This is a genomic window from Ignavibacterium sp. (assembly GCF_025998815.1).
Classification (GTDB): Bacteria; Bacteroidota; Ignavibacteria; order Ignavibacteriales; family Ignavibacteriaceae; genus Ignavibacterium.
The window spans coordinates 346028-461370 of the sequence record NZ_AP026678.1 but is presented as its reverse complement, the minus strand read 5'-3'; the positions used below and the strand labels follow the sequence as shown (position 1 = coordinate 461370).

100 protein-coding genes, 3 tRNA genes and 4 pseudogenes (2 of these 107 running past the window's edge) are annotated in these 115343 nt (G+C 34.3%); 38 read left to right on the top strand and 69 right to left on the bottom strand.

The window, feature by feature from the left end:
- The 3 genes from Q0X14_RS01910 to Q0X14_RS01900 form a co-directional block, all read right to left on the bottom strand.
- Positions 1–716: the 5' end (the start) of an aldehyde dehydrogenase family protein gene (locus tag Q0X14_RS01910; RefSeq protein ID WP_297841692.1), read on the bottom strand. 817 nt of this gene lie to the left of the window's left edge; 716 of the gene's 1533 nt are visible here — the first part of the coding sequence; it begins with the start codon at positions 714–716; its stop codon lies off the left edge, out of view.
- A gap of 150 nt (positions 717–866) precedes the next feature.
- Positions 867–4169 carry a T9SS type A sorting domain-containing protein gene (locus Q0X14_RS01905; RefSeq protein ID WP_297841689.1) on the bottom strand — a complete coding sequence of 1101 codons (3303 nt, stop codon included), beginning with the start codon at positions 4167–4169 and terminating at the stop codon, positions 867–869.
- 87 nt (positions 4170–4256) lie between these two features.
- Positions 4257–7640, bottom strand: a complete 3384-nt coding sequence (locus Q0X14_RS01900) for a S8 family serine peptidase (RefSeq protein WP_297841687.1) — start codon at positions 7638–7640, stop codon at positions 4257–4259.
- A gap of 268 nt (positions 7641–7908) precedes the next feature.
- Here Q0X14_RS01900 and lat point away from each other — a divergent pair, with 268 nt between their 5' ends.
- Both lat and rsmI read left to right on the top strand, forming a co-directional pair.
- Positions 7909–9258, top strand: a complete 1350-nt coding sequence (gene lat, locus Q0X14_RS01895; RefSeq protein ID WP_297841684.1) for an L-lysine 6-transaminase — start codon at positions 7909–7911, stop codon at positions 9256–9258.
- A 75-nt stretch (positions 9259–9333) separates the two neighbouring features.
- Positions 9334–10008: a 16S rRNA (cytidine(1402)-2'-O)-methyltransferase gene (gene rsmI, locus Q0X14_RS01890; protein WP_297841681.1), complete on the top strand. Its 675-nt coding sequence runs from the start codon at positions 9334–9336 to the stop codon at positions 10006–10008.
- A 2-nt stretch (positions 10009–10010) separates the two neighbouring features.
- Here rsmI and Q0X14_RS01885 read toward each other — a convergent pair whose 3' ends face one another.
- The 10 genes from Q0X14_RS01885 to Q0X14_RS01840 form a co-directional block, all read right to left on the bottom strand.
- On the bottom strand, positions 10011–10535 hold the full coding sequence (locus Q0X14_RS01885; RefSeq protein WP_297841678.1) for an adenine phosphoribosyltransferase: 525 nt from the start codon (positions 10533–10535) through the stop codon (positions 10011–10013).
- 12 nt (positions 10536–10547) lie between these two features.
- Positions 10548–11294 carry an enoyl-CoA hydratase/isomerase family protein gene (locus Q0X14_RS01880; protein ID WP_297841676.1) on the bottom strand — a complete coding sequence of 249 codons (747 nt, stop codon included), beginning with the start codon at positions 11292–11294 and terminating at the stop codon, positions 10548–10550.
- Positions 11291–12949 carry a DNA polymerase/3'-5' exonuclease PolX gene (polX, locus tag Q0X14_RS01875; RefSeq protein ID WP_297841675.1) on the bottom strand — a complete coding sequence of 553 codons (1659 nt, stop codon included), beginning with the start codon at positions 12947–12949 and terminating at the stop codon, positions 11291–11293. The genes Q0X14_RS01880 and polX overlap by 4 nt, the downstream gene beginning before the upstream one ends.
- A complete protein-coding gene (locus Q0X14_RS01870) occupies positions 12950–13534 on the bottom strand; it encodes a hypothetical protein (protein WP_297841673.1) in 585 nt (194 codons plus the stop codon).
- A complete protein-coding gene (gene dusB, locus Q0X14_RS01865; RefSeq protein WP_297841670.1) occupies positions 13534–14541 on the bottom strand; it encodes a tRNA dihydrouridine synthase DusB in 1008 nt (335 codons plus the stop codon). The genes Q0X14_RS01870 and dusB overlap by 1 nt, the downstream gene beginning before the upstream one ends.
- A 2-nt stretch (positions 14542–14543) precedes the next feature.
- Positions 14544–15749 carry an MFS transporter gene (locus Q0X14_RS01860; RefSeq protein ID WP_297841667.1) on the bottom strand — a complete coding sequence of 402 codons (1206 nt, stop codon included), beginning with the start codon at positions 15747–15749 and terminating at the stop codon, positions 14544–14546.
- A gap of 69 nt (positions 15750–15818) precedes the next feature.
- Positions 15819–16973 carry a CapA family protein gene (locus Q0X14_RS01855; RefSeq protein WP_297841665.1) on the bottom strand — a complete coding sequence of 385 codons (1155 nt, stop codon included), beginning with the start codon at positions 16971–16973 and terminating at the stop codon, positions 15819–15821.
- A 73-nt stretch (positions 16974–17046) separates the two neighbouring features.
- Positions 17047–17241, bottom strand: a complete 195-nt coding sequence (locus Q0X14_RS01850) for a histone H1 (RefSeq protein ID WP_297841662.1) — start codon at positions 17239–17241, stop codon at positions 17047–17049.
- 32 nt (positions 17242–17273) lie between these two features.
- On the bottom strand, positions 17274–19271 hold the full coding sequence (locus Q0X14_RS01845; protein WP_297841660.1) for a heterodisulfide reductase-related iron-sulfur binding cluster: 1998 nt from the start codon (positions 19269–19271) through the stop codon (positions 17274–17276).
- A 13-nt stretch (positions 19272–19284) separates the two neighbouring features.
- A complete protein-coding gene (locus Q0X14_RS01840; RefSeq protein WP_297841658.1) occupies positions 19285–20124 on the bottom strand; it encodes an alpha/beta fold hydrolase in 840 nt (279 codons plus the stop codon).
- 122 nt (positions 20125–20246) lie between these two features.
- Between Q0X14_RS01840 and Q0X14_RS01835 the strand changes: the two genes are divergently transcribed.
- The 4 genes from Q0X14_RS01835 (at position 20247) to Q0X14_RS01820 (ending at position 23267) form a co-directional block, all read left to right on the top strand.
- Positions 20247–21392 carry an acyl-CoA dehydrogenase family protein gene (locus Q0X14_RS01835; RefSeq protein ID WP_297841655.1) on the top strand — a complete coding sequence of 382 codons (1146 nt, stop codon included), beginning with the start codon at positions 20247–20249 and terminating at the stop codon, positions 21390–21392.
- Between the two features lie 63 nt (positions 21393–21455).
- Positions 21456–22220, top strand: a complete 765-nt coding sequence (locus Q0X14_RS01830) for a 1-(5-phosphoribosyl)-5-[(5-phosphoribosylamino)methylideneamino] imidazole-4-carboxamide isomerase (RefSeq protein ID WP_297841652.1) — start codon at positions 21456–21458, stop codon at positions 22218–22220.
- Entirely contained in the window at positions 22159–22770 is a 612-nt protein-coding gene (locus Q0X14_RS01825) for a cyclic nucleotide-binding domain-containing protein (RefSeq protein WP_297841647.1), read from the top strand. The genes Q0X14_RS01830 and Q0X14_RS01825 overlap by 62 nt, the downstream gene beginning before the upstream one ends.
- Before the next feature lie 2 nt (positions 22771–22772).
- Positions 22773–23267, top strand: a complete 495-nt coding sequence (locus tag Q0X14_RS01820; protein ID WP_297841644.1) for a universal stress protein — start codon at positions 22773–22775, stop codon at positions 23265–23267.
- On the opposite strand, the gene Q0X14_RS01815 is transcribed toward Q0X14_RS01820, so the two are convergent.
- The 8 genes from Q0X14_RS01815 to glgA form a co-directional block, all read right to left on the bottom strand.
- Positions 23264–24244, bottom strand: a complete 981-nt coding sequence (locus Q0X14_RS01815) for a polyprenyl synthetase family protein (protein ID WP_297841642.1) — start codon at positions 24242–24244, stop codon at positions 23264–23266. The two genes, Q0X14_RS01820 and Q0X14_RS01815, sit on opposite strands and share 4 nt — an antisense overlap.
- Positions 24241–25005, bottom strand: a complete 765-nt coding sequence (gene tatC / locus Q0X14_RS01810) for a twin-arginine translocase subunit TatC (RefSeq protein ID WP_297841640.1) — start codon at positions 25003–25005, stop codon at positions 24241–24243. Before tatC ends, Q0X14_RS01815 begins: the two co-directional genes overlap by 4 nt.
- Before the next feature lies 1 nt (position 25006).
- On the bottom strand, positions 25007–26302 hold the full coding sequence (gene glyA, locus Q0X14_RS01805; protein WP_297841637.1) for a serine hydroxymethyltransferase: 1296 nt from the start codon (positions 26300–26302) through the stop codon (positions 25007–25009).
- 97 nt (positions 26303–26399) lie between these two features.
- Positions 26400–27641 carry a hypothetical protein gene (locus tag Q0X14_RS01800; RefSeq protein WP_297841635.1) on the bottom strand — a complete coding sequence of 414 codons (1242 nt, stop codon included), beginning with the start codon at positions 27639–27641 and terminating at the stop codon, positions 26400–26402.
- 28 nt (positions 27642–27669) lie between these two features.
- Positions 27670–28911 carry a hypothetical protein gene (locus tag Q0X14_RS01795; protein WP_297841632.1) on the bottom strand — a complete coding sequence of 414 codons (1242 nt, stop codon included), beginning with the start codon at positions 28909–28911 and terminating at the stop codon, positions 27670–27672.
- A gap of 1 nt (position 28912) precedes the next feature.
- Positions 28913–30100 (bottom strand): hypothetical protein, encoded by a 1188-nt coding sequence (locus Q0X14_RS01790; RefSeq protein ID WP_297841631.1) that lies wholly within the window; start codon positions 30098–30100, stop codon positions 28913–28915.
- A complete protein-coding gene (locus Q0X14_RS01785) occupies positions 30090–30677 on the bottom strand; it encodes an HAD family hydrolase (protein ID WP_297841628.1) in 588 nt (195 codons plus the stop codon). Before Q0X14_RS01785 ends, Q0X14_RS01790 begins: the two co-directional genes overlap by 11 nt.
- A 3-nt stretch (positions 30678–30680) precedes the next feature.
- Entirely contained in the window at positions 30681–32177 is a 1497-nt protein-coding gene (gene glgA / locus Q0X14_RS01780; RefSeq protein WP_297841625.1) for a glycogen synthase GlgA, read from the bottom strand.
- A 109-nt stretch (positions 32178–32286) separates the two neighbouring features.
- On the opposite strand from glgA, the gene Q0X14_RS01775 reads away from it, so the two are divergent.
- Positions 32287–32838 carry an SPOR domain-containing protein gene (locus Q0X14_RS01775; RefSeq protein WP_297841622.1) on the top strand — a complete coding sequence of 184 codons (552 nt, stop codon included), beginning with the start codon at positions 32287–32289 and terminating at the stop codon, positions 32836–32838.
- 3 nt (positions 32839–32841) lie between these two features.
- Positions 32842–34083 (top strand): imidazolonepropionase, encoded by a 1242-nt coding sequence (gene hutI / locus Q0X14_RS01770; protein WP_297841619.1) that lies wholly within the window; start codon positions 32842–32844, stop codon positions 34081–34083.
- 1 nt (position 34084) lies between these two features.
- Here the strand turns inward: hutI and Q0X14_RS01765 are convergent, their stop codons facing one another.
- The 17 genes from Q0X14_RS01765 to Q0X14_RS01685 all read right to left on the bottom strand — a co-directional run bounded on the left by Q0X14_RS01765 (position 34085) and on the right by Q0X14_RS01685 (position 49469).
- On the bottom strand, positions 34085–35758 hold the full coding sequence (locus Q0X14_RS01765; protein ID WP_297841616.1) for an Ig-like domain-containing protein: 1674 nt from the start codon (positions 35756–35758) through the stop codon (positions 34085–34087).
- Positions 35737–36765, bottom strand: coding sequence for an endolytic transglycosylase MltG (mltG, locus tag Q0X14_RS01760; protein ID WP_297841613.1), 1029 nt, complete (start codon positions 36763–36765; stop codon positions 35737–35739). The genes Q0X14_RS01765 and mltG overlap by 22 nt, the downstream gene beginning before the upstream one ends.
- A gap of 8 nt (positions 36766–36773) precedes the next feature.
- Positions 36774–37100 (bottom strand): chorismate mutase, encoded by a 327-nt coding sequence (locus Q0X14_RS01755; protein ID WP_297841610.1) that lies wholly within the window; start codon positions 37098–37100, stop codon positions 36774–36776.
- 18 nt (positions 37101–37118) lie between these two features.
- Complete coding sequence (gene tsaD / locus Q0X14_RS01750) at positions 37119–38135, bottom strand: tRNA (adenosine(37)-N6)-threonylcarbamoyltransferase complex transferase subunit TsaD (RefSeq protein ID WP_297841608.1); 1017 nt, start codon at positions 38133–38135, stop codon at positions 37119–37121.
- On the bottom strand, positions 38132–39037 hold the full coding sequence (locus tag Q0X14_RS01745) for a proline dehydrogenase family protein (RefSeq protein ID WP_297841605.1): 906 nt from the start codon (positions 39035–39037) through the stop codon (positions 38132–38134). Before Q0X14_RS01745 ends, tsaD begins: the two co-directional genes overlap by 4 nt.
- 85 nt (positions 39038–39122) lie before the next feature.
- Positions 39123–39722: a dephospho-CoA kinase gene (coaE, locus tag Q0X14_RS01740; protein ID WP_297841603.1), complete on the bottom strand. Its 600-nt coding sequence runs from the start codon at positions 39720–39722 to the stop codon at positions 39123–39125.
- Between the two features lie 45 nt (positions 39723–39767).
- A complete protein-coding gene (gene rny, locus Q0X14_RS01735) occupies positions 39768–41330 on the bottom strand; it encodes a ribonuclease Y (RefSeq protein ID WP_297841601.1) in 1563 nt (520 codons plus the stop codon).
- Between the two features lie 233 nt (positions 41331–41563).
- A complete protein-coding gene (locus Q0X14_RS01730; RefSeq protein ID WP_014560305.1) occupies positions 41564–41860 on the bottom strand; it encodes a cell division protein ZapA in 297 nt (98 codons plus the stop codon).
- Positions 41861–41891: 31 nt separating this feature from the next.
- Entirely contained in the window at positions 41892–42203 is a 312-nt protein-coding gene (locus tag Q0X14_RS01725; RefSeq protein WP_297841598.1) for a hypothetical protein, read from the bottom strand.
- A 3-nt stretch (positions 42204–42206) separates the two neighbouring features.
- Complete coding sequence (gene pheT / locus Q0X14_RS01720; RefSeq protein WP_297841595.1) at positions 42207–44609, bottom strand: phenylalanine--tRNA ligase subunit beta; 2403 nt, start codon at positions 44607–44609, stop codon at positions 42207–42209.
- 2 nt (positions 44610–44611) lie between these two features.
- A complete protein-coding gene (pheS, locus tag Q0X14_RS01715) occupies positions 44612–45625 on the bottom strand; it encodes a phenylalanine--tRNA ligase subunit alpha (protein ID WP_297841592.1) in 1014 nt (337 codons plus the stop codon).
- Between the two features lie 70 nt (positions 45626–45695).
- Entirely contained in the window at positions 45696–46043 is a 348-nt protein-coding gene (gene rplT / locus Q0X14_RS01710) for a 50S ribosomal protein L20 (protein WP_297841590.1), read from the bottom strand.
- Between the two features lie 19 nt (positions 46044–46062).
- Positions 46063–46254, bottom strand: coding sequence for a 50S ribosomal protein L35 (rpmI, locus tag Q0X14_RS01705; protein WP_014560300.1), 192 nt, complete (start codon positions 46252–46254; stop codon positions 46063–46065).
- Between the two features lie 3 nt (positions 46255–46257).
- Positions 46258–46803: a translation initiation factor IF-3 gene (gene infC / locus Q0X14_RS01700; protein WP_297844710.1), complete on the bottom strand. Its 546-nt coding sequence runs from the start codon at positions 46801–46803 to the stop codon at positions 46258–46260.
- A 20-nt stretch (positions 46804–46823) separates the two neighbouring features.
- Positions 46824–48761, bottom strand: a complete 1938-nt coding sequence (thrS, locus tag Q0X14_RS01695; protein WP_297841587.1) for a threonine--tRNA ligase — start codon at positions 48759–48761, stop codon at positions 46824–46826.
- A 226-nt stretch (positions 48762–48987) separates the two neighbouring features.
- Positions 48988–49061: transfer RNA gene (locus Q0X14_RS01690), tRNA-Val, on the bottom strand.
- 322 nt (positions 49062–49383) lie between these two features.
- Positions 49384–49469, bottom strand: a tRNA-Leu gene (locus Q0X14_RS01685).
- A gap of 215 nt (positions 49470–49684) precedes the next feature.
- Here Q0X14_RS01685 and Q0X14_RS01680 point away from each other — a divergent pair.
- The 6 genes and pseudogenes from Q0X14_RS01680 (at position 49685) to Q0X14_RS01655 (ending at position 54641) form a co-directional block, all read left to right on the top strand.
- Entirely contained in the window at positions 49685–50377 is a 693-nt protein-coding gene (locus tag Q0X14_RS01680) for a M15 family metallopeptidase (RefSeq protein ID WP_297841584.1), read from the top strand.
- A 218-nt stretch (positions 50378–50595) separates the two neighbouring features.
- The gene (gene mce, locus Q0X14_RS01675) at positions 50596–51003 is read left to right on the top strand and encodes a methylmalonyl-CoA epimerase (RefSeq protein WP_297841582.1); all 408 of its coding nucleotides are present in this window, start codon (positions 50596–50598) and stop codon (positions 51001–51003) included.
- Positions 51004–51024: 21 nt separating this feature from the next.
- Positions 51025–52584 carry an acyl-CoA carboxylase subunit beta gene (locus tag Q0X14_RS01670; protein ID WP_297841579.1) on the top strand — a complete coding sequence of 520 codons (1560 nt, stop codon included), beginning with the start codon at positions 51025–51027 and terminating at the stop codon, positions 52582–52584.
- Positions 52585–52599: 15 nt separating this feature from the next.
- A complete protein-coding gene (locus tag Q0X14_RS01665) occupies positions 52600–53016 on the top strand; it encodes an OadG family protein (RefSeq protein ID WP_297841577.1) in 417 nt (138 codons plus the stop codon).
- Positions 53017–53028: 12 nt separating this feature from the next.
- Positions 53029–53472 carry a biotin/lipoyl-containing protein gene (locus Q0X14_RS01660; protein WP_297841574.1) on the top strand — a complete coding sequence of 148 codons (444 nt, stop codon included), beginning with the start codon at positions 53029–53031 and terminating at the stop codon, positions 53470–53472.
- A 2-nt stretch (positions 53473–53474) separates the two neighbouring features.
- A pseudogene (locus Q0X14_RS01655) lies at positions 53475–54641 on the top strand (sodium ion-translocating decarboxylase subunit beta).
- 101 nt (positions 54642–54742) lie between these two features.
- Here Q0X14_RS01655 and Q0X14_RS01645 read toward each other — a convergent pair.
- Complete coding sequence (locus Q0X14_RS01645) at positions 54743–55120, bottom strand: GxxExxY protein (RefSeq protein ID WP_297841565.1); 378 nt, start codon at positions 55118–55120, stop codon at positions 54743–54745.
- A 141-nt stretch (positions 55121–55261) separates the two neighbouring features.
- On the bottom strand, positions 55262–56599 hold the full coding sequence (locus tag Q0X14_RS01640; RefSeq protein ID WP_297841563.1) for a pyridoxal phosphate-dependent aminotransferase: 1338 nt from the start codon (positions 56597–56599) through the stop codon (positions 55262–55264).
- 635 nt (positions 56600–57234) lie between these two features.
- Here Q0X14_RS01640 and Q0X14_RS01635 point away from each other — a divergent pair.
- The 24 genes and pseudogenes from Q0X14_RS01635 (at position 57235) to Q0X14_RS01525 (ending at position 85677) form a co-directional block, all read left to right on the top strand.
- A complete protein-coding gene (locus tag Q0X14_RS01635; RefSeq protein WP_297841561.1) occupies positions 57235–58578 on the top strand; it encodes a nucleotide sugar dehydrogenase in 1344 nt (447 codons plus the stop codon).
- A 43-nt stretch (positions 58579–58621) separates the two neighbouring features.
- Positions 58622–61312 (top strand): SLBB domain-containing protein, encoded by a 2691-nt coding sequence (locus tag Q0X14_RS01630; RefSeq protein WP_297841558.1) that lies wholly within the window; start codon positions 58622–58624, stop codon positions 61310–61312.
- An 11-nt stretch (positions 61313–61323) separates the two neighbouring features.
- Complete coding sequence (locus tag Q0X14_RS01625; protein ID WP_297841555.1) at positions 61324–62355, top strand: Wzz/FepE/Etk N-terminal domain-containing protein; 1032 nt, start codon at positions 61324–61326, stop codon at positions 62353–62355.
- 67 nt (positions 62356–62422) lie between these two features.
- On the top strand, positions 62423–63589 hold the full coding sequence (locus Q0X14_RS01620) for a hypothetical protein (protein ID WP_297841552.1): 1167 nt from the start codon (positions 62423–62425) through the stop codon (positions 63587–63589).
- 683 nt (positions 63590–64272) lie between these two features.
- The gene (locus Q0X14_RS01615; RefSeq protein ID WP_297841549.1) at positions 64273–65427 is read left to right on the top strand and encodes a hypothetical protein; all 1155 of its coding nucleotides are present in this window, start codon (positions 64273–64275) and stop codon (positions 65425–65427) included.
- Between the two features lie 23 nt (positions 65428–65450).
- Positions 65451–66758 carry an oligosaccharide flippase family protein gene (locus Q0X14_RS01610; RefSeq protein WP_297841546.1) on the top strand — a complete coding sequence of 436 codons (1308 nt, stop codon included), beginning with the start codon at positions 65451–65453 and terminating at the stop codon, positions 66756–66758.
- Positions 66751–68004, top strand: a complete 1254-nt coding sequence (locus Q0X14_RS01605) for an O-antigen ligase family protein (protein WP_297841545.1) — start codon at positions 66751–66753, stop codon at positions 68002–68004. Before Q0X14_RS01610 ends, Q0X14_RS01605 begins: the two co-directional genes overlap by 8 nt.
- 163 nt (positions 68005–68167) lie before the next feature.
- Complete coding sequence (locus Q0X14_RS01600) at positions 68168–69142, top strand: hypothetical protein (RefSeq protein WP_297841542.1); 975 nt, start codon at positions 68168–68170, stop codon at positions 69140–69142.
- Positions 69132–70262, top strand: a complete 1131-nt coding sequence (locus Q0X14_RS01595; protein ID WP_297841539.1) for a glycosyltransferase family 4 protein — start codon at positions 69132–69134, stop codon at positions 70260–70262. The genes Q0X14_RS01600 and Q0X14_RS01595 overlap by 11 nt, the downstream gene beginning before the upstream one ends.
- The gene (locus tag Q0X14_RS01590) at positions 70259–71398 is read left to right on the top strand and encodes a glycosyltransferase (RefSeq protein ID WP_297841537.1); all 1140 of its coding nucleotides are present in this window, start codon (positions 70259–70261) and stop codon (positions 71396–71398) included. Before Q0X14_RS01595 ends, Q0X14_RS01590 begins: the two co-directional genes overlap by 4 nt.
- Positions 71399–71556: 158 nt before the next feature.
- A complete protein-coding gene (locus tag Q0X14_RS01585) occupies positions 71557–71769 on the top strand; it encodes a hypothetical protein (RefSeq protein WP_297841534.1) in 213 nt (70 codons plus the stop codon).
- Positions 71770–72698: 929 nt separating this feature from the next.
- On the top strand, positions 72699–74435 hold the full coding sequence (locus Q0X14_RS01580; protein WP_297841532.1) for a carbamoyltransferase C-terminal domain-containing protein: 1737 nt from the start codon (positions 72699–72701) through the stop codon (positions 74433–74435).
- A 363-nt stretch (positions 74436–74798) separates the two neighbouring features.
- Complete coding sequence (locus tag Q0X14_RS01575; protein ID WP_297841530.1) at positions 74799–75347, top strand: WcaF family extracellular polysaccharide biosynthesis acetyltransferase; 549 nt, start codon at positions 74799–74801, stop codon at positions 75345–75347.
- Positions 75348–75478: 131 nt separating this feature from the next.
- A pseudogene (locus tag Q0X14_RS15585) lies at positions 75479–75619 on the top strand (glycosyltransferase); the annotation flags it as partial.
- Between the two features lie 357 nt (positions 75620–75976).
- Positions 75977–76117 (top strand): annotated as a pseudogene (locus Q0X14_RS15580) (glycosyltransferase); the annotation flags it as partial.
- Between the two features lie 431 nt (positions 76118–76548).
- Positions 76549–76836: pseudogene (locus Q0X14_RS15575) on the top strand (glycosyltransferase); the annotation flags it as partial.
- 1340 nt (positions 76837–78176) lie between these two features.
- Positions 78177–79847, top strand: a complete 1671-nt coding sequence (locus Q0X14_RS01560; RefSeq protein WP_297841525.1) for an MraY family glycosyltransferase — start codon at positions 78177–78179, stop codon at positions 79845–79847.
- Positions 79848–79971: 124 nt separating this feature from the next.
- Positions 79972–80502, top strand: coding sequence for a hypothetical protein (locus Q0X14_RS01555; RefSeq protein ID WP_297841522.1), 531 nt, complete (start codon positions 79972–79974; stop codon positions 80500–80502).
- Positions 80444–81028: a hypothetical protein gene (locus Q0X14_RS01550; protein WP_297841519.1), complete on the top strand. Its 585-nt coding sequence runs from the start codon at positions 80444–80446 to the stop codon at positions 81026–81028. The genes Q0X14_RS01555 and Q0X14_RS01550 overlap by 59 nt, the downstream gene beginning before the upstream one ends.
- Positions 81029–81095: 67 nt before the next feature.
- Complete coding sequence (locus Q0X14_RS01545; RefSeq protein ID WP_297841517.1) at positions 81096–81482, top strand: hypothetical protein; 387 nt, start codon at positions 81096–81098, stop codon at positions 81480–81482.
- Positions 81483–81511: 29 nt separating this feature from the next.
- Positions 81512–82168, top strand: coding sequence for an outer membrane beta-barrel protein (locus Q0X14_RS01540; RefSeq protein ID WP_297841514.1), 657 nt, complete (start codon positions 81512–81514; stop codon positions 82166–82168).
- A gap of 27 nt (positions 82169–82195) precedes the next feature.
- On the top strand, positions 82196–83227 hold the full coding sequence (locus tag Q0X14_RS01535) for an OmpA family protein (RefSeq protein ID WP_297841511.1): 1032 nt from the start codon (positions 82196–82198) through the stop codon (positions 83225–83227).
- Positions 83228–83404: 177 nt separating this feature from the next.
- A complete protein-coding gene (locus Q0X14_RS01530; protein WP_297841508.1) occupies positions 83405–84733 on the top strand; it encodes a UDP-glucose/GDP-mannose dehydrogenase family protein in 1329 nt (442 codons plus the stop codon).
- On the top strand, positions 84733–85677 hold the full coding sequence (locus tag Q0X14_RS01525; protein ID WP_297841505.1) for a UDP-glucuronic acid decarboxylase family protein: 945 nt from the start codon (positions 84733–84735) through the stop codon (positions 85675–85677). The genes Q0X14_RS01530 and Q0X14_RS01525 overlap by 1 nt, the downstream gene beginning before the upstream one ends.
- Positions 85678–85802: 125 nt before the next feature.
- Here Q0X14_RS01525 and Q0X14_RS01520 read toward each other — a convergent pair whose 3' ends face one another.
- The 29 genes from Q0X14_RS01520 to der form a co-directional block, all read right to left on the bottom strand.
- On the bottom strand, positions 85803–86444 hold the full coding sequence (locus Q0X14_RS01520) for an HAD family hydrolase (RefSeq protein WP_297841500.1): 642 nt from the start codon (positions 86442–86444) through the stop codon (positions 85803–85805).
- Positions 86437–87099 (bottom strand): CoA pyrophosphatase, encoded by a 663-nt coding sequence (locus tag Q0X14_RS01515; RefSeq protein WP_297841498.1) that lies wholly within the window; start codon positions 87097–87099, stop codon positions 86437–86439. The genes Q0X14_RS01520 and Q0X14_RS01515 overlap by 8 nt, the downstream gene beginning before the upstream one ends.
- Positions 87100–87151: 52 nt before the next feature.
- Positions 87152–87225 (bottom strand) — tRNA-Ile (locus tag Q0X14_RS01510).
- Positions 87226–87339: 114 nt separating this feature from the next.
- Entirely contained in the window at positions 87340–90306 is a 2967-nt protein-coding gene (locus Q0X14_RS01505) for a FlgD immunoglobulin-like domain containing protein (RefSeq protein WP_297841496.1), read from the bottom strand.
- A gap of 83 nt (positions 90307–90389) precedes the next feature.
- Complete coding sequence (locus Q0X14_RS01500) at positions 90390–91736, bottom strand: c-type cytochrome (RefSeq protein ID WP_297841493.1); 1347 nt, start codon at positions 91734–91736, stop codon at positions 90390–90392.
- A gap of 24 nt (positions 91737–91760) precedes the next feature.
- Positions 91761–92624 carry a protoheme IX farnesyltransferase gene (locus Q0X14_RS01495; protein WP_297841491.1) on the bottom strand — a complete coding sequence of 288 codons (864 nt, stop codon included), beginning with the start codon at positions 92622–92624 and terminating at the stop codon, positions 91761–91763.
- On the bottom strand, positions 92621–93289 hold the full coding sequence (coxB, locus tag Q0X14_RS01490) for a cytochrome c oxidase subunit II (RefSeq protein WP_297841488.1): 669 nt from the start codon (positions 93287–93289) through the stop codon (positions 92621–92623). The genes Q0X14_RS01495 and coxB overlap by 4 nt, the downstream gene beginning before the upstream one ends.
- 3 nt (positions 93290–93292) lie before the next feature.
- Positions 93293–93598, bottom strand: a complete 306-nt coding sequence (locus Q0X14_RS01485) for a cytochrome C oxidase subunit IV family protein (protein WP_297841485.1) — start codon at positions 93596–93598, stop codon at positions 93293–93295.
- Positions 93599–93615: 17 nt separating this feature from the next.
- Positions 93616–94236, bottom strand: coding sequence for a cytochrome c oxidase subunit 3 family protein (locus Q0X14_RS01480; protein WP_297841482.1), 621 nt, complete (start codon positions 94234–94236; stop codon positions 93616–93618).
- A complete protein-coding gene (locus Q0X14_RS01475; protein WP_297841479.1) occupies positions 94233–95891 on the bottom strand; it encodes a cbb3-type cytochrome c oxidase subunit I in 1659 nt (552 codons plus the stop codon). Before Q0X14_RS01475 ends, Q0X14_RS01480 begins: the two co-directional genes overlap by 4 nt.
- A 7-nt stretch (positions 95892–95898) precedes the next feature.
- Positions 95899–96705, bottom strand: a complete 807-nt coding sequence (locus Q0X14_RS01470) for an SCO family protein (RefSeq protein ID WP_297841476.1) — start codon at positions 96703–96705, stop codon at positions 95899–95901.
- The gene (locus Q0X14_RS01465) at positions 96702–97622 is read right to left on the bottom strand and encodes a cytochrome c (protein WP_297841472.1); all 921 of its coding nucleotides are present in this window, start codon (positions 97620–97622) and stop codon (positions 96702–96704) included. Before Q0X14_RS01465 ends, Q0X14_RS01470 begins: the two co-directional genes overlap by 4 nt.
- Before the next feature lie 19 nt (positions 97623–97641).
- Positions 97642–98832: a quinol:cytochrome C oxidoreductase gene (locus Q0X14_RS01460; protein WP_297841469.1), complete on the bottom strand. Its 1191-nt coding sequence runs from the start codon at positions 98830–98832 to the stop codon at positions 97642–97644.
- Positions 98819–99979: a quinol:electron acceptor oxidoreductase subunit ActD gene (locus Q0X14_RS01455; RefSeq protein ID WP_297841465.1), complete on the bottom strand. Its 1161-nt coding sequence runs from the start codon at positions 99977–99979 to the stop codon at positions 98819–98821. Before Q0X14_RS01455 ends, Q0X14_RS01460 begins: the two co-directional genes overlap by 14 nt.
- On the bottom strand, positions 99972–101345 hold the full coding sequence (gene nrfD / locus Q0X14_RS01450; RefSeq protein ID WP_297841462.1) for an NrfD/PsrC family molybdoenzyme membrane anchor subunit: 1374 nt from the start codon (positions 101343–101345) through the stop codon (positions 99972–99974). Before nrfD ends, Q0X14_RS01455 begins: the two co-directional genes overlap by 8 nt.
- Positions 101345–104425 carry a TAT-variant-translocated molybdopterin oxidoreductase gene (locus tag Q0X14_RS01445; protein WP_297841460.1) on the bottom strand — a complete coding sequence of 1027 codons (3081 nt, stop codon included), beginning with the start codon at positions 104423–104425 and terminating at the stop codon, positions 101345–101347. Before Q0X14_RS01445 ends, nrfD begins: the two co-directional genes overlap by 1 nt.
- Positions 104418–104588, bottom strand: coding sequence for a hypothetical protein (locus Q0X14_RS01440; protein ID WP_297841457.1), 171 nt, complete (start codon positions 104586–104588; stop codon positions 104418–104420). Before Q0X14_RS01440 ends, Q0X14_RS01445 begins: the two co-directional genes overlap by 8 nt.
- Before the next feature lie 36 nt (positions 104589–104624).
- Positions 104625–105197: a cytochrome c3 family protein gene (locus Q0X14_RS01435; RefSeq protein ID WP_014560251.1), complete on the bottom strand. Its 573-nt coding sequence runs from the start codon at positions 105195–105197 to the stop codon at positions 104625–104627.
- A gap of 235 nt (positions 105198–105432) precedes the next feature.
- Positions 105433–105717 carry a hypothetical protein gene (locus tag Q0X14_RS01430; RefSeq protein WP_297841453.1) on the bottom strand — a complete coding sequence of 95 codons (285 nt, stop codon included), beginning with the start codon at positions 105715–105717 and terminating at the stop codon, positions 105433–105435.
- Positions 105718–105730: 13 nt separating this feature from the next.
- The gene (locus Q0X14_RS01425; RefSeq protein WP_297841448.1) at positions 105731–107377 is read right to left on the bottom strand and encodes a S41 family peptidase; all 1647 of its coding nucleotides are present in this window, start codon (positions 107375–107377) and stop codon (positions 105731–105733) included.
- 1 nt (position 107378) lies between these two features.
- Positions 107379–107996, bottom strand: a complete 618-nt coding sequence (gene tmk / locus Q0X14_RS01420) for a dTMP kinase (protein ID WP_297841445.1) — start codon at positions 107994–107996, stop codon at positions 107379–107381.
- Positions 107997–108017: 21 nt separating this feature from the next.
- A complete protein-coding gene (locus Q0X14_RS01415; protein ID WP_297841442.1) occupies positions 108018–108929 on the bottom strand; it encodes a hypothetical protein in 912 nt (303 codons plus the stop codon).
- 1 nt (position 108930) lies between these two features.
- A complete protein-coding gene (locus Q0X14_RS01410) occupies positions 108931–109647 on the bottom strand; it encodes a BMC domain-containing protein (protein ID WP_297841439.1) in 717 nt (238 codons plus the stop codon).
- On the bottom strand, positions 109640–109924 hold the full coding sequence (locus tag Q0X14_RS01405; RefSeq protein ID WP_297841437.1) for a BMC domain-containing protein: 285 nt from the start codon (positions 109922–109924) through the stop codon (positions 109640–109642). The genes Q0X14_RS01410 and Q0X14_RS01405 overlap by 8 nt, the downstream gene beginning before the upstream one ends.
- 50 nt (positions 109925–109974) lie before the next feature.
- Complete coding sequence (gene ruvX / locus Q0X14_RS01400) at positions 109975–110406, bottom strand: Holliday junction resolvase RuvX (protein ID WP_297841434.1); 432 nt, start codon at positions 110404–110406, stop codon at positions 109975–109977.
- Positions 110403–112577, bottom strand: coding sequence for a bifunctional (p)ppGpp synthetase/guanosine-3',5'-bis(diphosphate) 3'-pyrophosphohydrolase (locus Q0X14_RS01395; protein ID WP_297841432.1), 2175 nt, complete (start codon positions 112575–112577; stop codon positions 110403–110405). Before Q0X14_RS01395 ends, ruvX begins: the two co-directional genes overlap by 4 nt.
- A gap of 81 nt (positions 112578–112658) precedes the next feature.
- On the bottom strand, positions 112659–113678 hold the full coding sequence (locus Q0X14_RS01390; protein ID WP_297841430.1) for a hypothetical protein: 1020 nt from the start codon (positions 113676–113678) through the stop codon (positions 112659–112661).
- On the bottom strand, positions 113665–114291 hold the full coding sequence (gene upp / locus Q0X14_RS01385) for a uracil phosphoribosyltransferase (protein ID WP_297841427.1): 627 nt from the start codon (positions 114289–114291) through the stop codon (positions 113665–113667). The genes Q0X14_RS01390 and upp overlap by 14 nt, the downstream gene beginning before the upstream one ends.
- Positions 114288–115343: the 3' portion of a ribosome biogenesis GTPase Der gene (gene der / locus Q0X14_RS01380; protein WP_297841424.1), read on the bottom strand. Its footprint extends 270 nt past the window's final position; 1056 of the gene's 1326 nt are visible here — the last part of the coding sequence; its start codon lies beyond the right edge, outside the window; it ends in the stop codon at positions 114288–114290. Before der ends, upp begins: the two co-directional genes overlap by 4 nt.

The following is a 115343-nucleotide window of genomic DNA, read 5'->3' as shown; positions in this document are numbered from 1 at the left end:
GTTACTGATACAAGAGGAATTCTTTTATCGTTAAGAATTCTTTCTCCTATGGTTGAACCTTTACCAATTACAAGATTAAAAATTCCTTCGGGTAAATTATTTTCTTTGATTACTTCCTGAACAATATTCTGGCAAGCAATGGCACTAAGAGGAACTTTTGAAGCAGGTTTCCATAGATTAACATCACCGCAAACTGCAGCAAGCATTGCATTCCAGCTCCATACAGCAACAGGAAAATTGAATGCGGAAATTGTGCAAACTATTCCAAGTGGATGATACTGATCATACATTCTGTGATTTGGTCTTTCGGAGTGCATCGTAAAACCATAAAGTTGACGGGACTGTCCAACTGCAAAATCACAAATATCAATCATCTCCTGAACTTCACCCAAACCTTCCTGTAAAGATTTTCCCATTTCGAAAGAAACAAGCTGACCTAAATCCTGTTTATACTTACGTAGCTTATCTCCTATCTGACGAACAATCTCACCTCTTTTTGGGGCGGGAACTTTTCGCCAGTACTTAAATGCTTCTTCAGCAGTTTTAATTACACTTTCGTAATCTGCATCTGATGCCTGATAAACTGAAGCAATGTACTCACCTGTTGCGGGAGAGTAAATTTTCAGTTCACCTTCAGATGTTGTTTCATTCCATTTAAGTCCGGTTGAAGAACCATAGTTTTTTTCTTTGATACCAAGATTTTTTAAGAATTCCATATTTAACTCCTTTTAACTGAAGGGTAATATTGAGTGGTTATTATTTTCATAATTGAAGAAATTTAACACTCAAAATTAGTCAACTACGGAATGAAAACCATAAAAAAAGAGCCGCATAAAAGCGGCTCTGAATTTAATTTGAGATTTGATTTACTTAACCAAAGCCATCTTCTTAGATTGAATGAATGACTTTGTACTTCCCTTTGCATTTATCTGATATACATATGTACCTGATGGCAACTCTCTCGCATCAAATACTACTCTCTGATAGCCTGCTTCCATACTTCCGTTTAATATCTCCCGTACCTTCTCCCCTAATGAATTGTATATGCTCAGAACTACTTCACTCTTCTCTGGCAAACTGAACTCTATAGTCGTTGCAGGATTGAATGGATTTGGATAATTCTGATATAATACATATTCGTTCGGTATCTCTACCTCTATCTCTATCTCCTGACTGTATTCTATCGTGCCATCAAGGTCTATCTGTTTCAATCTGTAGATGTACTTTCCTGCCTTTAACTGCTTATCTACATACTGATAACTCTGTCTCTCTGTTGTTGTTCCCTTTCCACTTACATATCCTGCTACTGTCCAGCTTTCTAATCCTTCCATCTTCCTCTGTACCTCAAAACCCTGATTGTTCGTCTCTGTTGCTGTCTGCCATTCAATTATTACATTATCTCTTTCTGTCTTCGCTGTAAATGCTGCTAACTCTACAGGAATTACTATCTCCATCTGTATCGGAATTGTTACACTCGGGGTTAACGGATCATTGCTCTGTATTACCATATCCATTGAATATGACCCCAGTGGATAGTCCTCCGTCTTGAAGGTCAGCTGTACTGCCATACTGTTTCCATTATATACTGTCCCTCCGAATATGTTGTTTACCAACCACTCCGGTGCTGCTTCTATCTTTACTGCCATATTGTTATGTACATAGTTTGCATTGTATGCTATCTGTAATCCATCCGTCCCCGTGCTGTTCTCTATGCCTACTGTGGCTGAGTTTAATGTTGCGTTCATATTGTTGTAGTAGTACATTATCTTTCCGCTTGAGTACAATACTATCTGGAATGTCAATGATCCTGTTCCACTGTACTTCTGCCAGTTAGTGAATTGTATCGTCAACTTTCCTGATTCCTGCAAATAATGTACACTTCCCTGTGTCCTTCCATCCAAATCATCCCAGAATGGGGCTATTACATTATTCGGAAGTGCTGTGTTTGGTATCGTTCCATTACTGAAGTAACTGCTCGTTAATGTTGTGAAACTTAAGAATCCGTTGGTACTTAAGTATGCCTGTGTATAATTGTTTCCGTAAAACGGGAATGTCATTCCCAATGGTACTGTTGTGTATCCATCATCAAGGGTTCCTGTCCAGCTGGTTATCTGTACTGCTGATGGATTTGTGCTGATATCATTCCATACATACTGTGGCCCGTTTGGTTCATCACTGTCTATCCATCTGTAGCCGAATATGTCCGGTCCGCCCTGTCCTTCTATTGACATTCCTTTTCTTTCTTTCTCTGAATTCTTTATCTCATCTCCGTTGCCTTCGGTTATTACAGGATTCTTCGGTACTAACTTTATCTCTACTGCTTCTCCTGGAAATGTGTTATTCTCAAGTGATACTGTGAAATCAAGTGTTGATGCTGATGTGGATACATTTGATATCATCACTGAATCTACTACTGATGTGTTCGGCTCAAGTATTTTCAGCATTGATGCCGGACTTACACTTATCACTGGTGCTGCTAATGTTGTTCCTGATGGACTGTTGGATACATTTGAAAAATTATTCCATCTATCGTTAGATCTTATTGCAAAATAAAATGTTGAGCTGAATGGCAACCCAGTTACAGTAAATGATTCTGACTGACCTGGTGCTTTTGGAACTAAATTATTAGGAATATTTGTAGCATTGTTAAATGCAACCGTGTCAGTGATCGGTGAAGTTGAATATCTTATGGTATATTTTCTAACTCCACCTTGAGTTGTATCAAATGGAGCTGTCCAGGTAAGTCTTAGGGAATTTGAAGTTGGATCAACTACTGCTAAGTCAGTAATTGTTGTTGGAGCAACTGTATCAGGAGGAACCATTGTCGGATCCCAACCATCAAGAATCAAAGTACCGGTATTATCAGGATCCAACCAATCCTTTAATCTTGTTGATGGAGTAGTACCATAATTCCAGGACATAGAAAACTTACCATATAAATCTGATTTGTCTGTTGCAGTACAAGATGATGGTCCGCCGTGCAACTGTCCTACTATACGATGATTCTGATCGAAAATAGGTGAGCCTGAAGAACCTGGTTCAGTAACACCTCTTAGACCAGCAGGATGCCAGCGAACTCTCCAGTGAGAGTTTGGTGGTGTACCAGTCCAGGTATCGTGTTCAAATGCCTGACCGCTAAAAGATATTTTCTTGATATCGCCAGAAGGATGATGAATTCCAACACCTGAATCAGCAGGAACATCAATTGCACTCCAACCAGCAAAATGGACCTGATAACTATCGGGTGGAGCTTCGTTAAGTAATAATAATGCAAAATCTGAAGCTGAATTATTTGCTTTGGTTTGAGTTCCACTAACAGTGTAATTCAGAGGACCATTGATGTTTGCACAAGTTGGACTTTGATAATTGAACATTATAATCCAGGTATTTGGAGAACTTACCAAACAATGGTTAGCAGTAAGAAAATATGGCGTTAGATCTTGTCTGACATTATTTACCATAACACCGCTACATAGCCTGGAACCACCAGCAGTTAAAATCATTGCAACTGACCTGATTTCATTTTCCCATGGTTCACCTTCCGGACATTTAACATTTATGTTGCAAGCCCCTGACGAACCAAAATCTTCCCAATCATTGTAACTGCTGAACACATCTTTATATCCGTGTACTACTGTTGCAATTACAATATGAGTTTGTTCAACAAGATAACCGGGAACCTGTAGCTCAAGAATAACACTCTCGCCTCTTATTAGTCCGGTTGCAAATAAGCCATCATCTTTATTATTACGACTTGTGAATGCACCAATCAATTCGCTCCTGTCTTCAGCATATATGAAAAACTTTGCGCCTTGAGGAAGGTAGAAATCCGAATAAGTTAAATTGATTGTTGTAGCTTCAGGAGCAATAATTTTTAATCTGAATAGCGCATTGCCATTTGGCAGAATATCTTTTTTAGCTTCTTTCAAAAAATCTATTGATACTTCATGAGGAAATCCAAATCTGAATGGAATACCTAATGATTCCTCGTATATATCTTCTTCTATCAAAGCTTTTTTATCAATTGTTGGCATTGTAATGACCGGAATACCTTCAGTGGAAAGAGACCATCCATCCGGAATGCCTCCTTCACTTACCTGAGCAACAACATTTCGTTGTGATGAAATAAGTATTAGAGAAATGACGAAGAGTAAAAGAAAATTTTTCATCTTGCTTTTGAAACCTCTTAATAAGTAGTTTAAAAAAACCGAAGGGCAACTATTAGTTGCCCTTGTGATTTAAGTTAATTATTTGATTTACTTAACCAAAGCCATCTTCTTCGATTGAATGAATGACTTTGTACTTCCCCTTGCATTTATCTGATATACATATGTACCTGATGGCAATTCTCTCGCATCAAATACTACTCTCTGATAGCCTGCTTCCATACTTCCGTTTAATATCTCCCGTACCTTCTCTCCTAATGAATTGTATATGCTCAGAACTACCTCACTCTTCTCTGGCAAACTGAACTCTATCGTCGTTGCAGGATTGAATGGATTTGGATAATTCTGATATAATACATATTCGTTCGGTATCTCTACCTCTACTTCTATCTCCTGACTGTATTCTATCGTGCCATCAAGGTCTATCTGTTTCAATCTGTAGATGTACTTTCCTGCCTTTAACTGCTTATCTACATACTGATAACTCTGTCTCTCTGTTGTTGTTCCCTTTCCACTTACATATCCTGCTACTGTCCAGCTTTCTAATCCTTCCATCTTCCTCTGTACCTCAAAACCCTGATTGTTCGTCTCTGTTGCTGTCTGCCATTCAATTATTACATTATCTCTTTCTGTCTTCGCTGTAAATGCTGCTAACTCTACAGGAATTACTATCTCCATCTGTATCGGAACTGTTACACTCGGGGTTAACGGATCATTGCTCTGTATTACCATATCCATTGAATATGACCCCAGTGGATAGTCCTCCGTCTTGAAGGTCAGCTGTACTGCCATACTGTTTCCATTATATACTGTCCCTCCGAATATGTTGTTTACCAACCACTCCGGTGCTGCTTCTATCTTTACTGCCATATTGTTATGTACATAGTTTGCATTGTATGCTATCTGTAATCCATCCGTCCCCGTGCTGTTCTCTATGCCTACTGTGGCTGAGTTTAATGTTGCGTTCATATTGTTGTAGTAGTACATTATCTTTCCGCTTGAGTACAATACTATCTGGAATGTCAATGATCCTGTTCCACTGTACTTCTGCCAGTTAGTGAATTGTATCGTCAACTTTCCTGATTCCTGCAAATAATGTACACTTCCCTGTGTCCTTCCATCCAAATCATCCCAGAATGGGGCTATTACATTATTCGGAAGTGCTGTGTTTGGTATCGTTCCATTACTGAAGTAACTGCTCGTTAATGTTGTGAAACTTAAGAATCCGTTGGTACTTAAGTATGCCTGTGTATAATTGTTTCCGTAAAACGGGAATGTCATTCCCAATGGTACTGTTGTGTATCCATCATCAAGGGTTCCTGTCCAGCTGGTTATCTGTACTGCTGATGGATTTGTGCTGATATCATTCCATACATACTGTGGCCCGTTTGGTTCATCACTGTCTATCCATCTGTAGCCGAATATGTCCGGTCCGCCCTGTCCTTCTATTGACATTCCTTTTCTTTCTTTCTCTGAATTCTTTATCTCATCTCCGTTGCCTTCGGTTATTACAGGATTCTTCGGTACTAACTTTATCTCTACTGCTTCTCCCGGAAATGTGTTATTCTCAAGTGATACTGTGAAATCAAGTGTTGATGATGATGTGGATACATTTGATATCATCACTGAATCTACTACTGTTGTGTTCGGCTCAAGTATTTTCAGCATTGATGCCGGACTTACACTTATCACTGGTGCTGCTAATGTTGTTCCTGATGGACTGTTGGATACATCAGACCAGTTGCCCCATGCATCTCTTGAGCGAATTGCGAAATAGTATGTAGTACTAAAGTTTAATCCGGTAACGAGTAACTCCTGAGGTGTTCCGGCTGCGCCAGGTACTCCGGGATATGTTAACGGATTAGCTGCGTAAAATGATGTAGTATCTGTAATTGGTGATAAAGACCATCGAATATCATATTGTGTTACACCACCCATTGAAGTATCAAGTGGTGCTGTCCAGGTAAGTCTTAGGGAATTTGATGTTGGATCAACTACTGCTAAATCGGTTATTGTCGTTGGCGGAATAGTATCAGGAGTTCCTAAACTCATCATTGCTGCAACAACATCAATTAAACCTGTACCGTAAGTATTATCCTCACCTGCAGTTCCAAGATCAATAGCAGTGTTGTATAGAGCAAATTTAATTTGTTGTCCGGTTAATGTTGGTGCAAATTGTTTTAATAAAGCAATGGCACCGGCAACATGCGGTGAAGCCATTGAAGTACCACTAAGAACAGTATAACCGGTTGAACTTCCTGAAGAACGAACATTTACTCCGGGAGCAGAAACTTCAGGCTTAATTAATAATGAACCTGTTCCTCCACAAACCGAAGGACCACGACTTGAAAAGCTTGCAATAGGATTATTATTTCCACCGTTATAAGATACTGCATCAATTGCAGCAACACAGAAAACATTTACTTCATTAGTATTGATATTCTTTGGTTTAGTAATTGTGCTGGCACCTGGACCACTATTTCCAGCTGAAAAAACTACTGCAATACCAGCAGTTTCAACTGCATCAAGTGTAGTTTTATAAATTCCAGAGCACTCGTTAGTTACAGAAGGGTCATACCAACTATTTGAAATTGCATCGGGCATATCGTCAATTGTCGCAGGATTTCCATCCGGATTCATTGCCCATTGAAATGCTGCTACGGAATTTGATGTGTGCGGACTTGAACAAATTGTTTTTGCAGCAATCCATTCTGCATCGATTGCAACTCCAACTGTATCAGGAGTTGTGAGTGATCTTCCTACCATTGTTCCCATTGTGTGAGAACCGTGTCCATCACAATCACTAGGAGTTGTTGTTCCTCCACCTGGATCAAACCACGCCTGATTTGATGGAACATGATTTCCTCTCCATTTATGCTGAAGTGCTGGATGATTCGGGTAAACTCCTGTGTCAATGTTCATTAAAAGTCTGCCCTGACCTGTAATTCCCATTGCCCAAAGCTGATCTGCTTTTATAACACGTAAACCAATTTCGACTGATTCGTGTCCCTCTACATCACCTTCGGACACAACTTCTGGCTTATCTAATTCAAGAATGGCATCCAAATCCATTTGAGCAATATCCATTCTCGACATCAATTCCAGCATCACTGATGGTTTTGCTTCTACCATTACAAGGTTTGCAACCCAGAAGGATTGGTATTGGAATACTTCACCAGCTGATTCTTTTGCCTGAAGATAATTTAATAGATTTGGTTGGGTTTCCTGAGCTTTTCTCTGAAGTGCTGTAATTACCTCATAAGCTCTTCTTTCTAATGTGGCTTTTTCATGATAAAGCCGTTGATCTAATGCTAATAGGTCCACTTGATCTCTCAGAAGCACTAACGCTCTAACATAATCATCTGGACCAGCTTTTTGAATTGCTTCCTGCAACCTCGAGCTTACTTCTACCTGAGCTAGCGAAGTAGCGACGAAAGCAATTAAAACGAACAGAAAAAGTGCTTGTTTTTTCACTTGATTGCTCCTCATTTATTGGTTGGATGAATTTCTTACAAACATAATTAGTAAAATAATTTTATTCAAGAAATAAATTGAAAAATTTAAGCAAATGAATTAATTTTACCAGAGAATTATGAAAAGAATTATCAATCAAATATCGTCCATTTCGCACAGAAGCTACTTTGTTTCCAGCTTTGAAAATGTCTTTTAAGCTTTACCTTCCTTTTTAACTTTTCCTAATAAAAATATTTAATAACATAAAAATCTTTCAAGGAGATTTTTTATGAAATCAGTATTAAACCCTGAAATGCTTATAAAACCTTCTATTGAACCATCAAAAGTTCACGAAACCATAGCTAAATTTATGCTTGCTGATGGTTTTGATATTGTACTTGATTTACAAAACAGCAATGGTGTACATCTTGTAGATGAGAAAACTGGTGAAAGTTATTTTGATTTTTTCACTTTTTTTGCTTCTTCTCCGTTAGGATTGAATCACCCTTATCTAAGATCTGAAGAGGTTCAGAATACGCTTGGTTTTGTGGCTGTGAATAAACCTTCCAACTCTGACATATATACAACTTATATGGCAGATTTTGTTGATACATTTGCACGAGTTGCAAAACCTGATTATATGAAACATTTATTCTTTATTTCCGGTGGAACTTTAGCAGTTGAAAACGGGCTTAAAGTCGCATTCGATTGGAAAGTTCAGAAAAATTTTCAAAAAGGATTTAAGGAAGAAAAAGGATTTCAGGTTATTCATTTCAGAGAAGCTTTTCACGGAAGAAGTGGTTACACTTTATCTTTAACAAATACCGATCCTACAAAAGTAAAATATTTTCCAAAGTTCAACTGGCCTAGAATTATTAATCCAAAAGTTAAATTTCCAATTGAAAACCATCTTGAAGAAATCATCAAATTAGAAAACCAGGCAATTGATGAAATCTACGCAGCGATTAAAAACAATCCTGATGATATAGCTGTGATAATTATTGAACCAATTCAGGCAGAAGGTGGAGATCATTTCTTCAGAAAAGAATTCTTTATAAAACTTCGTGAGATTGCCGATGAAAATGATATTATGCTGATGTTCGACGAAGTACAAACTGGATTCGGCATTACCGGAAAGTTCTGGGCTTCTGAATATTTTGTTAAACCTGACATAATTTCTTTCGGGAAAAAAGCTCAGGTTTGTGGTATTATGGTTTCAGACAGAGTTGATGAAGTTGAAAATAACTGCTTCAAAGTATCAAGCAGAATAAATTCAACCTGGGGAGCTGACTTGGTTGATATGGTTCGTTCAAAATTTATTCTTGATGTTATCCATAATGATAATCTTGTTGAAAATTCAAGAATAGTTGGTGAACATCTGAAAAATGAATTGATTAAACTTCAAAATGATTTCCCATCTTTAATCAGCAATGCCCGTGGACTGGGACTTATGTGTTCATTTGACTTACCATCAACTGAACTCAGAAATAAATTCAGAAAAATTGCTTATAAGGAAAAACTTATGATTCTTGGTTGTGGTGAAAAAGCAATCAGATTCAGACCGCCATTGACAATTACCAAAGATGAAGTTGATGAGGGCTTGCATATTATCAGAAAAGTTTTGAATTTTATGTCGTAGCTAATAACAATTTATGTTACACTACTTGCACGAGGCGGCTCCATTGGTTTGGAGCCGTTATCGTTTTTAAAAATTATGAAACTTTTTGTAGTCAGTACACCAATCGGAAACTTGAAAGATATTACTTTAAGAGCGCTTGAGACTCTTAAAGAGGTTGATTTTATTATTTGTGAAGACACACGAGTAACAGGAAATCTGCTCAGACATTATGAAATAAGTAAAGAGCTCATCTCACTTAATGCATTTAATGAATCTCAAAAACTTCATCAGATAATTGAAAAAATTCTTTCGGGAAATTCAGCTGCATTAGTTTCTGATTCCGGAACACCGACTATTTCAGACCCGGGCAACAGACTAATTTCTGAAGCAATCAAAAATAAAATAGAAGTTATTGCAATTCCCGGAGCTTCTGCAGTCATTGCAGCGTTATCAATCAGCGGTTTACCAACTGATTCATTTGTATTTGAAGGTTTCCTTCCTCAAAAAAAAGGACGACAAAAAAAACTTAAACAATTAGCCGAAGAAGAACGAACAATTGTTCTGTATGAATCTGTTTACAGGATTGAAAAACTTTTGGATGAATTGATTGAACACATGCCCGAAAGATTGATAGTTGTTTGCAGAGAATTAACAAAAAAATTTGAAGAATGCTGGCGAGGATTTCCCGCTGAAATCAAATCAAATGTTTCAGAAAAAATTATTAAGGGAGAATTTGTAATTATAATCGCTCCTAAAAACTGGAGACAGTAACACTAATCTTCAGAATGATACTCAACTATACTTCTTACATCATAAGATTTCAGTTTCTCTCTTCCCTTCAGAAAACTTAACTCGATTATAAAAGAAATCTGAACGACATTTCCTCCAAGTTTCTCAATCATTTTACAAACAGCTTCCATTGTTCCACCGGTTGCAAGCAAATCATCGTGAATGAGAACATTATCGCCCGGATTTATTGCATCTTTATGAACTTCCAAAGTATCAGTTCCGTATTCAAGTTGATAAGTTGCCTGTTCTTTTTCAGCAGGAAGTTTTCCGGGTTTTCTAACAGGTACAAAACCCGCATTTAATTTTTCAGAAAGTATTGAACCGAAGATAAATCCACGCGATTCAATACCAACGACTTTATCAACCTTTAAACCTTTAGCAAAATCCAATAGCTTTTCACTTGTGTATTTCATTGCTTGAGGATTTTTAAGAAGAGTTGTAATATCACGAAACATTATTCCCTGTTTCGGAAAATCTTTTATATTTCTGATGTATTCTTTAAGATCCATAAAATACCTTAATTACTTATTTAGAAATTTATTTATTCCTTCTTCAAAATCTTTAGTTGAGCGACTTAATACATTAAGTCTTAAACAATATTTAACTGCATCTTCAACATTCATTGATGAAATGGTGTGAATCATATGCTTCGTCATCATCATACTTTCTAATGAATTTGCATTTAATTTTTCAGCAAGATTAAATGCTTCCTTAAGAACATTTTCGGAAAGATAATTTACCAAACCAATCTGATAAGCAACAGTTCCGTCAATGATTTCGCCACTAAGCATTAATTGTTTTGCTTTTCCCTCGCCAACTTTTTTTAATAAAAAGATCGAAACAATAGCCGGCACAAAACCAATCTTAACTTCTGAATAACCAAATTTTGATTCTGAAGGACTGGCAACAATAAAATCACAAACTGATGCAAGTCCGCAACCACCAGCTATTGCAGCACCATTGACTGCAGCTATTGTCGGTTTTTTACAGTTGTAAATTTTAAGAAACATCTCAGCTAATGATCTGGAATCTTTTTCATTTTCAACTGCGGAATTGTTTTTTATCTGACTCAGATATTCCAAATCAGCACCGGCACAAAATGCTTTGCCTTCACCTGTTAAAATTATTGATTTGATTGAATTGTCTGATTCTGCTTCAAAGAATTTTTCTTTTATCAATGCAACAAGTTCTGAATTTAATGCATTGCGTTTATCAGGACGATTTAATGTTATTACAGCGGTATTGTTTTTTATTTCGTATTTAATCATAAATTTCTCTCAGCTTTTCTTTTCAGAAATTTTTTGAACTCATTCAAAGCCAAACAATTTATAACTTCCTTCTGTTGAATTCCACCTTTTCGTGCGATTGAGATTCCGTATTTTGTATAAAGTAAATCCTCAGTTGAATGTGCATCTGCGTTAATTGAGAAATTACAACCTTTATTCCGGGCATAATAAATCCATCGCCAATCGAGGTCAAGTCGTCTTGGATTTGAATTGATTTCAATTGCAACATCATTTGCAGCACAAGCATCAATTATTTTTTTCACATCAACTTTGTATGAATCTCTTGAAAGTAAAAGTCTTCCGGTTGGATGACCTAATAAATCAGTGTAAGGATTTTCAATTGCTTTGATAATTCGTTTGGTCATATCAGTTTCAGATAAATTGAACTGTGAATGAACTGATGCAACAACGAAATCAATATTTTTCAAAAAGTCATTTGAATAATCAAGTGAACCATCAGTTAATATATCAGATTCAATTCCCTGAAAGACAACAAAGTTTTTCTCTTCGGAAAATTGTTTCAGCAGTTTTTTCTGTTCGAGTATTCGCTCTTCATTCAAACCATTTGCATAAAAAGCTGATTTACTGTGATCACATACTGCAGCATAATTAAATCCAAGCTCTTTGGCTTTGTGTATCATTGAATCGAGTGTGTCTCTTCCATCAGAAAAAGTTGTGTGGAAGTGAAGCAATCCTTGCATATTGCTGAAATTAAGATCAGAATTTTTTCTGTTTTTCTCTTTCAACGAAAAATATTCTTCTTCGCGCATCTCAGGAATTACAAATTCCATCTTCATTGATTTGAAAAATTCTGACTCGCTTTTGCCTTTAAGTTTAACAAATTCAAATCCTGATTTGGAAAGAAATTCCCTTGAGCCAGTTGAATCGAACAAAGTCTTTTCGAAAGTCTCTAAATCTTTTGTAAAATAAATCGAAACAGGAATTTGATAATTGGTTTTTATAAATAACTGATTGTTTTTCTTTTCAGTAATTTCAAAATGCTCGATAAAAGTTTTTTCCTTATCAATCAAAACAACAAAATCAATTTGTGATATTACCTCGCGAATTCTTCTCAACTCACCTGTTCTTGAGATTTTCTTTACAGATTTTATTGTTGATAGTTCAGCTTCTATTTCATTAGCGATTTTATCAGCTTGATTCAGTAGTATATATTTAGCAAAGTACTTTCTTTTCTCAAGCTCAGCAAGAATTTTTTCCTGAGTAGTTTTTCCAAATCCCTTCAGTAAAGCTATACGGTTTTCTTTACAGGCATACTCAAGTTCACCGATTGAAGTAATTCCAAGTTGATCATAAAGAAGTTTTATTTTTTTAGGACCAAGACCGTGAATTGAAAATAACTCCAGCAAAGTTTCCGGAATATTTTCCAGTAAAGATTTTAATTCGCTTGATTCTCCTTTCTCAGCAAATTCATAAATAACTGATTGTAGCCCTTTACCTATTCCTTTAACTTCAGCAAGTCGCTTTTCTTTAAGATAAACATCAAACTTATCTCCGAGTTGTCTGATTACATTTGCACCATTTCTGAAGGCATTTACTTTGAATGGATTTTCTCCTTTGAATTCAAGTAAATCAGCGATGTTATAAAGAAGATTTATTATTTCTTTTCTCTCTGACATTTATAATCCGGTAATTAATTTCATTTGAATGTAAACTGAAAAAAAAGCCAGCAAAATTCCGGCTACAACCTGACTCAACGAATGACATTTCAATTCAATTCTTGACCAACCAACAAACAAAGCAATAATCATTGCTACAAAACTACTCCATCCAAAAGTAAAAAATAAAGCTGCCGCAGCACCACTCGCACCCATCGAGTGAGCACTTATCTTCCAGTATTTATTTATTATGATAGTAATGAATGTGTTACTGATATAACAAAACCAGAACGCAATTGAAATTATCGAAACTTTTGAAAGTAACAAGATTATTAAGCCAATTGAGTAAAAGACAACTGCAATTAAATAAGGTAAAGTTCTCTGGTCTTTAATCATTGCGTCATTATCTGAAATCATTTTTTTCTTTCTCATTAAAATGAACATTGCAATCGGTAAAATGAATCCGAAAATCAAAGCAACAAGAAAAACCGTTAACGAATTTTGAAATGATGTTTCAATTGAAAAAGCAAAGATTGAATAAACTATTATAGTAAATGAAGGCGGGACAAAAATAGTCGAAATCAATCTGGCAAATTTATTTTTCATCAGATGATTGTATTTCTGATTTCGCTTTGAGTTTTGAGAATTTTCAATTCGTCAAGATAATTGAGCAAACAATTTTCAACTGAGGTGTAATCATAAAATTGCATTACCTCACTTCTGATTTTGGATGCGTGATGCATTCCTTTCAAATATCCCGTATAAAATTTTCTATGCTCAATCACAGCTCTGCGTTCACCTTTAATATCTATTGCAAGTTTAAGATGTCTGAGACAGGTTTTAATTTTTAATTCTTCATCTACAACAGTTGAAACAAATCCTTTATTCAAAAGCTCTTTCGATTCAAGAAAAATCCAGGGATTGCCTATCGCTCCTCTAGCAATCATTACAGCATCAGCATTAGTTTCATCAAAAGCTCTCTTAACATCTTCAGGAGTGAAAACACCACCATTAAGCACAACCGGAATTTTCACAACTTCTTTAATCTTTGGAATCCAGCTCCAGTCAGGTTCACCACGATGACCCATTTTTCTTGTTCTGCAATGAACTGTTAATGCTGCAACTCCAATATCTTCTAATCTTTTTGCAATCTCCAGAATCTGAATACTGTTTTCATCCCATCCAATTCTTGTTTTAACGGTAACGGGAAGTTTTACATTATCAACAACTCCTTTGATAAGCTTTTGCATAAACTCCGGATCTTTCAATAAAGCACTTCCGGCACCACAACCAACAACATTTTTAACCCAGCAACCAGCATTGATGTCAATTATATCCGGATTTTCATCCTCAGCAATTTTAGCAGCTTCTATCATTGATTCCGGATTACCTCCATAAATCTGAATTCCGACTGGTCTTTCTGCCTGATGTATTTTTAATTTTTTGTGAGTCTTCTCGCTACCACGTATCAATCCTTCTGAATTAACAAATTCAGTATAGACTACCTCTGCACCAAGTTCTTTACACACAAGTCTGAATGAAAGATCAGTTACATCTTCCATCGGTGCAAGCAATATCGCTTTTTCTATTTCAATCTTTCCAACTTTGAACATTACTAATCATTCCATTTAAGTTTTTTAGGAAGATAAAAAATACTTACCAAAAATATGATTGCGGTGAACAATGCTCCAGTCAAAAACGGAAAAGGATAACCCAAATATTCAAAGGCAAATCCACCCCAAAGCGGTCCAAGCATTCTTGCAAATGCTGACATTGATTGATTTATTCCTAAAGTCATTCCCTGTTCCTGTTCTGATGTAACTTCAGAAATAAGACTAAGAATTGTTGGTTGGAATAATCCGGTTCCTATTGAAAGAAAAAATCCAACGATTGCAAGCCCAAGAAAATTTCCTGCATAAGGAATCAGAGCAAGATTAAGACTGATAAGGAAAGAACTAATAATGAAAATATTCTTTTTCGAAAGAAATTTATTTATTGTTCCGATTAAAGTTCCCTGAACAATTGCTGAAGTCAATCCGATTATCCCAAACATATAACCATTTTGTCTGTCAGTAAAATGATAAACCTGAATCCCAAGTAAAGCGAATGTTCCGTAAATATTCGCAAATGAAAATGTTAATACAAAGAATAGCGATATCAATAAAGCCAGATCAGGTTTTCTGAACACATGTTTGAAAGATTCAACATCGATTAGCTTTCTTTTTCTCTGCGGTGTAATAGTTTCAGCATGAGGTTGAACAGAAATTTTTAAAGACTCTGGTAAAAGAAAAGTTGTGAGAACAAATGCCAGAAAAGAAAATCCAGCCGAAACATAACCAACAACAGCATAACCAAACTCAGATAAAATTCCTCCGAGCAAAGGACCAAAAACAAATCCCAATCCGAACGCACTTCCTATTATGCCCATTCCTTTTGAACGATTTTCAGGAGTAGTTACATCAGCAATGTACGCTTGTGCCACTGATATACTACTACCTCCTATTCCTGCAATAACTCTTGAAAGCAATAAGAGTAAAAAACTGTTTGTTATAGAAAATAACAGATAACCGATTGCATTTAACAACAGACAAAAAATGATTACAGGTCTTCTTCCCCGCTTATCTGAAATTCTTCCAAAAATCGGATTGAAAATAAATTGAATGAATGAATAAGCTGAAATTACAATTCCGATTGAAGCTTCATCAATATTAAGTACTTTCAGTCCAAAAGCAGGGAGAATCGGAATCAGGAGACCAAATCCCAACAAATCAATAAATACTGTTAAAAATATTAAGATTAGAGCTGTTGATTCTTTTTTCATTAAAACTTCTGCATTTAACTAATTCTGAGTTGCAAAGTTAATGTTAAAGCACCAAATAATTAGTGATTATCAGTGACGATATAACTTTACATTCTGTGTATAGTAAGTTATTATCTCATCAGTATCTGATTTTGCCTGTTTGATTTTTGCTTTATCAATTTCTGTTAAAAATGGAAGCTCCTGATAGAAGGTTTCGTCATTAATCGGAAGGATTAAGTATTCATTTCCTCTTTCAGTTCTGCCTTTGAAAACCCAGGTCGGTAGATATTCGATTGATGAGATTTTTATTTGGTTGGATTTAAGATTTTTTTCAAGATTCAAATAAAGAATTACCCCTGCATCGGTAAATCTGTTTCTTTGATTGGATATAAAATTTCCCAACGAATAAGCAACAATTCCTGTATCAAGTTTAGCTTTCTGAGTTTTGAAGAATTCTGCTGGTTGAATAACATGTGGATGACTTGCAGTGATTAAATCAGCACCAAATTCAATTGTCTTATTAACAACCGCTTTCTGAAATTCAGATGGAATACGCTGATATTCGTTTCCAAAGTGATAATTTACTAAAACAAGTTCAGCACCATTTTCTCTGGCTTTCAGAATATCTTTTTGTATTAACTCTAAATCAATAAGATTGATTAAATATTTTTTGCCTTTGGGAATCAAGCTTCCATTTGTTCCGTAAGAATATGCAAGAAATGCTATTTTAATTTCATTGAGTTTAAAAATCCTGATTGAATCTCTGTCACATTGAGATTGAAAAGCTCCGGTATAGCCAAGATTATTTCGGATTAAAGTTTCAATTGTTGTATAAACTCCGGCTTCACTCTGGTCAAGAGTATGATTATTAGCAAAGCAAACAAAATCAAATCCATTCTGAGATAATGCTGAAACATATTCCTTTGGCGATTTGAATCTTGGATAACCTGAATAAGTACTTCCTTTTTTTCCAATTACTGTTTCAAGATTTCCGAAAGTAAAATCAGCATGTTCAAGATAAGGTTTTACAAATCTGTACACAGGATTAAAGTCAAATGAATCCTTTGCAACCTTTGCATAATTGTACTGAGGCGAATGACACATTAAATCACCAACAACAGCAATTCGTATTGTTACAATTGAGTCAGTTGCAACTAAACTTTGATTTATTTTTAACTCAAAATGACTTATTGAGAAAAAATAAGAAATCAGAAGCGAGGTAATGAGAAGTACTGTCTTAATCATTTGTTTTTAGAATATGATAAAAGGCTGAGCTATTACTAACTCAGCCTTAAAGAAAATAATCATTAACTAATGTTTACGGATTTTTCTGAGCTTTTCTCTGAGCTTTAACTTCCTGAACATTATTTCTGATTTCCTGACAAAGCTTTCTTAATTCGCTTAGTCCTTTTCTTACTCTTGTTCCAGCAGCAGATTGACCTTTTTCATAGAATTTATGAAAATCCGGCTCAAGAGATTTTACGAAATCAACAAGTTTTTGGTATTGGTCCATTTGGTCCTCCTATAAAGGTTAGTGAATGAAAGTTAATTAATGTTTTCAAGAATAATTTCAGCAATATCTTTTACCTGAACTGTATCCTGTTTTTCAAAATGTTTTACTCCATCATTCAACATTGTCATACAAAACGGACAAGCTGAAGCAATTGTATCAACTCCGGTTGAAAGTGCTTCTTTCGTTCTTTCTTCATTTATTCTTCCGCCTTCTTCATCTTCTAAAAACATTCTGCCACCGCCAGCTCCGCAACAAAAACCACGACTTTTGTTTCTGTTCATCTCTTTTATTTCTATTGATGCTGAGTTTATAACATTTCTTGGAGCTTCATACACATCATTGTATCTGCCAAGGTAACAGGAATCGTGATAAGTAATCTCTTTTTTAACATTTGAATCTTTTAATTGAAGTTTACCTTCGTTTATCAGCTCGCTTATGAATTCTGAATGATGTTTAACTTCAAAATTTCCACCGAATTGAGGATACTCATTTTTCAATGAATGAAAACAATGCGGACAAGCGGTTACTATTTTCTTCACATTATATGAATTTAATGTTGCAATGTTTTCCTGCATCATCATCTGAGCGAGATATTCATTGCCTAATCTTCTTGCAGTATCTCCATTACATTTTTCTTCTGTACCAAGTATTCTGAAATCCACACCAGCTTTCTGCATAATTGTTGCAAAAGCTTTTGTAACTTTTTTATATCTGTCATCAAATGAACCTGCACATCCAACCCAGAAAAGAATTTCTCCATCAGAATCTTCAGCTAATGTTTTTATGTTCATACCTTCAGCCCAGGCAGCTCTGTCAGCAGAATTGAATGCCCACGGAGTATAATTCGTTTCAAGACTTTTGAAGACATTATTCAAATTAGAAGGAAATTCGGATTCGGTTAAAACAAGATATCTTCTCATATCAATTATTGAATCAAGATGTTCAATCATTACCGGACATTCCTGAACACACGCCATACAAGTTGTACATTCCCAAAGCTCAATATCTTTAACATAATCGTGAACAAGTTTTTTGTTCGTAACATCTTCATCAGTTTTTCCGTCAACAAGTAGCGGAGCTTTATCTTTAGTGCGCTGTCGAATATTGACAATTATTTCTCTTGGTGATAATGATTTGCCAACTGTATGAGCAGGACAAGCATCTGTGCATCTGCCACATTCAGTACAAGAATATCCATCAAGAATTTGTTTCCAGGATAGTTCTTCAATATCTGATGCACCAAAAGTATCGGCATTTTCATCTTCAAGATTTAACGGTTTAATTGTATTTCTTTTGGGCTCAAGATTAGCAAAGAATACATTTGGGATTGAAGTTAAAACATGAAGATGTTTTGAATATGGTAAATAGTTCAGGAATCCAAAAATTATGAGAATGTGCATCCACCAGAAAAATTCATAGATAAAAGTATTTGATGTTGAAGTGGAATCAAAAATTAAAAAGCTTAAAGATGCAGAAATTGGCCTGTATTCATTCGGATGGAAGTTAAAATTATTTAATGAGAAAGCAGCAGAATTGTATCCGAACATCGAAACACAAACAAACATTATCATAACCAGAATAAAAGCTGCATCAAGTTTGCCTTCTTTATCAACATTCAATCTTGGTACTTTCTGAATAAACCTTCTGTAAAAGGAAACTAAAACGGCTATAATTACAAAAACACCAAAGATGTCCTGAACAAAAGAAATAATAGTATAAAAGAACCCAAGAAATGATAAAGTGAATGGAGAGTAAAATCCTTGAATGATTGATTCGATTACAGCAAAAATAAAAAGCATAAATCCCCAGAAAATAAGAAGATGCAACAAACCAGCTACAGGATCTCTTAGTAATTTTGTTTGGGCAAAAGCAATAACAAGAACTCTTTTAATTCTTTCTTTGAGATTATCAAACCTGTTATCCTCCTTTTTTGCAACAAGCATAAACCTGTAGAGACGAAAACAGCTATAACCAAAAAATCCAAATGCGGAAAGAAAAACCAGAATGAAAATGTAATTTTTTAATTCCATAAGTAAGAATGAGTCAATTGTTATTCAGATATTTTTTGAAAAATGATAATGTTTTTTCCAATACTCTATCAAATTTAGTGTTGGATGATTCAAGCGGATGAACAATATCAAAAGTATGACCTGATGAAGGAATAATTTCGAACTCAGTTAATTTTTTATCAGAATATTCATAAAGTAATCTGCCTTCATCAACAGGAACTGTTAAATCCTGTTCACCGTGAATTATTAAAAATGGTTTATTCAAACTTTTTACAGCTTTTTCAATATTTAAGGATGAATTTTTATTCGCTTCAATATCTTCAAGTAATGCTGCATTCATTCTCATCATTTGATTTGTGCGGGAATTCAAAACTTCGATAAAACCTTTTTCACGCCATTCTTTTTTCTGTCTTTCGGTATAACGATCAAGTTTTGCAACGGAAGCCCAAACAGCCAATGCATCTACATTTTTATTATTCGATGCTGCTAGAATACTAACCGCACCACCTCTGCTGTGTCCAACCAAACCAACAGACGAACATTTTATTTTTCCAAAATGACTGTTTTTTACAGCAACAATTATTTCATTTAATTCACTTACTTCGAGAGAAATCGTATTATCCGCAAATTTTTCAAGCTCATCAAATTCTGTTAATGATTTTCCAACTCCGTTATGCGAAAAATTAAAACTGACTACATTAAAACCTTTATTTGAAAAATACTCAGCTGTGTAAGGCCAGAATCCCCAATCTTTAAATCCTTTGAATCCGTGAACTAAAATCAAACAAGTTTTAGAAATTGAAATATCTTGATGATAAATCGATGCCCTGATTTTATTGCCTGATTGCGTTAAAAAGCTAAATTCTTCTCTCATTGGCCTGAAATATCAATAAATATGCTTGAAAAGTCAATAATTTTTAAAAATTTAGCAATTATTTTATCTGTGTTAAAAATTTGACTTTTTCACAATTATTGTTATTAAAAATTGAGGCAAATATGGATTTTCAATTTACAGACGAACAAAAAATGCTTCGCGGACTGGTTAAAGAGTTTGCGGATTCAGAAATTCGACCTTTAGCAAAAAAAATTGATGAAGATGAAGAAATTCCGAAAGAGCTTATTAAAAAAATTGCCGAAGTTGGTTTTTTAGGAACAGCTTTTCCGGAAAAATATGGTGGTTCAGGATTCGGTGAAATTGGTTATTGCATTCTGCAGGAAGAAATCACCAGAGCTTGTAGCTCAACAGCAACTTTCATTGGCGCACATCAGTCAATCGGAACAAATGCAATTTTTATTGGCGGCTCAGAAGAATTGAAAAAGAAATACCTTCCTTCACTAACTTCGGGAGAAAAAATTGCAGCATTCGCACTAACAGAAGCTGAAGCCGGTTCTGATACTTTCAATCTTCAAACAAAAGCAGAATTAAAAGGAGATAAATGGATTATTAACGGTTCAAAAGTGTGGATTACTAATGCAGGAATTGCTGATGTATTTTCTGTATTTGCAAGAACTGAAAAAGGAATAACCGGATTTGTCGTCGAGAAAGATTTTCCGGGAGTTTTTGTTGGTCCCAAAGAAAAGAAACTAGGAATAAGAGGCAGTGTAACCAATTCAATAACTTTTGAGAATGTTGAAGTACCAAAAGAAAATATAATTGGTCAGGATGGAAGAGGATTTTTAATAGCAATGAAAACTCTTGATGCAGGAAGACTTGGCTTGGGAGCTTGTTGTCTTGGAGCTTCAAAAGAGTTACTTGAAATTTCAACCGGATACTCAAAACAAAGAAAACAATTTGGTGAACCAATCAGCAGATTCCAGGCAGTTCAGTTTATGTTAGCAGAAATGGCTGCTAAAATTTATCCGATGGAAAGTATAGTTTATCGAACTGCTAAGTTGTATGACGAGCACAAAGATGTTTCGCAGGAAGCTGCAATTGTAAAATTGTTTTGTTCAGAAGCAATGGTTGAAATTGCAGATAAAGCTTTACAAATTCACGGTGGAATGGGATTCAGTCGTGAATTGCCTTTAGAGCGATATTATCGTGATGCAAGAATCCTTAAAATTTTTGAAGGAACTAACGAGATTCAGAAAATGATTATTGGAAGGCACGTAATTAAATCAAATGGTAAATGGATGAATTGATTCGATATGAATTTATTTTCATAAATATCATAGTTAAATTAAACCAGACAAAAATCTGAAATTATGCATCCCTTAAAAAAATATTTACTTGTTATTCCTTCGATTGATATTAAAGATGGAAAAACTGTGCGAGTTGTTCAGGGAATTCCCGAACTGAATTGTAAGGAATATGGAAATGACCCGGTTGAAATGGCAATGATTTGGCGAGCTGAAAATGCAAAGATGTTGCATGTAGTTGATTTTGACGGAGCGATTGACCATTCACACAAGAATTTTCCGATAATTGAAAAAATTTGTTCGTCAGTTATCATTCCGGTTGAGTTTGCTGGTGGTGTAAGAACAATAGAAGATGCAGATGCACTATTTGAAATGGGAATTTGCAGAATTGCCATAAATACAATGGCTTTGGAAAACAGACAGCTATTCAATAAACTTTTTGAGAAACACGGACCAAACAAAGTTGTAATTTCACTTGACATTGTGGATGAAGAACTTATAACTAGAGGAAGACAAAATAAAACCGGCATAAATTATCTTTCTTTTGCAAAAGAAATGGCTGAGATGGGAATTGAAAGATTTGTTGTTACAGATATTAAGCGTAATGGAGTGCTTGGTGGACCAAATATCCAGTATTCACTTAATGTTGCAAAATTGACTAACGCTAAAGTTACTCACTCTGGTGGTATTCGTAATAAAGATGAATTGCTTGATTTACAAAATTATCTTGATCAGGGAATTGATTCTGTAATTATTGGAAGGGCTTTATATGAAAACAGATTTCCCTGTCAGAAAATATGGCGAATTGCTGAATCAGGAATTTTTAATTAAAGGATTTCTTATGACAGAAGAAAAAACAAAAATTGTCAAGAGTAGTTTCTGGACAAACTTTTTTAATTCTCCAACCGAACGACACGACCTTGAAAAGTCATTGAGTTCAATTCCGCTGTTTTCTTCTTTGTCCAGAAAAGAATTAAAACTTCTGCTCGAAATTATTCATAACCGAACTTATGTAGCAGGTGAATTTATTTTTCTTCAGGGAGATCCGGGAATTGGTTTGTACATTGTTCGCGAAGGTGAAGTTGAAATCAGGAGAAAAGATAGCTCAGGAAAAGAACACACGCTTGCAAATTTTGTTAAAGGAGATTTTTTCGGAGAACTCGCACTTGTTGATGGAGAAAAAAGATCAGCTTCTGCTATTGCACTTACGGATTGCCGTATTTCTGTTCTCTTCAAACCTGACTTGGATGAGTTTATTGAAAAATTCCCAAAGAAAGGAATTAAAATACTTCAGGGAATTTCAGTCATTCTTGCTGAAAGATTAAGAAAATTAAACGAAGACTATTTTCAACTTCTAATAACTAAATCAAACGGGAGTTAGCCATGTCAATTACAATAAAAAAAATTCTCGTTCCAATTGATTTTTCTGATTATTCAAAAAGCGCATTAAAATATGCAGTAAACTTTGCCAAAGTTTTTAATGCAGAAATGTATCTTATTTATGTAGTTGAGCCGGTTATTTATCCACCGGATTTCAGTATGGGTCAGATTGCAATTCCATCAGTTACAATCGAAATGGACGAAAGAGCAAAGGAAGAGTTGACGAAACTTGCTCAACAGGAAATTCCGGCTGATATTCAAAAACATATAATTATCAAAACCGGGAAACCTTTTGTAGAAATAATTGAAACTGCTGCTCAGGAAGATATTGATTTAATCATTATTGCAACTCACGGTCATAGTGGAGTTGAACATATATTATTTGGTAGTACCGCAGAAAAGGTAGTAAGAAAAGCTCCTTGTCCGGTTCTGACATTACGAGAGCCGATAAAAGGTTTTCAGTTTAAGGATGAAATTAAGAGGGAGAAAAAATCTTAGTTTTTTCTTTCTGTTACAAAATCAACTAAAGATTCAAGAGCAAGTTTAGTTTGCGAATCAGGAAAAACTGCGAGAGAATTTTTTGCTTCAAGTGCAAACTTCCTTGAAATACTGTAAGCGTATTCTATTCCATTATTTTCTCTCACAAATGAAATAACCTTTTTTACAGCATCGGAGTCATGTTTGTTCTTCAGTAATTTTCTTATCGAGCTTGCTTCCTGTTTGGAAACTTTATTTAATGCATAGATAAGTGGAAGTGTGATTTTCTTTTCTTTAATATCACCACCAACCGGTTTGCCTGTTATTGATGAACTTCCTTCATAATCAAGAATATCATCACGAATCTGAAAAGACATTCCTAATGAGTGCCCATAATTTTTTAATGCATTTATATAAGTTTCGTTTTGAGTGGCGCTCATCGCTCCAATAGTGCAACAGGTTTCAATCAATGATGCAGTTTTATCCGAAATTACTTTGAAATAGGTCTCTTCGTCAATATCAAGTTTCCTTGTTTTTTGAATCTGAAGTAACTCCCCTTCTGACATTCTTTTTACAGCATTTGTAATCACACCAAGAAAATCAAAATCTTTTCCATCAACGGCAATCATCAAACCTCTCGAAAGAAGATAATCTCCCATCAACACAGCAACTTTATTTTTGAAAACTTTATTGATTGACCACAAACCTCTTCTTTTATCTGCATTATCTACAACATCATCGTGAATAAGAGTTGCAGTATGAAGAAGTTCAACTAAAACTGCACCGCGATAAGATCTTTCGTTAATTCCACCGGCGATCTTTGATGAAAGTAATACCAAGAGTGGACGAATCTTCTTCCCTTTCTGACGAATAATATATCTTGCAACCAAATCAACCAATCCAACCTTGCTTCGCATTGAATCTTTGAAAATTGATTGGAAGGTATCCAACTCATTTTTTATGGGTAAACTTATGTCAGAAAGTTTTACTGTACTCAACTTTTTTTCTGTGAAAATTTTGAAACTAAAATACTTATCTCATAAAGGAGAACCAAAGGAACTGCAAGTATTACTTGCGAAACCGGATCAGTTCCGGGTGTAAGGATAGCAGCCGCGACCATAATTATTACAATTGAATGCTTACGATATTTTCTCATGAAAGATGGTTTAAGGATTCCAAGCTTTGATAAGAAGAAAGAAAGCATCGGAAGTTCAAATACTAATCCTGCAGCTAACATCACACTTATAATGATTGACATATATTCATCAACTGCAAACTCATTTTTAATTGTCTGAGTTCCGAATTGAGCAGCAAATGATAACGCAAGCGGTAACATAACAAAATATGCGAAAGCTATTCCTGCCAGAAAGCAAACAGTTGTGAAAATTACAATAGCTAAAATGTATTTTCGTTCGTGCTTTCTTAAAGCTGGCGAAATAAATTTCCAGAATTGATAGAATACATTTGGAATGCTTAAAATAAGTCCTGCTATAAGTGCTATCTGAAAGTATAGAAAAATTTGTCCAAAAGGTTTAAGGTTTTGAAGGGAAACTCTATTTTCTTTTGCAGGTCTTAAAAGAATTTCCTCAACAAGAAAATCAATAAATATCCAGGCGACAATTGTTCCTATTACAATACCGATTAGTGAATATATTATTCTCCAGCGAAGTTCTTCGAGATGTTCTATAAAAGTCATCTCTTTTTCTTCGTAACTTTCCCCTTCAATCTCCTTAACTTGCTCTAATTCTTCTACAGCCACCTTAATTCATTTCTGCAAATAATGGAAATCCTGATGTTAATTGTTTTACTTCTTGTTTGAGATCACCGAGAATCTTTTCATTTTCAACATTCATAATCGCTCTGTTGATTATATCAGCAATAACTTCCATCTCTTTTTCTTTCATACCGCGAGTAGTTAATGCAGGCGTTCCGATTCTAATTCCGCTGGTTACAAAAGGACTTCTTTTATCGAATGGGACCATGTTTTTATTAACAGTAATTCCTGCTTTCTCAAGTGCAATTTCAGCTTGCTTACCTGTAACATTTTTATTTGTCAAATCAATTAACATTAAATGATTATCGGTTCCACCTGAGACAATATCAAAACCATATTCATTGAGTTTTGCAGCAAGAGCTTTCGCATTTTTTATTACCTGACCAGCATAAACTTTAAACGAATCTTTAAGAGCTTCTCCAAAAGCTACTGCTTTAGCCATAATTACATGCATTAAAGGTCCACCTTGAATTCCCGGCATAACCATTCCATCAATTAATTCGGACATCATTTTAACTCTGTCACCTTTAGGAGTTGTAAGACCCCAAGGATTCTCTTTATCCTTTCCCATCAAAATAATTCCACCACGAGGTCCTCTTAAAGTTTTATGTGTGGTTGAAGTAACGATATCACAATATTCAAGCGGATTATTCAAAAATCCTTTTGCAATCAATCCTGCAGGATGAGCCATATCGCACATAAGAAAAGCTCCGATTGAATCTGCAATCTCACGGAATTTTTTATAATCCCAATCTCTTGAGTAAGCGCTTGCGCCAGTTATAATGAGTTTCGGTTTTTCTTTTTTTGCAAGATCAGCAATTTTATCATAGTCAAGTAAGCCGGTGTTTTCATTCAACTCGTAACCAATTGCCTGATAAAGTTTACCAGAAAAATTGACAGGCGAACCGTGAGTTAAATGACCGCCGTGAGCTAAACTTAATCCAAGAAACTTGTCACCTGGTTTCAGGAAAGTCATCAGAACAGCCATATTTGCTTGAGAACCACTATGTGGCTGAACATTAACATATTCTGCTCCGAATAATTTTTTAAGTCGTTCGCGTGCTAAATCTTCAGCCATATCCACAAATTCACATCCACCGTAATATCTTTTACCGGGATATCCTTCAGCGTATTTGTTTGTAAGTACTGAACCTGTTGCTTCGAGTACTGCAGGACTTACAAAATTTTCAGAGGCAATAAGTTCAAGTTTGCTTGTTTGTCTGTCTATTTCGGATTGAAGAACCTGATAAATTTCAGGGTCATTTTTTAGATATGATTCCATAATTTTTCAGAATTTTTATTAAATATTGTTAATCAAAAATAGAAAAGGTTTCCTGAATTCTCAAGAAACCTTTCCTTCAATGAATCTCTGTTGTGTTTTATGGTACAGTAACCGATTTGCCAATCCAGCCCACACAAGTGATTGGAATTGTATCACCTGATTTTAGCTTTCTGAAGAAGTAATCTTCCTTAGTTGGAACAGCGCCTGCAAGTGCATTTATTCTTTCTCTTGCCATATCCAAAGAAGGATCCATAGATAATGCTTTTCTGTAAGTTTGTTGAGCAAGTAAGAAAACTACTTTTGCATCAAAATCACTGCAAGAGCGTGCTGCCTGTTCGTACAAAAATCCTTCGTAATAAATTGGTAATGCCCAGCCATTTCCCTTTTCACTTGCAATCTGGAATTGAGTTCTTGCAGCAGCAAATTTACCCTGATCTTTATAAACAATTCCTAAATTCAGATAATGTTCTTTCTTATCAGGTTCAAGCTGAATTAATTTTTTGAAAGCACCTTCAGCTTTATTAAGCTGATCCGTTTTCTGATATGCAGTTGCAAGCTGATTCCAGTAGTTTATTGTTTCAGGAGATTTCTGAACAAGAAATTCCAATGGAATAATTGCTTCATTATAATCCTTTGCTCTGATTGCTGTTGAAGCATATTTCCAGGCTCTTGAAAGATCATCTTTATTTGCTTCCCAGTTTTTCTTGGTAATCTGTACAAGTTCATCAATATTTTCTACTAATGATTCAAGTATTTCAACCCAGGTTGTGTTATCAGGTTCTCTTTCAGAGAGCATATTATAAAGATCAATTGCTTTTAGTTTGTAATCATTGGTATCATTTGCATTAGCAACATAAAGCTGACCTAATCTGTTATACCAATAAGATGATAAATCTTTATCCCATTCGAATGCTTGCTCATACATCTTAATAACTTCATCAGGATTCATATTCAACCAGGTTTCAGCAACAAAAGTTTTACGAACCTGAAAATATGCCTTGTCTTCAGGTCTGTATTTCAAAGCCAAATCATAAAAATAAAGAATTGTATCATTGATTGCTTTTTTCTCGTCAAGAGAAATGTTTGAAGAATCGTGCAGATACCATAGACAATCTTCCATCTTATAGAATATCCATTTAGCAAATTTAACAGGAGCAATTTCAATCACTTTCCAACCATAAGGAACTGCGCTAGCATAATCTTTATTCTTATGATACTCTGAGAACAGACTGTAGTACTCAAGTACTTTTATTGAGTCAGGTTGTTGAGCAAGAGCTTTACTAATTGCTCCACCAGCAATTAACACGGTTAAAACGGCAATTAAAGTAAATCTTTTCACTTTCTTATTCCTTTAATTATTTAACTTACTATTTTTCATAACTTAAGAACCAGAGTTCTCCGAAACTGATTCCCAAATTTAGTTTAATAAAATTTTCTTTTAACAAATTATTTTCTGTTGTTCCTCTCATAGCATATTGCAATGCAATATCAACTGAATTATCTATTCCGAGAGGAAGAGTCACTCCTGCATAAACACTATATTGATTTATTCCTGTATTCTTAAAATAATATGGTGTTTGTTCATAACTTAAACCAACTCTCCAGTTAACTCGTTCCCAGAACGACATCCCCAACTGTTGCGTTGGAATGAACTCAAATCCCGTGCTAAACTTAAAACCGTCTCTTAATTGAGTATTCTGAATGCCGGCAATTTTAAAATTACTAAAATTCTGAGCTGAATAGTCAATTGTAACCAAATAGTTTTTACCAAAAATAAAACTTAATCCAAGATTTAAGCGAAGCGGGACTTCAATTTTTGTTCTTGATTGTGCAATCGTGTCCACCAAAATGGACGAAGTAGTTGTCAATATTGTATCGGTATCAAGTTTTGATATGTAATTAACTGAACCACCTAATCTTATATCTGATAAAAAGTCAGTTTTCAGAATTTCATTAAGATTGGAGGAGATAAAACCAACTGTAGTTCCGAATCCGGTAGGTCTGTAGGATAAATTATATTCTGCAGTGTAATTATTATCGTTTTTGAAACTGAGTGTGGAATAATAATTAAGATTGCCAAAATAGTAATCAAGTGTTGCACCTAAAGAAAAATTAAATGGTAATCTGTAAGATGAACCAATGAATAATTTTGATAATCCGCCTTTGCCTTCATAATTAATGGAATAATCAGAAATTAATGTATCACTGCTTTGAAAATTTTGTACAGCTTTGTAACTGATTCTCGAATAAGGAATAAGTCCCGCAGCAATACCAATTCCATATTCTGTACTAACAGGGAAACCAAATGTGAAACCTTCAATCTCTGTTTCTGCGGTATAATAACTTGTGCTACTATTTGCAATTGAAACTCCGTTGTAGGCAAGACCAAATTCAATTCGTGTTCGATTAAAATCAGACCAGCTTGCAGGGTTAGTTGTTGAAATATGCGCTTTATCTAAAAGAGAAACTCCTAATTGTCCCATTCCCTGTTGTCTTGCAGAAAAAGAATACTTTAAATCTCCAATTCCATATCTTGTGTAGGGAGAGCTACTTTGCGAATAAACAATTGATGATAATAAAAGAAAAATTAAAACTAAATTAAACTTCATACTATTTTCTCACTGTATAAACAATTTCGAGTTTTGGACGTTCTTCGTAAACCGGATAAGTACTTCCCTTTAAAACAAATTTTTCAACTCCTGCTAATTCATTACCAGCTTTAATTACAATTCCCTGATTATCTTTTTGATTTAACCAATATCTTACAAACGCAGAAAGGTTGCCTTCGTAGCGTTTACCATTTTTGAATAGTGATTCTGAAGTGGTTTCATCTATTTTCAGAGAATCAGAGTTTGTAACTAAAAATGCAGTAAGTGAATTTGTATATCCACTTCCAAATTTCGATTCAGTTGAATCCAGTTCAACAGAAAGCTTAGCATAATTTATAACTGCCTTATCAGGAATTTTACTCAAATCAAAATAGAGATAAGAATTACTTACAACTCCTGCTTGCACAATCATTTTTTCTGGCGAAACAGTATTTTCTCCAAGAATTACATGCACATCAGATAAGACAAATGCTGTAATAGTATCCTGTCTTGTTGTACCCACTTTCTGAATCACTGCTTTAACTTTTGTATCATTTGAAATCTCAGGATTGAAGGCAACAAATCCGATAATTTTATTTGTTGTTGCGGTTGGAGAAATAAGAATTCCGTTATTTTTTGCCAAAGCAGTATCTACCTGACTTTTCATCCAATCTTTGACAATATTCGGATCAATATTAAAATAATATAATGAATCTGTTGCTGTTCGATTAGAACTTAAATCGCCTGGTTCATAATTAAATTTTGTTGAGAGAAATGAATCAGCAGTAAAAGAAGCTGACACCCATTCTGAATTTATCTTGTGAACAGTATAATCAAAAGTTGCATTGGAATCTCCGAATACATAATCCGGTGTAAGTTCAACTTTTGCAGATAAAATATTCAAGCTATCGTTTCTGATTAATTGTTTAAGTGAATCTGAAAGATTAAATGTAAACACAAATAAAGCGTGTGCAGTAAGGTTATCAGCTTTGCCAATTAAAATTCTTGAAGCACCTCCGAGCTTAATAACCTTTTTAAACGAGTAGCTCGATTGAAAAGCAGAATCTTTTTGAGAGTCAAAACTTAAAACACCAATTAAATCTGGATTAAGTAAATCCGAACCCAAATCAGTTGGAGTATCACTGCAAGAAGGAATTAAGAAGAACGAAAACACAGCAATAATTAAAATCAGAATTCTTTTATAAACCAATTTTTTCTCCGGAAATATCTTTAATAATAAAATTAGCAGCATCCATTAAATTTTCGGCAACAAAGCTGGGAAATTTATTTTGCTTTTGCAACACATTAATGCTTTCCAGTCCATAACCTGTTTTAACCAATATTGCCTTACAACCAGCATTAAATGCACTTTCTATATCAGCAACATTATCACCAATCAGGTAGCTTTTAGTTAAATCTACATCAAATTTTTCAGACGCGTCTATCAGCATTTTGGGTGAAGGTTTTCTGCACTGACATTCTTCATCAGAGTTAAAGTCCGGATGAGTTGTGCAATAGTAAAATTCATCAATGCTTACATTATAATTTGAAAGAAGTTCGTTGATTCGTTTGTTAACATTTTTAACATCTTCTTCAGTTATCAATCCCCTTGCAACACCAGATTGATTGGAAACAACGATTAACAAAAAATTAAATTGATTTTTCAGAATACTAAGCGCTTCACCCACGGTTGGCAGCAAAACAACTTGTTCGGGATCACCAAGATAACCAGGATCATCATTCAAGGTACCGTCACGATCAAGAAAAATGGCTCTGTTCGATTTCAAATTTTAATCTTCGGCAAGAATTGTTTTATAAAGCTCGATATAACTTTTAGCTGATTTATCCCAACTGAAATCTTCTTTCATTCCGGCTTTCTGAATTTTCTGCCAGAGCTTTTGATCAGCAAAAATCTTCAATGCTCTTTTAATTTCAGATAACATATCTTTTGCATCATATTTCCTGAACATAAAACCGGTTCCTTCTTCAGTCTTCTCATCAAATCGTTTTACAGTATCAGCAAGTCCACCAGTTTCTCTTACGATAGGAACAGTTCCGTAAACCTGACTATACATTTGGTTCAATCCACAAGGTTCATATTTTGAAGGCATTAAAAACATATCAGAACCAGCTTCAATCAAATGAGCCAATTCATCACTGAATCCAAGATAACAGGCAAACTTCTTTGGATATTTCATTGCCATCTTATCAAAAAAAGTATGATATTTATAATCGCCTGTACCAAGTAATATGAATTGCAAATCCATCTTCATTAAATCAGGGAAAGCCTTCTGAATCAGATCAATTCCCTTCGCATCGTATAAACGACTGATTACAGAAACAACCGGAATTTTTTCATCGAATGGTAAACCAAATCTTTCAAGTAAATGTTTTTTATTCTCAATTTTCTTTTCGAGATTCTTGATTGAGTATTTAACAGGAATAAGTTTATCATTTTCAGGATGCCAGATGTTGGTATCTATTCCATTCATTATTCCGAATAATTTATCTTTTCTTTTCGCGAGAATGTCTTTAAGTCCTTCGCCATATTCTTCTTTCGTGCTAATCTCTTTCGCATAGGTTTCACTTACAGTATTGATTACATCCGAGAAAAGTAAACCGGATTTCATAAAATTCAATTTACCTTTGTGAATAATTCCCTTCTTATCTGAATTCAATTCTTCTGGCAAACCTGTTTTATTAAAAACTGATGGCGAAAATGTTCCCTGATAAGCAAGATTGTGAATAGTAAACAGTGTTTTAAGTTTATCAAAACCAGGGGTATCTTTATATAATGTTTTAATATATGCAGGAGCTAATCCGCATTGCCAATCATTCAAATGAATTACATCGGGAAACCAACCAAGTCTGATAATTAATTCAATTACTGCACGATTAAGAATGATAAATCTTTCATCATTATCAGGATAATCTTTTCCTGTGATTGGATCAATGTAAAGACTATTTCTGCTACCGAAATATTCCTGATTGTCTAAAAAGTAAATTTGTACTCTGGTTCTTATACCAGGAAGGAAACAAGATTTGAGTGAAAATATAACTTCCTTCTCGCCTACTTTTACAACAATATCTTTTAATCTTACAATATCGTGAATTTTAAATTTTCTTTCGTCAACTGCACCATACTTTGGAAGGATTATTCTAACTTCGTGACCAAGTTCAGTGAGTTTTTTTGGTAAAGCTGATGAAACATCTGCCAAGCCACCAGTCTTTACAAAAGGAACTACTTCTGATGAGACGAATAAAATTCTTAATCTTCTTGCTGCCATAGTAAAAATTCTTTAAAATTGTTACGCAAATTTACACAAAGATGCTTTCTTTCTCAAAAAATTTGCTAATAAGATGTTTTGCTCTCATAAAACGGTTAATGAGGTTTAAATGAAAAAGATAGATTTGATTTATGCACTCATATCATCAACTTTAATCTTAATTCTTACTTATTGCAGTGCTCAACCGACAGTCCGTTACGAAGAAAAAGATAAAAAACCTTCTGATACTGTAAACGAAACAGAAATTAAAAAAGAACCTTTGAAGTATGACGAAAAATTCGATATAACTCCTTTCAGAACAGTAATTAATCTTCCAGAGAAAAAAGTAGAAATTAGCAATGCTTCGAATGAAATCTGGTATCAGTACAATGTTAAAGAAAGTGCTTCCAACAGAACAAAAAAGATTAAAGGAACAACGAATGGTTTCAGAGTTCAGGTTATTGCCACAGATGATTTGGATGAAGCCAATAAAATCCAAGAAGAGTTAAAAGCAATTAAAGGAAGTAACGAGATTTATTCAGTGTTTGAACCTCCATTTTATAAAATTCTTCTCGGTGACTTTAAAACTTCTGATGAAGCAAATTCTTTACGATTCAAACTTAATCAGCTTGGATATGCTGATTCAAAAGTTGTGAAAAGCACAATAAATTTATTTGAGTAACAGATGAAACTTCTCACCAACGCAGAACAAATTGTTACCTGCAATACAAACGGAAAAAATTTCAAGAAAGGTAAAGAACAATCTGAGCTCGAGATTCTTACATCTCACACGATAGTAATTGAAAATGATTTGATAAAAGATATTGTTCCAGTTCAAAGCATTAAGAATCCGTCAAGTTATGAAGTAATTGATTTAAGAAATAAAATTATTCTGCCCGGATTGGTTGAATGTCATACACACACTGCATTTGCCGGCTCAAGAGCAGATGAATTTAAGATGAAACTGGATGGAGTTCATTATGAGGAAATTGCTGCTAAAGGTGGTGGAATTCTTAGAACAGTTAATGCTGTCAGAGAAACGCCTTTGCCAGCGCTTGTTGAACTGATTAAACCGAGAATTGAAGAGTTTATTTCTCAGGGAATAACAACATTAGAAATTAAAAGCGGATATGGACTTGATTTTGAAAACGAGATTAAACTTCTGCACGCAATAAAAATTCTTGATGAAATTTATCCGATTGATATTATTCCAACTTTTCTTGGTGCGCATACATATCCAAAAGAGCTTAGAGCAAATCACAAAGGTTATTTAGAAGAAATAACTCAAAAGATGATTCCTCATATTGCTAAAAATAATCTTGCTGAGTTTTGCGATGCATTTTGTGAGTCAACAGCTTTCAGTGCTGAAGAAGTTGATTTAATTTTTTCAGTAGCAACGGAACACGGACTAAAACTCAAACTTCACACAGAACAATTTAACAACATTGGTGGAATTGATTTAGCATTAAAGCATAATGCTGTAAGCGTTGACCATCTTGAAGTGTTAAATGAGGAGGACATTCCCAAGTTAACTTCTGCAGATATTGTTTGTGATTTACTTCCCGGCGTTTCATTCTTTTTGAATTATCAGTTTGCACCAGCAAGAAAGCTTATTGATTCCGGTGCTGTTGTCGCACTCTCTACTGACTACAACCCGGGTTCATCACACATAATTAATTTTCATTTGATAATGCAGATTGCAGCATTAAAAATGAAGATGAAAATTGAAGAAGTGATTAATGCAGTAACAATCAATGCAGCAAAATCTTTAACAGTGAATGAATCGGTTGGTTCAATAGAGATTGGTAAGAAAGCTGATTTTTCGGTTTTCAATACAAATGATTATTCAGATATCATTTATAGTGTTGGAAGAAACCTTAACTGTATGACAATTAAGAATGGTGAAGTAATTTTCAGTAAACAATAACTTACTTCTCAATCTGAAAGAGTAAATCTGTTAAAGTCCATCTTGGTCGCAAATTTAATTCATCAGGATAGGCATAAAATTTCTCAGAAAATCTGAACGGTGCAAACCAGCCGTAATCATATTTACCATCATTGTTTTTATCTTCAAATGCCCAAAGCCGGTAAGTGCCTGCTTCAATTCGTTCAAAAGAAAAACCAGAACTCGAATTAACTCTCTGAAAATATTTTTTATCCGGATTATTAGTGCTTTCTAAAACCAGGACCAGACTACTATCCTGAACAGTTACTTTACCGCTTACACCTGTGAATTCGAGACCACTTAAAGTTGAAAACTTGAGTTGATAAACAGAATCAATTTTATTTCCGTTCGCATCTTCAAAATAATTTAAATCAATGTTCAGAGTGAAATTGTAATCAGGTTTAAGTTTCACTAATGGTTTAATTAATAAAGTTGCATCATCAGGAAATGAAAAACTAAGCGGAATTTTATTTCCCAAAGAATCTTTGAGTTGAACTGAATTATCAATTCTTTCTTTATTGAATGCATCATCAAAATAAACAATTATCTGAGGATCAAGAAAATCTATTTTTGAATTAGGTTGTGGATTCGTTTTTACTAATTTGATAGCACTTGTATCCACTCTGTCGGAGATAATTATCGAAACTTTATCAGTTTCATTTTTATTTCCTTCAAGGTCAGAAAAATTTTCTGCAACAAGAAATAGCTGATCTGATGGATTAAATTTTTCTTCGGGAACAAGTACGATTTCTTCTTTCTTATTCAAGCTTCTGAATGCATAAAGAACATTTGAAACAAGTATTGATAAGGAATCAACAATTCTGAAGTTATCAGCTTTTATTGATGAAGTATCAATCTCTTCTGAAAATTTTGTAAGAATATGACGCTCATCTGTCATCAGCGCTTCCATCAAGCGAGGTTTATTTGTATCAGCTTTGAAGAGAAAATAATTTAAACTTTCAAAGGACGAATCACTCTCTGAAAGAAAAACATCCTGATAAGGTATTCCAATCAAATCCTGTTCTGCCTGAAATAAATAATCTTTGAATTGATCCTTCACAGCAAATATTCTGTAGCCAGCTGAAGCCAAACCATCGAGTTTGTAAGTGCCATCTTTACCAACCTGAGAAATATAAATTGGTTTGGAGTTTAAATAATTTGTGGTGTCGTCTTGAATTCTGTAAGCATAAATCAAAGTTCCTTCAGCGTCTTTCCCGAAAACTTTTCCTGTGATCTTTCTTCTGTCAATTTCATTGCCTGTAGAAAAAGTTAAAGTAAAAGAAGAAGACATTCTGGTTTTGTTATTCAGGTCAACTACATCTGTTCCGATGTTTATTACATAAGTTAAATTTGGTTTGAACCCTTTTGGAAAGCTTACTGTTGCAGTCCGGCCAGTCCAATCCACTTCCATTTCTCCTTCAACAGCCGGCGAAATAAAAATCGCTTCCCTGAAACTTCGTTTATCAACATACTCAGAAAATTTAACTTCGAAATAATTTTCACTATAGTTGACAGTTCCATCAGGTGGATAAGATTCAATTATTTCAGGTGGAGTTGTATCAACATCACCACCTCCGGGAGGTAACTGATTTGCACATCCAATCAGAAATAATATTCCGACTGTAAATGATAAAATTATTTTTGCTGACTTAACCATTTGCGATATTCTCTTACATTCCTCAAATGTTCTGAATAGTTCTTTGCAAATTTATGTCTTCCCTTTCCATCTGCAACAAAGAAAAAATAATCGTGCTTTTCAGGATAAAGTGCAGCCATAATTGCATTTGCACCGGGATTGTTGATTGGTGCCGGTGGAAGTCCAAAGTAACGATAAGTGTTGTATGGCGAATCAATAGTTAAATCCTGATAAGTCAATCTTTTCCATCCATTTTTCATTAAATATTGAACTGTTGGATCTGCCTGCAACTTCATACCTTTTCTTAATCTGTTGTGATATACCCCTGAGATTCGGGGCATCTCATCAATTTCATTTGTTTCGCCCTTTATTATCGAAGCCAAAGTGAGAACCTGATGCATTGATAGTTTGATACTATCCGCACGCTGCTGAAGAGTATCTGTCCAGAATTGTTTCAATGCCTCATAAAATATTTTAAGAACTTCTTCAGGATCAGAGCGCTCATATATCTGATAAGATTTAGAAAATAAATATCCTTCGAGTGAAGGGACATTTAATCCAAGCGAAGAAATAAATTCTTTGTCGTGTGCCTTTTGATAAAAAGCTGTTGAATCCATCCGTAAATCTCTTCTTACTTTTCCTGCTAGCCACTTTATTGTTTGACCATCATTCACTCTGATTGAACGAAGATAATCTGCAGGTCCATAAATTAATAAATCAAGAAGATCGAGATAGCTTAATCCATTCTCGATTCTGAATCTGGCAGCTTTAATTTTAGTTTCAGCACCATAAATAAAAGCTGCAATTCTGAAAACAGTTTTATTCGGAACAATTCCAAGTGAACTTAATCTATCAGTTACAGATTGAAATGATTCTCCACTTTTTATTTCGAATACAAGTGGTTCGTCAAGATGATAATTGTTTGGCGAGTAAAGCAAATAATAACCTGAAAGCACAAGGGTAATAAAAATAAACAAAACAAAAAGCCATTGATTTCTGGTTAATATTTTTGATTTACTATTTGCCATCAGGAATTTTATTTTCTCCCGAGAATTTTTCTCTGCAGTGAACGGGATTCGTCAATTATTCTTTCAAATACATTTTGAATGTAGTGTAGTTTATTACCTTCAAGTTTATCAGAGATACGATTGAAAATTTCTTCTTCTCTCTTTGCATCGAATGTTGATGAACCAAGATGTTTTTTTATTTCAGCAATTGCTTCAATTAAATCTACACGAGCTGATAAATTTTTTCTTAACTCATCATCAATCTCATCAATGAGTTTTCGATATTCAGAAAGCTTTTCTTTCAATTGTACTTCTGATAACGAATCAAACTTTATTTTTGATTTATCTTCTTGCAAAATATTCTGAAATTATTTTTATAATGAAAGGAATGAATTCTCATCCAATGCCGGATAAGGTTTGTAATCAAGTTTATGTGTAACACCGTTTTCAAATAAAGTTCTGGCACGAAAAGCAATCATAGCAGCATTATCACCACAGAATTCAAGTCTTGGAATGACAAGCTTTTTATTATGAGCAGAAGCAATTTCAATTGCTTTTTCTTTTAGTAAAGAATTTGCTGCAACTCCACCGACAATTGAAACAGATTTCACATCAAAATTAATGATAGCTTTTTTCAATTTTTGTATAAGTGCTTTCACTACTGATAATTGAAATGATGCAGCAATATCTTTGATATGTTGCTCATCCAGATGTTGAATTCCACCTTGCTGTTGAACATATCTCAGCACTGCAGTTTTCAAACCACTGAAAGAAAAGTTATAAGGATCTTTCAATTCTGCAATTGGAAAATTAATTCTGTTTTCATCTCCCTGCTCTGCTGCTTTCTGAATTTTTGGTCCACCAGGATAACCAAGACCAAGCAACTTCGAAACTTTATCGAAAGCTTCACCAGCAGCATCATCAACTGTGGAACCAAGTTTATAAATTTCAGTGAAACTTTTTACAAGCAGAAGTAGAGTATGCCCACCCGAAACAACAAGTGCGAGAAAAGGAAATTCCGGTTTCTCTTCCATCAAAAAACCGGAAAAGATATGCCCTTCAATATGATTAACTGCAACGAACTTTTTATTCAGACTTAGCGAAAGTCCTTTTGCATAAGTAAGACCAACCAGCAAAGCACCGATTAAACCAGGACCAGCTGTAGCAGAGATTAAATCAACATCTTCCAATTTTATAGCAGATTTTTCCAGAGCAGATTTGACGAGTGGATTAACAATCTGAAGATGTGCTCTGCTTGATAGTTCAGGAACTACACCTCCATAATTCTTATGAAAATGCTGAGAGGAAATCAAATTTGCAGTTAGCAGATTATCTTTAATTACAGCTACAGATGTTTCATCGCAAGAAGTTTCAATTCCTAATACAATCATCTCTTACCAAATGTTAAAAAACTTTTAACAATATGCCCTGCAATGCTAGGGTTTTCTTTTAATCTTCTTACTGAGTATGCGTACCAATCTTTTCCAAATGGAACATAGATACGAATTTTATAACCATCGTTGTTTATTTTGTCACGCAAGTCTTCTCTGACACCAAGTAACATCTGAAATTCAAATTTATCTTTTGGTATATTCATCTCGCGAATCATTTTATATGCTTCATCAATAAGATATTTATCGTGTGTTGCAATTCCAACATAATTACCGTCGATAAACATTTGTTTAAGAATTTTAAGATAGTTTTCTCTGATTGCCTGACGATCTTTTATTGCAATGGAAGCAGGTTCAACATAAATACCTTTGCATAACCTGTAATTAGTTCCCAGTTTATTTAAAACAATTACATCATCAAAAGATCTTTTTAGATATGCCTGAATTACAACACCAACATTCTTATATTGCTGATAAATTCGTTTGTATAAATTAATTGTCATATCGGTAGTAGAAGAATCTTCCATATCAATGCGAACAAAATTGTTTATTTCGTGCGCCCGTTTTACAAGTTCAAGTATTTGTTGGTATGCGAATTCTTCATCAATCAGTAATCCCATTTGTGTTGGTTTGATTGAAAGATTTGCCATCAATTTATGTTTTTCAATGGCATCCAAAACTTCCATTGCTTTATTTTTTGCATCAATTGATTCTTCCTGATTCTTAACAGCTTCACCAAGAACATCCATTGTTGCATAAATGCCTTTTGCATTAAGCTGTTTAACTACATTAATTCCGTCTTCTAAAGTTTCACCTGCAATGTATTTTCTGGAAAAGAAGCCTACGATATTTTGGGGCATCATCTGAACGATGCTTACGATGAGTTGATTGAGGATATTCACAGCAAACTCCTGAAAATTTATGCTTCAAATTTAAGTAAGATGTTATTACCGATAAAAATTATTTTAACGATGTGTGATGATTGATTCAATTTTTAACTGATAATAAGGTAAGCAACAAATTAAACCTGGTTTTTAGTTCATCAAGTGAACCATCATTAAGAAAAATAAAATCTGCTCTTTTTCTTTTTTCTTCGTCAGGAATCTGATTCATTTCCCGTTTTATAAAATCGTCTTCAGTCATTCCCTGAGCTAATTTTCTCTTCAATCTTATATCACGATGTGCTGTTATCAATACTACAAAATCAAAAAGTTTCTCAAGATCAGCTTCATAGATTAAAGCAGACTCAACAAATAGAATGTTATGTTTCTTGAAGATTTCTTTTTTCTGTTTTTCAATTTCTTTTATAACTAAAGGATGGAGTATTCTCTCAAGTTCGCGGAGCTTAATTGGATTACTGAAAACTATTTGTGCCAGATATTTCTTATTTGGTTGATTATTGAGGTAAGCTTCACTGCCAAATCTTTTAATAACCTGTTTTTTTACTTCAGGATTTTTTGCAAGAATTTCTTTTGATAGATCATCAGCTTTTATTACCGGAAATCCGTATTGCTCTGCTAATCTTGTAAATTCAGATTTGCCAGAACCGATGCTGCCTGTTATTCCAACTGAAATTTTTTTATTCATAAATAAAAAGCTGCCCATAATTAAGAGCAGCTTCCGAAAAATAAATTATTTTGCTATTGCGATTTTTCTTACTTCTCTTATCACAGTAACTTTTATCTGACCAGGATATTCCATTTCTTCTTCAATCTTTTGAGCTATTTCCCGCGCAAGTCTGTCAGCAACCACATCATCAACTTTATCATTTTCAACTACCACACGAATTTCCCTTCCTGCCTGAATCGCATAAGTTTTAGCGACACCTTCAAATGAACGAGCAAGCGTTTCAAGATTCTCCAATCTTTTAACATAACTTTCAAGTGGTTCTCTTCTTGCACCGGGGCGTGCACCACTTATTGCATCTGCTGATTGAACTAATGCTGCAATCGGATGTTCCATTTCAATATCTTCGTGGTGTGAACCAACAGCATTAACAACAATCGGATGTTCTTTATACTTTTTGGTAAGATCATATCCAATAAGTGCGTGAGGACCTTCGATACTTTTATCAACTGTTTTGCCGACATCGTGAAGTAATCCGGCTCGTTTTGCAAGCACCGGATCAAGTCCTAATTCAGCTGCCATAATGCCTGTGAGATAAGCTACTTCTATACTGTGTTGAAGAAGATTTTGTCCGTAGCTCGAACGATATTTCATTTTACCTATGTGTTTAACAAGCTCAGGATGCATATTATGCAATCCAAGCTGAAGCAGAGTATTTTCTCCTTCACGAAGGATTTCTTCTTCAAGGTCCTGAGTAGTTTTTTGAACAACTTCTTCAATTCTTGCAGGATGTATTCTTCCATCTGCAATTAATCTTTCGAGTGAAACTCTTGCGATTTCTCTTCTGAATTGATCGAATGAAGAAAGTATCACTGCTTCCGGTGTATCATCCACAATTACATCAACTCCGGTAACAGCTTCAAAAGCACGAATGTTTCTTCCTTCTTTTCCGATAATTCTTCCTTTCATTTCATCATTCTGAATCTGAACTACAGAAACAGTAGATTCAATTGAATGATCGGCAGCAGTTCTTTGAATTGCCTGAACAATAATTTTCTGAGCTTCCTTTTTAGCATCAGCTTTTGCTTTGTCATAAATCTCTTTAATTATTTGAGCAGCATCAGCTTTTGCTTCATCAATCATATTATTGATGAGAATTTTCTTTGCTTCTTCTGAGGTAAGCCCTGAAATTTTCTCAAGTCTTTCGTTTTGTTCCTGTTCAAGTCTTTTGATTTCTTCGGAACGCTTATCGAGAGAGAGTTTTAAGTCAGCAAGTTCTTTCTCAAGCTTTCTGACTTCGCGTTCCTTCTGAATGATGAGGTCGTATCTTTTTTCGCTGTTTTCTTCACGAGCAAGAAGTTGCTTTTCTAAATTTGCAAGCTTCTGCTTTTTCTGATTTACTTCGTTATCAAATTCAACTTTCTTTTTATACCATTCATCTTTTACTTCGAGAAGTTTTTCTCTTTTAATGTTGTTAGCTTCTTTTTGAGCATCCTGTATGATTTGTTCAGCTCTTGCTTCGGCAGATACAATGCTTTTTTTACCAGTTTTAGAATTAAACCACCAGCCGAGGTAAAAGAACAAAGCGAGCAGAACCGCAATCATTGGAATCAGTATAATCAGGTCCATATTTCCTCCGACATCATAAGTTAAAAAATAAGTCCGCAACTGCCGACGGATAAATAGGGAAAACCCTAATTACCACGGTGGGTATGTGCTCGAACGCTTTTTACTTCCACTGCTGCATCGAAATGCAATTTCCGAACGAGTCGGAACGAGGCCTGTAATACACGCCGAAGTCCACATTCCCAATTAGTCTTACTGTTAGTTTTCCATTTATGTAAGCGGCAGTGCGGAAAACCTTATGATGGATCGGACATTTCGGTTTGTTTGACAAGAAGCTTAATTCTTTTAACCTTATCAGATGCCTGAATAAGGAATTCTCTGTTTTTATTTTTCTCAAGAAATAAATCGTATGCTATGTTCAAACATGCAATAATTGCAATAGTTTGAGCCGGTTGATCCGGTAGCTCTTCTTTTGTCTCTTCCATTACTTTATTCACATAGATTGCCAGTTCCTTTGCAATCTCTTCATTTTCAACCAGCAGAGAATATTCTTTATCGAAGATTTTTATTTTCAGCTTCTTTTTTTCGTTCATTAAATGTCCTTACCATCAAACACAAATTGTACTAAGAACTTAAATGATATTCTATTCTTGTTATTAAATTTTGAATTTTTTGTTTTAAAACTTCTTTTTCTTTTGTATTGAGCGAACCAAAATACTCGTTCTCTGATTTGATTTGCGAATTTTCTAACTGATGTTCCAATTCATTAATTCTCTTCAGAAGAACTGCATTTTCCTGTCTGGCTTTAGCTAATTGAATTTCCAGCTCTTGCTCTCTTTCAGTTGAAACTCTAAGTTTTTCAACAATGGCTGCAATTTCGGATTCAATTAAAGTTAAATCCTGAATCAGTGCATCATATTTAGTGAAATCGAACAATTACTATCCTCTTAGCTTTGCGTTAAATTTTTTAGAAATTTCTGCTATAAGATAATTAAAATCTTTCTCAACTTCATCTTCCGTCAAAGTCCTTGATTCATCAAAGAACTCAAGCGTAAATGCCATACTTTTTTTGTTACTTCCCAAACTTTCACTTTCAAATATGTCAAACAGCTCAACATTTTTCAAAAGATTAGATGCTTTTTCAAGTATGAAATTTTTAACATCCAGATACTGAACCGATTTATCGAACACAAATGCAAAGTCTCTGATAATCTTCGGAAACTTTGGAGGTTCAACATACTTTTTAATTTCAGGTTTAATCTGTTTAATAGCAGTTAAATCGAACTCAAAAACAAAAACATCCTGATTGACATCAAACTTATTAAGAACATCTTTTTTTACTTTGCCACCAACTCCAACAACATTGTTATTGAAGTTTTTGGTCTGATAAAAACTATATATTTCATTCTCACTCGAATAATAAAAATCAGTTAGCTGATTGTCAAGCGAAATTTTGCGAGTAAAGGAATTGACTAATCCTTTTAGGGAATAAAAATCAAAAAACTTTTCCTGAGTGTTCCAGGATTTTTCTTCCTCTTTTCCGGATAAAACCAATATAAGATTTTGCTTTTCAGAAATATCATCAAAGGATACTATAGCTGAATCTATTTTCTTATTGAATACATTTCCAATTTCAAACAGCATCATATCTCTGATTCCAAAGTTCAGATTTCTTTTAACTGAATTTAGTGCACCAGCCAATAATGATGTTCTAAGGCAGCTCATCTCAACACTTTGTGGATTAGCCAATGTAATTTGATTACCCGTTAACTTTGCTTCCAATTCTGATTCAAGTGGATTGTTTATCATTTCATAAAATCCTAATGACGAAATGATATTCCTTACATCATCTTCAAACTTTTGCTGATCAACTTTTTGCTCAAGAGTAATACTTATTTTGGAAACAACCGGGATGTTATCATATCCGTTTATGCGGGCAATTTCTTCTATCAGATCAATTTCTCTTTCAATGTCAGGACGAAAAGTTGGTATTGAAGCAAGCAATGAATTTTCATCTAAATCTTTAAGTGCAATACCAAGTCCGTGAAGTATCTGATGGATTTTTTCTTTTGAAATTTCATAACCAAGAATTTTAGTAACCCGCTGATATCGTAAAGTAATTTCTTTCCGTTCAATTAATTTCGGATAAACATCAATAATTCCTTCAGCAACTTCACCGCCTGAAATTTCTGCTATAAGTTGAGCAGCTCTTTCTGCAGCATATTTAGTTATGCTTGGATCAGTTCCTCTTTCAAAACGATATGAAGAATCGGTACTCAATTGAAGTGCTTTTGATGTTTTGCGTATGCTTGAAGGATTGAAGTAAGCACTTTCAATTAAAATATTTTTTGTCGAAGAATTTATCTCACTGTTTTCTCCGCCCATCACTCCGGCAACTGCAACTTCCCTTTTCGCATCACAAATCATCAAAGTTCCTTTGGGAAGTTTTCTGACTTTTGAATCAAGAGTTATAAATTCTTTTTCTTCAGTTGTGCTCTTAACGATAATTTTTTTTCCTTCGAGAAGATCAAGATCAAAAGCATGCAGAGGTTGACCAATTTCGTGAAGAATAAAATTCGTTACATCAACAATATTATTGATTGGTCTTAAACCAATTTTGGTTAATTTGTTCTTTAGCCATTCGGGTGATTCTTTAACTTCAACATTAAGTACTACTTTGGCTGAATATCGAGGACAGTTAGTTGTGTCAACAATTTCAACTGAAGCAATTTCACTCGCTATCTTTTTTGATTCTTTAAGATTTATTTCAGGAATTCGAAGCTCGCGGTTGAATATAGCTGATAAATCTCTTGCCACACCAATATGTGAAAGAGCATCAGGTCTGTTTGGTGTAACAGCAATTTCAAAGATTACATCATTAAGATTCAGTGCTTCAGTGATTGGCTTCCCTGCTTCAAGATTTTCATTTAATACCATAATGCCGGAATGATCATCGCTCAGCATAAGTTCGTCTTCGGCACATATCATTCCATTTGATTCTACACCACGAATCTTTGCTTTTTTAATCTGAAAATTTCCGTTTGGAATTACTGTTCCTATTGGTGCGAAGACAACTTTTTGTCCCGCAGCAACATTTGGTGCTCCACAAATTACCTGAAGACTTTCTTTCCCATCAAAAACTTCGCAAACACTTAGCTTATCAGCATTAGGATGTTTTGCAACTGATTTAACTTCTGCAACAATAAAATTTTTGTAAAGCTGATTTTCATCTACAACATCTTCTACTTCAAGTCCGGACATAGTGAGCTTATCTACTATTTCGTCAGTTGAGAGATTGCTGAGATCAATATATTCTTTTAACCAGTTGAGAGATATTTTCATAATTAAAACTGCCTTAAAAATCTTAAATCATTTTCAAAGAATAATCTGATGTCGTTTATTCCATATTTAAGTAAAGCAATTCTTTCTATTCCCATTCCGAAGGCATAGCCGACATATTTTTCTGAATCATAATTGACATATTTGAAGACATTTGGGTCAACCATTCCGCAGCCAAGAATTTCAAGCCAGCCGGAATTTTTGCATATGCGACAACCATCTCCATTGCAAATGAAACAAGTGATATCCATCTCAGCGCTGGGTTCTGTGAATGGGAAAAAACTTGGTCTGAATCTGTATTTAAGAGAACTTCCATAAAATTGTTTAGCAAATGATACCAGTGTTCCTTTCAGTTCTGCAAAAGTAACATCGGTATCAACATATAATCCTTCAACCTGCTGGAATGTACAATAACTTCTTGCGTTAATTGCTTCATTACGATAAACTCTGCCCGGCATAATTGCGCGAACTGGCGGTTGCATTGATTCCATTACTCTTATTTGCACAGGAGAAGTGTGAGTTCGCAACAGAAATTTCTGATTGATGAAAAATGTATCCTGCATATCGCGAGCCGGATGATCTGCAGGAAAATTAAGTGCTTCAAAATTGTAGTAATCTGATTCGAGTTCAGGTCCTTCAAACACCGAAAATCCCATTGACTTGAAAATCTGTTTAATCTCTTCAAGTGTTTGAGTTAAGATATGTTTGCTTCCGAGTTTAACAGGTCTGCCCGGAAGTGTGAGATCAATAAATTCTTTTGATGATGATTCTGATTTTTCGAGAAGCTCTTTTTTTGAATTGAATTTTTCTGTTACAGAATTCCGAAGCTCGTTTAGTTTTTTACCAAGCAGAGGTTTTTCTTCTTTTGATGCTTCTTTAAGTTTATCAAACAGTAAGGTTACAGAACCATTTCGTGCAAGATATTTTATTCTGATCTCCTCAAGTTTCTTCAGAGAATCAGCTTCCTGAATATCTTTCTCGAATTCGTTCTTAATTTGGGTAATAATTTCATCCAGCATATTACATCTTTATTTAAAGTAATGCCCTCAGAGAATATCAACAGAAAGAAAATTTCTCTGAGGGTTAAAATTAGTTCTGAGTAAACTTAACTAATTCAGAAAATGCATTTGGATTTTCCAATGCAAGCGAAGCAAGAACTTTACGATTAATTTCAACACCCTTTTTGTTAAGTGCATCTATTAATCTTGAATAAGTAGTACCATTCATTCTTGCAGCAGCATTGATTCTTGTTATCCAAAGTTGTCTGAATGATCTCTTTTTAAGTTTACGGTCACGGTAAGCGTGAAGTAATCCTTTTTCAACCGAATTTTTTGCAATAGTATAGACATTACCTCTCGCACCCCAATAACCTTTAGCAAGCGAAAGAATTTTCTTTCTGCGTCTGTGCGAAGCGACTTTATTTTTAGATCTTGGCATAGTTATATCCTCTTGTTCTTTATTGAACCATTATTTTAACTCTCTTTTCATCTGCTTTAGATACGAGAGTTGGTTTTCTTAAGTTTCTTTTTCTTTTTCTTGACTTGGAAGTAAGAATATGACTTTTGTAAGCCTTCTTTCTCTTAAATCTTCCTGATGCTGTTTTCTTGAAAGTCTTTGCAGCACCTCTGTTACTTTTCATTTTTGGCATATCTTAACCTTGTTGTTTTTGTTTCTTACCTTTTTTCGATTGCGGAACTAATATAGCCGACAAATTCCTACCTTCCATTTTAGGTTCGGATTCAACTTTTGCTATGTCGGATAATTTCTCGATAAATCTCTGAATAAGTTCTTCACCTTTTTCTGTGTAAGCCATTTCTCTACCTTTGAACAAAACCGATACCTTAACCTTATTACCTTCTTCAATAAAATTTATTGCGTGTCTTACCTTAAAGTCAAAATCGTGAGTATCCGTATTTGGATGCAAACGAATTTCTTTAAGGACTGAAACAATCTGATTTTTCTTCTGAAGTTTTTCTTTTTTCTGCTGTTCGTATTTGAACTTTCCGTAATCAATTATTTTACAAACCGGTGGATCAGCCTGAGGAGCAATTTCAACCAAATCAAGTTTACGCTCTTCAGCTAATTTAATGGCGTCACGAACAGTAAAAATACCCCTTTGAGTTCCATCAAAATCAATAACTCTTACTTTTGGAGCTTTGATTTCTTCGTTTACACGAACTGATTTTTTATCTGAGATAAATAACCTCTCTTATTGTTTTAAGATTTATTTTTAATTTCGGCTGCAATTTTATCAATAAATTCTGATATTCCCAAAGAACCTTTGTCACCTTCTTTGTGCTGACGGACTGATACGGTTTTATTTTCTTTCTCTTTTTCACCAACGATTACCATATATTTTACCTTCTTCGTCTCCCAGTCTCTTATCTTGTAACCAATCTTCTCATTCCTGTCATCAAGTTCAGCACGAATACCATTCTGCTTCAATGCATTATAAACTTCTGTTGCATAATCTAAATAGTTTTGTGAAATTGGCAGGACAGCAACCTGCACGGGAGCTAACCACAAAGGAAATTCACCTGCATAATGTTCAATCAGCACTCCAATAAATCTTTCCAGCGAACCAAAAGGTGCACGATGAATAACCACGGGACGATGTTTCTGTCCATCGCTTCCGATATATTCCAGGTTAAATCTTTCCGGCATAACATAATCAATCTGAACAGTTCCAAGCTGCCATTTTCTTCCCAAAGCATCTTTAACCATAAAATCTATCTTAGGTCCATAAAATGCTGCTTCTCCTTCTTCAATTATATAATTTAAGCCCATCATATCGGCAGCTTCCTTAATTTCCTGCTGAGCTTTATCCCACAAACTTAAATCACCACCATACTTTTCAACATTATCATCACGAAATGAAAGTTGAGTGGTAAACTCCTTAAATCCCATTTGATTAAATACAACCTGAATCAACTCAATTACATTGCAAACTTCTTCTTTAAGTTGATCCTGTCTTACAAAAATGTGTGAGTCATCAACTGAGAAACATCTTACACGAGTCAAACCATTAAGTTCACCTGATTGCTCATAACGATAAACAGTACCAAACTCAGCATAACGAATAGGTAAATCTCTATAACTTCTTGGCTTTGAAGCATAAATCTGAAAGTGATGAGGACAGTTCATCGGTTTAAGAAGATATTCTTCATTACCTTCCTCAAACTTTATCGGTGGAAACTGGCTATCTTTATAATAAGGATAGTGTCCGCTGGTTTTATACAAATTTATGTTTCCGATATGAGGAGTTATTACAGGTAAATATCCTCTTTTCCTCTGCTCTTCCTTCAAGAAGTTTTCGAGTGTTTCTCTAAGAATAGTTCCTTTGGGTAACCAGATTGGCAATCCTGGACCAACATTATTTGTAATCAGAAAAATCTCTAACTCTTTTCCAAGCTTTCGATGATCTCTTCTTTTTGCCTCTTCAAGTTTCTGAAGATACTCATCAAGCATTTTCTTTTTTGGGAAAGAGATTCCATAAATTCTCTGAAGCTGTTTATTCTTTTCATCACCACGCCAATAAGAACCGGACACGCTAAGCAGTTTAACATATTTAATCTTACCAGTTGAAGGAAGATGCGGACCTGTACATAAGTCAGTGAAGTCTCCTTCGTTATAAATACTAATTACTTCATTCTTATCATCAAGTTCACTAAGTATTTCAAGTTTGTATTGGTCTCCTTTTTTAGAAAAGAACTCAATTGCTTTTTCTTTGGGAAGTTCAACTCTTTCGAATGGATGATTTTCACCGGCAATAGTAATCATCTTTTCTTCAATTTTTCTTAAATCATCTTCACTAAGCTGAGTGTTGATATCGAAATCATAATAGAATCCATTTTCAATTGCAGGACCAACACCAAACTTTGCTTCCGGATGAAGTGACTGAATTGCATGAGCCATCAAGTGTGAAGACGAATGCCAGTAGACTTCCTTCCCTTCCTCATCATCAAAAGTAAGAATCTGAATTTCTGCATCTTCATTAATTGGTATATTAAGCTCACGAACTCTTCCATTTATTTTAACTGCAAGAGCTTCTTCAGCAAGTCGTTTTGAAATTGATTCAGCTATCTGATAACCAGTTACACCTTTATCAAATTCTTTTACTGAACCATCAGGAAATTTTATTTTTATTTTATCCATAAAATTTATCTTTAATAAAAATTTTCCCGCTTGTGCGGGATTAAAACTAAAATGAAATTAAAATATCAAAAAATTATCTTATCAATTATCGAACTCTTTCTTTGGCTCTAGAGAACTCTCCGAAAGATGATTCGCGAAACCTTTAACCTTCTGCAAGTCAAGCAGAACTTCTAACTTCCGTTAGCTAACGGACGAGCTAAGAGCCATGATTCAATAGTAAATTTTGTGGGCTCTAAAGGACTCGAACCTTTGACCTTCTGCACGTCAAGCAGACGCTCTAACCAACTGAGCTAAGAGCCCTAATCAATAAAAAATAAATTTCTTTGGCTCTAAAGGACTCTCCGAAGGATGCTTCGCAGAACCTTTGACTTCCCCGACTTGTCGGACGCTCTAACCTCCGTTAGCTAACGGATGAGCTAAGAGCCCTAATCAATAAAAAATAAATTTCTTTGGCTCTAAAGGACTCTCCGAAGGATGCTTCGCAGAACCTTTGACCTCCCCGACTTGTCGGACGCTCTAACCTCCGTTAGCTAACGGATGAGCTAAGAGCCCAATATAAAAAAGACCTGAACATTTAAATTAAAAATGTACAATTAAAAATCTAATTGTACATTTCATTTAGTACCGAGGGCCGGACTCGAACCGGCACGGCCCAAAAGGGCCACAGGATTTTAAGTCCTGTGCGTCTACCACTTCCGCCACCCCGGCAAAAGTACATTTAATTTTGGCGGACAAATATACTTAAAGTGTTATTTTCTAACAAGAAATCCAATATTCTATCTTGTAAAATTTTTTTTCCATCTTTCATTAAAGTTTTATTGTTAATTTCACAAAGGAAATTTATCGCTAATAAATCTGAGCATCTTAAATGAGACAAATTCTTATCTGTTCTATAATCTACATCATTTTCGCTTTTCCATTTAATGCGTCTTTCTCAAATCCCGGATGGTTTTGTTGAGATAAGAGAAGTAATTCCGGATATTATTATTGATTTAAGATATTATTCAGACCATAATTTTCTTGGCCGGAAAGCAGATGGATATAATGCCGAGAAATGTTTCATAACAAAACCTGCAGCAGATTCATTAGCAAAGGTGCAGGAAGAGTTAAAGAGGTTTGGATTATCATTAAAAATTTATGATGCATACAGACCTCAAAGAGCAGTTGATGATTTTGTTAAATGGGCAAAAGATTTATCTGATACACTTACTAAAAAAGAATTCTATCCTACCATTGACAAAAGCAAATTGTTTGTGGAAGGATACATAGCAGAAAAATCTGGTCATAGCAGAGGAAGTACTGTTGATTTAACAATTGTTCCATTGCCTGTTGATGAACAACCGAAATTTGATTTTGATAATCAGTGTGAATGTTATAAATCTGTTAATGAAAGATTCAAAGATAATTCTCTCGATATGGGAACAGGATTCGATTGCTTTCATCCTCTTTCACACACAATGAACAATAAAATAACTCCGCAACAAAGAGCAAACAGAATGCTTTTGTATTCACTTATGACAAAACATGGATTTAAGAATCTGTCAGAAGAATGGTGGCATTATACCTTAATTAATGAACCTTATCCAACCACTTACTACAATTTTGTTATTGAATAATATTATTTGTTAAATCAATAATAATCTTATTATTAAAAAATTTTTTCTCACAGATTGGAATGATTAAGTGATTTAGAGCAACAAAAATTTTTATATACTATTAAAAGTTTTGAACTACTTAATTATTATAAAAACTTTTCTGTGGCACTTTGTTTGTCAAAGTGAGGCGATTCTAATTTGATATTTAACAATCCTTTCAAAATAAAATTGGTGATATTATGAGCATTACTCATATTGAACACATCGGCATAGCGGTTAAAAATCTTCACGAAGCAATAAAATTTTACGAAGAGGTTTTAGGATTGAAATGTTATGCAGTTGAAGAAGTTGCGGATCAAAAAGTTAAGACAGCTTTTTTTATGGTCGGACAAACTAAAATAGAATTGCTTGAAACAACATCACCTGATGGACCAATTGGGAGATTCATAGAAAACAAAGGCGAAGGAATACATCATATTGCATTTGCAGTAACAGGATTAAAAGAAAAACTTGAAGAAGTAAAATCCAAAGGTGTAAGATTAGTTGACGAACAACCGCGCAAAGGTGCAGAGGGTTTGAACATAGCATTCCTTCATCCTAGATCTACTTTTGGTGTATTAACTGAATTTTGTGAAAAACCTGAATAATAAATTTATTAAGAGAATAAAATGGCTGCACAAGATAAAATCAAAGAGTTACTTGATCTCAGAGAAAAAGCAAGAATGGGTGGAGGTCCAAAGAGAATTGAAGCCCAGCATAAAAAAGGTAAACTAACAGCAAGAGAAAGAATCGAACTTCTTTTAGACGAAGGTAGCTTCGAAGAATTCGATATGTTTGTTTCGCATCGTTGCATTGATTTTGGTTTAGCCGAAGAGACTTACTTATCGGATGGTGTTGTAACCGGATATGGTACAATTGACGGAAGACTGGTTTATGTTTTCTCACAGGACTTTACTGTATTTGGTGGTTCATTGTCAGAAATGTATGCACAAAAGATTTGTAAGATAATGGATAAAGCCATGAAAGTTGGCGCACCCATTATAGGAATAAATGACAGTGGTGGTGCAAGAATTCAGGAAGGCGTAAAAAGTCTTGGAGGTTATGCAGAAATTTTTCAAAGAAACATATTAGCATCAGGAGTCGTTCCTCAGATCTCAGCAATATTTGGTCCTTGTGCTGGTGGTGCAGTTTACTCACCTGCTTTAACTGATTTTATTATTATGTCGAAAAATACGAGTTATATGTTCGTTACAGGACCGAAGGTCGTAAAAACTGTAACCGGTGAAACTGTAACAGAAGAAGAACTTGGTGGAGCTATGGTTCACGGTGCTAAATCCGGTGTAACACATTTTGTGACTGAAGATGAGCAAGAAGGTATTGCACTTATAAGAAAAATTTTAAGTTATATGCCTCAAAATAATCTTGAAGATCCTCCGATTGTTCCCTGCGATGATCCGATTGACAGACTTGAAGATTCATTAAATGAAATTATTCCTGAAAACCCAAGTAAACCTTACGATGTAAAAGATATTATTCACGCTGTAGTTGACTACAATGAATTCGTAGAAGTTCAAAGACATTACGCTCCAAATATCGTCATCGGTTTTGCGAGATTTAACGGAATGCCTGTAGGAATCGTTGCTAATCAACCAAATTATCTTGCTGGTGTACTTGATATTAATTCATCAAGAAAAGCAGCACGTTTTGTAAGATTCTGTGATGCATTCAATATTCCAATAGTAACATTTGTTGATGTGCCCGGCTTCTTACCAGGAACTGCTCAGGAATATGGTGGAATAATAATTCACGGTGCAAAATTGCTCTACGCTTATGGAGAAGCAACTGTTCCAAAAGTTACAGTAATTTTAAGAAAAGCTTATGGTGGGGCTTATGATGTGATGAGTTCAAAGCATTTGAGAGGTGACATTAACTATGCATGGCCAGGAGCTGAAATAGCTGTGATGGGACCAAAAGGTGCAATAGAGATTCTTTACAGTAAAGAGTACAAAGATATTCAGGACCTTGAAGAAAGAATGAAATTTCTTCAGCAAAAAGAAGAAGAGTACAAGAGAAAATTTGCAACTCCTTATGTTGCTGCAAAATACGGATATCTTGATGATGTAATTGAACCAAGAAACACAAGGTTCAGAATTATCAGAGCATTAGAGTCTCTGAGAACCAAGAAGGATACAAATCCTCCCAAAAAACATTCTAATCTTCCGTTATAATAAGGAGAGAGAAGAATGTTACTGACAGAAATATTACAATTAACTCAAACTGTAACAGATACCTCTATTGTTAAGGTGCATCGAAATTCAGAGCTGTTTATGAAAATTGATCCTTATGGAATAGGAATGACTGTGATAGGATATGTGATTGTATTCATCGCTTTGTTATTGCTTTATATTGTTTTCTATAATCTAACAAAACTTCTTACAAGTAATCTAAAAAGATTAATGAGAAAAGAAGGACATACAATAGATAAAGAACATTCATTTGAAATAAGTGGTGAAGTTAATGCCGCAATAGCTGCAGCACTTTTTCTTTATTATAATGAGTTGCATGATCAGGAAAATACAGTTTTAACTATAAACCGGGTATCAAGAGCTTATTCTCCATGGAGTTCAAAAATTTACAGTTTAAGACAATATCCAAGATAGAAGGATTAAGAAATGAAAAGTTTTAAGTTCACAATTCAAGGCAACAAATATGATGTCAATATTCTTAATGTCGAAGAGAATATTGCAGAGGTCGAAGTAAACGGAACGGTTTATAAAGTAGAAGTTGATAAAAAAATCACTGCAAGTAAAACCCCAAAACTTGTTAGGACTGTCGCTGTACCTTCAACTGAAACAACTCCTTCGCAACCTAAAACAAGTGCTCCCTCTGCGCCAAAGGGAACCGGGCATATTAAGTCACCTTTACCCGGGGTAATACTTGATGTATTCGTTAAGGAAGGTGATTCAGTAAAAGTTGGTCAAAAATTGATCTTGCTTGAAGCAATGAAGATGGAGAACAATATAAATGCTGATAAAGAAGGCGTGATTAAATCCGTTAAAGTTAAGAAAGGTGATAGCGTACTTGAAGGTGATGTTTTAATTGAAATCGGAGCTTAGCTATGGGACAGTTTTTCGAGTTCATATCACACGGAATCGAACAATTCTTTCAATACACTGCTTTCGCAAATATGACTGTTGGTCATATAGTTATGATAGCAGTCGGTTTAGTATTTATTTACCTTGCAATCACGAAAGAATATGAACCACTTCTTTTGGTTCCAATAGGATTTGGAATATTGGTAGGAAACATTCCATTTCTCGAATCAGCAAAGTTGCAGATCGGAATATACGAGCCAGGAAGTGTACTAAATTATTTATACTTTGGTGTAATAAAAGGAATTTATCCTCCACTAATCTTTCTTGGCATTGGTGCGATGACCGATTTTTCTACATTACTTTCTAATCCTAAATTGATGTTACTTGGTGCAGCAGCGCAGGTGGGAATTTTTGGTGCTTATATGATTGCTTTATGGATTGGTTTTATTCCTGAGCAAGCTGCAGCTATTGGAATAATTGGTGGAGCTGATGGACCAACAGCAATTTTCCTTGCATCCAAACTTGCACCTGAATTGCTTGGAGCAATAGCAATCTCAGCATATTCATATATGGCACTGGTTCCGGTTATTCAACCGCCAATTATGAAACTTCTGACAAATGATAAAGAACGACGCATAAGAATGAAACCACCCCGCTCAGTCTCGAAGACTGAGAAAATATTATTCCCAATCGTTGGTTTACTTTTAACAACTTTCATTACTCCAAGTGCTTTGCCCTTACTTGGTATGTTATTCTTTGGTAATCTTCTTAAAGAAAGTGGAGTTACAAAAAGATTAGCAGATACTGCAAAAGGTCCACTGATTGATATTGTAACGAATTCTTATTGGGTTAACAGTTGGGGCATCAACTCAGGCAACAACATTTCTGACACCAAAATCAATCGGAATATTTGCACTTAGGCGCCGCTTCCTTTGTCATAGCCACTGCAGGTGGAGTAATCTTCGTAAAAGTGATGAATCTTGTTTCTACCCGAAGGAAGTAAGATTAATCCCTTAATAGGAAATGCCGGAGTGTCAGCAGTGCCCGACAGCGCAAGAGTTTCACAAGTAATTGGTTTACAGTACGATCCGACAAATCACCTGCTAATGCACGCAATGGCTCCGAATGTAGCGGGAGTAATTGGTAGTGCTGTTGCGGCTGGTATTCTTCTTAGTTTCTTTATGGGATAAAAATTAGTTTGATAAAATCTTAAGGGATTTCTTTGCGTCCATTGCGGTGAAAGTTTTTTTACCGCAAAGTGAACGAAGTTTGCGCAAAGTTCGCAATGTCTTTATAATCCGTTTACTACCCTCCTGACACCATTTTTGAAAAGCACTGTATTGAAATTAATTAGCAAGCCAAGCTTACAATTACTGAGTTTTAAATAAGTTAATAACTGTGCGAGGTGTAAATCGTTTAATGCTTCAACTGATTTTATCTCTATTATTACTTTGTTCTCTACTAAAAGATCAATTCTGTAGCCAACATCGAGTTTGACTTCTTCATAAATTAATGGTAATGCTTTTTGCTTTTCAACTTTAATTGCAAGCTTTTTTAATTCATAAAACATACATTCTTCATATGCACTTTCAAGCAAACCTGGTCCTAATGCTTTATGAACTTTAAGTCCTGCTTCAAATATTATTTTAGCAATTTCGTTCTCGTGCATAGATTTTTACTATTTTTTCCTTTGCGTCCGTTGCGGTTTATTTTTTTACCGCAAGGTGAGCAATGTTTTTCCTTTGCGTCCATTGCGGTTTATTTTATTTACCGCAAGGTGCGCGAAGATTTCGCAAAGTTCATTATGTGATTAAAGTGGATGATCTTCTTTAAATCTTTTCAGTCTGTATTCAAGATCAGCAAACTGATTTCGCTGAATTAATGACACACAAGCTCTTAGTCCTTCAGTTCTTTCACTACCAGTAATTTGTAATGTGATTGCACTGATTCCATAGTATAATAATTCCTTCAGCAATTCTCCCCCATTCATTCCGGGATAAGAAATTGTAAAATAGAAACCATCAGCAATTGGTTCGTCTTCATCTTTATCGTAAACGATTTTAAAACCATATCGTGTAAAAAGCTCTTTCATAATTTTTGCTTTTTCGCCGTATTCTTTTACTTCTTCAACAAAATTAAATTCACCATCATTTGCAGCACGGAGAATTTCCGCAAGTGCATACTGTGCAGAGTGAGTTATTCCTGCACTAATTGCATAGAGTGTCCCGAATATCATCGAATATCCGAATAAATCTTTTGCATAATAATTTTTCAAATTAGGATATGAACGATTAAAAAGTTTATCAGATATAGCGAGTATTCCTATTCTCTGTCCGGCATAACTAAAAGCCTTTGAGCTTGAAATAGTGAGAATAAAATTATCCGTATAGTTCGCAACAGATGGTTGAAACGGAGGTTGACCAGGCTTGGAAAAATCTTTCCTGAAATCCATTGCGAAGTATGCAAGGTCTTCGATTGGAATAACATCATATTTCTTACAGAGTTCGCCGATGATACTTAATTCCTTTTCAGTGAAACAAATCCACGATGGATTATTGGGATTTGAATAGAGTAAGCATGAAACATTTCCTTTGCTAAGATATGATTTTAATTTATCCCGAAGTTTTTCTCCCCGAAAGTTATACACATCAAATGATTCTGATTTTATACCGAGTACTTTTAATTGTTGCATATGAACCGGAAATCCGGGATTGATTAAAAGGACAGTATCTTTGTCAGGATTGCAACGATGGATAGTCATAAATGAAGCGAAACTTCCCATCATCGAGCCCGCTGTTGGGATACAACCTTCAGGACTAACATCAAGATTCATAAACAGTTTTATAAATCGGGATGCTTCGGTTTTAAGTTGAGCAATTCCGTAAATATCAGGATAGATAGCTGCAACACCCTTTTTAAGAGCATCAATTTCAGCCTGCACACCAACTTTTGCAGGTGGCAGACCTGGTATTCCCATTTCCATTCTTATGAATTTTTCACCTGTAGCTTTTTCTATTTCATCTACAAGTCTTTTTATTTCTCTGATAGTTGCGTTGCCAAGATCTTCTAATTTGCTGTCTTTTATTTTTTGTGTGACAATCTGTGAGTTTATTGGGGTTTTGCCGGATGTGACTTTTGTTGTGTTCATAGATTACCGCCTGAAAATTTTTAAAATTCTTTTACTCAAACTTAACCATATTGTTTGAATGGTGAAACTTGGAGAGTGGATTAGGTAATAGGCAAAAGGTATAAGGCAAAAGATATAAGGTATCAGGTATTAGGTATAAGGTATAAGGTATCAGGTAGAAAGTATAATGGATGAGGAATTGGTAAAATGGAAGGAGGATTTGAATAACTTTATCAATTTGATTAGAAGAAGTGGCTGATTAGTAAATCCTTTTTACACTTCTCATATATTACTATATTTCTGATATGAAAAATGAGGAATCATCAAACAAAAAAATTAAAGACGCCTTCTGGGATTATAATATTGCTCCTGAAAAGTTATACTTGATTATATGTGACAAAATTCCACCTGATGGTATGTTTACCAAAACTAAAATTCTTTTAAGGTTAACCGAGGTTTTATTTAAATGAAATAATTTCCGAAATGTTAACAATTGCTTTATAGATATTCGTGACGGAACAGAAAACAAATTATTTAAATAAAATTTTATAAATTCATATTTGAAATCGAATATATTTATCTATTGAAAAATTTTTTTTCTGCACTGTAACTCTAAAAATCAAACTATTATTTATATTAACTAATCTGGGATTTATATGCACAAAGAACTTGTGAAAAAAATTAATAACAAATCTGCAATCGTAGGAATTGTTGGACTTGGTTATGTCGGACTTCCGCTAGCGCTGGAATTTGCACATAAAGGATTTAAGACAATTGGTTTTGATATTGACGAAAAAAAGATTCCGATACTTAATTCAGGACAATCATATATCAAACACATTGGCAGCCAAAAAGTAAAACAAGCAGTCGATTCAAAAAAGTTTGAAGCAACATCTGACTTCTCAAGACTCAAAGAAACTGATGCAATAATAATCTGTGTTCCAACTCCACTGAATGAACACAGAGAACCAGATATGACATTTATCGAAAATTCAGGAAAAGTAATCGCAAAATATTTACGCAAAGGTCAATTTGTTTCTCTTGAATCATCAACCTATCCGGGAACTACAGAAGAAATTTTACAACCATTATTTGAAGATGCCCCAATTGTCCAGGGAATCGGTAACAAAAAGTTTGAAGTCGGGAAAGATTTTTATCTCGCATTTTCACCGGAAAGAGAAGATCCGAATAATCCCAAATATTCAACAGCAACCATTCCAAAGGTAGTCGGTGGAGTAACACCCGCCTGTCTTGAAATTGCACTTGCACTTTACAATCAGGTGATTGTTAAAACTGTACCCGTTTCTTCTCCCAGAGTTGCAGAAGCAACAAAGCTGCTTGAGAATATTTATCGTTCAATAAACATTGCTTTGGTAAACGAGCTTAAAATGGTTTTTGACAGAATGAACATTGATGTTTGGGAAGTAATTGAAGCAGCATCCACAAAACCATTTGGATTCCAGGCATTTTATCCGGGACCAGGATTAGGTGGGCATTGCATTCCGATTGATCCATTTTATTTAACCTGGAAAGCAAGAGAATATGATATCAATACAAAGTTCATTGAACTTGCAGGAGAAATAAATACTCTTATGCCCTACTATGTGGTTGAAAAAGCAGCAGAAGTTCTGAACAAGCATAAGAAATCTCTTAATGGCTCAAAGGTGCTGATACTTGGAGCATCATATAAAAAAGATATTGATGATATGCGTGAGTCCCCTTCTCTTAAACTGATTGAGATACTTCACGAAAAAGGTGCTGAAGTTGATTATCACGATCCTTATGTACCAAAGTTATTTAAAACAAGAAAGTACAATTACGATATGCATTCGGTTGAACTTAGTAAAGAAAACATTTCAAAGTATGATTTGGTTTTACTAAGTACGGATCATTCAAACTTTGATTATAAATTCATTTCAGAGAATGCAAAACTGATTCTTGATACCCGAAATGCATTCAGGAAAAACGGAATTAAAACAGAAAATCTTTATTTTGCATAATAATGAAATTTCAATTAAAAATATTTTTTGGGGAATAATCGAGATGAGAAATACAACCAGGATTTTATCATTTATCATCATATTGGTTTTCTCTGCTTTAGTTACTGCCCAAACTCAGCAACAGATTGAGCAATTTCTAAAGAGTAAGGGAGTGAATTCAGAAAGTGATTTGAAGAAGCTTCTTGCTGAAGAAAATATTTCTGAAACTCAAGCCAGAGAGATTGCAAATTACTATGGTATGAATTACGATGAGTTTGTAGCAAAGTACTTGAAAGATGTTTCAGTAAAACCACAAAAAATTGAAGTTAAGCCGATTGATAATTCTTCTACAAACCTCACAACTCGAGATTCTTCCTCAAAGGAGAATTCAGGAGACAGCAATACTGACTTGTCACCAACTTCACAAATTAAACCAAGTCCTGAATCCGGTGACAACAGATATTTTGGTTACAACTTATTTGAAAACATTCCATCGTCTTTTGAACCGGCTGAAGTTGGTCCGATTGACCCAGGTTATTTAATAGGACCCGGAGATATTTTAAGGTTATCAGTATGGGGTGCTACTGAGTTTCAATATCAATTAGAAGTAGATGCACAGGGAAATATTTTTATTCCTACTGCTGGTCAGGTATTCGTTTCCGGCACTTCTTACGAATCATTACAAAAGAAGTTGACAATTTATCTATCTAAATTTTATGAAGGATTGATATCAGATCCACCAACAACTTTCCTTGATGTTTCATTAACCAAATTAAGACCAATAAGAATTTTTGTTACAGGTGAAGTTAAAAATCCAGGTGGTTACAATATAAGTAGTTTTGCAACAGTATTTAATGCCCTTTATGCGGTTGGCGGACCTTTGGTTTCTGGAAGTTTGAGAGAGATCAAAGTAATCAGAAACAATAAAGTAATTACTACAGTTGACCTTTACGATTATTTATTGAAAGGACAATTGATAAACGATGTTCGTTTACAAAACAATGATATGGTTTTTATCCCACCCAGGAAAAAATCTGTTACAATTAATGGAGAAGTTTTTCGTCCTGCTATTTATGAATTGAAAGACTCAGAAAATTTACAAAAGCTTATTGAGTATTGTGGAGGGCTAAAATCTTCTGCATATATCAAAAGAATCCAGATTAAAAGAGTAAGACCATTTAACCTGAGAACTGATGATCCTTATGATATAGAGTATGTGGATATTGATTTGTCAAAAGTATTAAGTAAAGAATCTGATTATGAACTTTACAATGATGATGAAATAACCGTCTTCCCTATTATTGACAAAGAAATAAATTTCGTTTCAATTGAAGGTTCCGTTTATTTCCCCGGTAAGTATGATATAAAAACCAACAAGACTCTCACACAACTTATCAAAAAAGCCGGTGGTCTTTTACCAGAGACTTATTATGGCAAGGCAGATATTATCAGAACAAATTTAGATGAGTCGAAAATTTTCATTTCGATTGATTTATATGAATTGATGTCCAATCCGACTGAAAGAGATTTAGAACTGCAACCAAGAGATAATATTAAAATATATTCCATTTATGATTTAGTTGATAAAAAAAATGTCTCGATTTCTGGTTATGTGAAAAATCCCATCACCCTTCCCTATGCTGATAGTTTAACGCTTTATGATTTAGTATTCAGAGCCGGTGGATTACAAGACCCGTTTTTTAGAGGACGAGCATTTTTACAGAGAGCCGATCTCATAAGATTTAACCCAGATGGTGTAACAACAAGAATTATCCCTTTTAATTTAGAAGATGTGCTCAAGGATAGATCTTTTGATATGAAGCTTGAACCAGGAGATAGAGTTTTAGTTTACAAAGCCGATGTAGAAAAAGTTCTGGATAGATTTGTAACTATCGAAGGTGAGGTTAGAGCACCTGGTAAATACAGTTTAAGCACCGGAATGACGCCGATGGATTTGATACTACAGGCAGGTGGATTTACAGAAGAAGCATTACGTACAGAAGTCTATGTTAACAGAGTTAGTGAAAGCGGTTATCCTGGAAACAAAATATCCGAGTCCTTCAAAGTTGAATTGCCTCTGATGTTTGACAGAGAAAATAAAAATAATCAGAAATTTGTTTTAAAGCATAAAGATATTGTTGTAGTCAGAAAGAATCCTGAATATGAAAATCAAAGAGTTGTCAGAATTGATGGCGAAGTAATGTTCCCTGGTGTTTATGCACTCGAAAAGAAATCTGAAACACTATATGATTTGTTGAATAAAGCCGGTGGACCGACCGAAGAAGCTTTTTTATTTGGGACACAGTTTAATCGTGACAATCAGCGTCTGGTTGTAAATGCAGAAGAATTATGGAATGATTATGATGAAGACCTTGATGTAATTCTTAAGAACGGAGATATTATTTCTATTCCCAAAAAACCGAATAGCATTTTGGTAACCGGTGAAGTTAATAATCCTGGATTGTATAAATACACGCCTGGTCTTTCAGTTAAAGACTACATCGATTTTGCTGGTGGTGAAACTGATAGCTCCAATTACATTTTATACACTAAGGCAAATGGTGAAACGAAGAAAGTTGGATTTGGTTTCTTATCATCAAATCCAACTGTTTATGATGGCTCAGTTATAAATGTTATTAAGAAAGCACCTGAGCCTCCATCTGAAACTACTTTTGATGTTGGAGGAACAATTAAAGATGTCCTTTCTGTTATAGTCAGTGCCGTTACAATTATAGTTTTAGCAAAACAATTATAACAAGCAGTTTTATGAGCGAAATAGAAAATAAAAAAGTCGAGCAAGAAATAGATGAACTCGAAGATAACAGAACTTTCGAGGAAAAAGTCAGAGATGGTTATCTGAAGATTAAACCATATACAGAAATAGTTCTGAATAATAAGAAAACATTAATTGTTTTTAATACTTTAATTCTGATAATAAGTATAGTTTTTCTTTTTTTTATCAAGAAGCCATACTTCAATTCAACAGTTTCAATTCTCCCTGAGTATGGAAGCAAAAGTGGCTTAATGAATCAACTAAGTGGACTCGCCGCAATTGCAGGAATAAATGTCGGTGAAGCAGCTCCAACCGAAATTTATCAAAACCTTATTAAAAGTGAACAGGTATTAAGCAATGTGATTTATTCAAGATATAAAACAGAGAAGTTTCGTGATTCAGTAAACCTTATTCAATATTTTGAAATTGAATCCGATGAAAAAAATCCTGAAATAAAAAACAGAACAGAATTTTTAAATGCTTATAAACTGTTATCAGAAGAAAAATTATCAACCGACATTGACAGGTTAACTAAAATATTATCCATTTCTGTTACTATGCCTGAAGCTCAATTAGCAGCAGATGTTGCAAATAAGATAGCTGAATCACTTGATTTATATATAAGAACGCAAAGGAAATCATTTGCTACTGAGCAGATATTTTATCTTGAAAAGAGAATTAAGGAGGTAAGCGATTCATTGACCTCTGCTGAAGAAGCATTGAAAAAATTCAGAGAGCAGAACAGAATAGTTTCGCAATCCCCTGCATTATTACTTGAGCAAGGAAGATTGATGAGAAATGTTGAAATTCTTCAGACAGTTTACATCGAATTAAACAAACAAATGGAATTAGCAAAAATTGAACAGATAAGAGATGCTCCGGTACTGAACATAAAAGAATATGCTAAAAACCCTGTTCAAAAAGCTGGACCCAAAAGATTAAGTTCGATAATTCAGATAATGTTTGTAAGTATTATTCTAAGTTTGCTATATATAATTTTCTCTGAAAGAATTAAAAGGCGTTAAAGCTGGTTAAGAACAGTTAAAAAACTTTTTGAATATTAGTCTCTCCAATAATAATCCGGATTTTTCAATGCGAAAAAAATTTTTCATCATTTTGCTATTTATATTTCTGAGTACAGTATTAACTAGCTACGCCCAGGAAGAAGAGCCAGTTTTATATTTTCAACTTGAACCACTTGATGATAGTTTGTTTATAAGTATTCAGGAGCAGTTGTTTATTGATCCACCTGACCCAAAAGCTGAGATAATTGCCGATTTACGTGACCCAAATAATCAGACAATTTCTATTGCCGGAGCGCTCTATCCTTTTCTTGCATTGAAGCCGGAAACCCGTGCAAGAATTATCACTTATCCTTTTAAGATAAATTTACAGGAGACGATTAATTATTCGAGTGTTTTTACACGGGTGATTGAAAAGTTAAGATTGCAGAAAATACTTAATCCCCCTTCTGCGCTTCAGATTTCTTCGGGACTTGGATATATAAATCCTTTTCTTCAGGTGCAAGGTGGTGAAAGGTTTGGATTTCCGATTAAAAGTGATATAGGTGTGTCAATTGGATTAGGTACACCCTATAGCGGAGTGCTTGAAACAAATTTTATTGAAATGAATTTTCATATACTTGGTGTAAGGTTAGGAATATTCAGGAATGCGGATGCGTTTGTAGAAATCAAGGACAATAATAATCACAATAATCTTATTGTAACTGAAGGTATTCAGGTTGCATATACTATTCCGCTGGGTAATTTTTTTGAAATTGGTTATTGGAATGGAAATAAAGCAGTTACACCAAGTCAGTATCTTAAATATACTTTTTATAGTGTGAATAAGGATGCGATAGTTAAAAATCCTGACGGAACAATTCGCTATCAACCGTACATAGTTGATAATGAATCGTTCATAAATTGGGAGTTCAGATATCCGATTAAGGTTCTGGGGGCAACGAGAGGAAAAGTTTATGTGGCAAGATACCTCGATGAATTGCATATCGGATACACAGGGAGAGAAATGACACTTGGTGGTAGTGTGTTTGATTTCAGATTTGATGCGATGGTTAATAGTCCAGCGCGACCAAATCAGTATGTGTGTGATATATTGGTGCAGAAAATTTTTGATATGTGGGCAGCGAGTGCAATTGCTATTGGACCAGGATTTATCATTTCTGATACAAAGAGTGGTTCGCTTGGGTTTACTTCCTTCCTTTTTAACCTCAGGATAAAGGTGGGGACTTCGTTGTAGGTATCTGCGATAATTTCATCCAGCCAGGTTTGAGAAAGGCAAATGGGACGCGGATTATACTGATTGTTTATGATTTGTTAGGATGAAAACAAAGATTCCTCAACCTGATAAATCGGGTGTTTGGAATGACAGCTTAATATCTATTAAGTTAATCCTTAAAAAGTTACTATAAAATAAATCTTAAATTGATGGAACCTATACTCATTTATTTTTCATCTATAACGAAACTCTCCCTCGCCCTCTCTTAGTAAGAGAGGGTCGGGGTGAGTTTTTTAACTACAAGATAAATCTTAAAAGGAAATAAAGATCTCTCTTAAGAATCCACTATTAACTTTTAATTTTTTACTTTTCCCATAAGAGAGGCAATGAGGCGCTGCGAAGAAGATATTCCTTATATCCTTTGCTATAAATATTACATCTCAGCGGGATTAAAAAAATTAATCTTAACCTTTATCTAAATGAATGTTTCTACTTATTAATACTTTCAATAAAATCAATTTTGCCATCGATTTAAAAAAATAATTTTCTTCGAAACGACTAATTTCCGTTTTAAATCCGTTACAAAGCCGTTTTAAAGCCTTTCGATTTCCAAATGAATTTATGAGGATGATTTGTTCTACGGGAAAATAAATTTTGCATAAATTTTTGATAAATTAAGGGAGTGTAATAACAAAGATTTTCAAATGGGAATAAAAAACAGTCCGTTTTATATAATACTTTTTTTTCTGTGTCTATGCCTACCTATATTCGCACAAGAGGAAGAACCCATCAGATATTATCAGCTTGAGCCACTGGATGATAGTCTTTTTATCAAAATTCAGGAAGAATTATTTATTGATCCTCCCGACCCCAAAGCTGAAATAATTGCTGATCTTAGAGATTTGGCTAATCAGACTATATCTGTTAAAGGTGCTCTCTATCCATTCCTTGCACTGAGTGAAGAGACCAGGTCAAGGATAATAACTTATCCGTTTAAGATCAGTCTGGAAGAATCAATTACTTATACCAGTTTATTTACCAGGGTAATCAACAAACTTCGTTTTGATAAAATCATCAATACGCCGACTGCATTTCAGATATCATCTACATTGGGTTATATAAATCCGTTTCTTCAGTTTATGGGTGGTGAAAGATTTGGATTTGCATTAAAGAATGATGTGGGTTTTTCTTTTGGAATTGGTACTCCCTATTCCGGAGTACTTGAAACAAATTTTTTCGAATTGAATTTTCATATACTTGGTTTGCGTGCAGGTCTTTTCAGTAATGATGATACATTCATAGAGCATAAGTTTGATAACAACCACAATAATATTTATTTCAAATTGGGGTATCAGATAAATTATGTTGTGCCATTTGGTAATTTTTTTGAATTTGGATATATGAATACAACCGAAAATTTTGGTCAAAGTAAAATTGAAAAGTACAGACCTGAAAGCAGCATAGTTTACAGTAAAGACAGTTCGAAAATTTATGATCCTTATCTGGTTGATGGTAAATTCTTCAATTGGGAATTCAGATACCCGATTAAAATACTTGAAGCCACGCGAGCAAAATTTTACATAGCTAAATATGTTAATGAATATCATATTGGTTTTACCGGAAGAGAGATGAGTCTGGCAGGTAGTGTGTTTGATTTCCGGTTTGATGCGATGGTATCAAGTAAGGAAAGAGAGCCGCAGTATATCATTGAGGCATTGATACAGAAGATTTTTGGTAACTGGGCATTTTCTGCGGTTGCGATTGGTCCGAGTGTGATATTAACCAGAACAAATGAGGATAAGTTTGGTATTACATCAATTTTTGTTAATGCAAGGTTGAAAGCGGGGACATCGTTTTAAATGAATTTTTCAACTTAAATTCTATGATTTTTGAAAAATCTAAAAACCTTAAGCAACTTAAATCCAGATTATTAAATAGTAAATTATTTAAAGACTCCTTTTGGGCAATATTCGGAAATTTTGCTGGAAAAGGATTATCACTTTTAGCAGGTATATTCATTGCTAAGTTATTAGGTAAAGATATTTTTGGGGAATTTTCAATAATAAAGGGAACGGTGATCTCATTTTCGATGCTATCTACATTTGGATTAGGCTATAGTTCCACAAAATTCATTTCAGAACAAATCACATACAAATCTTCATTGGTTACTGATACAATTAAAAGTGTTTTAACTACCACTTTCCTTTTTAGTAGCATAATTGGTGCAATTACTTATATATTTTCCAATGATATAGCTCTAGCCCTATTAAATGCACCACAATTAAATACTGTCTTGAAAATAGTATCTTTATGGATAATCTTTAACGCTCTAACTACGTCACAAATTGGCATATTATCAGGACTAGGAAAATTTAGGAGTTTGGCAAAAATAAATATTCTTGTTGGATTCTTTCTTTTTTGTCTATCAATATCTTTAACTTATTTTTTTCAATTAATGGGTGCAATCTGCGCTTTATTAATCAGTCAGATTATTAATTTTATTCTCAATTCGTTTTCAATCCAAAAATCAATTCAAGGTTTCCCAAAATCTGCAAAACAAAATTTAGATTTGAACTTTAAAATTCTAAAATTTTCTATACCAGTAACTTTACAAGAACTCCTCTATGGTTTTAGTGCATGGTTAACATCTATAATTTTCATTCAGTATCTGGATTATGGGCAATTGGGATTATATAATGCAGCTATTCAAATCAGCTCAATAATATTATACATACCGGGAATACTAAGAAATGTAATTCTAAACCATTTTTCAAAGACAAATTCAGACCAGAGTCATCAGATATTGCTACTTAAAAGAGTTATATATTTTAACTTAGTTGTTACAATTATACCAGTATTATTCGTCATAATATTTAGCCAAAAAATTTCTGAATTTTATGGTACTAGTTATCATGGACTAGAAATTCTTATAATCTTATCTTCTATTAACACAATTTTTGCTAGCATTGGCAATGTCTTTACTCAATATTATCTATCTATTGGTAAAAATTGGACCATTTTTTTCTTTCGAGCTTATCGTGATATAATTGGTTTACTTACTTTTTTAATTTTAGTTAATTATTCTTTATTGGAAAATGCTGCAAAAACATTGCTTATTCTAAATCTAATTTTTCAAAGCACATTTGTATTACTTTTAATGATTAATATTAAAAAGTTTAATTGTGAATAAAATCAGATCGAAACAACATTTATTTTGGGAAAAATTAAATAGCCTTTTTATTTATATGATGTTATTTGGTTTTCCAATTATAATGCTTATTCCGATAGCATTAAGGACAAACACTACACCTTACTCCATTGCATTCCGAGGATTCTGTGTTTTATTGATGTTATATCTTTTTTTCTCCCCGATAAGAAATGATAAAGAAAATAAAAAGGTTTTCTCATCATTTCTCTTGCTTTTAATGTTTTGGATAATCCTGTTAATCAGAATAATATTTGATTTCGAATTCACAAATGTGTTAAGACAAGATAATTTAGTTCTGAATCCGATACAGGTTTATTTGTTCGCAATATTTTTATCATTAATACCTATTATAGTGATTTATAAAAATAGATATCTTATCAGCATTGAAAAGGTTGAAAATAGTATATTTAAAATAGCAATTGTTTCTGCATTATCAGTTTTAGTTGGTTTGATAATGAACTATGGTACTAATTTCTCAAAAATATTCTTAGAAAGAACAGAGCTTTCCTACGGAGCGGAAACAGGAGTTCATCCGTTAAATCCAATAAGTATAAGTCGGGCTGGATCAATAGTTATTCTATTAACGATCAATCAATTTTTTCTTAATAAATCTTTAAATAGACTATATTTATTACTAAGTCTGTGCTTAGGGTTTTCTTTATTATTATTAGGTGGCTCAAGAGGACCATTTATATCTACATTTATTATTTTGTTTATACTATTTGTTACTTACAGAAATAAATATTCTGCTAAAAGACTCTTATTTTATTCGTTAATTGTCTTTGTCATCTTGTTTCATTTAATAAATATAGAAGAATTAAGTATAGTAAAAAGATTCGACAATCCCATATATGGAAAAGATCCAACAAGAGCAGAAATATGGGATGCGGCGTTTGACTATTTTATGAAAAGTCCTGTCTGGGGTTATAGTATTGTAGATAAATTTGGTATTTACCCACATAATATATATTTGGAGACTTTAATGGCAGTGGGTTTGCTGGGGACTTTACCTTTTATTTTTATTATTACCAGAATTATTAAAATATTTATTAAGGAATTCAAAAAAGGGAGCTTGACTAATCTGATGACCATTACACTTGCTTACTTATTATTTGCTTCTTCATCAGGTAGTTTATATTATACACCTGAACTTTGGGTACTAATTCCAATACTTTTGTTTAGAAACCTCACTAGAAATTTAATATCATTAAAGGATCAAACTTCATAACGGCGTATAGATGAGAGGAAAAATTAAAATTCTTAATTACTTTAGTGCTAGAATAAATTTAACTATTTTTTTAATACTTATAGTATCAACTTCATTAAGAATTTTTATTTGTTTTTTCTCTAATTTGCCTTGGTTCAACACAGACTCTTACACATATTTCAATATGGCAGATGGGATTCTTTATGGTAAGCCGATTAGTTATTTCCCTAATGGATATCCGTTATTTATAGCCTTGTTGAAATTAATTTTTTCAGATGCATTAGTACCGACAATTCTAATCATTTTTAATATTATTTTTCAAATATTGTCGCAATATTTATTCTTCAAATTATTAATAAAACTTAATTTAAATAAAGAATTAGCTTTGATTACTTTATTTTTTGTGGCAATTTATCCGAATCAAATCAATTATACACGCCAAATCTTGACAGAACCTATTTCTTTATTTTTATTGATCCTTTCTCTCTTAATGTACGTATCAAACAAACCCTTTTTATCAGGGATTACAGGCTTTTTAGCTGCTCAATTCAGACCAACATTAATTTTTTTGTTTCCTCTGATTCTCATCCATGAAATTATTTCAAAAAATACCAAAAAATCTTTTTTATTAGGTTTAGGAGTAATTCTCTGTCTATTTTTCTTTAAAATATTAGAGTATTTCAACCTAATTTTGCCACCAGATAATCTTAAGTTTAATTTAATTGTAGCAACCTATTCGGATAGCTTTAACATCAACTGGGAATTGGCTAGGTCTAAACTTTCTATTATCAAAAATCCATTATCTGTCTATATTAATCATCTCATAACAAATCCACTGGATTTTCTGGAAAAAAGAATTATTTCTTTATGGTCTTTATGGGGTCCTTTCTCAGTTACGCATAGAGGAATATTAGAAAAAATCTTAATCGGAATTAGATTCCCTCTATTTATGTTTAGTATTGCCCTGTTCTTACTTAGAAAAAATTTACTTTCAAAAAACATATTAATTATTACATATCTACCTATTTTAGTGATTACTTTTATACATACGATGTTCTTTTCGCAGCAACGATTTACATTTGTTGTAGAACCATTTATTATTATGCACACAGTGCTGTATCTTTATTCATTTAAGGGAAATTTTTTGAATGAAAATTAAATTAGGTATTCAGCAACCATCTTTACCGACTTACAGAAAAAAAATTTTTGAAGTTATTGGATTACATTTTGATACAACTATCTTCTATGGTAATGAGGGTTTAGAGCCTAGATACCCCAAAAATATAAGACTTATTTATTGTAAATTATTTAAACTTAAATTTAAAAATCTTACTTTAAAATGGCACTCAGCTCAGCTTAAAGCCGTTAGTAAAGAATTTGATTGCGCAATAATAACTTGGGATGTAGGGTATATTTCTTTTTGGTTGGCGATATTAAAAAGTCGATTATTTAAAATCCCGCTAATTATTTGGGGACATGGCTATTCCAAATATGAAACCAAATTGAGATTTTTTATTCGAAATATTCCTCTAAGGTGTGTAGATGCTGTAATTCTTTATGATTTTCAAACGAAAGAAAAATTAGAAAAAAAATTTAACAGTCGCACTAGTTTTTTTGTTGCACCAAATTCACTTGATTATAGAAAAATTCAGGAATCTAAAAATTATTGGTTAGGTGATAATTCAAGATTAAAACAATTCCAAATTGAAAACGCCATTGATAAAACATATAATATAATTTATATAGGCAGGATTTATAAAGAAAATCATTTGGAAATTTTGTTGAAAGCATTTAAAGAAGTTTCTTTAGAAATTAAAGACATCAAACTAATAATAATTGGAAAAGTTAATGATTATGTTAACGAATTGAAATCACTTGCTACCAGATTGGGATTATCTGATAAAATTATATGGACAGATGCAATATATGATGAATATAAAATAGCACCTTGGATGCTGTCATCAAAAATATTTTGTTACCCTGAAAATGTCGGTCTAAGTTTGATCCATGCGTTTGGTTATGGATTACCTGCAATCACTAATGATTTATTTGATAGCCATGGCCCTGAAATTTGGGCATTGATAGATGGTGTAAATGGGCTGGTCTATCAAAAAAATAACTATAAAAATTTAGCGCAACAAATTATCAAATTATATAAAGATGAAGATTTGAGAAAGAAGCTTTCAAGTAAAGCATTAGAAACGGTAAAAGAAAATTATAATTTGGATAAAATGGTTGAAGGTTTTATACAAGCAATAAATTATGCTTTAAAAAGATGAATATCTGCCACGTCATATCGTCAATAGATAAAAATTCAGGCGGGACCTCCACTTATGAGCAGCTTTTATTAAATGAAATGATAAATCAGATTAAAGTGGGTTTAGTAACAATTAAAACTCTTAATCCATTACCAGTGAATGAAAAGATAGAATTACGTTTTGCGCATAGTTCATTTCCCTATCTTCAAGCTTATTCAAATGAGCTGAAAAATATTTTTTATAATATTGAATGCGATATATTTCACGGTAACGGCTTGTGGCAATATCCCGTTCATAAAATGGCTTCAATTGCCAGAACAATAAACAGACCTTATGTAATTTCCCCTCATGGAATGCTCGAACCGTGGGCTTTGAATAAAAGTAAATTTAAAAAGAGATTATCCCTATTTATTTACCAGTATAAAGATATTGCAAACGCTACTTGTATTCATGCTACTAGTAAAATGGAAGCAGAAAATATTCGTAAGTTAGGATTCAGTAATCCGATAGCTGTTATTCCAAACGGATTAAATTTATCAGAATTCCCTGTAAAAGAACAAACTAGAAAAAAAGAAATCAGAACGATCTTATTTCTTTCAAGGATTCATCCTATAAAAGGAGTTGAATTATTAATTAAAGCGTGGTCTGAGATAGAAAAATCCTTACGCAGATGCTGGCAAATAGAAATTGTCGGTAATGGAGATGAAAAATATATTAATGAACTGCGAAAAATAATCTTACGAAATAATTTTATTGATGAAATTAAAATATTAAATCCTAAATTTGGTAAAGAAAAAATTACTGCCTATCATAATGCAGACTTGTTTGTTCTACCAACCTACAGTGAAAATTTTGGGATGGTTGTGGCTGAAGCATTAGCTTGTGCTGTACCCGTAATAACTACAAAAGGAGCGCCGTGGGAAGAATTAATTACACACAATGCTGGCTGGTGGATTGACATTGGTGCAAAGCCACTTGCAAAAGCATTAACAGAAGCAATGCAACTTTCTGATGGGGAAAGAAAACAAATTGGATTGAATGGAAGAAAGCTTATTGAAAAAAATTATTTAATTGAATCAGTTGCACAGAAAATGATTCAATTGTATGAATGGATATTATATAAAAAAGAAAAACCCGAGTTTGTTTATATAAAATAGAATCGAAGTGATTATAGATTACAGTTTTATTATTTTGACTTTCAGCGAGGAGCAACATCTCCCCTGCTTGCTTAATTCAATTAAAGAATTAAATGCACCTTTATTTATTCTGAATTCAGGAAGCACAGATAATATATTACAAATTGCGGAAGAATCAGGTGCGAAAGTTTTATTTAACAAGTTTTGAGAACCACCCAAAGCAATGGGGTTTTGCACTTAAGAATTTTTATATTATAACACCCTGGATAATAGGACTTGATGCAGACCAGATTGTTTTGCCGGAACTTTTAGAAAAGCTAAAAACCTTTAGAGATGAAGATCTACCTAAAGAGGTAAAAGGGATTTACTTTAATAGAAAAAAACTATTTTAAGGGCAGATGGTTGAAATACGGGGGTTATTTTACTAAATACTTATTAAAATGTTTAGAGCAAGAATAGGGTTTCTGGATATAAGGGTTTATATGGATCATCGATTTATTGTACCAGGTAAAACTATAATCTGGAAAGACGGATACATAAAAGAAGAAAACCTTAAAGAAAATGAAATTGGATTTTGATAGAAAAACGTAACAGGTACAGCGATTTGGTTGCAGAGTAAGAAAACGAAAGAAGAAATAAACTTCGCACTCAATAAATAAAGCTGAGGTTTTTTGGTTCACCCGATGAGAGGATTGCATTCTTTAAGAAAATGTGGTGGTCTCTGCCATTATTTGTAAGACAGTTTTTGTATTTTTCCTATAGCTTAATAATTCAGCTCGGTATTCTGGATGGTAAAGAGGGCTGGATATTTCATTACCTGCAGGGGTTTTGGTTCAGGTTAGTTGTTGATATAAAAATCTGGGAGTTAAAAAAGAAAAATGATAGAGCTTAAAATTATTGGAAATGCATCTTTAGAAAATGCAGATGAGTTTGTTTTAAGATAAAAGGTTTATTTCAAGATGAAAGAAAAAAGTAAAAAGATAAAAGAATTTTTAATCGTGCTACATTGTCATTACGGACACCCGATTTATTGGGATGAGGAATGTATGAGCTAATCAGTGCAGATCATAAGTAATCAGTAAAATCAGCGTACCGTTTGATTCAAGATAAAAGATAAAAGTAAAAAGATAAAAGGTTTGAAGTTTAATAGTAACGAAATATATTTTCTATTCAATATTATGAAAATCTCTAATTCATCTTTGCATAAATGAAAACCACAGATACCACAGATTAACTCAGATACTGTGTAAATCCGTGGTTAGTTTAGTTAAAGATAAAAGCAAAAAGATAAAAGTTTATAAATAATTAATGGAGGAATAAATTGTACATACTTGGAATAAACGCCTATCACGGAGATTCTTCAGCTTGTTTGTTAAAAGACGGAAAAATAATTAATGCAATTGAAGAGGAGCGAATACGTAGAATAAAACACTGGGCTGGCTTCCCTTCCGAAGCAATTAAATTCTGTCTCAATGATGCGGGCATTTCAATTGAAGATGTGGATTACATAACCATAGGTAGAAATCCTTCTGCGCACCTGGGCAAAAAAGTAATTTCGTCACTTAAAAAATTAGCAAACCTGAATTTTATAAAGGACAGGATTGCGAACATTCAGAAAGTTACCTCAGTAAAATCGGAGCTTGCAAAATCATTAGGTGTACCGGAAAATAAAATAAGAGCAGAAATAAAACACATAGAACATCACAGAAGTCATTTAGCTTCAGCATTCTTTGCATCCCCTTTTGATGAAGCTGCGATTATTTCAATCGATGGGTTTGGTGATTTTTCCTCTGCAATGTTTGCAGTTGGCAGAGGAAATAAAATAAAAGTACTTGATTCGGTTACTTATCCTCATTCGCTTGGAATTTTCTATACAGCGTTTACACAATATCTGGGATTTCCCTGGTATGGTGATGAATATAAAGTAATGGGGTTGTCTCCTTACGGCGAACCGAAATATCTTGATAAAATGAGTAAGATTGTAAAAATGAAGAAGGACGGGAAATTTGAGCTGGACGAAAGTTACTTTATACACAGCACAGCAGGTGTGGCAATGACCTGGGAAAACGGAGCGCCGTTTATTGACAGGATTTTTTCAGATAAAATGATTGACGAATTCGGGGCGCCAAGAAGTAAGGACGAACCATTGAATCAATATCATAAAGATCTGGCTGCTTCGGTACAGAAGCATTGTGAGAATGTAATCTTTCATATGTTAAATCATTTGTATAAAGAAACAGGGATAAAGAATATTTGTATTGCAGGGGGTGTTGCGCAGAATTCTGTGGCAAATGGTAAAATAAGATTGATGACGGATTTTGAGAATGTGTATATCCCTTCGGCAGGATACGATGCAGGAACTGCAGTTGGTTCAGCTTTATGGTTGTATCATCAGCAGCTTGATAAAGATAACAGAGAATTTGTAAGGGATGCATATTTAGGTGCGCATTACAGTGATGATGAAATTGAGAATGTGTTGAAAGAAGCAGATATTAAATACACGCGTTATAATAATGATGAAGAAACAATAGAGCATACGGCTGAAATGCTTGCAAATGGAGCTGTGCTGGGATGGTTTCAGGGCAGAACTGAATTTGGTCCGAGAGCATTAGGTAACCGTTCTGTTCTTGTTCATCCGGGCAGACCTGATGCAAAGGATTTGATTAATTCAAAAATTAAAAGAAGAGAATCTTTCCGTCCATTTGCGCCTTCTATATTAAGAGAATATGTTAATGAATATTTTGAGCAGGATGATGATGCTTATTTTATGGAAAAAGTATTCATAATAAGACCGGAAAAGAGAGCGGGATTGCCGGCTGTTACACATGTTGATGGTAGTGGCAGACTGCAGACTGTACACAAAGATGTATCACCAAAGTATTATGCATTGATTGATAAGTTCAGAGCAAAAACCGGATTACCTATTTTGCTGAATACTTCATTCAATGAAAATGAACCAATCGTTAATCATCCTAAAGAAGCTCTGGATTGCTTTTTAAGAACTGAAATGGATGCGCTTGTGATGGGGAATTTGGTGGTAACGAGAAGTGATGTATAAGAGGAGTAAGGGATAAGGGATAAGGTATATGGGATAAGGGATAAGGTATAAGGTAAAAGAAAATTATTGTCATAACGATTTTCTCTGTGTCGCTGCATCTCCGCGGTGCAAAAATAGAGAATAAAATTTTTTGCGTACCTTTGCGTGAACATTGTGGACTTTGCGGTTAAATGGTTTTTACCTTTAGTTCTCTGATTATTCGAAAACTCTGCGGTGAAAAAATAGAGAATAAAATTTTTTGCGTACCTTTGCGTGAACATTGTGGACTTTGCGGTTAAATGGTTTTACCTTTAGTTCTCTGATTATTCGAAAACTAACGAGCACAAAGATGAATTAATAAGTATGAGATGAGTTTAAAGATAAATGAAAGTTGATCTTAAAAATTGGAAGCCGGGGGGATATAGTCCGGGAAGTAAATGGAAAATTGTTTTATGGAACTTTATAAACATTGTTCTTTTCATTAACCCGCTTAATGCCTCTTACAGATTTAAGTCATTCATATTGCGAGCATTTGGTGCAAAAGTAGGTAAAGGTGTAATATTCAAGCAGAACATCAGCATTAAGTATCCCTGGTTTTTAGAGATTGGTGATGATGTATGGATTGGCGAGCGGGTGTGGATTGATAATCTCGGCAAAGTAAAAATTGGTAATAATGTTTGTATATCGCAGGGCGCAATGCTTCTTACCGGTAATCATAATTATAAAAAAACAACTTTTGATTTGATGGTCGGAGAGATAACTCTGGAAGAAGGTGTTTGGGTTGGGGCTAAGAGTGTAGTTTGTCCGGGTGTTACAATGAGAAGTCACAGTATTCTTACAGTTGGTTCAGTGCTTACAAAGGATGCGGATGAGTACGGGATTTATCAGGGTGTGCCGGCGGTTTTTATTAAGAAAAGAGATATTCAAGATTAAAGATTAAAAATAAAAGTTTTTTCAATATTAAAGGCAATAGAAATGGATAAAGATTTAAGCCAAAGAGTTTCTGATAAGTTTTTGTTTACTTCACTTTATTCTTTTTACTTTATTCTTTGATCTTACCAAAAATGAAAATTTCAATCATTACAGTTACGAAAAACAATAAAGCAGGGTTACTCCGTGCAATTGAATCAGTGCGCTCACAGACTTATAAAAATGTTGAGCATATTGTTGTGGATGGACTTTCTACAGATGGTACGGTGGAGATTCTGAAACAAGTTCCAATTAGTGGCAGGCAGAATGACGATAGTAAGGGAGATTTATCATCCCGTACGAATGTCACAGATTTTAAAGATTTCTCAGGCGCTTCGCTTCTTCGAAATGACAGGACAAAGGATGACATCCTTCGACAAGCTCAGGATGACATCCTTCGAGAAGCTCCACGTAGTGGCAGGCAGGATGACGATAGTCTGGGCGATGTGTCATCCCATACGAATGTGAGCCTGCCTAATGAAGGTAAAGCTTTTTTACTGAAGGTAGAGGATACTAAGATTTCTCCCCCGACAAGTCGGGGTCGAAATGACAGCACAAAGGATGAAGAGGCAAAGGTTTACAATTTACAATTTATAAGTGAAGCGGATGAAGGGATTTATGATGCAATCAATAAAGGCATAAGAATGGCAACAGGTGATGTGATTGGACTTTTGCATTCGGATGATTTTTTTGCTGATGAATTCGTGTTGGAGAGATATGCTGAAGCGTTTCAACAAGATGAAAGATTAAAGGAAAAAGATTTTATTCAAGATAAAAGATTAAAGAGAAATGATCAAAGTATTCAGTCGTCCCGAATGAATGTGAACCCGCCTACCGAAGATAAAGATTGTCCACCGATGGTGGGAGATGTTAAGATTTCTCCCCCGACAAGTCGGGGTCGAAATGACAGGATACAGGATGACAAGGGGCATACACAAGACTACCAATCACCCTCCACCAACAACCGACAACCTAACATTGACGCGGTTTACAGTGATTTGGTGTATGTAGGTAGGAAGTTGGATGTCGGGGAAAGGAAATTTGTAGAAGATAAAGAAAAAACCATCAGTCAACCTCCCACTCCCAATACCCTATACCCTATTCCTTATACCATTATCCGTACCTGGAAGGTAGTGGCAGGCAGGATGACGATAGTCAGGGCGATGTGTCATCCCGTACGAATGTGAGCCTGCCTACCGAAGGTAAAGCCTTTCTACCGAAGGTAGAGGATACTAAGATTTCTCCCCCGACAAGTCGGGGTCGAAATGACAGGACAAAGGATGAAGAGGCAAAGGTTTACAATTTACAATTTATAAGTGAAGCGGATGAAGGGATTTATGATGCAATCAATAAAGGCATAAGAATGGCAACAGGTGATGTGATTGGACTTTTGCATTCGGATGATTTTTTTGCTGATGAGTTCGTGTTGGAGAGATATGCTGAAGCGTTTCAACAAGATGAAAGATTAAAGGAAAAAGATTTTATTCAAGATAAAAGATTAAAGAGAAATGATCAAAGTATTCAGTCGTCCCGAATGAATGTGAACCCGCCTACCGAAGATAAAGATTGTCCACCGATGGTGGGAGATGTTAAGATTTCTCCCCCGACAAGTCAGGGTCGAAATGACAGGATACAGGATGACAAGGGGCATACACAAGACTACCAATCACCCTCCACCAACAACCGACAACCTAACATTGACGCGGTTTACAGTGATTTGGTGTATGTAGGTAGGAAGTTGGATGTCGGGGAAAGGAAATTTGTAGAAGATAAAGAAAAAACCATCAGTCAACCTCCCACTCCCAATACCCTATACCCTATTCCTTATACCATTATCCGTACCTGGAAGACGCAGGAAAGAGATTTCACCACAGAGGCACAGAGACACAGAGAAATACTAAACGGCTGGATGCCTCCCCATCCTACTCTGTTTATCAGAAAAGAGATTTTTGAAAAATATGGTTTTTATCGAACAGATATGAAAATTGCTGCGGATTATGAGATGGTTTTAAGATTGTTTTTTAAATACAAAATAACGAGCCAGATATTTACCAATTACAACTTACTGTATGACTATTGGCGGTGCGAGTAATAAGTCATTGAAAAATATTCTGATTAAAAGCAGTGAAGATTATAAAGCAATGAAACTCCATAAAATTCCCTTTCCATGTTAAAACCCTTCTGTTTAAAAACCTGAGAAAGCTCCCACAATTTTTTCGATAGCCATAGCACGCAGACCTGCCTGACGGTAGGCAGGTAACGCTGATTGAGTAGATTGGCACTGATTAAAAAATAATATTTAATCCTTGCGGGCTTTGCGTCTTTGCGTGAGATAAGATTTTCAGACCTACTTGTTTGTTGTTGATCAATTCGGGAGAATTATGCCACAACTTTATTTGATTATAAAAATAGTTCAATATTATGAATTAGTGCTAAAATAATTTTCGCGAGAATAGTTCTTATATCTTCCTAAAATAATTATTTTATGAACATCAGTGTTCAATTCAGTTAGACCCTTTAAATATCTTCATAAATGACTGTGAGAACTTTAGGCTATAAAACTTCACAAACTACAATTGGCTTTTATTATGCTAATGTTTAAAAATCTTCGTAAGTTATTTCATTTCTTTTCAAATAAATTAAAATTCTTATTAAACAAATCTTAAAACCCTGGCACTTTATTCGATAATATGAAAGTCAACTATCAACAATTTGCAAATATTTTTACACTTTTATTATGTTTGTGGCAGAAATTGTAAATATTTTTACATCATTCATTTATCGGGGGAATTTATGCTCTTTTTAATTTCTGTATTTTTTAGCTTTATTGCGGTAGTTTTTGCTACTCCTCTTCTAGCTAATTTACTGAGTTCTTTTGAAATTGTTGATCATCCTGATAGTACCAGGAAAATTCATTCCAAACCAATTCCAAGAATGGGTGGTGTAATCATCTATTCGGTTATAATTCTTTTTCTTATTTTCTTATTCCCATTCTTAAGCGAGTTTAAATTTTTCTTAGTTGGCTCACTAATATTGTTTACCTTAGGTGTAGCTGATGATTTATGGAACCTAAATTGGAAAGTTAAGTTTATCGGTCAAAGTATTTCTGCCTCCCTTTTAATGATTTATTTTATAAGGCATGATTACTTTCAATTTAATTTTATTGGATACAATATCCCTCCCTACATAGCTTTACCGCTGATGCTTTTATTTATTGTCGGAGCAATTAATGCTTTTAATCTGATGGATGGTATGGATGGTTTGGTTTCCGGATTTTCACTTATTATTGCATCCCTAAGTTTTCTTTTAAGCTTTTCCTCAGACGCGGTATTCATCCCGCTATTATCCATATTAGTTATCGGCACCACTCTGGGATTTTTAAAATTCAATGGTAATCCTGCCAGTATTTTCCTGGGAGACTCTGGCTCACTAGTGCTAGCATACTTCTGTTTAACTATTCTTTTCTCTGCAACAGCAGAGATATCACAACACAATATAGATTTAGCTTTTATTGGGATGGTTCTTTCAGTACCGATAATAGATACTTTAAGAGTAATGATCTGTAGAATTCTAAACAAAAAAAATCCTTTCTTACCTGATAAAAATCATTTACATCATATCATCTTTAATAAAAAAATCAGGCATAAAACCACTGTATTTATTATACTATCTTTAACTTTAATTTCTGTATTAATTGCTCTTTATTATAAGTTCTCTTCAAAAATCTATGGAATTATCCTTTTCACTTTTTTCACAATCCTCCTTTTATCAATAAATAAAGTTCTCGATCTCATTTTACAAAAAGAAAATCTTTTATTTTACGGAAGAATGATTAAATCACTGCCTTATAAATTAGCAGGGATATTTAAATTTTATTTACTACCATTAGTTACATTCATTATTTTATCTTTTTTAGTTTATCTTCTATTAAGCAAAGTATCACTAAATGACAAGAGAATGCTTTATCTCCTAATATTTAATTTCCTCACAATGGCTTATGTTTTCATAAATCTTAAAAGTAAAAATTATATCTCAGACTTTTTTGTTTTCATTAATTTCGTAATGTTTTTTTATACTACTAATACAGGTAATTTATTTTATAAACTTTATCCATTTCCCATAATCAATTTTATCAACCTAAATCAGTTCTTCATTATTATGATAGTTCCGGTGATAGTTTTTTATTTTCTGCTTAGAGACAAATTAATAGACAATTATAATCATGAAACTTTAGCAGGTATTGATCTTATACTTGCTCTGGCAATCATTTCCAACTATTTATTTATTAAGTTTTCCGGAATTGCACAGGAATACTATTTCTTTGCAGATATATTAATTAGAAGTTTTTTACTTTATTTACTTTATAAGATTATTGTAAGTTGCTTCCCCAAAATTCGATTTCAACTCTACTTTACAACATATATAATTGTTATTATTGCACTATTAAGAATAATAGTTTTATGAGATGCGTTTTCGAAGCACTCTGGCGATAATAATTTTTTTTACTCATTTATCTTTTTCGCAATCTGCAAAGCATCAATTTGATTCAGCAATCTATGATTTTCTTGAATCAATGAGTGCGAAAGGTGTGATTGAATTCCACTCAGAATTAAAACCTGTGAGCCGCAAAACTCTTGCCTCCTATTTAGTACAACTTGAGTCCAATAAAAACAGATTAAGTGAGCTTGAACAGGAATTACTGGAGAAATACAGAATTGAGTTTGAACCGGAATTGAGATTATTAGCAAATCCGGATGATGGAAAAAAGTCCGAGTTTATTAAAACCAGAAATCGTTTAAGGTTATTTGAATATTACAGCAATGATTTTTCTTTTTATGCTGATCCTGTTCTCTCAGTTGAAGCAGGAAGTTTTTATGATAAAAGTCTTGTTATCAGAAGAAATGGTTTTTCAATTAGTGGTTATTATGGAAAAAACTGGAGTTATTCTGTAAAGTTTTTTGATAATGAAGAGACTGGTGATAATCTCGATAAGAGTAAAAGGTTTACAAGAGAGCATTCAGTAAGTATAACCAAGGAAAAGAAGAATGCTTTTGAATATGATGAGGTTACAGCAAGCATTGCTTTTGATTGGTCATGGTGGATCCGTATCATTAAATAAAGATTATCTTACTTTCGGCAGCGGAAATTCCGGAAAGATAATTTTGTCGGATAAAGCTCCTCCCTTCCCTTTTATCAGATTAGATTTCAAACCCGCAGATTGGTTAAGTTTCTTTTATTTTCATGGATTTCTTCAGTCGAATGTGCCCGATTCGAACACATTCAGATACAACTCCATTCCGGGAAGAACAACTATACTTGAAGTACCGAAGTATATTGCATTTCATTCTTTATCCTTTTACCCAACTGACAATCTTAGTTTGAGTGTCGGAGAGTCAATAATTTATAGCGAAAGAATTCAGCCAATTTATTTTATTCCAATTATGTTCTTCAGGGTTGCAGATCATTATCTTGGAACGGGAAACGCCTCTGCTACAGGCAATGCACAGATGTTTATGGATTTTTCTTATATGAACAGAATTATTCAAACAAAATTTTATTCTACTCTTTTTATAGATGAATTATCATTCAACAGTTTGTTTGAAGGTGGGAATCTTTCTGCTGTTGCTTTTACAGTGTGGGATTGAGTCTTATAATCTGCTACCGCAATTGAAATTATTTCTTGAATACAGCAGAGTAAATCCTTTCGTGTATATGAATTCCGTAGATGCTCAGCTTTACAGCAACGACGGATATAAGATGGGTCACTGGATTGAAAGTAACGGTGATGTGATTGCTGGTGGGATTAAAAAAACTTTTACTGCAGCATTAAGTTCAGAAATTAATCTATGGTATTTCAGAAAAGGAAAAACGGAAGATCCGGTTGAGCAATATCGCTCTCCTTATCCTGAATTCCTTTATGGCTCAAAGAGATATGAAAAAGGAATAGAGTTTAATATCAGTTACAGTCCGATTATACCCGTTTCGGTTATGCTTAACTATATATACACAGATATTTCCGATGATGAATCTTTCAGGACAACTCCATTCAAAATTGGCAAAAAAAATTCAATTATGCTTAAATTAAGTTATCAAATGTAGAAATTTTCCATCAACAAACAGAGAATAAAATGAAAAACTATTTCACGCTGGCTATGCTTCTCATTTTAATCTCTTCTTCATTTGCACAGTACAAACTGGGGAAGATGACTAATCCTCTATCATCAAAAACCGGGCTTGGTATTGAAGGTGGGGTTACATATACAAAATCAGATTTCAGAAATTCTGATGTGGATTATTTCATCAGACTTCTGGGCGATTATTATTTTTCTACTGAGGATGCTGCGATCTTCGGTATAACAGTCAACGGAGCTTTTGGATATGCCAGAAGTAACGGAAGACCTGCATACAGAGTTGCTTATCCACCTCTTGATGAATTCCGGACACAGTTGATAATGGCATCAGGTGGATTGAGTTTAACCCTGACATCATTAGATTTTGTGTATCCTTACGCAGCAGCAAGAGCCGGATGGATAAATTTCCAACCGAGAGATGTAGATGGAAATGATCTTGAAAGAAACAAACAGAATAAGTATAGCCCGAACGATTGGTTTGCACAGGGCGAAATTGGTTTGAAATTCCCCATAAGTGATTTTATGAGTTTTAATGTTGCCGGAGTAATGCATTACTTACCAACAGATAATCTTGATGATTCACCAAATTCGATTACAGGAGGAAGCGACAACGATATCTTTCTTCACTTTAACGGGTGGATTTCAATTCTATGATTGGTGGGGTAAAAGATACTGACGGCGATGGAGTACCGGATAAATACTGATATGTGTCCGGACACTCCGCCGGGAGTAATGGTGGACAATTTTGGTTGTCCGTTGGATGGTGATGGAGATGGGATACCGGATTATAAAGACAAATGTCCTAATACACCAAAAAATATTTCAGTCGGATTGGACGGATGCCCTTTGGATACAGACAATGATGGCGTGCCGGATTATCTGGATTTGTGTCCTAATACACCAGATGGAGTTGTAGTAGATAGCAGAGGTTGTCCACCGGATTCAGATGAGGATGGAGTGCCGGATTATATTGATTTATGTCCGAATACACCGGTAGGCACTGAAGTAAATCGTTTTGGTTGTCCTTTAGAAGAAAAAGTTACAGTTCCTCCGAAAGAAAAGACCGAGTTTGTATTAACAGGTGCTATAAATTTTGAAATTGGTAAAGCTAATCTTCTTCCGGCAGCTTTTGATGAATTAGATAAAATTGTAAAAGTTATGAAAGACTATCCCGAAACTAACTGGAAAATTGAAGGTCATACGGATAATACCGGTTCGTATCAATTAAATAAAAATCTTTCTTTGCAAAGAGCACAATCTGTTTTTGATTACCTTGTTAAATCTGGAATAAAGCCAGAGAGATTAAAAGTTTTTGGATATGGACCTGACTTCCCTGTTGCAGATAATTCAACAGAAACAGGCAGAGCTTTGAACAGAAGAGTAACTATTTCTCTTGATGATGGGAAAGGTACTCCGCAGAATATTAAAGAAAAGTTACCACTGAATTATGAATACAGATTTGATGTTGAAAGAAATGTTGGCGGAATGATTTTTACGGATGGATATAAGTATTGTATTCAGGCATCATCCTGGAGGAACAAATCGAAAGCAGAAAGTGAAGCCCAGAGATTAAAGTCGCAGGGTTATAATGCATTTGTAATTGAAGCAAATCTTCCGGAATTAGATGGAATATGGTACAGAGTAAGAGTAGGCTTTTATGATTCACTTGAAGAAGCACGCCAGGTTAAATCAAGAGTTGGAATAAAAAATTAAATAATCAGGTAAATAGAATCTGTCTGATTGTTTTCTTATGAACAGATTTTATTGATTTCCTGATTAAAAAGTCTGCTACATTTTATGTATATCACTAATTGTTAAGATAGTTTTATCTATTTTTGTTTTTAATTGATTCAGAATAAAATATAAATCTGAAAGGAGAAATTTTTCCAGATGAAACTTGCTGTAATCGGAACAGGTTATGTCGGACTGGTATCGGGAACCTGTTTTGCCGAAATGGGAAACAATGTAATTTGTGTTGATAATAATCCTGAAAAACTCAAAAAGCTGAATGCCGGACAAGTTACAATTTATGAACCCGGACTTGAATTATTATACCAGAGAAACTTTAATCAGAAACGATTAAGATTTACTAATGACCTAAAGGAAGCAGTAGATTTTGCTGAAGCAATATTCCTGTGTCTTCCCACTCCGCAAGGTGAAGATGGTTCAGCAGATTTAACTCATGTTATGGAAATCGCTTCTGAGATTGGTGATCTGTTAAAAGATAATTCGAACTATAAACTTATAGTAAACAAAAGTACAGTGCCGGTTGGTACTGTTGCAAAGGTTAAAGAAATTCTTTTTCAGAAAGGTGCAAAATCCTTTGATGTTGCAAGCAATCCTGAATTTCTCAGAGAAGGTTTTGCAGTAGATGATTTTATGAAACCTGACAGAATAGTTATTGGTGCTGAATCGGAAAAAGCATTTAAGTTATTACGCAGTTTATACGAACCGTTCGTAAGGCAAGGTAATCCTATAATTGAAATGGATATCCGAAGTGCAGAGGTGACTAAATATGCTGCAAATAGTTATCTTGCTACAAGAATAACATTTATGAATGAGCTTGCGAATTTCTGCGAGAAAGCCGGAGCAAATGTTGATTTGGTTAGAAAAGGAATGGGCAGTGATACAAGAATTGGTAAAAGATTTCTTTTCCCCGGTATTGGCTACGGCGGTTCTTGTTTCCCAAAAGATGTTAATGCTTTAATTAAAACTTCCCTCGATTTTGGCTCTGAGTTAACATTGCTAACTCTTGTAGATAAAATAAATAAAGAACAGCGTTTGAGATTTTTTAATAAAATTAAAAGGCATTTCAACAATAATATAAGAGGTAAAAAATTTGCTGTATGGGGATTGGCTTTTAAACCTAATACAGATGATATGAGAGAAGCACCGAGTGTGCCGGTTATTACCATGCTGCTAGAAAATGGAGCAAGTGTTAAAGCCTTTGATCCTGCAGCAATGGAAAACGCTAAATTCTATCTGAATGATAAGATTGAATATGCTGAAAATATGTATGATGCACTTACGGATGCTGACGCTTTATTGATATTTACTGAGTGGAATGAATTCAGGAATCCTGATTTTACAAAAGTTAAATCACTATTGAAAGAACCTTTGATATTTGACGGCAGAAATGTTTATGATCTCGATGACATGGAAGAACAAGGTTTTACTTATTACAGTATCGGAAGAAAAGCCATAAAGGGTAATAACTGATGAAGACTGCTGTTGTTACCGGCGGAGCAGGGTTTTTGGGTTCTCATCTTTGTGATCGCCTTATATCCGAAGGATTTAAAGTAATATGTATTGATAATTTTATCACGGGAAATCCGGATAATATAGCCCACCTTTTTGGCAATGATAACTTTCAATTTATTAAACACGATGTAACAAATTTTATTCATGTTCCCGGGAAAGTTGATTTCATTTTACATTTTGCTTCACCGGCAAGCCCAATTGATTACTTAAAGTTACCTATTCAGACATTAAAGGTTGGTTCGTTAGGAACACACAAAGCACTCGGGCTTGCAAAAGAGAAGAATGCAGTATTTCTGCTTGCATCAACATCAGAAGTTTACGGGGATCCGCTTATCCATCCACAGAATGAAGACTATTGGGGAAATGTAAATCCGGTTGGTCCGCGTGGAGTTTATGATGAAGCCAAACGATTTGCCGAATCTCTTACAATGGCATATAATCGTTATCACGGATTACAAACTAGAATTGTGAGGATTTTTAATACATACGGACCGAGAATGAGACTGAACGACGGACGGGTATTACCAACCTTTATCGGACAGGCACTCAGGGGTGAACCTCTTTCTATTTTTGGTGATGGGTCTCAGACACGAAGCTTCTGTTATGTAGATGACCTTATTGAAGGTATTTACAGGTTAATGTTATCTGATGAGATTTATCCGGTAAACATTGGTAATCCGGATGAAATAACTATACAGCAATTTGCAGAAGAGGTACTAAATTTAACCGGATCTAAAAGTAAAATTTCATATCATCCATTACCGGAAGATGATCCTAAGGTACGACAGCCAGACATTTCAAAAGCTAAGCAAATTTTGGGATGGGAACCAAAGGTTTCCAGAACCGAAGGCATTAAAAGAACGCTTGAATATTTCAAAAGATTAATTGAAAAGAAAGAATGAATGAATGGGAATGAATGAATGGGAATGAATGGATGAATGATTGAATTAATGGAAATGATGGATAGATTGATGAATGATAAGATATTTAATTTTTACGGGTTCGATTTATAAAATATGAAGTATTTTTAGATCAGGTTTTTTAATTCTCTGATATTGGAAAGAACAATATTGCCATTAGCCAATAGTCTCCTGGCTGACTGATGACCATTAGAGATAAGAACACAGTTTACATCCATTGCTTTTGCAACATCTGCATCGTGTAATGTATCTCCGATAAATAAAATTTCCTCTTTCCTAAAATTCAATTTCTTTCTAAGCTCAATACCTAAATGCTCTTTACTACCGGCATAGATGTTATCAAGTCCAGATATATTCTCAAAGTATTCAGATATCTGATAATGTTTGAGAATTTCCACTAAAGTATCATGTTTATATGCACTCAGCACTGATTGCCCTATTCCCATATTTTTTGCCAGCTCAAGTATCTCCCGTGCTCCATCGAATAAATTCATCTCATATTTTCGTTTCTCATATTCATCCATAAACAGCTTTCCCAATATCTCGAAGGAAGTTTTGCTAAAGTCAAAACCGGCGGTTTTATAATAATCAGATACAGGAAAAGTAAAAATATCACGATATCTTTCGTAGGTAATTTGGGATAAGTTATTTTGATTTAATAACTTATTAATAATATCTACACCTAATTGAACATCATTAAATAGTGTACCGTTCCAATCCCAAATGAGATATTTAATTGTTCTATTCACTTAATTTCCTTAATCTATTGACTAATTCAAAAATTAGTTCTGCTGTAATTCCCCATATAATTTCGTTCTCATACCTGTAAACCAGGACCCTGTGTTTTCCTTTTTTCCAGGGATTAGCATATCGCTCAGGTAATCCTAATGCCTTAACCGGGAGCAAATCAATTTTCTCACCATTTTCATCAACAATATACGGATGTAACTGCAACTGATTTTCATAAATTTCAGGTTCAGAATTGATAAAAAAATCTAATGGAACAAGGAATAATTTATCAACTTCTTTTTTATCATAATTAAGTTCTTCAAGGGATGATATATCCAATTTACAAACAAAGGTTTCAACGATAATCCCCATTGGAGTAACGAGAGTACCGAGCTTACCTAAGATTGTGATTTTATTTTTCTGAATGCCCAGCTCTTCTACTGTTTCTCTGATTGCAGTATCCATAAAATCAGAATCAAGAGTATTATCAAAGTGACCACCAGGAAAGCTTATTTCCCCAGGCTGGCGAACTGAAACCGATCGCTTCTCAAATAAAAGGTACTCTCTTCCTTCAGTCATTATAACCGGGATGAGCACTGCAGAGTTGAGATACCTGTCCTTACCAATTATAGTTGAAGTTTCAGAGAATATTTTGGGAATTAATTCGATGTACATGTTAATCTTGTATAAAAATAAAACCTCATCTTTGTTGATGAGGTTAATACTGTGGGCCCGGATGGGCTTGAACCACCGACCCTCTGATTATGAGTCAGATGCTCTAACCAACTGAGCTACGGGCCCAAATTTTAGTGCACAAAAATAGTGTAATAAACTTATCTAATCAAGAACTATCAATGGTTATCAGACATAAAAAAACCGGACATAAGTCCGGCTTTATAAAAGATTAAGTTAAAATTATTTGAGTAATATCATCTTTCTTACTTCAGAATATTTTGAGCCATCGACACCATCGGCAACTAATCTGTAAAAATATATACCACTTGTAACTTTCAGGTTTCTGTTGTTATCTGCATTCCAGGAGAATGTATGAGTACCAGCAGGTAAATTTGAACTGACAATATCTTTAACAACCTCACCTAAAAGATTATAAACCTGAAGTCTTACATTTGAACTAACCGGTAATGAAAACCTGATCGTTGTTGAAGGATTAAAAGGATTAGGATAGTTCTGATATAATGCAAATTGCTCTGGTACCAACGAATTTTTATCATTAACAGAAACTAATCCTCTTGTTCTTGCTAAACCTGTTAGTCCTTGCAATCCAACAGAGCCAATCAATGTTCCGGTACCAGTAGTTTTATCAATTGCAAAGAAATCAGATGTCTGTGTTAAAGTTCCTTTGATACCAAACATTTCTCCGGCATCATTGAATTCAATATTTACTGTATTAACATTAAAACCTGTTCTGCCAATGTGTGTTGTATCTCCTGTTGTAAGGTCAATTTTAACAATACGGTCTTTTATAGTTCCAATAACATTCCTTACTGATGCATATAAATCATTTGTGGTTGGATCAAAAGCGAATGATAATAATGTTGACTGAGCTTTTGTTACATACAGTGTGTCACCAGTCGGAATATCTATAGTGTAAATTTCGCCTGTTTTTTTAATGCCGTATAATGTACCAGATGTATCAAACGCAATTGAATATAAATCAGGAACAGTAATGCCGTATAATGTACCAGATGTATCAAACGCAATTGAATATAAATCAGGAACAGGTACATTAAAATATTGATAAGCATCTCCGGCTTCAGCGTTTATTCTTACTATATTAGATTCGAGTAAAGAAGGAACTCTAAGACCATAAGCAATACTGGTTTTTGGATTGATTGCAACATCAATTAAATCATTAAAGTTAGTAGCACCTATGTTCGAACCTGAGCCGTTGGTTTCGTCTACTAACACGAAATTTCCATTATTGTTTGAACCTGAAACCGCGTAAAACCTTCCATCAAGACCAGGATTGATTACAAATCCATTTCCTCTTAAGACAAAACCTGTAAATGAAGTCGAGTTATTTGTGACATAATAATACAGATTTGTGTCTGCCTGAACAGTTGGAGTAAACAGAAAACTAACAGTTAACGAATCGAATGTATTCAGAGTAATTGGAAAAGTGTGTGAAGATACTCTGTGAAAATCTCCTAATGAGTCAGGCATGCTATAAATTATCAAAGAAGAATCACCATAATTGGCAATTACTACATCCAAAGTATCACTGGCAAATCCTACTTCTACATCTCCAAAATTAAGTAGTGTAGATTGCACGAAAGGATAGATACCTGGATATGGCTTCATTCTGATTTTTGCTACTGTAGTTCCCCAGGTGTTTGTAGCAGCAGCGTGTTCTGGGAAGAGCCAGAATTCATAAGGATCAGCTGGGTCTAAAAATATTCCAAAGTAATCACCCCACCGGTTTCTACCGGAACCAAAATCTTTAACATAGTTTCCTAATCCGGGTGAAAGCAGGTAAGCTCCACTTAAGCCGGGCGGATCTGTAGCTCTTCTTGTTATGTAATATGAACCAATGTATTCGGTAAGACCTGAGCGTGAACAAGTTATAGCGATATTTCCATCCGGGTCGACAGCAAGGGTTGGATAAAAATACCAGTATCCATCAGCACCAAGCTCAGCACTTTCGGTAACCGTAGCAGAGTCTGCATTAACTTTTACATACTTAACGCTCGAGTAACTTGGATAAACTGAATTTCTGATAGAATGAGCAAAGTAAACATATCCATCTCTGAAAATCGGAGCTGTTTTAACATGGCTACCATTTACTTCGATTAATAAACTTCCACCGCCAAGTTGATTAGCATTTGGTGCACCACCATAAAAAGGTACAGTTATTCTAATTCCTTCAAGTGTTGGATTTGTTAATACATTACTCAATTTATAAAACGAGTAGTAATTACCACCACTCCTGGGTGCATGAACGAAGTAATGATAGTTTGAAGTTGAATAATGGAATGAAGGATGTACAACATCGGCATAAGAAGAACTACCCGGAATTGTAATTCCCCATAAATCAGTCCAGGATAAAGGACCACCATTAGCTGCATACAATTCAGTTTTTTTCAGAATTCTGATTTTATCATAAAGTTTTCCACCACCAAAGTTGAATTGTCTTGAATTTATATAAATTGCCTTATCATCAAAGCCGATCTGAGGATAATCACCCCAGGAATTTGTAACAGTGTTTCCATTAGTTCGCGCATCAAGTTTATAACCGTACCAATCACCTGTAGGATCATCGTCATCTGAAACAAAGATGATAAAATATGCTGTTTGAGTAGCATCAGTCTGATTATCCCAGAGCATAAACCACCTGCCTTCGTAGTGGTCATAAATTATCTGTGGGTCAAATGCCCCAGGACTTGGCAAAACTGGTGTGCACCATGCATCTGCATCAATTGACTTTAATAAAACACCATCTTTAGTCCAGATAGAAAATCTTGAGTTTACACAAGCAACAACATGATTTGGTCCGGTGGCAATTGTAGGATCAGGTGGAATTGAATTCGTCTGAGGAATACCATTAAACTTCTTTAGCAAAAGTGTATTATCTCCAATTCCATTAGTTCCACCAATAACAAATGGGTCTTCAACATAAGTTGGCTGAAAAACAGGATTCATTGATTCAAGAAGCATCGGTTCTGTTTCTGGTGATTCGGTATTCCTGTCTTTAATTAACCTGGGTTCAGTGTTGATAATAGGTGCATCTGGAAAACTGTTTGTTGAAACTAAAACTCCGGATGCAACATTCCCTACTGCAGGTCCCTGATATGAAATCTGTGGGAAAAGATATGTTGAGTTGAAAACAACGAGGGAAAGAATAATAGTAAATCTTTTAAGCATCTCTGTGCCTCATTTATTATTGATTAGCTGGTTATCTAAAACTAAAATAAAATAAGATTTCACTTATTTCAAGTGCTTTAGAATTATTTACCTTTTTGTTTCTGATATTCTTCAAGTAAATATTTGGCAACTGCTTCGGCTTCAGCAGGCTTTAAACCGGGATTTGGCATTGGGGGATATGCCGGGTCAACTTTAACTGGATTACGAATGAATGCTACAAGCTGAGCTTCTTTTCCAACATACTTAGGTAAAACATCAAAGTGTGCTGGACCAACAAGCTTCTGATCAAACTTATGACAAGCTGCACATCTAACCTGATATAACTCTGCGGCATTTATCTGAACTTCGGTTCCTGTTCCTCTTAATTCAGCAAGTATTTTTTCATATTCAGTGCTAAGAACCACTGAGTGATATTTAGTAGCGTTATTTACTGTAACCTGATCTTTAATAATCAGCGAAAGAATTGTAAATAAAAATGTAAAGAATAAATAAGGTACATAGTTGTATTGCTTTTTGTAATAAAGCAAATAAACAAAATTCAGAGAGAGGAATAAAAGGATTATTGCGATTGCTGAATATGCAAACATAGTACCTGATAAAAGTGAATCAGGTAAAAGACTAATACTTAGAAGAACAAGCACAGGCATAGGAAGTGAGAAATAAAGTGCATATCTGGATGAAATTCCTATTACAAAATCTTTATAGTCCTCTGATACTTTAAGCTCATCTTTTTTCCAGAATAAAAACAGGAATAACAGAGTTACACCAGTTAATGAAAATGATATGCATAGCCATATAAGAAAATTGATAAGAACCTTTGCTGAAAAAAGTGTAGCGAAAAAGCTGGTTGATTTCCATGCATCAAAATAGACTGCTGTAGTTAAAGCTCCGGTAAAGATCCACATACCAAAGAATAATAAAATCATTCCCAGTCTGACTGAATTATCAGAAAGCTTTGAGGTTTTAGAGTAATAACTTGTGAACTCTTCTTTGACAAAATCATCGGCGCTTTTTGTTTCAACCGCATCGAAAACTATTTTAAGTGCAAATGAAAGACGATAAACATAAATAAAAATCAATCCGGCAGAGACCAGAAGAAATGACAAAGCCAAATCACTGACCGTTGGGAATGTAGTGGTATGCAATAACTGAGCAAATATTAAAATTATCGTAATGAGAGGAATAATACCGAGTATTAAACCTATATAACTATTAACAGTAAGAAGTTGAATAGAATCCTTTGCAATTCTCAAGAAAGTTTTATCGCCGTTTTTATTAAACTTTTTCCTGAAGGTGTATGAAAGAAATGTTCCTCCGAATACCACAGAAATAAATGGAATAAACAAAAACAAAACCAGCATTAACATGTAATGCAATAATTGAATATGCTCTGCTGATTGTGGAAGAACTAATTTATCAAGAAACTCCATAGTTAATAACTCTCTCTTTATAGTTTACAAAATCAGTTTATCAATTGAAATTATTGAAACGACAAAAAGAACAAAAAAGTTAATGTTCCTGAATGCAAATCTTACTGAAGAATATTCTTCAGAATATTTCAAAAGCTTTAATGAATTTACTGTTAACAGAATAACAGAGAAGACAATGAGATATTTTACAATTTCAGTTTGAACCAACGCAACCATCGGAAGAAAAAGACTACTTATTGCGGTTGATATGATCCAGATAAAAGTAATTCTGGATAATTGGTCTTTTGAAAAGATACTTGTCAAAGTTGGCATTCCTGCCCTTTTGTAATCTTCATCGAGAACAAGCAGCAGTAACCAGAAATGCGGAATCTGCCAGATGAAGAAAAAGAAAGCAATCATAAGAATTTGTGGGCTAAGAAGATAACCACCAGCAGCTGTCCAACCGATAATTGGTGGAATTGCTCCAACCAAAGAACCAGGAATTATAGCAAGTGAGGATTTTCTTTTTAGCGGAGTATAAATACCGTTATACCAAATAAGATTAAGAATTCCGAACAATGTGCTTATAAAATTTCCACCGACAAATAATAAAACAATTCCGCTGAGAATTAGAAGAACAGAAATTTCCAATGCTTTCGCAGGAGAGATTTTGCCAGAAGGTAACGGACGATTTTTTGTTCTGGACATCAAAGCATCAGTGAAACGTTCCTGATAATGATTAAGCGCTGCACTCCCACAAGCAAGCAGCAAAACACCAAACAGAATCAATAAAAAGTTAAAGTCGAAAATATCCGTTGCAGCAATGTAACCAAAACCAGTAGTTACCATCACAAAAAATGTAATTCTGATTTTAGTTAGCTCAGCTAATATTTTTAATTTTTCCTTCACTTCAGTTCATTAACAGATTTATTTGAGACGGTATCGGAAGCCAGCACTTCTCCCGGATATTTAGCAGGAGAATTAAGCCATGCATTAAATTCATTTTCGGGAATAACATAAACCTTGTTATACATATATGAATGATTTAATCCGCAATACTCAGCACATGCTATATCGTAACTACCAACTTCTTTGGCATTAAACCAGGCAGTTCTTTTCTGATTTGGATAAACATCTTTTTTAATTCTGAACTTAGGAACATAAAAAGCATGATTCACATCAATTGAATGAAGATTCAACACCACATCTTTATTTAAAGGAACATAAAGAGTATCTGTTTGTTTACCATTTGGATATTTGAAACTCCATTTCCACATCTGTGCCTGAACATCAATGGTTAGGGCATTTTCCGGAATGCGGGATTGATCAAGATAACCAGTCCAGCCAAGCCAGAACATAATCAATACAAGAATAGTTGGTATAACTGTCCAGGTAACTTCCAGCGCTGTGTTGTGATGAACATTTGTAGCTTTCGGATTTCTTTTTCTGTTATACTTGATAACGAAATAAATCATAAGAACAGTTATCAGTACCAGAAAGAAAATCGAAACAACAAGCGTAAAGAAAAATGCTAAATCAGTACTTTGAGAAAAATTTGATACTCCATCAAACATATTTTAATTCCTTACTATAAAAGAATAATCTGTAAAAAGTAAAACAAATGAAATAATCAGGAATAACAGAGCAACTCCAACAAACACTCTGAATGTTTTACTTTCAGTTCTGAGATGCATGAAAATTGTTAAAACCAAATATGTTTTAACAGATGCAATCGTTAGCGCAGTTGCAACTGTAATTCTACCAAAGTTGATACCCGCAACTGCAACCGTGATTCCCGTTAAAGCCATTAGAGCAAGCCAAACGAGAACATAAACTCCATAACCGTGACTATGCTGAGAATGATTTTCTGAATGATTATCCATTTAGTGTTTCCTCAATATCAAGTTATCAAATAAAATAATGGGAACAAGAAAATCCAGATTATATCAACAAGATGCCAGTAAAGACCAGCGGATTCAAGCTTAACATAATTGTCGTGAGTTATAACATCTCTCATCGTGAACACAGTCATAAATGCAATTATGACTACTCCAATAACTACGTGTAATCCGTGCAAACCTGTCATAACATAATATAATCCGAAGAATAAAATTTCACCGGATGGTTTTGAGAGCAAAGTTTCAGAACCCGGATAAATGCCGTGATGAAATTTAGCTCCCCACTCAAAGTATTTATTTACCATAAATCCAAGTGCTAGTACAATTGTGAGAAGCTGAAATATTATTGATAAAGTTTTCTGCTTTCTCTGAATAGCTGCAATTGATAATGCCATTGTTAAAGAACTTGTAAGAAGTATTGCAGTGTTAAAAGTTCCTATTACCGTGTTTAATTCTTTTGCTGCAAGATGAAATTCTTCAGGATGAGTAAACCGGTAAACAGAATAAAGAATAAACATTCCACCAAAGAGTAACAATTCGGTGAAAAGGAACAACCACATTCCCATTCGGGAAGCTACATCATCTCTATGGATGTGAGCCGCTGCTGTATGTTGAACGCTCACTTTGCCTCCTGAGTTTGTAAAACTAATTCGTTGTCTTTGTATTGATAAGGTGATTCAGTTACAACCGGAATATCAATAAAGTTTTCATGTACCGGAGGAGTTGCGATCTGCCACTCAAGAGTTTCGCCTCCCCAAACATTTTTCTCAGTAACCTTAGCACCCTTAAACAAGGCGTATATGAAATTACCAAACATTAGGAAAACTGCAGGCACAAGTATCCATGAACCGATAGTTGAAATAACATGATAAATCTGATATTCGGGCAGATAATCATAATATCTTCTTGGCATTCCCAACCATCCCATTATAAACATCGGGAAGTATAATGTGTTAAATCCGACAAACATTGCCCAGAAAACTCTTTTTGCAAGTTTAATATTATACATTTTACCAAACATCTTAGGAAACCAGTAATGAAGCGCTGCAAAGAATCCGAATCCGGTTCCACCAAACATTACATAATGAAAGTGAGCAACAATGAATGAAGTATCGTGAACCTGAACATCAACTGAAAGCACGCCTTGCATTACTCCGGTTAAACCACCAATTGAAAATTGGAAAATAAAAGCAAGCACATATAACATTGGTGGCTGCAAATCAATTGAACCTTTATAAAGAGTTGCAACCCAATTGAAAACTTTAATTGCGCTGGGAATTGCAACAATCATTGTGAGCAATGAAAAAATTAACTGACCAGTGTCACTCATTCCGGCAGTAAACATATGATGAGCCCATACAAGTGAACCGAATAGAGCTATTGCAATACTTGACATTGCGATAAATCTGTAACCAAAGATAGTTCTGTGAGCAAATACAGGAATAATTTCAGAGACAACACCCATCGCAGGAAGAATCATAATGTAAACTGCGGGATGAGAGTAAATCCAGAACAAGTGTTGATAAAGAACCGGATCACCACCAAGTGCAGGATCAAATAATCCAACACCAAATACTCTTTCAATCGCAACAAGTAGTAAAGTAATTCCGATAATTGGTGTAGCAAGAATCTGAACCCAGGCAGTAGCATAAAGAGACCAAACAGAAAGTGGCATTTTAAACCAATCCATTCCCGGAGCTCTCATTCTATGAACTGTTGTAACAAAATTTAACCCTGTCAGGATTGATGAAAATCCAAGTATGAATGCAGCAAATAATGCCGGTATTACATTGGTGTTAGTTCTAACGCTATAAGGAATATAAAATGTCCAACCAGTATCTGCTGGTCCGCCAGGGAGAAGAATTGAAAGAATAGCTAATAAACCACCAATAGCGTAGAGATACCAGGAAAGAAGATTAAGTCTTGGGAAAGCAACATCTCTTGCACCAATCAGAATTGGCAGAAAGAAATTACCAAAAACTGCTGGCAAACCCGGAACCACAAAAAGAAATATCATTATCACTCCGTGCAGAGTGAAAATGGAATTATAAGTTTGTGGGTCCATTATTGTTCTGCCTGGTGTAAGTAATTCAAGTCTCATCAGGAAACCGAATGTAACACCAACAATAAGAAAAACAGAAAGTGAAATAAGATAAAGTAATCCGATGCGTTTATGGTCGGTTGAAAGTAACCAACCTAAAATGCCTGTGTGTTTACCCTTATATTCCAGGTAACTTACATCATTTCCATTATTGCTTAAAATATTTTCATTACTCATAAATTAACTACCTCGAATTAGAATTAACATTAACTTTCTTTGGTTTGAATTTAATATAAAGCAGAAAAATTCCTACAAAGAATAAAATCAATACACCGAATATTCTTGTAAGATTAAGAACATAAGTTCTGCTTTCAGGTTTATATGAAAAACAAAATTGTAAAACCTTAGCAATTGTTGGAGCTGTTTTGCTTTCAGATGTTTCAAGTATCGCCATCTTGAAATCGAAAGGAAGAATTCCAAAACCACTTCTTTCGGAAAAGCTTGGGAATAAGTAACGACAAACTTTTCCGTTTTTATCTACGAATATGAATGTGCCAGCGTGGCGAAAATCTTTCCCTTCCCTTTTGAAAAAGAATCCTGCTTTATCACTTACAGCTCTTATACTTGCCGAATCGCCGGTTAAAAATTTCCAGCTTTCAGGAGGAATATTTTTATCAAGCGTTTTGAGAAATACTTCTTTTCTTTTTAATGCCTGTTGTGGAGTTTCAAGTTCATCCATACTGATTGTTACTACATTGTAATCAACTCCGGGTACCAAATCAGATTTATTGATGATATCCGCAAGCTCCATCATCAAAGGGCTGCAAATTCCCGGACATTCATAATAAACAAATGCAAGAACTGTGGGTTTAGTAAAAAGTTCTCTCAAAGAAAACTCTTTACCATATTCATCCACAAATTTTGTATCAAGTGGAAGATAAGCGCCTAACTGTTCTTCAACTCCAACTTCTAGCTTTTGCCCCGGATTACTTGCAAAAGTAATCTGAATAAAAAGCAGAGCAATCAGATATGTAAAAAAGGTTTTTATCATAACACGCTAACAATCATCTTATATAAGTCTGACCATTCCTGATCTGAAAGATTAAAAACATTTCCGTTGAAACCGTTTTGATTTACATTATTAATAACAATTTTTTTAAAATTCTGTTCACTGTTAATGTTGTTAAAATTTTTGACCAAGAACATTAAAGCAACACTTCTATTGCTTGTAACTCTAAAGAAGAAATTTTTATTCTGAGAGCTTTCAATCTTTGATAGAGCAGATTGAACCTTATTAAGATTCTGTTCATTCTCCTGAGTAATTATTGTTTTCGCAACTGCAACGGGAATCTGTGCTGGAATCTCCTGACCAGCAGAAAGATTATAAGTTGCATCCAGTGCATCAAGATCTGCCTGAGTATCTTCAGGTGGATTAGGAACAAAGTTAGTTCTGATGTAGTGAGCTAAAGCAAATTTCTGTTCAGGCAATAAGTAATCATAAGACACCATCGCACTGCCTGGTATTCCTTCTTGCAGAGTTGTATAAATCTGGCTTAACTTCGGACCATTCTTCCATCCATCTGCTGAAGTAAAATTTCTTGGTGCAGGATTTAATCCAGCAGATGCAGGACCACCACCAGCGCCTGTTTCTCCGTGACAGGATGCACAATTTGATTTATATAAAGTCTCACCTTCACTAAGTAACTGAGGAGTTGCATTTTTTATTTCGGCTAAATTAACAGGAGGAACAACTTTAGCTTCACGCATTTGTAAATCCGATACAACTACTGTGTCTCTTAAAACAGGTGGAACTTTTTGTCGTGTTAAAAATTCAAGTTTAGATACGAAATAAAGTCCGATGAGAACACCCACAATCAGAAAGTAAGGAAAAACTAATCCGAATATTGTTCCAGGACTATTTTTTATTTCATCTACTTTTTCTTTTATCTGTTCAAAAAACTCTTTCATAATTTTCCTTTATTAAGAATTAAAGATGAAAGTTAATTCCCTTTTTAAGTTTAGGATCACCAACAGGAATTAAATTTTCCTTTTTCGAAATAAAATTAAAAACCGTTAAAACTATACCAATACCTAAAATCGGAAACACGAGATCAATCCAACTAAATACATATCCTTTTTTTAGTGGTTGCATATTTGGCATAATTAACCAAAACAAATCAAATAAATGAGCAAAAAGTAACCAAACAGAAATAAACTTTAACCTTTTTGGATCCATCTTTGCCGGCTGAGAAAGAAGCATAGCATAAGGAACTACAAAATGAATAACAATTAGAAGCAATGAGAATATTACCCAACTGCCCTCCCATCTTGTAAGATACCAAAATGTTTCTTCGGGTAAATCAGCATACCAGATAAGCATAAACTGACTGAAAGCAATGTATGCCCAGAAGTTTACGAAAGCAAAAAGTAAAGCACCAAAACTGTAAAGATGGTCATCGGTTATCCAGGGATTGAAATATCCTTTTTCTTTCAACACAACAACAACCAGAGTAACGGCAGCTAATGCAGCTATAACAGTTCCAGAGAAATAATAGACTCCGAATATTGTTGAAAACCAATGTGGTTCAAGACTCATCAACCAATCAACAGCAGTGAATGTAATTGTAATTGCAAACAAAGGAATGAACGCAGCTGAAAATCTGATGTTCTTTGTTGTTAAAGTCTGATCTTTAGTTGTATCCTGCTTTTTCGAATTTCTTTGAAGAATAAAATAGAACAAAACCCAGATTGCAATGAATACTAAAGTTCTTATCACAAAGAAAGAAGTGTTGAGATAAGGTGCTTTTCCCTGAAGAATTTTGTCTTCTTTAACTGCTTCTTCGTGTGCCCAATGAAACAAATCGTGATTAAGAAATAACAATGGAATTACAAGAATAAAAAGCAAAGGAAGAAGTCCTGCAAAAAACTCAGGAATTCTTCTAAATGGAGTACTCCAATCAGCACCTGCAACATATTCCAAAGCTATCAGGAATAGAGAGCCAAGCGCAATGCTGACAATCATCATATAGACAACTAAATAATTAAATGCAGCTCTTGTCTGATCAACAAAAAATGAGGCAACTGCCAGAATTAGTCCGACAACAAGAAAAATTAAACCGAATTTAGAAAAACCGGCTGGTAAATCTTTTCTTTGATAATTAAAATCAGTTTGATGCATTGTTTCCGGTCTCCTTATTAACAACTCGTAAATCAGAGCTTTTAGCGTTTTTAGCTCTCTGTAATACTCTGATATAATTTACAATTGCCCACCTCTCTTCTCTTGTAATCTGAGAAGCATAAGAAGGCATTACATTTTGTCCGTTTGTAATGATGTGATAAATCATTCCATCACTAAATTCCCTTGCCCTTGTCGAATGTAATGATGGTGGATTTGGAAATTGTCCGCGTAAACGACTATCGCCATCTCCGTAATTTCCGTGACAAGGACTACAGAATGTTAAATACTTCTGTTCACCTAACTTTAAATTATCTTTTGTTGGCAAGTAAGGATTCTGCAAAACTTCCGGAGGATTATTCTGACCCATATATGGATAAGGTAAAAATCCTCTTGCTACTGTTCCCTGAACAGGGGTTCTCATTCCAAATCCATCTGCAAAAAGTGTTGACGGCTTCTGAGGATTTAATTTCGGTTGCTCCATCATCCAGGTAAATGGTTGCATGTAGAGAAGTTTATTCAACGCAAAATATGTTACACCTGAAGTTACCACAGCTATGATAATTAAAAATGTAACAAACTTAGGTTCAAGCACAGGATAGGTTTCTTTTTCAGGATAATAAATTTCTTCAATACTAATTGGCTTAAGTGAGTTCAGAAATTCACGAACTTTTACTTCATCGAAAAGTTTATCCTTTGCTTCTATTACCAAACCATAGTGGTCACACGAAACTTTTTTCATATAATCAGTATCGTGCAATGGATGATCATTTTCAGGAAATCTGAAAAAGAATGTAATCATTCCAATTACTGTTGCAAGCGTAGCGAGCAAAACTGTTACTTCAAATGTAATTGGAATAAATGCAGGAAGAGCAAAAAATGGTTTACCACCTATAATCATCGGATAATCAATTGACATCGTCCAATACATAAGCAACAGTGCAAGTGCTGAACCTGTTATTCCAAAGACAAGTGTAATAAATCCAAGTTTGGATGGTTTCAATTTCATTGCCCGTTCAATGCCATGAACAGGATAAGGAGAATGAATATCATATTTATGATACCCTGCTGCAGCAGTTTTCTTTGCAACTTCAATTATCTCATCAGGAGTTTTGAATAATGCAGCAAGTCCAAATAATTTTTTATTCATGATGACCTCCGCGATGAGTTGGTTGCGCACCGTCAGCAACAGCTTTTACTTCGGATATAGAAACTACAGGTAATGATTTTGTGAATAAGATTACCAAAGTGAAGAACAAACCAAAACTTCCTAATAAAATTCCCATATCAAAAAAAGTTGGTTTATAGTAAGCCCAGCTTGATGGTAGAAAATCTCTGTGCAATGAAGTAACAGTAATTACAAATCTTTCAAACCACATTCCTACATTTACGAGGATAACAATTACCATCATTACCGGAATTGATCTTCTGAATTTTCTGAACCAGAATAACTGAGGAAATATTACATTACAACTAACCATTATCCAATAAGCCCAGGCATAAGGTCCAAATGCTCTGTTTATGAATACAAACTGCTCTGCCTGAACACCACTATACCACGCAATGAAAAACTCCATTCCATAAGCATAACCAACCATCATACCTGTTGCGAGAATAACTTTATTCATTCTCTCCAGATGGTCCATTGTAATGATGTTCTCGAGATTAAAAATCTTTCTTACAAAAACAAGCACCGTAACTACCATCGCAAAACCTGAGAATATAGCTCCGGCAACGAAGTATGGTGGGAAAATTGTTGTATGCCAGCCAGGCAAAATTGAAACTGCAAAGTCGAAACTAACTATTGTATGAACTGAAAGAACAAGTGGAGTTGCAAATCCTGCAAGTAACATATAAGCTTTTTCATAATGCTGCCAGTGTCGTGAAGAATGTCTCCATCCTAAACTGAATATAGAGTAAATAGTTTTCTTAAGTTTTGAAGTTGTTCTGTCTCTGAGTGTTGCAAAGTCAGGAATTAAACCAATGTACCAGAAAACCAAAGAAACTGTAAAGTAAGTTGAAACTGCAAACACATCCCACAATAATGGTGATGTAAAGTTAACCCATAAGCTGTGTTGATTAGGATAAGGCAAAAGATAACCTGCTAACCAAGGTCTTCCTGTATGAATAATCGGGAAAATTCCTGCGCACATTACTGCAAAGATTGTCATTGCTTCTGCGAAGCGAGCAATACCTGTACGCCATTTCTGTCTAAGCAAGAACAGAATAGCGGATATCAGTGTACCGGCGTGACCAATTCCAACCCAAAACACAAAATTCACAATTGGTACTGCCCAACCAACAGGTTGATTATTACCCCAGAGACCAATACCATAATAAAAACTTATTCCGAGACAAATTGCTCCAAGCAGCAAAAGAGAACCTGATATAGAAAGTGCAATGAAATATTTTCTATCTGGCCTTGTATCCAGTGGTTTTGCAACTAACTCTTCTATTTGAGCGAGAGTAAGTCGTCCTGCAACTGCCGGAGCTTCCTGTGAGTAGTCAATATTCACTATAATTCCTCCGTATGAATATTTCTAAGTTTGGCAATGTATGTAACATTTGGTCGAACATTTAATTCTTCAAGTACATAATAACCAAGTTCATGCGTTCTGTATTTATAAAACTCAGAATCTTTTCCGTTAATATCTCCGAAATGAATTGCATTTGTCGGGCAAGCTTCCTGACAAGCTGTTTTGACATCTGTTCCTTTAATTGGAACTCCTTTTCTTGTCGCCTCAGATCTTGCTTCTTCAATTCTTTGTACGCAGAATGTACATTTCTCCATTACTCCACGAGAACGAACAGTTACTTCAGGATTAAACATCAAAGTGAATATCGAACTTTCCTGATAACCATCCCTGAAATGATCTCTAAAGTTGAAGAAGTTAAATCTTCTGACTTTATATGGACAGTTGTTTGAACAATACCTTGTTCCGACACATCTGTTGTAAACCATTTGATTAAGTCCGTCCGGACTGTGTGTGGTTGCAACAACAGGACAAACATTTTCGCAAGGTGCCTGATCGCAATGCTGACAAAGCATTGGCTGTACACTTACACGAGGATCATCAGGTGAACCGGAATAGTATCTGTCAATTCTTAACCATTGCATTTCCCTGCTCTTAAGAACCTGATCCTTTCCTACGACTGGAACATTGTTTTCAACATTACAAGCAACTATACAATCGCCACAACCAAGACATTTATTTAAATCAATTGCCATTCCCCATTTCATTTCGTTGTATTGAAATGGAGTATAAACACTTTCTAATTCTTTTGGTCTGTGTTCCTGAATGAAATCAGGTTTCTTCTCGTAAAGAGCAACCGTTCCTTCCTGAATGATATGCCTTTTGAGATGTAAATCTTGTGTCCTTGGATCGTCAAATGCGTGATGTTCCTGAGTTGATGCAAGAGAATATTTACCACCTGCTTTTGTAACTGAAACATTTGTGTAAATCCAATTGCTTATATCCGGTTGAGACGAAAGCAATAGATTTGCATTGAAACCAACTCCTGAAGCTACTATTCCTGAATATTCTCTACCATAACCAAGTTCTACTGTTACAGTATCATCAGCATTACCTGCCTGAATAAAAACCGGCAGAGTTAATTTTCTGTTTCCAACATTTATTTCAATCAAATCATCATTCTGCACACCTAATGCTTTAGCTGTATTATGTGAAATAGCTGCATAATTATCCCATGTAATTTTGGAAACCGGATGAGGCAATTCCTGAAGCCAACCATTGTTTGCAAAACGACCATCGCCAACCTGATAGCTTTCTCTTAAAACTAAAGTTATACCCTCTGAAGAGTATTTTAGTTCAGCAGGATTTATTAAGGCAGAATTTATTTTACCATAACTTTGCGCTGTTTCATTGGTCAATGCAAAACCATCGTGTAAAGCACCGAACCAAAGTTGTTTGAAATCTAACTTGGATTTTAAAGTCGGATAAATATTTGTTTCCCAATTATTCATCAGATAATCGTGATATAAAGTCTCTGAGTAGGAATCAGGACTTGTACTTATCCAGGTAAGTAGTATTGATTCTTTCTGTCTTGTATTATGTAAAGGTGCAATTACAGGTTGTTGAAGTGATATAACTCCTGTTCTCGTTTTAGCATCTCCCCAACTTTCAAAATTATGATTGATAGGAAGAACATAGTTACTGTACTGGGCAGTCTCATTCATCCTTTCAGTAAGTGTTACAACGGTTGGAACTTTAGTAAGTAATCCTTTGTAATTCAAATCATTCGGGAAATGATAAACAGGATTGCTGTCAAGATGAATTATAGCTGCAACCTGTCCGTTTTTCATCTTATTGGTTAATTCTTTAATCTCATTAAGTGAGGATAAATTTATCAGATTGATGGATGAACTATCAGTTCTGTATAGAGCATTGTTCCCTAACAAGTCATTTAGAATGTTAACTGCGATGTGAACATTTTCTGGCAACAAATCACCGGCGTGAACTATTGCTTTGCCTTTGTTATCAATTAAGTCATTAACAAGATGATTTACTTTTTCTTTATCTAGATTATTCTTCTGAACAAATTCCTCTAAACTATAATTTGCAGTAACAGAAGCTGAAATTGCGCCTCTTCTTTTTAACTCATTTATTAAGCTCATCAAAAATGCAAACTGAAGCTCAGGTTTAAGTCGCATTCTATAATCAGCATTCATACCTGTGAGAGTCATTGAACTTTCAACCACATATAATCTGTTGAAAGATTTATTGCTAACATCTCTTCCTTCGGCAAACAATCTGGAATTTTCAACTCTGTTTCCTTCAACACCAAGAAAATCTGATTCAAGAGCAACAATAACTTTTGCTTCATTCCATTTAATTAGTGGAAAGTTCCCGCTTCCATAACAAGTGAGCCATGCAGAATTTCTGTTTGAGTTATTAAATAACTCGTAGCTATAAATTTTTGTGGATGGGAATTTAGCTTTAAAGTCGTCAAGAACTTTTAATAATGTAGGCGAAGTGACTGTATGAGTAATAACAGCAATTTCTTTACTTCCAGCCATACTTAATGCAGCGATTATATCACTATCAACTTTTTTCCATTCAACATTATCAAATCCTGTTGATGATTTTTTTAATGGCTGCTGAAGTCTTTCAGGATCATAAAGATTTAAAATATTTGCCTGTCCTTTCGAACAAATCTTTCCCTGATTTACCGGATGCTCAGGATTTCCATCAACTTTAATTGGTCTTCCTTCTCTTGTTTTGATAAGAATTCCACAAGAGTTTGCACACGCTTTGCAAGTTGAAGCATAATAATTTGGTCTGCCAATGATAATTTCTTCCGGTTTTACATTGTAAGGAACAATTTCCCCTTTATCTCTGTAATCGCTGCAGGCAACTCCGGCAAGAGCTGCAGAAGCACCGAGAAGAGCTAAAAATTTTCTTCTGGAAATTCCTGACAGGTTTTCGTTCGGATCAAAATCATCTGTTACACCTTCAGCAAATTCGTGATGTCTTGCCTCTAAAGTTTTTTCGTTTCTGTAAAGTTCCTCAAAACTTCTCCAGTAATTTGGATCAGGATTATCCTGTGTTGTTTGATCTTCTCTGATATCAGACATTCTTTTCACCTACTTTTTTCCTGCTGACTGCTAATGGATTAATTTTTACTTCAACTTTTTTTGAATTGAAATTTCTTTTAGCTGAAGTAAACGGAATATATTTGAATAGAGCAATTCCGGCTGCTGCGAGTGAAGCCGAAAGGAAAAATTTTTTTCTGTCCATTTTATTTTTTCCCTGATTAAAACTCATATAAAGTTCCTATCTGTGACATGCTGAACAATACTCCGGTCCTTTCTTAATTTGATCTTTAAGTTCCGGAAATTTATCGTGGGCATTTCTATGACAATTAAGACAGCTTCCCATCGTGAATGAATTCATCTGTCCTACTTTTTCCATTTGAGTTATTTCACCGTGACAAGCAGTACAATCAATTCCTTTATTAACATGAACTGAGTGATTGAAGTATGCATAATCCGGGACTTTATGAATTCTTTTCCAGGGAAGTGGAATTCCATCTCTGTAATATTGAGTAAGTTTAATTATTTCGGGACGATCTTTTCTTGCAACTGTATGACAATTCATACAGGTTGCAACTGCCGGTACACCTGCAAAACGGGATTTATCCACATTCGTATGGCAATACTTACAATCAATTTTCATATCACCAGCGTGAAGCTTATGAGAGTAATTGATTGGTTGAACCGGTGTATAGCCAACTCCGTCTCTCTCTGGTCTTGAGACAAAGTAGGTTAATGTGAATGAAGAAATAATAACAAAAACAGTTAATGGAAGTCTGTTTCGCAGGATATAATCAAGTAAAGATTTCTTCATTAATTGTCCAATAAATTTAAATTTATGTGAATTAAAAGAAGGCTTTTCCTTCTACAATTACAATACTTTTTTGCGCGGATTAGTTACCAAGGATTTTTATTGCAGCCCTGGTTTGATAGATACAAATAGTTTACAAATTTGTTGCGTAAAATTATTAAAAGATGATTATAAAACAAAAGTTATGATAGTGGAATATTTTAAGAAAATTATTTAATACTACTATTAGTTGAATGGATTAAAATATTCTTATAAGAACCTGATAAGTTATTATCACTGCAAAAGCAATTATTGCTGCATACATTAAAAGAGCTTTAAGTGAATGCAAGGTAAATGAAAATGTGCTTATATATCCTCTCCAGCCACAACTTCTGCATCGGAAAGTATGATAAAATCCAAGTCGGTTAATCAGTTTTTCTTTTTTATTTCTGGAGTGAGATCTTTTTAGTGTATTTAATGATTTACACGAAGGACATGCCCCCAAAACCGGATTTCTTTTCCAGACAACTGCCAGACTTTTCATTTTTTCTCCCCGACTATAATCCTTTGTTTAATAATTTATTAAATACTGATTCATTCTTGAAAAGTGTAATTGCTGTACTGAATTGTTTGTCGTATTTCAGTGATTCTTCAAGTCCCTTTTGCTGATTATAGTATCTATTAGCTAATTCAATTTTGATGTAACTTAAAATTTCACTTTTGTGTTTATCAAGTTCTTTTTCAAAATAGTTTTTCAGCTCATCTTTCAGTTTATTTGCTGCATTAAGAATCTTTCCGTTTATTTTGTTTTTGTCAAGGTCTTCAATAAGTGCATTAAGTTTCTTTTCAACTTCCGGCGTATAGTTAAATTCTTTACTCTTTATATATGAAACAAATTCACTGAAGATTTTATTATCGTTCAAATTTTCAAATCCGGTTGATTGGTTTTGGTAATAGAACTTATCAGCAAAATCAAAAATGATTCCCTTTGCGAGAAGTTCTCTGGTTATCTCTCCTTCAATTTCAAATTTAACCAGAGTGTCTGGAGTTATTCCTCCGGCGCTGTAAACTTTGCGATTGTTATCTGTTGTAAATTCCGATTTATCATCAATCAATGGTGTATTAAATACTTTATTCTTTTTTGAGTAATCAATTTTCTGAATACATCTTCCGCTTGGAGTGTAATATTTTGCTGTTGTTATCTTCAGTGAAGTGTTATAAGAAATGGGAGTAATTGTCTGAACCAGTCCTTTACCGAAAGATTGCGTACCAAGAATAATTCCCCGATCATGGTCCTGAATTGCACCTGCTACAATTTCAGAAGCTGAAGCACTGTTTTCATTTATCAGCACAATAAGTTTCTCATTCGGAGCAATTGGTTCTTCCTTTGCAAAATATTTTTTCTCACTGCTGGGTTCTCTTCCTTTCGTAGAAACTATCAATAAATCTTTTTTCAGAAATTTATTACAAACATCAACCGCAACATCAAGCAAGCCACCAGGATTTCCTCTTAAATCAAGTACAATAGATTCAATTGGTTTTTCTTCTTTCAGTTTCTTTAATGCGTTTTTAATTTCTTCAGCAGCCGAACGACTGAAATTGGAAAGTTTTAAATAAACATTATTCGAATTTGCAGGATAGAAACCAGCATAAACCAAATTACGAATAATAATTTCCTCACGGACGATATTGAATTGTAATGTATCTTTTTCATTATTACGCAGAACTTTAAGCTGAACAGTTGTTCCCGGCTCACCTTTTACTTTTGCTGAAAGATTATCAATGTCAGAAGATGTTATTGGTTCACCATCAACTTCAATTACAACATCACCTATTCTTAATCCTTGTTTCTGAGCTGCATAACCTTCAAGTATTTCAGTGATTGTAACACGGTCATTTCTTACACCGATAGTAACTCCTATTCCACCGTACTTTCCATTGGTCATTAAATCAATATCTTCCTGTTTACTTTCGTCGATAAATACAGTGTAAGGATCAAGAGATTTAAGCATTCCCTTGATTCCTTCGCGCATAAATTCTTCAGGGTTTATTTCGTCAACATAATTGAATGAGATTTCTTTATATACCTTTCCGAATAATTCCATATTTTTAGAAATCTCATAATAGATATCGCCACTTCGCTGGATATAAAATCCTAATATCAGAGATGAAATAAGGACAACGATAAAAAATGTTTTTTTCATATTAACTTCGCTCAAGTTCTTCAATGTAATTAATGATTAACTTATGAATTTCTTCTATTGATTTTGTCCCATCAATTATTCTGAATCTTTTTTCGTTTTTTGCAAGAGTAAGATAGCCATTCCTTACTTTTTCAAAAAAGTCATTCGATGATACTTCTATTCTATCGAGTTCCTGATGAGTTTTTTCTGCTTTTCGTTTAACTGCAACAGAAACAGGAATATCAATTATGAAAGTTATATCAGGAATTGTATCACCAATTGCAAGTTTATGAACATTCAATACAGCTTCTATCGGAAGTCCCCTTCCAAATCCCTGATAAGCTGTTGATGAATCGTGAAACCTGTCAGATATAACAACAGAACCTTCCTGAATAAAAGGAACAATTTTTTCTCTCACAAGCTGCGCTCTGCTTGCAGAAAATAAAAGCAACTCAGTCTCCATAAACATTTTGTTGTTTTTCTTATCAAGCAGAAGGTCACGAATTTTTTCAGAGATTTCTGTTCCACCTGGCTCGCGAATTACTTTTACTGATTTACCTTTTCTCTCAAAATAATTTTTTAATAGTTCAACTTGAGTTGACTTACCGCAGAAATCTATTCCTTCAAAAGTTATAAACATAAAATTTAAGATAAAGATGAGTTAAAATTTTTTAATTACATATTTCAGTTTGTCAGGTCTGACTGATAACAAATTTAAATTTTCAGGCGATTGGATTTCAGGCTTTACAAAACCAAGAGTATCATTTACTACTGAGTTATAATCCACCGTTGCAATTATATCATTCAAACTTACTTTACCAAGAATATTTACTCCTCCACGAAATGTACAAGATATCGTATTCGGAATAAGAATTACATCAACATTTTCAGGTTTGTTGATAACACTTACAGGAATATCATTAATTGAATTTTCAACAATTCGCTGAACATCCAATGTTACATTTACAAATTTCAGATCTGTTTCAAAACCTCGCAGTTCTTCAAGCTCTGCTATAAAATTAGTTTTCTGGTCAAGATTTTTTAATGAAATTTCTTTAGTACTGTAAGTTTCCATTTTTTTAATAACACTACCCGGACCCCGGATTAAAACTGAGTCCGGTTCAACTAAAACCTGCGTTGCTAAACTATATCCTTCCTTAAAGTCAAGTTTAAGTTTTGGGATAATTTTTAATTTCTTTTCAACAATTGGTTCAACAACTATCCGGATATTTTTTGGATTAATATCAAGAATATTAATTCCTGATGTAAACCAGGGATTGTTTTCTACATTAGCTAGAAGATTTGCAGTTATTACTCCGCTATCCCCTTTTACTGAAACATAGAAGTATTCCGTCGAACCTAATTCAAAAGACATTAGCTTCCATCCATCTCCTTTTAATCTTACTGTGATAGTCTCGGGAAGATTATTTCCAACGCTATAACCCGAAGGTAAATCAATGATTGCAATTGGAAGTTTATAAGTTGAATAATATTCATCCGAAAGAGCTATGCTTACCCAAACAGTTATAGAGAATAAAACTGAAATAATTACTATGTAAATTTTTTTATTCAATTTATTCAGGTAAAATTTGTTTGAAGTAAACCATCAGTTCATCACGATTAGCTCTTGAAATCTGTCTGCCTTTTATCGGGAAGTTATCAAAATCTCTTGCTGCTCTTCTCAGTTTGTGGACATTCAGGCCATCAAGATCTGAAAGTTTTTTGATGTCATAAGATTTTGTCTTTTCAGTTTTATCTGAAACTCTTTCGCTAACTTCGATTGCCTTTTTTCCGAGAGCTTCAAGTCTCAATCTTTCAATCGTACTTGATAATGTTTCATCAGTTGAGTGTTGTTTAATTTCTTTTTTTGATTTATCCGATTTCGAATCAATAGTTATTGGTTTTCTCCTGGAAGAAACTTTTCTTACTGAAATAATTTTTTCAGGTTTGTTAGTTGTGTGGATTTGTAATGTAGTTTCAGTAAAGCTCTCCTTAATTTGTTTTTTGTGAGAAGATTTATTTCCATTAACAAAAAATGCTTGCTCAATTACTGGATTAATTTTTTCCAACACGCTGTAACTTACTACGGAAGAAATCTTATTAGCATTTTCAACCGCAAGATTAACTGCATAATTAATCTGAGGTAAAGTACCTTTTAATTTTAATATCACATTTCCGTTTTTGATTTCTTCCAGCCCAATTGAAACAGATGCATTTTTAAGTAGTGTATCAACCGTAAAAATTGATGCACAAAATCCTTTCACTTCAACAAGTCCAAGTGAATTATTCATCTTTTTCTCCTTCAATAAAGTTGAACAATTCATCGTGTGGCACTGCAATAACTGATTTTGCAACAAGAGAATTTTTCTCATTGCAATGACCTGCTCCAAAATCAATTGCCTGCTGAACTGCTCCCAATTCGCCTTTTATAAAGACTGTGGTGTAGCCATTTAATAATTGCCTCACATTTGCCAATGAAACTTCAAATTTATCAACCATCAGATGTGCAATTTCAACGGCACTGCTGAGAGAATTTGTTTCGATGATTCCAAGTGATTGTTTAAGCATTGATGTGCTCCCAATATCATTTATTCATATCAAAAATAAGAGGACTAATTTTAATTATCAATTGAGTCAAGATATTCAGAGAGAATTATTGCCGCAGAATGCATATCAATCAATCCTTTGTCCTGTCTTTTCTTTTTACTTTTTACTGAATCAATAATTCTTTGTTCTGCAATTCTGGATGTATGAGTTTCATTCCATAAAATAATTTCAATATCAAAATTTCTTTCTAACTCAGATTTAAAGTCGAATACATTTTTATAAACTGATTTTTTTTCGTTTGCGGATTTATCTGGTAAACCAAGTATTATTTTTTCTACAGATTTTTCCTGAATAATTTTTTTCAGGTTAGAAAATAATTTGTCATCATTAGGAAGTGTTGTGAATGGCGAAGCAAATTTTTTTAGTGGGTCACTTAATGCAATTCCTATTCTCTTCAAGCCGAAATCAATTGCCATTATCCTGGTCAGGTTTTCATCAATCATAATGTGCTTTCAAATCTTTCAACTGAAAAAATGCCCTGTACTTTTTTAAGTCTTTCGATAATTCTGTTAAGATGTTCGAGATTCTGAACATAAAGAGTTACACTTCCTTCGAAAGTTGAATCTGTTGTGTTGATGTTGATTGACTTTATGTTAGTGTTGCGATAAGTAACAATTGTATGCGAAATATCATTTAATATTCCGGGTCTGTCTTCACCTCTGATAGTCAGACCGGCAACAAATAAATTATCTTCTGTTTCAGGCCATTGAACATTAACAAGTTTTGAAGAATCAGCAACAGAAAGATTCAAAAGGTTAACACAATTTTTTCTGTGGATTTTTATTCCTTCTCCAACTGTAATATATCCGATTACGGGATCACCAGGAATCGGATTACAACATTTTGCATAAGTGTAAAGTATTCCGGATTTCTTACCATCTACTAAAATTCCCCCAATGTCACTTCTTGCACCGTTTGCAAATTTTTCAAATTGAAGCTCTTTTTGTTTCTCTTTCTCTTCTCTCTCTTTGTTTGCTGTAATCACATCGTCAACATTTATTAAGCCCTGAGCAATTGCTTTAAAGAATTGTCTGAGATTATCGTACTTATTCAAGTGAGCCAATCGTAGTAATTCATCAGCATTGAATGAAAGTTTAAACTTCTTGATTTTTTTCTCCCAAATCTCTTTTCCTTTGTCAATTATCTCCTGCTCTTCTTTGTTTAACCATTTTCTTATTTCGTTTCTTGCTTTGTGAGTTTTTACAAACTTCAACCAGTTTTTATTTGGATGCTGATTTTTTGATGTAATAATTTCAACCTGATCTCCGCTATGAAGTTCAGTGTCCAGAGGAACAATTTTACCATCTACTTTTGCTCCGATACAATGATGACCAACTTTACTGTGAATCTCAAATGCAAAATCAACAGGCGTTGAACCAACAGGCAATCTTCGTAAATCTCCCTTCGGTGTAAAAACATAAATTTCATCCTGATAAAGATTAAGCTTAAAGCTTTCCATCAATTCTTTTTTCTGCTCATCCTTAGATGCATTTTCAAAAATATCACGAATCCAGTTAACCCAATTTTCCAATTCTTTATCAGAAGCAGTTTTACTTTCTTTATATCGCCAATGAGCTGCAACACCTTTCTCAGCAACCTCGTGCATTTGGCGTGTTCTTATCTGAACTTCAACAAGTCTTCCTTCAGGACCAACTACAGTAGTGTGAATTGACTGATAATTATTTGTTTTCGGAATAGAGATATAGTCTTTGAAACGATCAGGAACAGGAAGATAAATCTGATTAACAATTCCAAGTACAGTATAGCAGGCATTTGCATCATCGGTATCAAGTATAATTCTTACAGCAAATAAATCATAAATTTCTTCGAAGGGTTTATTTCGTCTGACCATCTTTCGGTAAATACTGTAAAGATGTTTTGGCCTTCCGCTTAATTCATATTTGAGTTTATATTCATTTAATTTTTTAATGATTGGCTCAGAAAATTTTTTGATGTATGCTTCTCTGTCTTTTCTTTTTGCTTTTAGTTTTCTGGCAAGTTCTTCATAAGCTTCTCTGTTCAGAAATTTGAATGATAAATCTTCAAGTTCCCATTTTACTTTTGCCAATCCAAAACGATGAGCAAAAGGTGCATAGATTTCAAGTGTCTCCTGTGCAATTCTTCTTTGTTTATCGGGATTAACAAATTCAAGAGTTCGCATATTGTGCAATCTGTCAGCAAACTTCACGAGAATAACACGAACATCTTTAACCATCGAAAGCAATAGCTTACGATAGTTTTCTGCTTTAGTAATTTCGTGTCCTCTGAAAATGCCGCTAATCTTTGTAACACCATCAACAATTTCAGCCACTTCTTTTCCAAATTCTTTCGAGAGAATTTCAAGTGTAAATTCTGTGTCTTCAACTACATCGTGCAGAAGTGCACTTACAACAGTAATATCGTCGAGTGGAAATTCTTCAACTACAATATTTGCAACTTCATACGGATGTGTAAAATATGGCTCACCTGATGCACGAAGATCATTTTTATGCGCTTCGAGACTGTATTCAAATGCTTTTGTAATTAATGCTTCGTCAACTTTAGGCAGATTTTTTCTGCAGTTGTTTAACAAAGCATCCAGCATTTTTTGATATTTAGGATTTTCCAGAGCCATTTAGATAGTATGTTAATTTTTCGGTTGGAATTTACTTTTTTTTTCGGATTACTTAAAGTCAGGTGTATTGGAGGGCAATAATTAATAACTGCTTAATTCCTTGTATAAAGTTTGAACTCTCTTTAACCTTTTCTCCAACTTATCTTTTTCATAATCAGAGTAATTTCTGATTTTCAGAATTTCTTCGCATAATTTCTTTGCCTCAGATTTTTTACCAATCTTATAGTACTGCTGAGCAATGATATGTTTAAGTGTAACTTCGTTTATTTTATTTGATTTTAATGTATCAGGAAAAGAATTAAGTACTTTGAAATATTCATTTATCGCTTTTTGAGTATCAATATCTTCATACGCTCTTGCTAATCCCCATCTGAAAATTCTGGATTCGGGATATTTGATAAGAGCTTTCTCGGCAAGTTCAATAGCATCTCCAAAACGCTCACGATCAATGTAAATCCAGATTAAAGAATTTACAGCAAGATGATAATTATATGAAGAATTTTTAACAGCAATTGTTAAGAATTTTATTCCCAAATCTTTTTCATCATCAATGAAAGGAAGCCAGTTTAGAAATTCTGTTTTTGCGCTCTTCCAATATTTGAAAGTACCAATTGCAATATAAGCATCGTGAAAAGAACTATCAGTTTCAAGAATAGCTTCAAAAAGAGAAATTGAATTTAATCCTGTAGAAATCGCCTGAAGCCAGCTACCTCTGATTGCATCGTAGTAAGCGATGTAACCTTCTGTAAGTGCTAAAAAATATTTATTCCAGATATTCTTTTCATCTTTTTCTATCAGCTTTTTTGAAATTGATTTTGCTGACTCAAGATAATCAGTAATTAAATTGTGATTGTATGGTAACTCATAATCGTAGCTTTTAGCAATCTCAGTTGCAGCAAGATAAATTTTGCCAAGTGGAATATCGCTTCTGACCTTATCTAATTCAGAAAAGATTTTTTTCGCATCGTCATAATTTTGATTAATAATCTTGTCAATTCCCTTTCGCAAAAGTTCATCAACTTTGCAATCAGGATAAGATTGAGCTGACAGAGAAACTGTAAGAATAAGAAAGGCAGAGAAAATATTTCTAAAGAGTGCCAAAAGTCCTGTCACCAGCATCACCTAATCCGGGTAGTATGTAACCTTTGTTATTCAATTCTCTGTCTAAAGATGCCGAATAAATTTTAACTTCAGGATGATCGGAGTTTATTCTTTGAACACCTTTCGGAGCGGCAACTATACACGCAAAATAAATCGTCTGCGCACCTCTGTTTTTAAGATATGTAATAGCACCTGAAGCGCTTCCGCCGGTTGCAAGCATTGGATCAAGAAGTATAGTATCGGATTTTTCAAGTTCAGAAGGAGTTTTGAAGTAATATTCAATTGGTTCCAGAGTTTCTTCATTTCTCTGCAAACCAATATGACCAACTTTAGAATCGGGAATGAGTTCAAGAAACCCATTCACCATACCAAGTCCTGCTCTTAAAACCGGAACAAGCACAATCTGTTTCTTTAATTTGTATCCAATTGTTTTCTCCAAAGGAGTTTCAACTTCGGTTTGTTCAAGAATAATGTTTTTGGAGATTTCCGCTGCAAGAAGATTTGATATTCTTTGTAAAGCAGACCTGAAAATTTCCGGTTGAGTGTTTTTATCCCGAAGTATCGTTAAATCTTTTTTAATTAAAGGATGATCAACTATGTAAAAGTTTTTCATTTAAACTCTTTTGATTTTGATTTGAATGATAATGTTAAAGGAACGCCTTCGAATCCATATTTTCTTCTCAACAGATTTTCAAGAAATCTTTTATAATGATCTGCAACCTGATTTGGATAATTCGTAAAGAAGAGAAAGATTGGATAATGAGTTCCAACCTGAGTAATGTATTTTATTTTAACTTCTCTTCCTGTTTTTGTTGCGGGTGGAGGATTCTTTTCAATCTCAGGAAGTATTTCATCATTTAACTGACTTGTTGGAATTTTTTTCTTCCGTTCTGCTTCAACCTGTTTGCTTAGTTCAATAAGTTTAAAGATTCTTTGCTTGGTTAATGCAGAGATAAAAATAATCGGAGCAAAATCTGCTGTACCTAATTTATTACGAATTGCTCTTTCAAACTGAAGTGCAGTGTTCTGATCTTTTTCAATCAAATCCCATTTGTTTACAGCGATGATTAATCCTTTTCTCCAACGGATAACTTCATCAATAATTTTTTGGTCCTGACTTTCAAAGCCAAGTTTTGCATCAATCATAACGATTGCTACATCACATTCACCAATTGCTTTATAAGTTCTGATGTTTGAAAAAAATTCGATACTCTCCTGAACTTTGCTTTTCTTTCTGAGTCCTGCCGTATCAATCAGAATTATCTCTTCACCATAGTATTTGAGAATTGAATCAATGCTGTCTCTTGTTGTTCCGGGAATGTCAGTAACAATACTTCTTTCCTGTCCAAGTAAAGCATTAGTGAGAGATGATTTACCGACATTTGGTCTTCCTACAATTGCAATTTTTAGTCGAGGATCTTCCTGAATCTCTCCAATTTCCGGAAAGTCTGATGTTATGTCATCGAGTAAATCACCAAGTTGTCTTCCGCTTAAAGCACTGATGTTATAGATATTATCAACACCAATTTCATAAAATTCACTTAGTGCCTGCTTCTGAATTTCATTATCAACTTTATTAACAACGACAAAATATTTTTTTCCTGATTGACGAAGCATATTTGCTATGATTTTATCGATTGGATTTAAACCTGCTTTGAAGTCAAG

What these genes read in the sequence shown, in the direction of transcription:
- Q0X14_RS01430 (WP_297841453.1), bottom strand. Translation starts at nt 105,717, where the DNA reads ATGAAAAGTCTGGCAGTTGTCTGGAAAAGAAATCCGGTTTTGGGGGCA.
- hutI (WP_297841619.1), top strand. Translation starts at nt 32,842, where the DNA reads ATGAAACTTCTCACCAACGCAGAACAAATTGTTACCTGCAATACAAAC.
- mce (WP_297841582.1), top strand. Translation starts at nt 50,596, where the DNA reads ATGAGCATTACTCATATTGAACACATCGGCATAGCGGTTAAAAATCTT.
- Q0X14_RS01820 (WP_297841644.1), top strand. Translation starts at nt 22,773, where the DNA reads ATGTCAATTACAATAAAAAAAATTCTCGTTCCAATTGATTTTTCTGAT.
- Q0X14_RS01615 (WP_297841549.1), top strand. Translation starts at nt 64,273, where the DNA reads ATGGGAATAAAAAACAGTCCGTTTTATATAATACTTTTTTTTCTGTGT.
- Q0X14_RS01515 (WP_297841498.1), bottom strand. Translation starts at nt 87,099, where the DNA reads ATGTACATCGAATTAATTCCCAAAATATTCTCTGAAACTTCAACTATA.
- coaE (WP_297841603.1), bottom strand. Translation starts at nt 39,722, where the DNA reads ATGAATAAAAAAATTTCAGTTGGAATAACAGGCAGCATCGGTTCTGGC.
- Q0X14_RS01665 (WP_297841577.1), top strand. Translation starts at nt 52,600, where the DNA reads ATGTTACTGACAGAAATATTACAATTAACTCAAACTGTAACAGATACC.
- Q0X14_RS01470 (WP_297841476.1), bottom strand. Translation starts at nt 96,705, where the DNA reads ATGATAAAAACCTTTTTTACATATCTGATTGCTCTGCTTTTTATTCAG.
- Q0X14_RS01850 (WP_297841662.1), bottom strand. Translation starts at nt 17,241, where the DNA reads ATGGACCAATACCAAAAACTTGTTGATTTCGTAAAATCTCTTGAGCCG.
- thrS (WP_297841587.1), bottom strand. Translation starts at nt 48,761, where the DNA reads ATGGATAAAATAAAAATAAAATTTCCTGATGGTTCAGTAAAAGAATTT.
- rny (WP_297841601.1), bottom strand. Translation starts at nt 41,330, where the DNA reads ATGGACCTGATTATACTGATTCCAATGATTGCGGTTCTGCTCGCTTTG.
- Q0X14_RS01525 (WP_297841505.1), top strand. Translation starts at nt 84,733, where the DNA reads ATGAAGACTGCTGTTGTTACCGGCGGAGCAGGGTTTTTGGGTTCTCAT.
- Q0X14_RS01500 (WP_297841493.1), bottom strand. Translation starts at nt 91,736, where the DNA reads ATGGAGTTTCTTGATAAATTAGTTCTTCCACAATCAGCAGAGCATATT.
- Q0X14_RS01560 (WP_297841525.1), top strand. Translation starts at nt 78,177, where the DNA reads ATGCTCTTTTTAATTTCTGTATTTTTTAGCTTTATTGCGGTAGTTTTT.
- tmk (WP_297841445.1), bottom strand. Translation starts at nt 107,996, where the DNA reads ATGTTTATAACTTTTGAAGGAATAGATTTCTGCGGTAAGTCAACTCAA.
- Q0X14_RS01630 (WP_297841558.1), top strand. Translation starts at nt 58,622, where the DNA reads ATGAGAAATACAACCAGGATTTTATCATTTATCATCATATTGGTTTTC.
- Q0X14_RS01545 (WP_297841517.1), top strand. Translation starts at nt 81,096, where the DNA reads ATGAATTCCGTAGATGCTCAGCTTTACAGCAACGACGGATATAAGATG.
- Q0X14_RS01410 (WP_297841439.1), bottom strand. Translation starts at nt 109,647, where the DNA reads ATGAATAATTCACTTGGACTTGTTGAAGTGAAAGGATTTTGTGCATCA.
- Q0X14_RS01635 (WP_297841561.1), top strand. Translation starts at nt 57,235, where the DNA reads ATGCACAAAGAACTTGTGAAAAAAATTAATAACAAATCTGCAATCGTA.
- Q0X14_RS01395 (WP_297841432.1), bottom strand. Translation starts at nt 112,577, where the DNA reads ATGGCTCTGGAAAATCCTAAATATCAAAAAATGCTGGATGCTTTGTTA.
- Q0X14_RS01825 (WP_297841647.1), top strand. Translation starts at nt 22,159, where the DNA reads ATGAAAACAGATTTCCCTGTCAGAAAATATGGCGAATTGCTGAATCAG.
- Q0X14_RS01575 (WP_297841530.1), top strand. Translation starts at nt 74,799, where the DNA reads ATGAAAGTTGATCTTAAAAATTGGAAGCCGGGGGGATATAGTCCGGGA.
- Q0X14_RS01440 (WP_297841457.1), bottom strand. Translation starts at nt 104,588, where the DNA reads ATGGACAGAAAAAAATTTTTCCTTTCGGCTTCACTCGCAGCAGCCGGA.
- Q0X14_RS01465 (WP_297841472.1), bottom strand. Translation starts at nt 97,622, where the DNA reads ATGAAAGAGTTTTTTGAACAGATAAAAGAAAAAGTAGATGAAATAAAA.
- pheS (WP_297841592.1), bottom strand. Translation starts at nt 45,625, where the DNA reads ATGCTGGATGAAATTATTACCCAAATTAAGAACGAATTCGAGAAAGAT.
- dusB (WP_297841670.1), bottom strand. Translation starts at nt 14,541, where the DNA reads ATGTTCAAAGTTGGAAAGATTGAAATAGAAAAAGCGATATTGCTTGCA.
- Q0X14_RS01505 (WP_297841496.1), bottom strand. Translation starts at nt 90,306, where the DNA reads ATGCTTAAAAGATTTACTATTATTCTTTCCCTCGTTGTTTTCAACTCA.
- Q0X14_RS01680 (WP_297841584.1), top strand. Translation starts at nt 49,685, where the DNA reads ATGCGTCTTTCTCAAATCCCGGATGGTTTTGTTGAGATAAGAGAAGTA.
- Q0X14_RS01540 (WP_297841514.1), top strand. Translation starts at nt 81,512, where the DNA reads ATGAAAAACTATTTCACGCTGGCTATGCTTCTCATTTTAATCTCTTCT.
- Q0X14_RS01860 (WP_297841667.1), bottom strand. Translation starts at nt 15,749, where the DNA reads ATGAAAAAAGAATCAACAGCTCTAATCTTAATATTTTTAACAGTATTT.
- Q0X14_RS01610 (WP_297841546.1), top strand. Translation starts at nt 65,451, where the DNA reads ATGATTTTTGAAAAATCTAAAAACCTTAAGCAACTTAAATCCAGATTA.
- Q0X14_RS01600 (WP_297841542.1), top strand. Translation starts at nt 68,168, where the DNA reads ATGGCAGATGGGATTCTTTATGGTAAGCCGATTAGTTATTTCCCTAAT.
- Q0X14_RS01550 (WP_297841519.1), top strand. Translation starts at nt 80,444, where the DNA reads ATGAGGTTACAGCAAGCATTGCTTTTGATTGGTCATGGTGGATCCGTA.
- Q0X14_RS01840 (WP_297841658.1), bottom strand. Translation starts at nt 20,124, where the DNA reads ATGAGAGAAGAATTTAGCTTTTTAACGCAATCAGGCAATAAAATCAGG.
- Q0X14_RS01870 (WP_297841673.1), bottom strand. Translation starts at nt 13,534, where the DNA reads ATGAAAAATAAATTTGCCAGATTGATTTCGACTATTTTTGTCCCGCCT.
- Q0X14_RS01670 (WP_297841579.1), top strand. Translation starts at nt 51,025, where the DNA reads ATGGCTGCACAAGATAAAATCAAAGAGTTACTTGATCTCAGAGAAAAA.
- Q0X14_RS01620 (WP_297841552.1), top strand. Translation starts at nt 62,423, where the DNA reads ATGCGAAAAAAATTTTTCATCATTTTGCTATTTATATTTCTGAGTACA.
- Q0X14_RS01905 (WP_297841689.1), bottom strand. Translation starts at nt 4,169, where the DNA reads ATGAAAAATTTTCTTTTACTCTTCGTCATTTCTCTAATACTTATTTCA.
- Q0X14_RS01435 (WP_014560251.1), bottom strand. Translation starts at nt 105,197, where the DNA reads ATGAAGAAATCTTTACTTGATTATATCCTGCGAAACAGACTTCCATTA.
- Q0X14_RS01830 (WP_297841652.1), top strand. Translation starts at nt 21,456, where the DNA reads ATGCATCCCTTAAAAAAATATTTACTTGTTATTCCTTCGATTGATATT.
- Q0X14_RS01590 (WP_297841537.1), top strand. Translation starts at nt 70,259, where the DNA reads ATGAATATCTGCCACGTCATATCGTCAATAGATAAAAATTCAGGCGGG.
- mltG (WP_297841613.1), bottom strand. Translation starts at nt 36,765, where the DNA reads ATGGCAAATAGTAAATCAAAAATATTAACCAGAAATCAATGGCTTTTT.
- Q0X14_RS01640 (WP_297841563.1), bottom strand. Translation starts at nt 56,599, where the DNA reads ATGAACACAACAAAAGTCACATCCGGCAAAACCCCAATAAACTCACAG.
- rpmI (WP_014560300.1), bottom strand. Translation starts at nt 46,254, where the DNA reads ATGCCAAAAATGAAAAGTAACAGAGGTGCTGCAAAGACTTTCAAGAAA.
- Q0X14_RS01455 (WP_297841465.1), bottom strand. Translation starts at nt 99,979, where the DNA reads ATGAATAAAAAATTATTTGGACTTGCTGCATTATTCAAAACTCCTGAT.
- pheT (WP_297841595.1), bottom strand. Translation starts at nt 44,609, where the DNA reads ATGAAAATATCTCTCAACTGGTTAAAAGAATATATTGATCTCAGCAAT.
- tsaD (WP_297841608.1), bottom strand. Translation starts at nt 38,135, where the DNA reads ATGATTGTATTAGGAATTGAAACTTCTTGCGATGAAACATCTGTAGCT.
- Q0X14_RS01530 (WP_297841508.1), top strand. Translation starts at nt 83,405, where the DNA reads ATGAAACTTGCTGTAATCGGAACAGGTTATGTCGGACTGGTATCGGGA.
- Q0X14_RS01880 (WP_297841676.1), bottom strand. Translation starts at nt 11,294, where the DNA reads ATGATTAAATACGAAATAAAAAACAATACCGCTGTAATAACATTAAAT.
- glgA (WP_297841625.1), bottom strand. Translation starts at nt 32,177, where the DNA reads ATGGCAGCAAGAAGATTAAGAATTTTATTCGTCTCATCAGAAGTAGTT.
- Q0X14_RS01855 (WP_297841665.1), bottom strand. Translation starts at nt 16,973, where the DNA reads ATGATTAAGACAGTACTTCTCATTACCTCGCTTCTGATTTCTTATTTT.
- Q0X14_RS01625 (WP_297841555.1), top strand. Translation starts at nt 61,324, where the DNA reads ATGAGCGAAATAGAAAATAAAAAAGTCGAGCAAGAAATAGATGAACTC.
- Q0X14_RS01595 (WP_297841539.1), top strand. Translation starts at nt 69,132, where the DNA reads ATGAAAATTAAATTAGGTATTCAGCAACCATCTTTACCGACTTACAGA.
- Q0X14_RS01475 (WP_297841479.1), bottom strand. Translation starts at nt 95,891, where the DNA reads ATGAGTAATGAAAATATTTTAAGCAATAATGGAAATGATGTAAGTTAC.
- Q0X14_RS01845 (WP_297841660.1), bottom strand. Translation starts at nt 19,271, where the DNA reads ATGGAATTAAAAAATTACATTTTCATTCTGGTTTTTCTTTCCGCATTT.
- Q0X14_RS01485 (WP_297841485.1), bottom strand. Translation starts at nt 93,598, where the DNA reads ATGGATAATCATTCAGAAAATCATTCTCAGCATAGTCACGGTTATGGA.
- coxB (WP_297841488.1), bottom strand. Translation starts at nt 93,289, where the DNA reads ATGTTTGATGGAGTATCAAATTTTTCTCAAAGTACTGATTTAGCATTT.
- Q0X14_RS01795 (WP_297841632.1), bottom strand. Translation starts at nt 28,911, where the DNA reads ATGAAGTTTAATTTAGTTTTAATTTTTCTTTTATTATCATCAATTGTT.
- Q0X14_RS01835 (WP_297841655.1), top strand. Translation starts at nt 20,247, where the DNA reads ATGGATTTTCAATTTACAGACGAACAAAAAATGCTTCGCGGACTGGTT.
- Q0X14_RS01405 (WP_297841437.1), bottom strand. Translation starts at nt 109,924, where the DNA reads ATGCTTAAACAATCACTTGGAATCATCGAAACAAATTCTCTCAGCAGT.
- Q0X14_RS01660 (WP_297841574.1), top strand. Translation starts at nt 53,029, where the DNA reads ATGAAAAGTTTTAAGTTCACAATTCAAGGCAACAAATATGATGTCAAT.
- glyA (WP_297841637.1), bottom strand. Translation starts at nt 26,302, where the DNA reads ATGGAATCATATCTAAAAAATGACCCTGAAATTTATCAGGTTCTTCAA.
- polX (WP_297841675.1), bottom strand. Translation starts at nt 12,949, where the DNA reads ATGTCAGAGAGAAAAGAAATAATAAATCTTCTTTATAACATCGCTGAT.
- Q0X14_RS01460 (WP_297841469.1), bottom strand. Translation starts at nt 98,832, where the DNA reads ATGCATCAAACTGATTTTAATTATCAAAGAAAAGATTTACCAGCCGGT.
- Q0X14_RS01765 (WP_297841616.1), bottom strand. Translation starts at nt 35,758, where the DNA reads ATGGTTAAGTCAGCAAAAATAATTTTATCATTTACAGTCGGAATATTA.
- Q0X14_RS01425 (WP_297841448.1), bottom strand. Translation starts at nt 107,377, where the DNA reads ATGAAAAAAACATTTTTTATCGTTGTCCTTATTTCATCTCTGATATTA.
- upp (WP_297841427.1), bottom strand. Translation starts at nt 114,291, where the DNA reads ATGAAAAACTTTTACATAGTTGATCATCCTTTAATTAAAAAAGATTTA.
- Q0X14_RS01775 (WP_297841622.1), top strand. Translation starts at nt 32,287, where the DNA reads ATGAAAAAGATAGATTTGATTTATGCACTCATATCATCAACTTTAATC.
- ruvX (WP_297841434.1), bottom strand. Translation starts at nt 110,406, where the DNA reads ATGATTGATGAAAACCTGACCAGGATAATGGCAATTGATTTCGGCTTG.
- Q0X14_RS01445 (WP_297841460.1), bottom strand. Translation starts at nt 104,425, where the DNA reads ATGTCTGATATCAGAGAAGATCAAACAACACAGGATAATCCTGATCCA.
- Q0X14_RS01645 (WP_297841565.1), bottom strand. Translation starts at nt 55,120, where the DNA reads ATGCACGAGAACGAAATTGCTAAAATAATATTTGAAGCAGGACTTAAA.
- rsmI (WP_297841681.1), top strand. Translation starts at nt 9,334, where the DNA reads ATGAAACTTTTTGTAGTCAGTACACCAATCGGAAACTTGAAAGATATT.
- Q0X14_RS01730 (WP_014560305.1), bottom strand. Translation starts at nt 41,860, where the DNA reads ATGAACGAAAAAAAGAAGCTGAAAATAAAAATCTTCGATAAAGAATAT.
- Q0X14_RS01535 (WP_297841511.1), top strand. Translation starts at nt 82,196, where the DNA reads ATGGAGTACCGGATAAATACTGATATGTGTCCGGACACTCCGCCGGGA.
- lat (WP_297841684.1), top strand. Translation starts at nt 7,909, where the DNA reads ATGAAATCAGTATTAAACCCTGAAATGCTTATAAAACCTTCTATTGAA.
- rplT (WP_297841590.1), bottom strand. Translation starts at nt 46,043, where the DNA reads ATGCCAAGATCTAAAAATAAAGTCGCTTCGCACAGACGCAGAAAGAAA.
- Q0X14_RS01885 (WP_297841678.1), bottom strand. Translation starts at nt 10,535, where the DNA reads ATGGATCTTAAAGAATACATCAGAAATATAAAAGATTTTCCGAAACAG.